Origin of the sequence: Haloechinothrix aidingensis (genome assembly GCF_013450155.1) — a bacterium.
Lineage (GTDB): Bacteria > Actinomycetota > Actinomycetes > Mycobacteriales > Pseudonocardiaceae > Haloechinothrix > Haloechinothrix aidingensis.
In genome coordinates this window covers 741762-857104 of sequence record NZ_JACCKD010000002.1, presented here as the reverse complement: position 1 = coordinate 857104, position 115343 = coordinate 741762, and the positions used below count along the sequence as shown (strand labels likewise).

Annotated in this window: 94 protein-coding genes, 2 tRNA genes, 1 pseudogene and 1 riboswitch (2 of these 98 cut by a window edge); of the genes and pseudogenes, 58 read left to right on the top strand and 39 right to left on the bottom strand. The window is 68.5% G+C overall.

Annotated features, from left to right (window positions below; translation table 11 throughout):
• From H0B56_RS08345 to H0B56_RS08335, 3 genes are all read left to right on the top strand, one after another.
• On the top strand, positions 1 to 730 hold the 3' portion of the coding sequence (locus H0B56_RS08345) for a sensor histidine kinase (protein WP_180892313.1). It extends 683 nt beyond the left edge of the window; 730 of the gene's 1413 nt are visible here — the last part of the coding sequence; its start codon lies beyond the left edge, outside the window; it ends in the stop codon at positions 728 to 730.
• Positions 731 to 893: 163 nt separating this feature from the next.
• Entirely contained in the window at positions 894 to 2228 is a 1335-nt protein-coding gene (locus H0B56_RS08340) for a S1C family serine protease (RefSeq protein WP_180892312.1), read from the top strand.
• A 39-nt stretch (positions 2229 to 2267) separates the two neighbouring features.
• Entirely contained in the window at positions 2268 to 2771 is a 504-nt protein-coding gene (locus H0B56_RS08335; RefSeq protein ID WP_180892311.1) for a MogA/MoaB family molybdenum cofactor biosynthesis protein, read from the top strand.
• A 59-nt stretch (positions 2772 to 2830) separates the two neighbouring features.
• Here H0B56_RS08335 and H0B56_RS08330 read toward each other — a convergent pair whose 3' ends face one another.
• Positions 2831 to 3544 carry an SAF domain-containing protein gene (locus H0B56_RS08330; RefSeq protein WP_180892310.1) on the bottom strand — a complete coding sequence of 238 codons (714 nt, stop codon included), beginning with the start codon at positions 3542 to 3544 and terminating at the stop codon, positions 2831 to 2833.
• A 200-nt stretch (positions 3545 to 3744) separates the two neighbouring features.
• Between H0B56_RS08330 and H0B56_RS23610 the strand changes: the two genes are divergently transcribed.
• The gene (locus tag H0B56_RS23610) at positions 3745 to 3981 is read left to right on the top strand and encodes a hypothetical protein (RefSeq protein WP_425484513.1); all 237 of its coding nucleotides are present in this window, start codon (positions 3745 to 3747) and stop codon (positions 3979 to 3981) included.
• 14 nt (positions 3982 to 3995) lie between these two features.
• Here H0B56_RS23610 and H0B56_RS23605 read toward each other — a convergent pair.
• Together H0B56_RS23605 and H0B56_RS08320 are read right to left on the bottom strand one after the other, a co-directional pair.
• Positions 3996 to 4136: pseudogene (locus H0B56_RS23605) on the bottom strand (FmdB family zinc ribbon protein); the annotation flags it as partial.
• A gap of 102 nt (positions 4137 to 4238) precedes the next feature.
• The gene (locus H0B56_RS08320; protein WP_180892308.1) at positions 4239 to 4871 is read right to left on the bottom strand and encodes a 5-formyltetrahydrofolate cyclo-ligase; all 633 of its coding nucleotides are present in this window, start codon (positions 4869 to 4871) and stop codon (positions 4239 to 4241) included.
• A gap of 24 nt (positions 4872 to 4895) precedes the next feature.
• On the opposite strand from H0B56_RS08320, the gene H0B56_RS08315 reads away from it, so the two are divergent.
• The 5 genes from H0B56_RS08315 (at position 4896) to H0B56_RS08295 (ending at position 9028) form a co-directional block, all read left to right on the top strand.
• A complete protein-coding gene (locus H0B56_RS08315) occupies positions 4896 to 5813 on the top strand; it encodes a UTP--glucose-1-phosphate uridylyltransferase (RefSeq protein WP_180892307.1) in 918 nt (305 codons plus the stop codon).
• Positions 5810 to 7189 carry a molybdotransferase-like divisome protein Glp gene (gene glp, locus H0B56_RS08310; protein WP_180892306.1) on the top strand — a complete coding sequence of 460 codons (1380 nt, stop codon included), beginning with the start codon at positions 5810 to 5812 and terminating at the stop codon, positions 7187 to 7189. The genes H0B56_RS08315 and glp overlap by 4 nt, the downstream gene beginning before the upstream one ends.
• Positions 7190 to 7199: 10 nt before the next feature.
• Positions 7200 to 7877 carry a GNAT family N-acetyltransferase gene (locus H0B56_RS08305; protein ID WP_180892305.1) on the top strand — a complete coding sequence of 226 codons (678 nt, stop codon included), beginning with the start codon at positions 7200 to 7202 and terminating at the stop codon, positions 7875 to 7877.
• Between the two features lie 159 nt (positions 7878 to 8036).
• On the top strand, positions 8037 to 8900 hold the full coding sequence (gene sepX, locus H0B56_RS08300; RefSeq protein WP_180892304.1) for a divisome protein SepX/GlpR: 864 nt from the start codon (positions 8037 to 8039) through the stop codon (positions 8898 to 8900).
• A gap of 55 nt (positions 8901 to 8955) precedes the next feature.
• Positions 8956 to 9028: transfer RNA gene (locus H0B56_RS08295), tRNA-Ala, on the top strand.
• 38 nt (positions 9029 to 9066) lie between these two features.
• On the opposite strand, the gene H0B56_RS08290 is transcribed toward H0B56_RS08295, so the two are convergent.
• The 5 genes from H0B56_RS08290 to H0B56_RS08275 form a co-directional block, all read right to left on the bottom strand.
• Positions 9067 to 10293 carry an IS481 family transposase gene (locus H0B56_RS08290; RefSeq protein ID WP_180892303.1) on the bottom strand — a complete coding sequence of 409 codons (1227 nt, stop codon included), beginning with the start codon at positions 10291 to 10293 and terminating at the stop codon, positions 9067 to 9069.
• A 93-nt stretch (positions 10294 to 10386) separates the two neighbouring features.
• Positions 10387 to 10653 (bottom strand): hypothetical protein, encoded by a 267-nt coding sequence (locus H0B56_RS22595; RefSeq protein ID WP_219632408.1) that lies wholly within the window; start codon positions 10651 to 10653, stop codon positions 10387 to 10389.
• Positions 10647 to 10907, bottom strand: coding sequence for a hypothetical protein (locus H0B56_RS22590; protein WP_219632407.1), 261 nt, complete (start codon positions 10905 to 10907; stop codon positions 10647 to 10649). The genes H0B56_RS22595 and H0B56_RS22590 overlap by 7 nt, the downstream gene beginning before the upstream one ends.
• A gap of 357 nt (positions 10908 to 11264) precedes the next feature.
• Positions 11265 to 12479, bottom strand: a complete 1215-nt coding sequence (locus tag H0B56_RS08280; protein WP_246360918.1) for an MFS transporter — start codon at positions 12477 to 12479, stop codon at positions 11265 to 11267.
• 65 nt (positions 12480 to 12544) lie between these two features.
• The gene (locus H0B56_RS08275; RefSeq protein WP_089299843.1) at positions 12545 to 13021 is read right to left on the bottom strand and encodes an RrF2 family transcriptional regulator; all 477 of its coding nucleotides are present in this window, start codon (positions 13019 to 13021) and stop codon (positions 12545 to 12547) included.
• A gap of 107 nt (positions 13022 to 13128) precedes the next feature.
• Here H0B56_RS08275 and H0B56_RS08270 point away from each other — a divergent pair, with 107 nt between their 5' ends.
• From H0B56_RS08270 to H0B56_RS08245, 6 genes are all read left to right on the top strand, one after another.
• Entirely contained in the window at positions 13129 to 14082 is a 954-nt protein-coding gene (locus H0B56_RS08270; protein WP_180892427.1) for an EamA family transporter, read from the top strand.
• A gap of 125 nt (positions 14083 to 14207) precedes the next feature.
• On the top strand, positions 14208 to 14624 hold the full coding sequence (locus H0B56_RS08265; RefSeq protein ID WP_180892302.1) for a nucleoside/nucleotide kinase family protein: 417 nt from the start codon (positions 14208 to 14210) through the stop codon (positions 14622 to 14624).
• Positions 14625 to 14734: 110 nt separating this feature from the next.
• Positions 14735 to 15571 carry a hypothetical protein gene (locus H0B56_RS08260; RefSeq protein ID WP_180892301.1) on the top strand — a complete coding sequence of 279 codons (837 nt, stop codon included), beginning with the start codon at positions 14735 to 14737 and terminating at the stop codon, positions 15569 to 15571.
• Positions 15568 to 16224, top strand: a complete 657-nt coding sequence (locus H0B56_RS08255; RefSeq protein WP_180892300.1) for a hypothetical protein — start codon at positions 15568 to 15570, stop codon at positions 16222 to 16224. The genes H0B56_RS08260 and H0B56_RS08255 overlap by 4 nt, the downstream gene beginning before the upstream one ends.
• 27 nt (positions 16225 to 16251) lie before the next feature.
• Positions 16252 to 17715 (top strand): hypothetical protein, encoded by a 1464-nt coding sequence (locus tag H0B56_RS08250; RefSeq protein WP_180892299.1) that lies wholly within the window; start codon positions 16252 to 16254, stop codon positions 17713 to 17715.
• 5 nt (positions 17716 to 17720) lie between these two features.
• Positions 17721 to 19295 carry a DUF5677 domain-containing protein gene (locus H0B56_RS08245; RefSeq protein ID WP_180892298.1) on the top strand — a complete coding sequence of 525 codons (1575 nt, stop codon included), beginning with the start codon at positions 17721 to 17723 and terminating at the stop codon, positions 19293 to 19295.
• On the opposite strand, the gene H0B56_RS08240 is transcribed toward H0B56_RS08245, so the two are convergent.
• Positions 19271 to 19606 carry a helix-turn-helix domain-containing protein gene (locus H0B56_RS08240; RefSeq protein ID WP_343063804.1) on the bottom strand — a complete coding sequence of 112 codons (336 nt, stop codon included), beginning with the start codon at positions 19604 to 19606 and terminating at the stop codon, positions 19271 to 19273. The two genes, H0B56_RS08245 and H0B56_RS08240, sit on opposite strands and share 25 nt — an antisense overlap.
• A 490-nt stretch (positions 19607 to 20096) precedes the next feature.
• Here H0B56_RS08240 and H0B56_RS22585 point away from each other — a divergent pair, with 490 nt between their 5' ends.
• A complete protein-coding gene (locus tag H0B56_RS22585) occupies positions 20097 to 20969 on the top strand; it encodes a helicase domain-containing protein (protein ID WP_219632405.1) in 873 nt (290 codons plus the stop codon).
• On the top strand, positions 20908 to 22257 hold the full coding sequence (locus tag H0B56_RS23445) for a HelD family protein (RefSeq protein ID WP_219632404.1): 1350 nt from the start codon (positions 20908 to 20910) through the stop codon (positions 22255 to 22257). The genes H0B56_RS22585 and H0B56_RS23445 overlap by 62 nt, the downstream gene beginning before the upstream one ends.
• Positions 22258 to 22364: 107 nt before the next feature.
• Here H0B56_RS23445 and H0B56_RS08230 read toward each other — a convergent pair whose 3' ends face one another.
• The 3 genes from H0B56_RS08230 to H0B56_RS08220 are packed head-to-tail and all read right to left on the bottom strand — an operon-like array spanning position 22365 to position 26277.
• The gene (locus H0B56_RS08230; protein ID WP_180892297.1) at positions 22365 to 24404 is read right to left on the bottom strand and encodes a hypothetical protein; all 2040 of its coding nucleotides are present in this window, start codon (positions 24402 to 24404) and stop codon (positions 22365 to 22367) included.
• Positions 24401 to 25549 carry a 5'-methylthioadenosine/S-adenosylhomocysteine nucleosidase family protein gene (locus tag H0B56_RS08225; RefSeq protein WP_180892296.1) on the bottom strand — a complete coding sequence of 383 codons (1149 nt, stop codon included), beginning with the start codon at positions 25547 to 25549 and terminating at the stop codon, positions 24401 to 24403. The genes H0B56_RS08230 and H0B56_RS08225 overlap by 4 nt, the downstream gene beginning before the upstream one ends.
• Positions 25546 to 26277: an NUDIX hydrolase gene (locus H0B56_RS08220; protein WP_180892295.1), complete on the bottom strand. Its 732-nt coding sequence runs from the start codon at positions 26275 to 26277 to the stop codon at positions 25546 to 25548. The genes H0B56_RS08225 and H0B56_RS08220 overlap by 4 nt, the downstream gene beginning before the upstream one ends.
• 587 nt (positions 26278 to 26864) lie before the next feature.
• Here H0B56_RS08220 and H0B56_RS08215 point away from each other — a divergent pair.
• The 19 genes from H0B56_RS08215 to H0B56_RS08125 all read left to right on the top strand — a co-directional run bounded on the left by H0B56_RS08215 (position 26865) and on the right by H0B56_RS08125 (position 49877).
• Positions 26865 to 28394, top strand: coding sequence for a DUF6801 domain-containing protein (locus H0B56_RS08215; RefSeq protein ID WP_180892294.1), 1530 nt, complete (start codon positions 26865 to 26867; stop codon positions 28392 to 28394).
• Positions 28395 to 28595: 201 nt separating this feature from the next.
• Positions 28596 to 29261 (top strand): DUF5819 family protein, encoded by a 666-nt coding sequence (locus H0B56_RS08210; protein WP_180892293.1) that lies wholly within the window; start codon positions 28596 to 28598, stop codon positions 29259 to 29261.
• A complete protein-coding gene (locus tag H0B56_RS08205; RefSeq protein WP_219632403.1) occupies positions 29258 to 30445 on the top strand; it encodes an HTTM domain-containing protein in 1188 nt (395 codons plus the stop codon). The genes H0B56_RS08210 and H0B56_RS08205 overlap by 4 nt, the downstream gene beginning before the upstream one ends.
• 106 nt (positions 30446 to 30551) lie before the next feature.
• A complete protein-coding gene (locus tag H0B56_RS08200) occupies positions 30552 to 31814 on the top strand; it encodes a PucR family transcriptional regulator (RefSeq protein WP_180892292.1) in 1263 nt (420 codons plus the stop codon).
• A 584-nt stretch (positions 31815 to 32398) separates the two neighbouring features.
• The gene (locus H0B56_RS08195; protein WP_180892291.1) at positions 32399 to 33592 is read left to right on the top strand and encodes a nucleotide disphospho-sugar-binding domain-containing protein; all 1194 of its coding nucleotides are present in this window, start codon (positions 32399 to 32401) and stop codon (positions 33590 to 33592) included.
• A 175-nt stretch (positions 33593 to 33767) separates the two neighbouring features.
• Positions 33768 to 35849: an AMP-binding protein gene (locus tag H0B56_RS08190; protein WP_180892290.1), complete on the top strand. Its 2082-nt coding sequence runs from the start codon at positions 33768 to 33770 to the stop codon at positions 35847 to 35849.
• A 278-nt stretch (positions 35850 to 36127) separates the two neighbouring features.
• On the top strand, positions 36128 to 36925 hold the full coding sequence (locus tag H0B56_RS08185; protein ID WP_180892289.1) for a hypothetical protein: 798 nt from the start codon (positions 36128 to 36130) through the stop codon (positions 36923 to 36925).
• 55 nt (positions 36926 to 36980) lie between these two features.
• Positions 36981 to 37781, top strand: a complete 801-nt coding sequence (locus H0B56_RS08180; RefSeq protein ID WP_180892424.1) for an MlaE family ABC transporter permease — start codon at positions 36981 to 36983, stop codon at positions 37779 to 37781.
• 51 nt (positions 37782 to 37832) lie between these two features.
• Positions 37833 to 38627, top strand: a complete 795-nt coding sequence (locus tag H0B56_RS08175) for an MlaE family ABC transporter permease (protein ID WP_180892423.1) — start codon at positions 37833 to 37835, stop codon at positions 38625 to 38627.
• The gene (locus H0B56_RS08170) at positions 38624 to 39808 is read left to right on the top strand and encodes an MCE family protein (protein ID WP_180892288.1); all 1185 of its coding nucleotides are present in this window, start codon (positions 38624 to 38626) and stop codon (positions 39806 to 39808) included. The genes H0B56_RS08175 and H0B56_RS08170 overlap by 4 nt, the downstream gene beginning before the upstream one ends.
• On the top strand, positions 39805 to 40827 hold the full coding sequence (locus H0B56_RS08165; RefSeq protein WP_180892287.1) for an MCE family protein: 1023 nt from the start codon (positions 39805 to 39807) through the stop codon (positions 40825 to 40827). Before H0B56_RS08170 ends, H0B56_RS08165 begins: the two co-directional genes overlap by 4 nt.
• Positions 40824 to 41822, top strand: coding sequence for an MCE family protein (locus H0B56_RS08160; RefSeq protein WP_180892286.1), 999 nt, complete (start codon positions 40824 to 40826; stop codon positions 41820 to 41822). Before H0B56_RS08165 ends, H0B56_RS08160 begins: the two co-directional genes overlap by 4 nt.
• The gene (locus H0B56_RS08155) at positions 41822 to 42856 is read left to right on the top strand and encodes an MCE family protein (RefSeq protein ID WP_180892285.1); all 1035 of its coding nucleotides are present in this window, start codon (positions 41822 to 41824) and stop codon (positions 42854 to 42856) included. The genes H0B56_RS08160 and H0B56_RS08155 overlap by 1 nt, the downstream gene beginning before the upstream one ends.
• Positions 42856 to 43932, top strand: a complete 1077-nt coding sequence (locus H0B56_RS08150) for an MCE family protein (protein ID WP_180892284.1) — start codon at positions 42856 to 42858, stop codon at positions 43930 to 43932. Before H0B56_RS08155 ends, H0B56_RS08150 begins: the two co-directional genes overlap by 1 nt.
• The gene (locus tag H0B56_RS08145; RefSeq protein WP_180892283.1) at positions 43932 to 44984 is read left to right on the top strand and encodes an MlaD family protein; all 1053 of its coding nucleotides are present in this window, start codon (positions 43932 to 43934) and stop codon (positions 44982 to 44984) included. Before H0B56_RS08150 ends, H0B56_RS08145 begins: the two co-directional genes overlap by 1 nt.
• A gap of 544 nt (positions 44985 to 45528) precedes the next feature.
• Positions 45529 to 47307, top strand: a complete 1779-nt coding sequence (locus H0B56_RS08140) for an Ig-like domain-containing protein (protein WP_180892282.1) — start codon at positions 45529 to 45531, stop codon at positions 47305 to 47307.
• Between the two features lie 94 nt (positions 47308 to 47401).
• Positions 47402 to 48178, top strand: a complete 777-nt coding sequence (locus H0B56_RS08135; RefSeq protein ID WP_180892281.1) for a hypothetical protein — start codon at positions 47402 to 47404, stop codon at positions 48176 to 48178.
• 46 nt (positions 48179 to 48224) lie between these two features.
• Positions 48225 to 48818 carry a hypothetical protein gene (locus H0B56_RS08130; protein ID WP_180892280.1) on the top strand — a complete coding sequence of 198 codons (594 nt, stop codon included), beginning with the start codon at positions 48225 to 48227 and terminating at the stop codon, positions 48816 to 48818.
• Between the two features lie 456 nt (positions 48819 to 49274).
• Entirely contained in the window at positions 49275 to 49877 is a 603-nt protein-coding gene (locus H0B56_RS08125) for a hypothetical protein (RefSeq protein WP_180892279.1), read from the top strand.
• Between the two features lie 25 nt (positions 49878 to 49902).
• Here the strand turns inward: H0B56_RS08125 and H0B56_RS08120 are convergent, their stop codons facing one another.
• The gene (locus H0B56_RS08120) at positions 49903 to 51267 is read right to left on the bottom strand and encodes a PucR family transcriptional regulator (RefSeq protein ID WP_180892278.1); all 1365 of its coding nucleotides are present in this window, start codon (positions 51265 to 51267) and stop codon (positions 49903 to 49905) included.
• Between the two features lie 693 nt (positions 51268 to 51960).
• Between H0B56_RS08120 and H0B56_RS08115 the strand changes: the two genes are divergently transcribed.
• Positions 51961 to 53181, top strand: a complete 1221-nt coding sequence (locus H0B56_RS08115) for a lipase family protein (RefSeq protein ID WP_343063801.1) — start codon at positions 51961 to 51963, stop codon at positions 53179 to 53181.
• A gap of 86 nt (positions 53182 to 53267) precedes the next feature.
• On the opposite strand, the gene H0B56_RS08110 is transcribed toward H0B56_RS08115, so the two are convergent.
• Positions 53268 to 53417 (bottom strand): hypothetical protein, encoded by a 150-nt coding sequence (locus H0B56_RS08110; RefSeq protein WP_180892276.1) that lies wholly within the window; start codon positions 53415 to 53417, stop codon positions 53268 to 53270.
• 516 nt (positions 53418 to 53933) lie between these two features.
• Between H0B56_RS08110 and H0B56_RS08105 the strand changes: the two genes are divergently transcribed.
• On the top strand, positions 53934 to 57527 hold the full coding sequence (locus tag H0B56_RS08105) for a hydantoinase B/oxoprolinase family protein (RefSeq protein WP_219632400.1): 3594 nt from the start codon (positions 53934 to 53936) through the stop codon (positions 57525 to 57527).
• 121 nt (positions 57528 to 57648) lie between these two features.
• Here H0B56_RS08105 and H0B56_RS08100 read toward each other — a convergent pair whose 3' ends face one another.
• On the bottom strand, positions 57649 to 58344 hold the full coding sequence (locus H0B56_RS08100) for an esterase/lipase family protein (RefSeq protein WP_180892275.1): 696 nt from the start codon (positions 58342 to 58344) through the stop codon (positions 57649 to 57651).
• 277 nt (positions 58345 to 58621) lie between these two features.
• On the opposite strand from H0B56_RS08100, the gene H0B56_RS08095 reads away from it, so the two are divergent.
• The 3 genes from H0B56_RS08095 (at position 58622) to H0B56_RS08085 (ending at position 61820) form a co-directional block, all read left to right on the top strand.
• Complete coding sequence (locus tag H0B56_RS08095; protein WP_180892274.1) at positions 58622 to 59296, top strand: hypothetical protein; 675 nt, start codon at positions 58622 to 58624, stop codon at positions 59294 to 59296.
• Between the two features lie 169 nt (positions 59297 to 59465).
• Complete coding sequence (locus H0B56_RS08090) at positions 59466 to 60266, top strand: L,D-transpeptidase (RefSeq protein WP_180892273.1); 801 nt, start codon at positions 59466 to 59468, stop codon at positions 60264 to 60266.
• Positions 60267 to 60296: 30 nt separating this feature from the next.
• Positions 60297 to 61820 carry an RNA polymerase sigma factor gene (locus H0B56_RS08085; protein WP_180892272.1) on the top strand — a complete coding sequence of 508 codons (1524 nt, stop codon included), beginning with the start codon at positions 60297 to 60299 and terminating at the stop codon, positions 61818 to 61820.
• Between the two features lie 59 nt (positions 61821 to 61879).
• Here the strand turns inward: H0B56_RS08085 and H0B56_RS08080 are convergent, their stop codons facing one another.
• Both H0B56_RS08080 and H0B56_RS08075 read right to left on the bottom strand, forming a co-directional pair.
• On the bottom strand, positions 61880 to 62887 hold the full coding sequence (locus H0B56_RS08080; RefSeq protein WP_180892271.1) for a Kelch repeat-containing protein: 1008 nt from the start codon (positions 62885 to 62887) through the stop codon (positions 61880 to 61882).
• 79 nt (positions 62888 to 62966) lie between these two features.
• On the bottom strand, positions 62967 to 64811 hold the full coding sequence (locus tag H0B56_RS08075; RefSeq protein WP_180892270.1) for a hypothetical protein: 1845 nt from the start codon (positions 64809 to 64811) through the stop codon (positions 62967 to 62969).
• A 159-nt stretch (positions 64812 to 64970) separates the two neighbouring features.
• Between H0B56_RS08075 and H0B56_RS08070 the strand changes: the two genes are divergently transcribed.
• Entirely contained in the window at positions 64971 to 65570 is a 600-nt protein-coding gene (locus H0B56_RS08070) for a hypothetical protein (RefSeq protein WP_180892269.1), read from the top strand.
• Positions 65571 to 65638: 68 nt separating this feature from the next.
• Positions 65639 to 67081 carry an aminotransferase class I/II-fold pyridoxal phosphate-dependent enzyme gene (locus tag H0B56_RS08065; RefSeq protein ID WP_180892421.1) on the top strand — a complete coding sequence of 481 codons (1443 nt, stop codon included), beginning with the start codon at positions 65639 to 65641 and terminating at the stop codon, positions 67079 to 67081.
• Positions 67082 to 67106: 25 nt separating this feature from the next.
• On the opposite strand, the gene H0B56_RS08060 is transcribed toward H0B56_RS08065, so the two are convergent.
• The 6 genes from H0B56_RS08060 to H0B56_RS08035 form a co-directional block, all read right to left on the bottom strand.
• The gene (locus H0B56_RS08060) at positions 67107 to 68375 is read right to left on the bottom strand and encodes an ABC transporter substrate-binding protein (protein ID WP_219632399.1); all 1269 of its coding nucleotides are present in this window, start codon (positions 68373 to 68375) and stop codon (positions 67107 to 67109) included.
• A 63-nt stretch (positions 68376 to 68438) separates the two neighbouring features.
• Positions 68439 to 69584: a branched-chain amino acid ABC transporter permease gene (locus H0B56_RS08055; protein ID WP_180892267.1), complete on the bottom strand. Its 1146-nt coding sequence runs from the start codon at positions 69582 to 69584 to the stop codon at positions 68439 to 68441.
• Positions 69581 to 70468, bottom strand: coding sequence for a branched-chain amino acid ABC transporter permease (locus H0B56_RS08050; RefSeq protein WP_180892266.1), 888 nt, complete (start codon positions 70466 to 70468; stop codon positions 69581 to 69583). Before H0B56_RS08050 ends, H0B56_RS08055 begins: the two co-directional genes overlap by 4 nt.
• Complete coding sequence (locus H0B56_RS08045; RefSeq protein ID WP_180892265.1) at positions 70465 to 72327, bottom strand: AMP-dependent synthetase/ligase; 1863 nt, start codon at positions 72325 to 72327, stop codon at positions 70465 to 70467. Before H0B56_RS08045 ends, H0B56_RS08050 begins: the two co-directional genes overlap by 4 nt.
• Positions 72324 to 73115: an ABC transporter ATP-binding protein gene (locus H0B56_RS08040; RefSeq protein WP_180892264.1), complete on the bottom strand. Its 792-nt coding sequence runs from the start codon at positions 73113 to 73115 to the stop codon at positions 72324 to 72326. The genes H0B56_RS08045 and H0B56_RS08040 overlap by 4 nt, the downstream gene beginning before the upstream one ends.
• Positions 73112 to 73897, bottom strand: coding sequence for an ABC transporter ATP-binding protein (locus H0B56_RS08035; protein ID WP_089299803.1), 786 nt, complete (start codon positions 73895 to 73897; stop codon positions 73112 to 73114). Before H0B56_RS08035 ends, H0B56_RS08040 begins: the two co-directional genes overlap by 4 nt.
• 361 nt (positions 73898 to 74258) lie before the next feature.
• Here H0B56_RS08035 and H0B56_RS08030 point away from each other — a divergent pair, with 361 nt between their 5' ends.
• Positions 74259 to 75149: a LuxR C-terminal-related transcriptional regulator gene (locus tag H0B56_RS08030; protein ID WP_180892263.1), complete on the top strand. Its 891-nt coding sequence runs from the start codon at positions 74259 to 74261 to the stop codon at positions 75147 to 75149.
• Positions 75150 to 75245: 96 nt separating this feature from the next.
• Here H0B56_RS08030 and H0B56_RS08025 read toward each other — a convergent pair whose 3' ends face one another.
• On the bottom strand, positions 75246 to 76883 hold the full coding sequence (locus H0B56_RS08025) for a beta-N-acetylhexosaminidase (RefSeq protein ID WP_180892262.1): 1638 nt from the start codon (positions 76881 to 76883) through the stop codon (positions 75246 to 75248).
• A gap of 171 nt (positions 76884 to 77054) precedes the next feature.
• Between H0B56_RS08025 and H0B56_RS08020 the strand changes: the two genes are divergently transcribed.
• Positions 77055 to 78743: a protein kinase domain-containing protein gene (locus H0B56_RS08020; RefSeq protein WP_180892261.1), complete on the top strand. Its 1689-nt coding sequence runs from the start codon at positions 77055 to 77057 to the stop codon at positions 78741 to 78743.
• Between the two features lie 8 nt (positions 78744 to 78751).
• Here H0B56_RS08020 and H0B56_RS08015 read toward each other — a convergent pair whose 3' ends face one another.
• The 3 genes from H0B56_RS08015 to H0B56_RS08005 form a co-directional block, all read right to left on the bottom strand.
• Positions 78752 to 79420: a potassium channel family protein gene (locus tag H0B56_RS08015; RefSeq protein ID WP_219632397.1), complete on the bottom strand. Its 669-nt coding sequence runs from the start codon at positions 79418 to 79420 to the stop codon at positions 78752 to 78754.
• Complete coding sequence (locus H0B56_RS08010; RefSeq protein WP_425484509.1) at positions 79413 to 80819, bottom strand: TrkH family potassium uptake protein; 1407 nt, start codon at positions 80817 to 80819, stop codon at positions 79413 to 79415. The genes H0B56_RS08015 and H0B56_RS08010 overlap by 8 nt, the downstream gene beginning before the upstream one ends.
• A gap of 292 nt (positions 80820 to 81111) precedes the next feature.
• Positions 81112 to 82698, bottom strand: a complete 1587-nt coding sequence (locus H0B56_RS08005) for a dolichyl-phosphate-mannose--protein mannosyltransferase (RefSeq protein WP_180892260.1) — start codon at positions 82696 to 82698, stop codon at positions 81112 to 81114.
• Between the two features lie 214 nt (positions 82699 to 82912).
• On the opposite strand from H0B56_RS08005, the gene rsmI reads away from it, so the two are divergent.
• Positions 82913 to 83767 (top strand): 16S rRNA (cytidine(1402)-2'-O)-methyltransferase, encoded by an 855-nt coding sequence (rsmI, locus tag H0B56_RS08000; RefSeq protein WP_180892259.1) that lies wholly within the window; start codon positions 82913 to 82915, stop codon positions 83765 to 83767.
• Between the two features lie 289 nt (positions 83768 to 84056).
• Here the strand turns inward: rsmI and H0B56_RS07995 are convergent, their stop codons facing one another.
• From H0B56_RS07995 to H0B56_RS07975, 5 genes are all read right to left on the bottom strand, one after another.
• Positions 84057 to 85316: an MFS transporter gene (locus tag H0B56_RS07995; protein WP_180892258.1), complete on the bottom strand. Its 1260-nt coding sequence runs from the start codon at positions 85314 to 85316 to the stop codon at positions 84057 to 84059.
• A gap of 94 nt (positions 85317 to 85410) precedes the next feature.
• Positions 85411 to 86778 (bottom strand): aminodeoxychorismate synthase component I, encoded by a 1368-nt coding sequence (locus H0B56_RS07990; protein WP_180892257.1) that lies wholly within the window; start codon positions 86776 to 86778, stop codon positions 85411 to 85413.
• A 61-nt stretch (positions 86779 to 86839) separates the two neighbouring features.
• A complete protein-coding gene (locus H0B56_RS07985; RefSeq protein WP_180892256.1) occupies positions 86840 to 87607 on the bottom strand; it encodes an ABC transporter permease in 768 nt (255 codons plus the stop codon).
• Positions 87597 to 88604 carry an ATP-binding cassette domain-containing protein gene (locus tag H0B56_RS07980; RefSeq protein WP_425484508.1) on the bottom strand — a complete coding sequence of 336 codons (1008 nt, stop codon included), beginning with the start codon at positions 88602 to 88604 and terminating at the stop codon, positions 87597 to 87599. Before H0B56_RS07980 ends, H0B56_RS07985 begins: the two co-directional genes overlap by 11 nt.
• Before the next feature lie 89 nt (positions 88605 to 88693).
• Positions 88694 to 89293: a PadR family transcriptional regulator gene (locus H0B56_RS07975; protein WP_180892255.1), complete on the bottom strand. Its 600-nt coding sequence runs from the start codon at positions 89291 to 89293 to the stop codon at positions 88694 to 88696.
• An 87-nt stretch (positions 89294 to 89380) separates the two neighbouring features.
• Between H0B56_RS07975 and metG the strand changes: the two genes are divergently transcribed.
• The 8 genes from metG to H0B56_RS07935 all read left to right on the top strand — a co-directional run bounded on the left by metG (position 89381) and on the right by H0B56_RS07935 (position 101056).
• On the top strand, positions 89381 to 91189 hold the full coding sequence (gene metG / locus H0B56_RS07970) for a methionine--tRNA ligase (protein WP_180892254.1): 1809 nt from the start codon (positions 89381 to 89383) through the stop codon (positions 91187 to 91189).
• Positions 91186 to 92055 (top strand): TatD family hydrolase, encoded by an 870-nt coding sequence (locus H0B56_RS07965; protein ID WP_180892253.1) that lies wholly within the window; start codon positions 91186 to 91188, stop codon positions 92053 to 92055. Before metG ends, H0B56_RS07965 begins: the two co-directional genes overlap by 4 nt.
• Before the next feature lie 442 nt (positions 92056 to 92497).
• A complete protein-coding gene (locus H0B56_RS07960; RefSeq protein WP_343063809.1) occupies positions 92498 to 93847 on the top strand; it encodes a resuscitation-promoting factor in 1350 nt (449 codons plus the stop codon).
• A 105-nt stretch (positions 93848 to 93952) separates the two neighbouring features.
• Positions 93953 to 94834 (top strand): 16S rRNA (adenine(1518)-N(6)/adenine(1519)-N(6))-dimethyltransferase RsmA, encoded by an 882-nt coding sequence (rsmA, locus tag H0B56_RS07955; protein WP_343063800.1) that lies wholly within the window; start codon positions 93953 to 93955, stop codon positions 94832 to 94834.
• Between the two features lie 52 nt (positions 94835 to 94886).
• Positions 94887 to 95008, top strand: a riboswitch (SAM riboswitch).
• A gap of 171 nt (positions 95009 to 95179) precedes the next feature.
• Positions 95180 to 96244, top strand: coding sequence for an ATP-binding cassette domain-containing protein (locus H0B56_RS07950; protein ID WP_343063799.1), 1065 nt, complete (start codon positions 95180 to 95182; stop codon positions 96242 to 96244).
• 59 nt (positions 96245 to 96303) lie between these two features.
• Positions 96304 to 97272, top strand: a complete 969-nt coding sequence (locus H0B56_RS07945) for a 4-(cytidine 5'-diphospho)-2-C-methyl-D-erythritol kinase (protein ID WP_180892252.1) — start codon at positions 96304 to 96306, stop codon at positions 97270 to 97272.
• Between the two features lie 236 nt (positions 97273 to 97508).
• A complete protein-coding gene (locus H0B56_RS07940; protein WP_180892251.1) occupies positions 97509 to 99332 on the top strand; it encodes an ABC-F family ATP-binding cassette domain-containing protein in 1824 nt (607 codons plus the stop codon).
• A 35-nt stretch (positions 99333 to 99367) separates the two neighbouring features.
• Positions 99368 to 101056: a fatty acyl-AMP ligase gene (locus H0B56_RS07935; RefSeq protein WP_180892250.1), complete on the top strand. Its 1689-nt coding sequence runs from the start codon at positions 99368 to 99370 to the stop codon at positions 101054 to 101056.
• 126 nt (positions 101057 to 101182) lie between these two features.
• On the opposite strand, the gene pth is transcribed toward H0B56_RS07935, so the two are convergent.
• The 6 genes from pth to H0B56_RS07905 all read right to left on the bottom strand — a co-directional run bounded on the left by pth (position 101183) and on the right by H0B56_RS07905 (position 107228).
• The gene (pth, locus tag H0B56_RS07930; protein ID WP_180892249.1) at positions 101183 to 101782 is read right to left on the bottom strand and encodes an aminoacyl-tRNA hydrolase; all 600 of its coding nucleotides are present in this window, start codon (positions 101780 to 101782) and stop codon (positions 101183 to 101185) included.
• Between the two features lie 15 nt (positions 101783 to 101797).
• Positions 101798 to 102442 (bottom strand): 50S ribosomal protein L25/general stress protein Ctc, encoded by a 645-nt coding sequence (locus tag H0B56_RS07925; protein ID WP_180892248.1) that lies wholly within the window; start codon positions 102440 to 102442, stop codon positions 101798 to 101800.
• Positions 102443 to 102724: 282 nt separating this feature from the next.
• A complete protein-coding gene (locus H0B56_RS07920) occupies positions 102725 to 103705 on the bottom strand; it encodes a ribose-phosphate diphosphokinase (protein ID WP_180892247.1) in 981 nt (326 codons plus the stop codon).
• The gene (glmU, locus tag H0B56_RS07915; RefSeq protein WP_343063798.1) at positions 103702 to 105198 is read right to left on the bottom strand and encodes a bifunctional UDP-N-acetylglucosamine diphosphorylase/glucosamine-1-phosphate N-acetyltransferase GlmU; all 1497 of its coding nucleotides are present in this window, start codon (positions 105196 to 105198) and stop codon (positions 103702 to 103704) included. The genes H0B56_RS07920 and glmU overlap by 4 nt, the downstream gene beginning before the upstream one ends.
• 196 nt (positions 105199 to 105394) lie before the next feature.
• Positions 105395 to 106906, bottom strand: a complete 1512-nt coding sequence (locus H0B56_RS07910; protein WP_246360917.1) for a GGDEF domain-containing protein — start codon at positions 106904 to 106906, stop codon at positions 105395 to 105397.
• Between the two features lie 250 nt (positions 106907 to 107156).
• A tRNA-Gln gene (locus H0B56_RS07905) sits at positions 107157 to 107228 on the bottom strand.
• Between the two features lie 568 nt (positions 107229 to 107796).
• Between H0B56_RS07905 and H0B56_RS07900 the strand changes: the two genes are divergently transcribed.
• Together H0B56_RS07900 and H0B56_RS07895 are read left to right on the top strand one after the other, a co-directional pair.
• Positions 107797 to 108762, top strand: a complete 966-nt coding sequence (locus H0B56_RS07900) for an acyl-CoA desaturase (protein ID WP_180892246.1) — start codon at positions 107797 to 107799, stop codon at positions 108760 to 108762.
• Positions 108763 to 108954: 192 nt separating this feature from the next.
• Positions 108955 to 109551 carry a TetR/AcrR family transcriptional regulator gene (locus H0B56_RS07895; RefSeq protein ID WP_180892412.1) on the top strand — a complete coding sequence of 199 codons (597 nt, stop codon included), beginning with the start codon at positions 108955 to 108957 and terminating at the stop codon, positions 109549 to 109551.
• 27 nt (positions 109552 to 109578) lie between these two features.
• Here H0B56_RS07895 and H0B56_RS07890 read toward each other — a convergent pair whose 3' ends face one another.
• Positions 109579 to 110802 (bottom strand): PQQ-dependent sugar dehydrogenase, encoded by a 1224-nt coding sequence (locus H0B56_RS07890; RefSeq protein WP_180892245.1) that lies wholly within the window; start codon positions 110800 to 110802, stop codon positions 109579 to 109581.
• A gap of 120 nt (positions 110803 to 110922) precedes the next feature.
• On the opposite strand from H0B56_RS07890, the gene mfd reads away from it, so the two are divergent.
• Together mfd and H0B56_RS07880 are read left to right on the top strand one after the other, a co-directional pair.
• Complete coding sequence (mfd, locus tag H0B56_RS07885; RefSeq protein WP_219632393.1) at positions 110923 to 114516, top strand: transcription-repair coupling factor; 3594 nt, start codon at positions 110923 to 110925, stop codon at positions 114514 to 114516.
• Positions 114517 to 114639: 123 nt separating this feature from the next.
• Positions 114640 to 115343, top strand: partial view of a helix-turn-helix domain-containing protein gene (locus H0B56_RS07880; RefSeq protein WP_180892243.1) — the 5' portion only. Its footprint extends 217 nt past the window's final position; only the first 704 of its 921 coding nucleotides appear in the window; its start codon is at positions 114640 to 114642; the stop codon falls past the right edge of the window.

Below are 115343 nucleotides of genomic sequence, written 5' to 3'. Positions count from 1 at the left end.
CCTGACACACAGCTTCAACACCATGCTCGCCGCCGTCGCCGACGCGCAGCAGCGGCAGCGCAGGCTGGTCGCCGACGCCGGGCACGAGCTGCGCACGCCGTTGACCTCGTTGCGTACCAACCTGGAGTTGCTGCTCGCCGCGGGCAAGGCCGACGCTCCGGACCTGTCCTCCGAGGACCAGCGCGAGGTCGAGAACGACATTCGCGCGCAGCTCGACGAGCTGACCCAGCTCATCGGGGACCTGTCGTTGCTGGCGGGGGCGGACAACCCGCACGCCCGGCAGGAGCGGGTCGACCTGGTCGAGGTGGTGGAGCGCGCGTTGGAACGGGCACGCAGGCGGGCGGGCGACGTGCGGTTCGACGTCGCCCTGCAGCCCTGGGTGCTCACCGGTGACCCCAACGTGCTGGAACGTGCCGTCCTCAACCTGCTGGACAACGCGGTCAAGTTCTCCCCGGAGCAGGGGGTCGTGCGGGTGCGGTTGTTCGCGGGCGACGACGGCGGCGCGGTCCTCGAGGTGGCCGATGCCGGTCCCGGCATCGCCGTGTCCGACCTCCCGAAGGTGTTCGACCGGTTCTACCGGTCCTCGGAGGCACGTACGCTGCCCGGCTCGGGTCTCGGGTTGGCGATCGTGCACCAGGCCGTCCAGCGGCACGGCGGTTCGGTGATCGCGGGGCGCGCGCCGGAAGGTGGAGCCCTGTTCACCGTGCGGTTGCCGGGGTCGCCGCAGTGATGCCTTTGCGCCGTGTCCGGGCGCGCGGTGTCCCACAGACCGTTGCCCTGCGGACATGCGACACACCAGGGTGGCAAGGGACACTGGAGTGCGACTACGAGTTCGTTGTCCTGCCACAGGTCTGGCTCAGCCGGTTCTCAGGGCAGTGGCGCAGGGTGGTGACATGAGCGAGAGCGAGCGGGACGCGCGCGACGAGCGGTACGGTCCGGATCACCCGTGGCCGACCGGCGAGCGTCCGTACGTCGGTGGGTATGGACAGCCGGCCGCGCCGAACCCGTGGTCGCGCCAGGGGCAGGAGGCGAACGCGGCCGGCTACCAGGGTGCGCCGTCCGGCTACGGCTACCCGCCTTACGGGGGCACGCAGCCGATGCCGCCCACACAGGGGGGCGTGACCGACGACCCGGAGGCCCGCCGCCGGTACAGCAAGGCGTTGCTGGTCGCGGTGACCACGATCGCCCTCGTGGCGGGGGCGGCGGGCGGCGCGATCGGCGGGTACGTCACCGCCGAGGACACCGGCCCCCGTGGGGGAACCAACGCGCTGAACGAGCCGCCGCCTGCCGAGCAGACGGGTGACGCGCCGGACGGCTCGGTGGAGGCCGTCGCCCAGGAGGTCACGCCGAGCGTGGTGCAGCTGCAGGTCGCCGGTTCGGGCCGGGCAGGGGAGGGCTCCGGTTTCGTGATCAGCGATGACGGCTACATCATGACGAACAGCCACGTCGTGGCGCCTGGCGGTGAGGAGGGCCGGATCCGGGTGAACTTCCATGACGGCAGCCAGACCAGCGCCACCGTGGTCGGGCACGATCCGACCACGGACGTCGCAGTGATCCGGGCGAAGCGGGCAGGCGAGCTCACCCCCGTGGAGCTGGGTCGGTCCGACGACCTGCTCGTGGGGCAGGACGTGGTGGCCATCGGGTCCCCGTTCGCGCTGTCCGGGACCGTGACGGCGGGCATCATCAGCGCGATGGACCGCCCGGTGCGCGCGGGCGGCGGCGAGGGCGGTCAGGAGACCGTGCTGAACGCGATACAGACCGATGCCGCCATCAACCCGGGCAACTCGGGGGGACCGCTGACGGACATGTCGGGCAACGTCATCGGGATCAACTCGGCGATCTACAGCCCGCGGCAAGGGCCGGGCGGCGGTTCGCAGGCAGGCAACGTCGGCATCGGGTTCTCCATCCCGATCGACCAGGCACGGCGTATCGCCGAGGAGATCATCGATACCGGGCAGGCGAAGCAGACCTATATCGGAGCCGGTGTCTCCGACGCCCGCGACGGCGGTGCGCTCATCCGGGAGGTCTTCCCGGACACGCCTGCCGAGAAGGCCGGTCTGAACGAGGGCGACGTGATCACCCGGGTCGACGACCGGCCGATCCCGGACGCGGACGCGCTGATCGCCGAGATCCGCACGCGAGCGGCGGGGGAGACGGTGACCTTGACCATCGGGGACGACACGAGCCTCGAGGTGACACTCGGAGCAGAGCCCGCTGAGGGTGAGTAGGGAGATGGGATGCTGACTCGACCCGCTACGGTGGACGCCATGGAACGAAGTGCGCAGCGGATCGGTCGTGCCCTCGTGGTCGTGGTGGACGACCGGGTCGCTCATGGTGAGCGGGACGACACCACTGGTCCACTTGTCACGGAGCTTCTGGAGGAAGCCGGGTTCATCGTGGACGGCACGGTCACGGTGCATGCCGAGAACGTGGCGATCCGGAACGCGTTGAACACCGCCGTGATCGGGGGCGCGGACCTGGTGATCACCGTGGGCGGCACCGGCGTGTCACCGCGAGATGTGACCCCGGATGCCACGCACGGTGTCCTCGACCGTCCGATCCCCGGTATCGAGGAGGCACTGCGTTCCTCGGGACTGGCAGCAGGCGCTGTGGACGCCGGGATCTCCCGTGGCCTGGCCGGGGTGTCCGGCAGCACGCTCGTGGTCAACCTCGCTGGATCCCGCGCAGCCGTGCGGGACGGCATGGCGACGCTGTCCGCGCTCGTTCCGCACGTGATCGAGGAGCTGGCCGGGCGCGTCCAGGAGAACTGACCTCGCCCTGAGTGCGCTGAATGACGCTTTCCGTCCCTCTCGCGGACCGGAAGCGTCATTCAGCGCAACGTCACGGTCACGGGGCTGTGCAGGGATACGGCTGCCACATCCGAGGCCGTGCCGGGGTCCAGGGCGAGTAATACGAGCCTGCCGCTACCGCCGAGGCCGTCCAGGCGATCCTCGGTATCGGCTCGCACGGTGAGGACGGTGGCTTCCTCCGCGACGACCCGGCCGTCCTGCTCGGCTGTGCCGGGGGCGATGACATCCACTGTGGTACCGGGACGGAGCAGCTCGGCGACCCCGGCGTCGGACAGCCGGACGGGCACGGCCGTCTTGCCGGGGTGCCCGCTGAGCTCGCCGCCGTACTCCTCGATGAGGCGGGCATCGGTCAGCGGCTCCCCTGCCCGGGCAGCGCCGGACAGTACCTTGCCCACAGCGGCGTCCGGCGAGTCCAGCGCTCCTGCTGGGGCCAGGTCGGTGGGCATCGTGGTCACACGCAGGTCACCGGGTTCCAGCTCGCTGCCGGACGCCAGGTCGGCTGTGGTGGTCAGCACCGGCTCGGCGGCGACGTCGGCCCCGGTCGGAGCCAGCGCGAGCGCGGCGGCGAGCGCGAACAGCGACGCCGCGAGGGCGCGGCGCACCTGAACGGCCCGAGGCGCTCCGCCACCCGGCCCGCGTCGCCGCGGGCGCCGGAACCGGCGCCGGAGGAGCGCGGGCAGCGACGCGGCGCGTGGCGAGGTGGTGGCCTGGTCGGAGTGGTCGGCAGAGAACATGGGCACCCCGGAGCGATCGGCTCTCCCGGGGCGGTCGCCCCCGGTTCACCGGGAACCGTAGGCCGAACCGGAGCGTGCGGGGTGCGGATGTGCGTCCGGTTGTGGAACGCGGCCGTGGTGTGGACAACCTCCCGGGCGCACGTGCGGCATACCAGCCGCGCGGTGCGCGTGGGCGCCTACCTCGACCGGCGAGTCAGGACGTGGACGCGGCCGTGGTCTTGCTGGACGACGAGCTCGTTGAGCTGCTACCGGAGCTGTCGGAGGTGCTCGACGTGCCGGACGAGTCGGAGGAGTCGGAGGAACCCGAGGAGGAAGACTCGGATCCGGATGCGGAGCCGGACGAGTCGGACGAGCCGGACGCCGCGCTGTCGCCGTTCGAGGAGGACGAGCTACTCGCCGAGCTCGAGGTGGAGCTCGAGCGGGAGTCGTTGCGGTAGAAACCGCTCCCCTTGAAGATCACGCCGACCGAGCCGAACAGCTTCCGCAGCGTACCGGAGCACTCCGGGCAGTCGGTCAGGCTGGGCTCGGAGAACGACTGAACGGTCTCGAACTGGTGATCGCATGCCTTACATGCGTACTGGTACGTGGGCACGTGCGCTCCTCCGTGCTGGGTTCGTTTAGCACTCGCACTAGTCGAGTGCTAAATACTATCATCCGTCATCCCGGCGCGCGGTGCAATCGGGGATTGGTCACATCACGGCGGTGCGGACCCGTCGTGGCCGTGTCGCCGAGGCAGGCGGACGAGCCCGTAGCCGGGTGTGAGGGCGCCCGTCATCCGCACGTCGTGGGGTTCGGCGGGCAGGGAACGCACCAGCTCCGTGTCGCGGATCACCGCGATCAGCTCCGTTCCCTCCCGCACCCGCGGCAGCGAACGGTCGTAGTACCCGCCACCCCTGCCGAGGCGCACACCGCCGTCGTCGACGGCGAGCGCGGGCACGAGGACGGCATCGGCGTGCTCGATCGCCTCCGGGCCCAGCGTGCTGCCTGCGGGCTCCTTCAAGCCCTGCAACGGGCCGTCGCGCAGCGACGCCGGGCCGGTGTACGCCGCCCAGTCCAGCGGGCCGACGGTGCTGGGGATCACCGGGAGCAGTACGCGCACATGGACGCTGAGCAGCGCGTCGAGCAGGTCGCGCGAGCCGGGCTCCGAGCCGAACGGCATGTACGCGCAAACGGTGTGGGCGACCCCAGCGATGGGCGGCGAGCAGACGGCCGCGGCGAGCGCGTCGGCCTCCGCGGCATGGGCGGTCTCGGGCAGCGCCTTCCGCTCGGCGAGGACGTGGGCGCGCCAATCCGCCTTACTCGGGCGTTCATTGTCGGCTGAACTCACGTGATCAGGTTAGGCTTTCGTGCTATGACGGGCCAACGCGGTGACAGTACGAGCGAACCGACCTTCCGAACTGCCATTGTCCCCGCCGCCGGGCTGGGAACCCGGTTCCTTCCGGTGACCAAGACCGTGGCCAAGGAGCTGCTGCCGGTCATCGACACGCCGGGTATCGAGCTGGTGGCCAGGGAAGCAGCCGGAGCAGGGGCGCAGCGACTCGTGGTCGTGACCTCGCCCGCCAAGAGCGCGGTCGTCGAGTACTTCCAGCCCGCCCCCGAGCTGGAGAGCAGCCTGGCGGAGAAGGGCAAGACCGCGCTGCTGGACAAGGTGCGCCGCGCACCCGAGCTGATGGAGGTGACCTCCGCTACGCAGCACGAAGCGCTCGGGCTCGGGCACGCCGTCGGCTGCGCCGAGTCACAGCTGCGTCCGGACGACGACGCGATCGCCGTGTTGCTGCCGGACGACCTTGTGATGCCGACGGGGGTGCTCGAACGCATGGCCGAGGTCCGCGCCGCGTACGGCGGCACCGTGCTGTGCGCATTCGATGTGCCACGGGACCAGATCTCGGCGTACGGCGCCTTCGACGTCTCCGGCACCGGCGAGGACGACGTGAAGCGGGTGCACGGGATGGTGGAGAAGCCCGCGCCGGACGAAGCGCCGTCCACTTTGGCGGCTGTCGGGCGTTACGTTCTCGATCGCGCGATATTCGACGCGTTGAAGCGGATCGAGCCGGGCGCGGGCGGGGAGTTGCAGCTCACCGATGCGGTCGCGCTGGCGATCGAGGACGGGCACCCGGTGCACGTGGTGGTCCATCGTGGCGGAAGACACGATCTCGGTAACCCCGGCGGGTTCGTGAAAGCCGTGGTGGACCACATGCTGGAGGATCCGGAGTACGGTCCGGAGCTACGGACGTGGTTGAGTGAACGAATCGAGAGTGCGACGCGATGAGCACATCTGATCCGCAAACCGAGGAGCACGGCGCAGTGCAGCGCACAGAAGCCGAGCAGGCGGTCGCCGTCGACGAGGCGAATCGCGTGCCGGACGCCTCGTCGGCCCGCGTCGCGCCCGCCGCGCCGGATGCCGCCCTCGACGGGGAGTTGCGCCCGGTGGACGAGCAACTGCGCCGCGTGTTCGATGCCGCGGTACGCCCGAGCCCGGTACGGGTGGCCATCTCCGAGTCACAGGGGCTGCTGTGCGCCGAGGAAGTCGTCGCCGAGAGCGCCCTTCCCGCGTTCGACCAGGCCGAGGTGGACGGATTCGCGGTACGCAGTGTCGATGTGCGGTCGGCCACCGAGGAGGAGCCGGTCGAGTTGCCCGTCGTCGGCGAGATTCCCGCGGGGTCCCAGCAACCGCGACGGCTGCAGCCCGGCCAGGCGGTGTGGGTCGCCCCCGCCGCACCCCTGCCGACGCTGGCCGACGCGGTGATCCCGAGAAGCTCCGCCGACGACAACCCGGCACGGGTCACGGTGACCCGGTCGTTCCCGTCCGCGGCCAACGTCCGCAGAGCGGGTGAGGACGTGCAGACCGGTGACATCGCGGTGCGCAAGGGCGACATCATCGGTTCGGCGCAGGTAGGGCTGCTCGCTGCCGTGGGGCGGGCGAAGGTGCTCGTCTACCCGCGCCCGCGGGTGTCGGTCATCTCGGTGGGCGACGAGCTGGTCGACGTCGACAGGGAACCCGCCGTCGGGCAGGTGTACGACGTGAACTCCTACGCGCTCGCCGCGGCGGGGCGCGACGCCGGTGCCGAGGTCAACCGGGTCGGGATCTCGTCGACGGACCCCGCGACGCTGCGCGAGGTCGTCGAGGGCAGGCTGCTGATGTCGGAGATCGTGGTGATCGCGGGCGGTGCTGGTGGTAGCGCGGGGGATGACGTGCGGGCGGCCCTGTCCGACATGGGCAAGGTCGATATGACCAGGGTGGCGATGCACCCTGGCGACACGCAGGGGTTCGGCCAGCTCGGCCCGGACTCGGTGCCGACGTTCCTGCTGCCGGACGATCCGACGAGCGCGCTCGTGGTCTTCGAGGTGCTGGTGCGGCCCCTGATCAGGGTGGCGCGCGGCTCGCGGAAGCCGCACCGCAGGGTGGTGCACGCGCGCCTGCTGTCGCCGATCAGCTCCGCCCAGGGGTGGAAGGGTTACGTGCGCGGGCAGCTGATGCGCGACGAGAGCAACGGGGAGTACCTGGTGCAGCCCCTCGGCACGTCGGGCTCGCACCTGCTCGCCTCGCTCGCCGAGGCGAACTGCCTGATCACCGTGGGTGAGATGTTGACGGACGTGCCCGCCGGTGACGAGGTGCAGGTGGCGTTCCTGGCCCAGAACGGGTAGCGACGGGTCGATGTATCCGGACGCGGGCAGGGGATCGGTGGCCGGCACGGACGAGCCCGGCCATCCCGGCTGGCCCGCGCGGCTGGGGCCGGTGCGGACGCGTGCCGGCGTCGTGGCGCTGCGGCCGCTGTGGCTGCGCGACGGCCCGGCGTGGCGGCGGATCCGGCTCGACGACCGCGACTACCTCGAACAGTGGGAGCCGTCCACTCCCGGGAGCTGGAAGCAGCGTCACACGCTGACGTCCTGGTGGGCACAGTGGTGGAGCCTGCGTTCGCTCGCGCGGCGCGGCCAGTGCCTGCCGTTCGCGATCACCGTCGACGGTGCCTTCGGCGGCCAGCTGACCATCGGGAACGTGGTCCGGTCCGCGCTGTGTTCGGCGTGGGTGGGGTACTGGGTGGCGTCCGGGCACGCCTCGGGCGGGGTGGCCACCGCGGCGCTCGGTCTGGCCGTCGACCACGCGTTCGCGTCGGCGGGGCTGCACCGGCTGGAGGCCACGGTGCGGCCGGAGAACGCGGCCAGCCTGCGGGTGCTGACCAAGGCGGGCTTCCGGCAGGAGGGGCTGCTCCTCCGTTACCTCCATGTCGCCGGGGCGTGGCGGGACCACTACTGCTACGCGATCACCACCGAGGACGTCGGTACCGGGGTGGTCGCAGGCATGGTCGCCGCGGGCCTGGTCGAGCGCGTGTGAAACATCCGGTACCGGCGGCGACGCGTGCTTCGCGACGTCCGCTCGCTCGATCGAGTGTCACTATTCGGGGTTCGATCGGCGCGCCTGCGTGGTGCACGTGACTGCTGTGGCTAGTGTGAATGGACGATCACAGTGCTGCAGTCGGGGAGGCTACGGGAGATGCCGAGCTCGTTGATGATCGTCGCGCTAGCCGCGGCGTGGCTCGTCGTTCTCGTTCCTATGGTCGCGCGGAAGCGCCAGGAGATCTCGCGGACCGGCGAGGACGCCCTGGCGGCCCGAGTGGTGCGGAGCGGGAGCGTGCGCACCGACATGCGGGAGGAGAGCATGATGTCCGAATCCGCGGAGCGAGCAGGTCGTAGCGAGGACCACGGCCAGGAGTACACGGACGCGCCGGGCGACGCCGAGCCGCGCGAGGCCGCGGCCCCGGACGGAGCCGCCAGGCAGCGGTCCCGCATGGAGCGCGACGGTGACGCCGGGGCGCCCGAGCGGGACGAACGGGACGAGCGGGACGCCGACACCGGCAGCCGGTACCGCAGGGGCCGAGGTGGGTTCGACCCGGAGGCCGCCGAGATGGCCGCGCGTGCCAAGTACGCGTTCCGCCAGCGCGTGGTGCTCGCGCTGCTGGGTACGGTGCTGCTCACGGCGCTGCTCGCCGGCTTCGTGCACGCGGGCCTGTGGTGGGTCAACGCGCTGGCCGTCGCAGGCCTTGCCGGCTACCTGGGGTACCTGCGCAGGCAGGTCCGGATCGAGAACGAGATCCGGCAGCGCAGGATGGCGCGGCTCGGCGGCTCCCGCAGGCACGAGCGCAACCGGGAGCTGGCCTTCGACGACCACGACGTCGCTGATGACGAGCCCCCGGCCCCCGAGTACGACGAGCGGCCGAGCGCGGTCGGCGAGGTGCGCAGGCACTCCCGTCCCGCGCGCAGGCAGGCCGAGGTACTGGACATCGACGACGAGGATCCCGCCTTCCACGAGCTCGACGAGCCCGACTACCCGGCGTACCGTAAGGCCGTCGGGGAGTAGACCCCCGGGTCGATCAGCCGGCCCGGCGGCTTGCTATGCTTTCTGACGTTGCCAAGGGGCTGTAGCGCAGTTGGTAGCGCGTCTCGTTCGCATCGAGAAGGTCAGGGGTTCGATTCCCCTCAGCTCCACAATGTGATGTCTCAGGACATCGCGGACGGCCGAACCCTTATTGATGGGGGTTCGGCCGTTTGTTTGTGCGGGGTGGTCCGGGTGGGCGGCCGAGTGGCTGGTAGTTGCGGCTGGGGTCGATGGTGAGTTCGCGGACGAGTGTGCCGGTGGCGGCGTGGATGACGCGGACGTGGGTGTGGTCGACGAGTGTGAGTACGGGGGTTCGGGCGTGTTCGGCGCCGATGCCGATGTGGCGGGTGCGGCCGTTGAGGCGCAGGCTGAGCTTGCCGTCGTGATCGACGATGTCGCTGAGTACGCGGTAGTGGGTGTCGGTGCTGCGGTCGGTGGTGGGGCCGGTTTTGGGCCTGGCGTGGTAGGCGGTGGCGGGGGTGGCTCGGTTCGGCAGGGACCGGTGTGGCCGGTGCTGGTTGTAGGTGGTGACGAACTGGTCGATCAGGGCCTGTAGCTCGGCCAGGGTGGTGGGCTGGTCGGGTTGGGCGGCGAGCCAGCGTTTGAGGGTTTGTTGGAAGCGTTCGACCTTGCCGCAGGTGGTGGGGTGGTTGGGGCGGGAGTTCTTCTGGGCGATGTCGCGCCGTTGGAGTTCGGATTCCAGGGCGTTGCGGCCGCCGCGGCCGCCGGAGAAGCGGGTGGTGTAGACCATGCCGTTGTCGGTGAGCACGGAGGCCGGGTCGCCGTGGTGATGGGTGGTAGCGGTGAAGGTGTCGAGCACGGTCTGGCCGGTGATGCGCGGGTGCGCGGTGACGTGTAGGGCGTAGCGGGAGTGGTCGTCGAGCCAGGTGATGATCTCGCAGTCGGTGCCGGGGGTGTCCTCGTTGTCGGCGAGCCGGTGGTGGGTGAGGTCCGATTGCCACGTCTCGTTGGGCATGGTGGCTTCGAATCGGATGGTCGAGGAGTTCGGTCGCTTGGCTGGTGTGGGGGTGATGGCGCCGTGCCGGGCGAGGATGCGGTGGATGGTGGCCCTGGACAGCCGGGTGTTGTGGTGGTGGTGCAGATACCAGCCGATGGTGTCGGCGCCGGCATCGTGGCCGGCGTCGGTCAGCTCCTTGCGCAGTCGCAGCACCGTCTCGATCGTTGCGGCCGTGGTCGCTGTCGGCGTAGTGCGGGGACGGCGCGAGCGCGGCTCGAAGGCGGCTTCGCCCTCGGCGCGGTAGCGGGCGAGGAGTTCATAGACCCACGAGCGGGAGAGGCCGTAGTCGGCCACCACGTCGGCGACCGTCCGCTTCTCCACAACAACGGCAGTGATGACCAGGCGTGCCTTCGACATGCCCGAGCATCCAGCACCACTCCGCAGTGCCCTGAGACATCCGTCCGGCATGTCGTGAGACACGCGTCCGGGATGTCCTGAGACTAGACACCCTCAGCTCCATCGTTTGGCCGGGTTCTCGCGGAGCAGACCCGCAGCACGACGCGCCTGGACCCGCAGGGGCACGAAGCGGCGATCCCTGGGGAGCGTGGGCCGGATATGCGCGCGCTGCGACGGCGAGATGTGCACCGGCGAGACCTTGATGTGTGGGGCGATGACGTAGGCGATCTGGAACCACAGCGCCTGCATCCGCAGGTAGTCACGCACGAAGTCCCCGGCGACACTCAGCGTGACCAACTCATCCAGCCACGGCATCAACATGCCCGCCTGGTCCTCGCCAAGCCGGAGGATCTGCGCGGGCTCGGAGTAGATCGTGTCCGCGAACCTTGCGCGTCGAGCCGGTCTTCGAGGAACCCCGCGTACTGCCACCGCACCTGATCGAGCACGTAATCCGTATCGAGATACATCGTGCTCACAGTGATGTGGTCCTCGGGCTCCGAGCCACACAGCACGTTCGCACCGAGCAGGATCACATCGCCCGGTTTGACCGGTTGCTGCCCGAACTCGCTGAACAAGAAAGCAGAACCGTCACGGACGACGATCACCTTCACGCAGTCATACGCCACTGGCCCCACCGGACGATGCACCGTCCGCGTACGAGCCAAGAGCGGAGCAAAAGATTGCGCAGCTTCAGGGACAGAATCGGTTGCTCTAGAAGCCGTCTCTGTTACCCCACCCTCGACCATGCCACCTGTCCACCCGGCTCTAGGCAGTTGAGTGTTTGGTTACGGATGGTGTCTCTGGTCGTGGCGACCGTGATGCGCTTCTCGGGCTCGGACCCGCACATGACGTTCGGGCCGAGGGCGATCACGTCACCGGGTGTTCTTTCTCTGTTGGCCGGCGAACTCGGAGTTTCTGGAGTGGCGCGGCGTTCATCGGATTCCCTTCCGGTCGTTGGCGGTCGCTCGGGAGGTTGAGATCAAGAAAATGGCCACGAGGACGGCGATCACGGCTCCGGAGTAGAACATCCAGGTCGCGTTCCCTGATCCGGCGAGGCCACCGATGAAGGTGCCGAGGGCGATTCCGATGTATATGCCGGAGGAGTTCAGGGCGATCACCAGCGGCGCTTCGTCCGGTGCGGCGGCGATGAGACGATGCTGCTGGGGCGGTGTCTGGCACCAGCTGCTCGCGCCCCAGGTGAACGCCAAGATGCCGACCAGGCCCGGCAGCGCGATGCCTGCCAGGCTGAGCGATCCGAACGCGGCAAGCGTGCACGTCATGACTGTGTACCCTGTGATCAGCACTCGCGTTCCGCCGAACCGGTCGGTGAGTTTGCCGGACGACTGTGCGCCGGCGACGGCGCCGACGCCGTAGAGGAACAGCATCCACTGGGTCGCATCCGGCGACACGCCCACGGCGTCGAAGGCAGGGATCGCGTAGGCGTAGGCGGTGTAGGCGGCAGCCATCCCCAGAACGGTCACGGGCAGGATCGCCTGAACGTCCAGGTTGCGCAGGACGGCCAAACGCGTGGCCAGCGGTGTTCGGGTTCCGCTGGCGAGCCTCGGCAAGAGCACGGCCAGTCCGACCCCGACGAGCAGGCACAGCAGCGCGACCAAGCCCAGGGCGGTGCGCCATCCCATGATGCGGGAGGCGAGGTTTCCGAGCGGAACGCCGATGGCTGTCGCCACGGTGAGACCGCTGACCACCAGCGCGAGTGCGCGCCCGCGTCGTTCCACGGAAACCAGCGACGACGCGACGGCTCCGGCGTTCGGGGTGTAGGCGGCCGCGCCCAGCGCGGCCAGCACGCGCGTAGCCATGAGGATCGCGAACGTCGGGGCGAGCGCTGTTCCCACGTTGGCGAGGCCGAGCACGACGAGGGCGGCGACCAGCAGGCGTCGCCGCGGAACTGTGGCGGTGGCGGTTGCGAGGAGTGGTGAGAACACCGCGTAGCAGATCGCGAAGACCGTGACCGAGTAGCCCGCAGCCGCCTCAGAGACTCCGAGTTCGTCGGCCATCCGAGGCAGGAACCCGGCGACGACGAACGCGTCCGTACCGACAGCGAAGGTGCCCAGTGCCAGGAGCGAGACCCGACCTCCGGAGTGCCTCGGAGCGGCAGCTGATGTTCGGTCAGATAACGAGATGTTCAATGTCCCGATTCTCCTTTCAAGAAGAGCCCGACAAGCCGAACAGGTCGTCTCGTGGCGCGGGTGGGTCAGGCGGTGCGCTCGATGAAGCGTCGGGTGCGGCGCTCGGCCGAAGCGGGGGTGTCCGCGATGAGGTCGGCGAGCGTTTGGCTCGCGAGCTCTCGCCGCCACGCCAGTTCGGCCTTGCGCATCGCCTTTGAGATGCCGCAGGGGTGCGCGAACTCTCCGGGTGCTGCGGCTCGGCCGGCTCCGCGCTGGCGGATCTCGGTGCACTGGAACGGGTCTGTGCCGCCCTCGATGGCTGTCACGACGTCCATGAGGCTGATGGCTTCGGGATCGCTGCCGAGACGGTAGCCGCCGCGCGCGCCCGCCTCGGAGCGGAGGATGCCCGCCTTCGCGAGAGGCTGCAGCTGCTTCTTCAGATACTCCGGAGGTAGATCGAAGACCTCGGCTAGCCGTCCGACCGGCAAGGGCGCCAGGTCGTCCAGCCACGCGAGCACGAGGCAGCAGTGCACGCCCCACTCCACACCCTCACTCATTCGCATAATGGGGATACTACACCTCCCGATTGGGCTAGCGTGGTCAGCAACGCTCGAACGTAAGCGATGGGAGGGGTGATCATGCGCCGGGTGCGGTCCAGGGTTTCGTGTTCATGCTGCTGTCTACGTTCTTCTTCGCCGTCGCGGGTCCGGTCGCCAAAGCCCTCTACAGCATCGGCTGGACGCCTGGGTCGGTGGTGCTGATCCGGCTGGCCGGTGCCTCGGTGCTACTGCTGGTCCCGACCCTGATCGCCCTGCGCGGCCGCTGGGGCGAGGTGCGCCACCACTGGAGGAAGATCGTCACGTACGGCGTCGTATCGATGGCCGGGGTGCAGGCGTTCTTCTTCCTCGCCCTCGAACACCTCAGCGTTGCCGTGGCGATCCTGCTGGAAATGATGGGTGCCCCGTTGATCATCGTGTTCTGGCTCTGGGCCAGGACCCGGCAGCGCCCGAGCACCATGACCGGCATCGGCGTGGTCGTCTCGTTGCTTGGTGTCGTGCTCGTGCTCGACTTGCGGAACGCATCCCTGAACTGGGTCGGCATCCTCATGGCCCTCGCTGCCGCAGCGTGTTTCGCTTCCTACTTCCTGGTCTCCTCCAACCAGACCATCAGACTCCCGTCGATCGCCTTCACCGGGCTCGGCATGGGGATCGGAGCCTTCGCCGCCCTGATCGCCAACCTCACCCGGATCATGCCTGCGCGATTCGTCGTCGCCGATCTCGACTTTGCCGGTTTGCGAGTGCCCTGGTTCGTGCCCGCCCTCCTGCTCGTCCTCTTCACCGTCGGCGCATACCTGTTCGGGATCCTCGGCCTGCGTCACCTCGGAGCCACCGTCGGCTCGTTCGTGAACCTCACCGAGGTGCCCTTCTCCGCAATTGCAGCGTGGATTCTGCTAGCTGAAGCCCTCACCCCGCTTCAGCTAGCCGGCGGGGTCGTCATCCTGGCCGGTATCGTCCTCGTGAAATGGGGCGACCTCAAAACCAAGCCGGGACCGCCCGAACAGCGCACGCTCAGCGAACAGCGGCCGGTCACCGCGCCATGCCGTGACGCGCGCAGTGGAGTGTGAACCGTTCCCGCTTTGGCAAAGTCACGGGCCGCGGCCGATGACGATTAGGATTCCTCGGCCCTGCTGACTAGGTGTGTTGTCCCGGGACGTTGGTAACGGTCGACACGCCTGTATGTGATCTTGATGTGGGGGAGGGCCTGTACTACCTGGACGAGTGCGTTATCGGGCCAGCCCTTGCCCGCGGCCTGGTGGTGCTCAAAGACCGTCACGTCGACACGATCCTCTACGCGCTGGCGCCACTGCTCATGCGCCAGGGCACGGTGTCGACCTACAAGGAGGCGCTCATCTGGCTGCGCAGCCTGATGATCCAGCTCCGGCACCCGCCCAATCTGACGGTCTACGTCGACGCACCCCTTGAGGTTCGGCTGGAGCGGATCGCTTGTCGTGACCGGCACCTGGAGGAACACCGCGCCAGCGAGGGATCGTGCCGCGACCTACTCGCCGGTAGTCGTCACGCCGCCGTGGGCCGCGCGTCGGCGACATGCTCTGTCCGTGCTCGGCGGTATCGTTGGGGCATTCAGATTGAGTATCACCGTTCGTGACATAGCAGTCACGCAGCGCCACGCAAGGGATGGTCGCCGAAGGATGGACAGGTCACGCACGCACCTCGCCACGAGTTGGCGAGCATGTGCTGGTCACGAGGTAGGCTGACGTGGCTGACCTGGATAACACCACCAAGCGCAAGCTCGAGTTGATCTTCGACATGAGCGGCGGCTACGTGCTCGACTTCAGTAACCCCCGCTTTGCTGACTTCGTGAAGACCGCGATCGGGATCGATCCATACGAGAAGTACCCGCCCGCTTCGAAGGCAGTCCTGCTTCGCACTATCTGGCACGAAGAGCCGATGCCGCTCGTTGCCAAGCTCAACCTCGAACTGTTGGAGCACTGGCGCGTTGGCAAGTTGATTGCGGACGAGGAGCCGAAGTCGTCCGAAGTGACATTGCACGACGAGCTCAAAGCACAGTTCGCAGCGCTTGTCGACACCGCAGACCCGGCCAGTACCGAGTTCCTCGCCAAGGACTTCAGTCATGTCGACCTGACTGCATTGCCGCGAGAGTTGACCTCGCAGCAAGTCGTCGAGGCGCGACTGACCGAGATCGAGCGCTGCCTGCAGGCCAATGCTCCGCTCGCGGTCATTTTCCTTGTGGGTTCAACGCTCGAAGGTCTCCTCATGGAGCTTGCCATGGCGCACGCCGCGACTTTCACAGGCTCGTCAGCGGCCCCGCGTGCTCGCGGAGTGCCCAAACCAGTCCAAGACTGGAAGCTGGGCGAGTTGATTGCCGTGGCACGGGACCTCGGTGTCCTGGGTGAGGACGTCGCGCGTCATGCCGACCATGTTCGAGGCTTCCGCAACTACATTCACCCGCGTCAACAGCTCCGCGAATCCTTCGAGCCTCGTCTGGAGACAGCGCGCATCGCTCAGCAGGTACTTCGAGCCGCTCTCGTCGATCTAGAGAAACTAACGACTGGGCGAGGCGTGTCAGCGTGAAGGCGGTGGAGAGTCAGCACGAGCCGGCCACGGCGGTACGGCGGGCGTTGGGAGTCGCGGTGGCGGGACTCACCGATGCCTTCGAGCCTGGCGAGCTGGCATTCCTAGCAGTGACCAGCAAAGCCGAGCTGCCCATCCGGGATCGGTTGGCATGGTGCCTCGCTCAGGACCTCGGCGAGGCATTCATTGTTACGCGCGAGTGGCGTAGGGCGGATCTTGCGATTTTGGCGGGCTCGAACGTTGTCGCGCAGGTGGAGGCCAAGGCGCTCTACAGCTTTGATGTGCTGAGGGAAGCGGGACGCCAGAAGTATCTCGGATACCTCCGTGCGGACGCAGTGAAGATGCAAGCACTGGCAGCACTGGCTACGTCAGATCGATTCCTACTCTCGATTGTTACCGATGTGCGCGGGGAGATCCGTCCCGAGCTCATGCGCCACGTCGTCAAGTACACACCGGGGATCACCAAGGCCGCGTCCCTGTATGGATCGGATGAGGTTCGCTCCATGGCGAAGGAGCGCTGGCCAAAGGGGCTCGACCAGTCGTTCGGCGTCTCGACTGCTGTGACACACCTTGATGGAGGTGTCGTCTGGGGACTCGACGTAGGCGTCGACGTGTTCCTCATCGGGCCGCTATCGGAGGCCGATCATGGCTGATCTGCAGCGAGCGAGCGGGGTCAGACGATGACCGACTTTGACCTCTATTTCTCCGAGCACTTTGGTGTCGATCCGGCCGTCTTGGAAGAGTACGGAGCCTTTGATGTCAGCATCGTCTCCGACCTTCCACTATTCATCGATCCGTTTCTCCTTTTCAACAGCGACAAGCCCGAGTACCAAGCCCTCCACGAGCAGATCCTCAAGTACTTATACTTCCTGCGCGACAAGGCGGCGCCCGACCTTGATCCAGCCTTGATCAAAAGCTGGTACCGGTTCAAGGAGGTCAAGCAGAACTGGCTCGGATTCACGGTTCTTGGAAACGGCGGTAGTGGCCTCGGTGGTAAGTTCGCGACCTCGCTGCATAAATCACTCGGATCAATCCTAACCAACTTTGGTTCCGAGCAAATCACCGTGAGCTCCCATCTGGAGAAGCTGGCCCTGATCCAACCTGGTGTCGGGCGCGACAACATCAGCGACTTCGCAACGAATCTGATTAAGGACTACCTCCTCGAGTACACCCAGACGTTTGCTAAGACGCACCTCGCTCCGGAAAAGGTCGATACTTTCGCCGTGACGCGAGCTGCGTTCAACTACGACACTGAATCTTGGGAAACACGGCGATATATCCTGCCTCGGCTGGGCGATGACTTCGTCCTGCTGACACCGGCCGACATCCTCACCCGTGACGACACTTGGATCAGTCAAGTGGACATGATCCGCCGGTTCGACGGGTTGCCGCTTGCTGTGCCTGATGATTCACTTAGAGCGCAAGTCAACAACTACTTCCGCCAACGATTGGGGAAGAAGCCCACAGCGAAAGATCGTGCAGCGGCAGCCCACAGCACGATTCGCCAGTTCCCAGAACTTATCGACTATTACATCAAGACGAAGGAGGAGTCAGGTGACGAGGCTGTCGCGACCAGTTCGAAGAAGGTCGACGACACCTACCAGGTCCTCGTAAACCAGCTGAGGCTGGCGGTCGCCGACCTTGCCTCGAAGACCGAGTTCTATGACCAGGCGTGGAACAGCTACGACGAGGCGCTTGATCGCGTCCATCTCTTCAAAGCCTATGTCGAGGACAATGACGGCTACAAACTGATCAACCGTGCAGGAAAGCCGTTCTCACGCGAGGATGAGGTTCAGCTGTTCTTTGGTCTGCTCTGGTGTAGCACCGACTTCGACGTCAACCGAGAGCCAAACAACGGACGCGGGTCTGTGGACTTTAAGGTCAGCTATGGAGCGGGGGACAAATCGTTGATCGAGTTCAAGCTTGCGAGCAACTCGGCACTCAAGCGGAACCTAGAGAAGCAAGTCGCCATCTATGAGAAGGCGAATAAGACCGACAAGTCTATCAAGGTCATCGTCTGCTATACCCAGGCCGACCAGGAGAAGGTTGCCACAGTGCTCAAGGAACTGGGTCTCGACAAAGAGCCGTCTATCGTCGTGATTGACGCAAGAAACGACAATAAGCCCTCGGCATCGAAGGCGTAGCGGTCATGAGTAGCCGCAAGAAGCCCAGAAACAAACGAAGGAACAGCCGGCTCAAGGATCACAAGCAGACTGGAAAGATCCTCAAGCCGCCGATGCGAACCATTGGCAACATGCAGATGGTTCCCTGGCTGAGGGATAGCTTCCCCGACATGCTGTGGCTGTGCGCCCTGATCAAGTTGTACGGGGATAAGCCTGGCATGCTGCTCGCCGGGAAGGTGCTCGACCGCATCGACTCCGTCCTCGGGCTTGAAGAAGGCGATGGTTCTGAAGATTCGAAACGGCTGATTCTGACCGGTGAGATGACGACCTTCGACAAGATCGCCGTCGAGGATCGTTCAGCCGTCCTTGCCGCACTGCAGGAGGATGGGCTGTTCGAGCAAACTTTCCCGTGGGTTCTGGTGCGAGCACTCCAGAAGTACCACAGCCCGCCCGCAGCTTGGCTCTTCGAAGGCTGGCGGGGAAATGATAAAATCATTCCCGACAACCAGCCCGAGCAGTTCCTCCGCGAACTGATCAGTGATGCCAGTCATGGACAGAGCGCGATGGCCACAAAAGCCAAGGCGATGGTGATTCGAGCTTGGCTAAAGACTGGTAAGCTTATGCTGGCCAAGGAGATCGGTGAAGTGTGGGACAATATTCTGCCACGCTACCCCGATGAGATCACGGAAGAGGAGCGTCAGCGTATCGAGCCTTCTATCCGTGCGACGTTCATGACCCTTACTAGCAACCCAGATCGCGAGCTTGAAAAATCGCCTGGTCTCACATGGGCGAAGACCTTCTGGCGCCAGAACTGGAAGTTGTACGAGTGCGGCGATTCCAGCGCAGACGCTGAACATTCGCTCGACGCCACGAGCGAGCATGTGAAGGCTGCGCATGCCGCCTGGCAGCATGTGTTGGACGAGGTTACTGAGCGGTTCCTTGCAGCATCGCGTGCGGCAGACCCTGATCTGTATGCACCAGACCGCCACGAGATCCTCACCGGGCTTGTCTACCGGCAGATCCGTGCACTTGGGGTGATGATCGGATTTCCTGCACTGTGGACGATGGAGCACGGGTCGTCCACGATTCGCGGCGTCCTGGAGGCGCGAATCCTTGTCAAGTGGCTGCTTCTACAGGACGATCCTGAGCTGTACTCGCGATTCAAGGATTACGGTCGCGGCAAGCTTAAGCTCCTCAAGCTGCACCTTGAAGAGTACCGAGAATCTCTCAGCTCACCGGCCGCGGAGCTAGATGAACAGATCGAGTACATGGACGCGTTGGTAAACCGTGACATCATGGAGGAGTTTCAGGACATCAGCATCGAAGGGAACTTCGCTGGCCTCGACACGCGAAGGATGGCGGACCAGGTAGGTCTGCTGACGGATTACAGACTGGTTTTCCAGCCCGCGAGCTCAAACATGCATGGCGAGTGGGCTTCACTTGACCAGTACACCCTTTCTACCTGCCGCAACCCGCTCCATCGATGGCATCGGATACCTAACTCAGATCCAATGCTGACACTTGGTCCTCACGTCGTTGAGATTGCGCTCGGCATGCTCGATGACCTGGTCGCAGACTACGAGGAGGGTTTAAAGTCTTGATCTTCTACGCGGGTAGCGGTCATTCGCCGCACCCTCCCATGCGTATCCCGCATCCGAACCCCACGATCACGGAGTCGGTTCAGTACCGTCGTCGGGTCGACGTTCATCCGGCCGCCGATGCGGGCCAGTGACCACCCAGCTTCGTAGAGTTGCACCGCCTCGTCGACCTGCTCCGGCGTAAGACCACCCCGCCGCATCTTCACCCCATGCTGCTTCAGGATCTTGCCGACCGTTTGCCGACTGATCCCGAACCGATCACCAAGCTCGTACACCGTCGCCCCGGCCTCGTAGCCCGCGACAAGCTGGCGCACCTGCGCATCATCGAGCTGCCTTACTCGCCCTGGCTTCCGCAGACCGGGTGACGGCTTGACCGGCGCATCCAGGCCCGGGAGCTTCCGCAGGAGCGACTCCAGGGCGCTGACCTGGTCTTTCGTGTTATAGTAACGCCCCCAGGGTCCACCATCAGGCTGTTAGTGTTCTGACCTGTGTTGAAGTCTTGGAGAAGGACGACGCCGCAGGTTGACAGGTCGCCCAGCGGGCGACCTTTTTGCTGTTCGTGTGCGTGGTGAGGACCAGGCCCCCGGGAGAGGCGTCGATCACGGCGACGCCTGCCTCTGCCGCGCCGGCGGATACTGTGACGAGCGGCGGGCTACTACCCCGGTCGCCACGATTCACCACGACGACCACGTCGCTCGCGCCCGGTGCGGCTGGAAGCCGGGCAGGGCCGCGACGGGGCGGTAGAGGCCTTTGTGGCGGTTCCGCATCACGCAGCGGAGACGGAGACCTGAACCGGAGGTGGCTGTGACCGACGCGCAGGCGCGAGACGAAGAACGCGAACGTCGGCACCTGGCCGACACGGTGCGTCTGCTTGAAGCGGAACGGGAGCGACTCACCGGCGAGATCGACAGCTCGGCCAGGGATATCCAGGAGCGCAAAGAGCACCTGTGGACGAACCTGCGTGACATGGATTTCGCCGAGAAGGCCAACTACCGCGGTGCTGTGGACATGTCGGTCCGCCTGACCGAGCACGCTGCGATGCTGCGCAAACGCATCGAGCGCCTTCTGGAGTCCCCCTACTTCGGGCGCGTCGACTTCCACGCGGCGGGTGAGCAGGACGCCACCGCCCACTACATCGGTGTGCACAACTTCTCGGACCCCGAGACCCAGGAGATCGTGATCCACGACTGGCGGGCACCCGTGTCCAGCCTGTTCTACGACTTCGAGACGGGTGAGGCGTCGTTCGAGACCCCCGAGGGTACCGCCACCGGCGACATCACGGGCAAGCGCCAGTACAAGATCCAGGGCGGGCGCCTGGAGTTCATGTTCGACAGCGCCCTGAACATCGCCGACGACGTCCTGCAGCGGGAGCTGGGCCAGTCCGCCGACGACAGGATGAAGAACATCGTGGCGACCATCCAGCGGGAACAGAACGCTGTGATCCGCAACGAGACAGCGCAGGTGCTGATCCTGCAGGGTGTCGCAGGCTCCGGGAAGACGTCGATCGCCCTGCACCGGGTGGCGTTCCTGCTGTACCGCTTCAAGGACACCCTCTCGTCCGACAACGTCATGATCCTGTCCCCCCAACAAGGTCTTCGGCGACTACATCGCCGACGTGCTTCCCGAGTTGGGGGAGGAGAAGATCGCGGAGATCGACTTCGACCGGATCGCCGGTAAGTACCTCGCGAAGGTCACAGGTTACGAGACGTTCAGCGAGCATGTCGTCAAGCTGCTCGACCAGGCCGACGAAGCGGCGGCCGAGCGTATGCGCTACAAGGCCACACCCGAATTCGTCGCCGAGCTCGACGCGTGGGTGACCTCGCGTGCGGACGAGGAGTTCGTGCCCGGGGAGATCGAACGCAAGCACAAGCGGCTCTCCGCGCAGTGGGTCGCGGACATGTTCAACGAGTCACCGACCCTTCCGGTCTTCACGCGCCTCGACCGCGTGGCCAACAGCGCTGTTCACCTGCTCAAGAACGAGGTTCAGGACCGGGGTGGCAAGTGGGCGGCCGCCGACACCGCCGGTGTCCGCAAACAGGTCCGGGCGATGTTCCCCTACAAGGACGCGTTCGCGATGTACAAGGCGTTCTATTCCGACCCCGCCCGCCGCGGCATGTTCAAACCACTCGGCAGGAAGAAGATCGAGTACGCGGACGTGTTCCCGCTGATCTACACCATGATCAGAACGTCCAGGCAGGAGAGCTACAGCCATATCCGCCATCTCGTGGTCGACGAGATGCAGGACTACACGCCCGTCCAGTACGCGGTACTGCGCGAGCTCTTCTCCTGCCAGATGACGATCCTCGGCGACTCCAACCAGTCGGTCAACCCGTTCAGCTCCTCGTCACTGACGACGATCCACAGCATCTTCCCGGAGGCCGACTGCCTGGAGCTGTGCAAGAGCTACCGCTCCACGGTCGAGATCACGGAGTTCGCCCAGAACATCTCCAGGAACGACAAGCTCGTCCCGATCGCGCGCCACGGACTACCCCCTCGGGTCGTCGCCTGCGCGGACCGGCACGATCAGCATGCGCGGATCGTGACCCTGATCGAGCAGCACTCCCGCAGCGATCACCGCTCGCTCGGCATCATCTGCAAGACCGTGGCTCAGGCGGAATCGCTCCATCGCGCCCTGTCCGAGGCCGGTGTCGAGCCGACCTTCCTCGACTACGGCAGCACGGCTTTCGCAGGCGGCATCGTCGTCACCTCGGCGCACATCTCCAAGGGGCTGGAGTTCGACGCCGTGATCGTCCCGTACGTGGACGAGGTGAACTACGCCAACGAGATGGACAGGTGCATGCTCTACATCGCATGTACAAGGGCCATGCACGAGCTCCACCTCACCCACGACGGGCGTCTCTCACCCTTCTTGGAGTTCGCCGAGGATCCCACGAGCCACCCCGGCGCCGGCGAGGCCGAGACCGCTCGGGCCCGCGACGGCGCGACAGGAGCACCGGTGGGCTGACCGCGGCAAAGGGACCCCTGCTCGTAGTGCCAGGACGTGTCGTGTCTGTCCAGTTCATATGGCTGCACCGGCAGGGCCCGAGGGAACGCTGCCCGAGATGCGATTCGTCAGCGTGGTATCGGGTCGAGATCGGGTGACTGGTTCGCCGCGACCTCGGGATCGCCGCGGACACTCCCATCACGGTCGATCCACCGTTTGCCGTCCGCGGCGATCCCCTCCAGGATGTGCAGCGTATGCGCAAACCCCGTGGCGTCGAGGTTCATCCTGGAGAATACGTCGGGATTTTCGTCGGGGCCGGAACCACTCACTACCGGCTCTGTAACCCGGATGTTCCTGGTGGGGCCGTTCATCAGGGTCAACTGCAATGCGTAGCCGTACGTGCCGGTCGTGGTCACCCCGACCGAGGAGACCGCGTCGAAGCGGAAGTTGTTCCGCTCCTCGTCGGCTGTCGTGGCTCGTTCGAAGTCGAGCTCCGTGCTGACTTCGCGGACCCCGTCCTGCGTAATCAGGAATACCCGGATGGCGTACTTCGAGTAGCGCCAAGGGCCGCCGCTTACGCGCGCTCGTCTGTAGTGGGCGGCAGGAGTCTGGAGGAAGGCGTGAGCGATGATGTCGCGCCACGCCAGCTGATAGTGTCGCAGTGCGGCATCGAGAATCATGGTTTTGTCGCAGTTCAACCACTTTTCCATCTCGTTCTCGGACGGTCGCGAGGAGTCCAGCTTCTCCTTCCAGCGTCGGTACACTGCGTGTCGCTGTTCCGACTGCCGTTCGTATTCCCGGTGGTCCTCGACCAGCCGCCAGCGCTCACCGATGATGTGCGACCACCGTACCGAGCTCGCGCGCGCACTCACCAGAGCAAGGAGCGTGACGGCCGCCGCAGGCAAGGGGTTTGTTCGGACCGCTGTGACGATGACGTACGACGCTGCGGGTAGCAGGACGAGGAGTGCGAGTGAACAGCTGATCTTCGTGGTCTGCGCGACGCGGTAGTGCTCGCGGTACTCCAGGAGTGTGCCCGTTTTCCAGCGCCGTCTGACATCGCTGACCAGGTGCTGGATCAGCCAATTGACCCGTTCCACATCGACTCGGCTCTCGCGGTAGAGCTCGACGACCTCGTCTCGCAGGGCGTTGCGAATGCCGTTCGTCTGAGCCAGCCACGTTTCCCGATCCGCCGCAGCCGGCACGTACGTGGAGAAATAGTGCTGGAACGATCGGTCGACGCGGTTGGCGAATCCGCCCTCGGGTGTTCGGTTACCCCGCCACCGTCCGAGGTATTCGCGATCCTTGCTGTCGAGCCGTTTCCTCCGGTAGCGCCACTCTAGTCCGTGCCGGGCCGCGACACAGCTGGCGACGAGTGCGAGCAGATAGGCGAGGACAGGCAGCAGTGCCGCATGCGCCAGAACCAACCAGCCGATATACCCTACGGCGAGCACGAACAGGCCGGACCAGCTCATGGCCTGGAAACTGTCCCCGGCGGTGGTGGACTTGCCCGCGGGTTTGCGGACCCGCGGGCCGATCGGGTCGCGGTGAAAGTATGCCCACACACGCTCGCGGCGGTCTCCGCTGAGCCTGGCGCGCTCGGCGGCCTCCCGGGTCTCGGCCCACAGGCTGTCCCTGACACCCGCGGTCAGGACGAGGTCGAGATGGCGGATGATCTTGTCCCGCTGCCGGGGCTGCACGGCGCGCAGCTCCTTGAGCGCTAGCACGGTGTCTTCCCCGGGCTCGGTCAGGCAGTCGAGCAGCTTGCAGATGGCTCGTAGCGCCCACTTCCACTCGTCATCGGCATAGTTGTCGAGGTGTTCCGAGTTACGTCTGAGATTCTGGCGCTCCTCCGGCGTGAGGTCGCGATAGGAGCGTTTGCTGAGCATGGCCAGCATCCAGTGGAATCGGACCTCCCCACCGTCGTATTCGTGGGCGATGGCGTCGTCGATGAGCTCGCGAGCACGGCTGGGGACGCCGTGTTCCAGGTAGCGTACGCCGACCTCGTACTTTTCGCGGGGCGAGGCGTCCGGCAGGAGCTGGTACACAGTGGAGTTGTGCACCTCTTCGGCCTGGATTCCCACGGTGGAGCCGGACTGTGCGGTGTTGTACGTGCCGCGCTCGCTCTTCCCGGTGGTGTCGTTATTCGTGGCGTCGCCGGACTCCGTCATGACAGCCCCTTCGCTGCCGCGATGAGTGACGTGATAGCTGTCGCGAGGCTCGCTACGTCGGCGGTCAGCCCCCGCAACCGGCGCAGTGCCAGCAGGGACTTGCTCGTATCCGCTGGCGTGTCCGTATCCAGAGCCTTACTCGCGATGTCGAGCTCGACCCGTGCCGCCTCGTAGGTTTCGTCGTCGAGCGTGCCTGTGGAGTGTTCGCGCCTGAGGTTGTCACGAAAGGCGTTGAGCTCGGCGAGGAGACTGGTGACCGTCGACGCCGGTGGCTCCGCACCCATCCGGACGGTGCTGTGGGTGACATGTGCGGCCTGGATGCCCACCGATCCGGACGAGTAGTTGTTGACGGTGCCGGTGCCGTTCCCGTTTGTACGTTCGTGCATCGCGATGTGCTCCCGTTCGTTGGTCAGTTCCTCCGCCAGCCGGGCGGCGAACGCGGCAGCGTTCGCCGCTGCCTGTGGTTGCCAGATGTTGTCGCCGCTACTCGTCTTGCTTCCGTCGGCTGTATCGCTGATGCCGCGTATGACGGCCACTGGAGAGCCGTTCAGGTGACCGGCCTGTGCCACGCCTGCGGCTTCCATCTCGATCGCCATCGCGTCGTTGTAGTGTTGCCGAATCCATTTCGCCTCGTACGAGACACGGGAGTTCTGTACGACCTCACCTGCGGCTATCGCCCCGAAGTGGACGCGGGGCGTGCGGGCGCCCTGCGGCACATCGGTTGTCCAATCACCGGTCCGGCTCGGATGCGAGGCGAGCTGACTGACCTCGTGTGCCACTTCCCAGACCCTCGGTCGCGCTTTGAGCCCCTCGTCGTCGTTCGTGCCGCCGTGGTACGCATAAACGTGCGTTGCCACCACGACGTCGCCCAGCGGGGTGGCGTCCCACAACGCACCGGCGACGCCGACGAACAGTACGGCCACCGGCGAGAACTCCTGTATCGCTCGCTCGGCGAGAACGGCTGCGGGATGATTGCCCTTGCCGGTGAGTCCGAGCGCCACCCGGCATGTGCTGTCGTGTAGATTGCCGACCTCGAAAAGCGTGCCCCTGTCGTGACGGTGTACCTGCGGTTCGACCAATTTCCGTCGGACGGCTTCGTACTCGAGATTGAAGGCGGTGAGAATCACCGTCAGGTCTTCCGTCATCGGTCCCCCTCGTTCGTCGTCGATGAGTCGGGTCGGATCAGCGGCGGGTGCAGGACGTTCCGTGGCCCGGCCTGGAACAGCCGCGCCGGCCGTCCCTTCGTGGACCTACGATCCGGGCCGGCCGGAACAATGAAGCCAGGCACTCCCTGGACCTTTCGATAAAAGTTCCGGGGGTCAAGTCGGACACCCCAGACTGCCTCATAGACCTGTTGCAGTTCGGAGATCGTGAAGGTCCGGTCACAGAAGGCGGTGGCCAGCGCGGAATGCTCTAGTTTGCTCCTGGCACGCTCCACCCCGTCGGTAACGATCTGGCGATGGTCGAAGGCCAGCTTCCGGTGCCCGGACAGGATTCCCTCGACCGGTTTCCAGGAGGCGTCTGCCGCGTCGGTGCCCGCTGCGGGATCAGGAAGGCCGGGTGCGATCGCCAGGTACGCCACGGAAACGACCCGGCCGCGTGGATCGCGGCCGGGCAGCCCGTATGCGCCCAACTGCTCCAGGTGCAGCCGCGAAGTATCGAGGCTCGCTTCCTCCTGCAGCTCGCGCCGGGCTGCATCCGGGATGTCCTCGCCTGCGTTGTTGAGGAAGCCCCCGGGCAGAGCCTGAGCACCCTCGTACGGCTCGATGCCGCGCTCCACGAGCAGGACGTGAAGTTCCGCGGCTCGCAGCGTCAGGATGACGAGATCGACCGCGATCAGGACGGCCGGGGGCGACCAGGGCTCGTCGGACATGACGGCGAGTGTATCTTCTTGTCAAGAAGACAGGAAGTCCTTTTCGTGCGAACACCGGACTGGGAAGGTCCCTGACCTGGCCGGAACGCTCCTTCGTGTGCTGTTGATCTGGATCCCTGCCCGCGGTGCCGGAATATGCCTGGTTTGTCGGTTTCCTGTGGCAGTGTCAGCAGGATGGCTGAGCGGCGAGCGCGGGCGAGAACGTATTTCATGCGGCCGACGACAATCCCGATAATTCTTGTTGTCGAGCACTGACAAATATTCCCCCGTCAGGTCTTCGTTGTGACAAGAGGCTAGTCGGGATCGAATTCTGGTGTCCGCGCCTGACAACTTTGCGAACGTTGTCGAGTGCGCCGTGGACATGTCTTGCAGCGCGCGTGTGGAGCTGGTTACGTTCCTGCTCAGCGGCGAACAACGTGGTCGTCGCGAGTGTAGGTGCTTCGGGGCTCTTCGAAGCGCGAGAAAAGCGGACGTAGTACTGGTTATCCGGTGAACAAGCGCGCGAAAAATTGTGGTCCGGCTTTGCCGAGAACGAGTTGCGAGGTTCGGGTCGATACTTTTTCGTGTGCGGACGGAAGGATTTTTCATTGAGTAGCCGTAATGGTTCGAAGAGATTTGCCGCGGGCTTGACGGCCGCGGGTAGTGCGGGAGTGATAGCGGCGGGGCTGATGGTCAGCGCCGGCGTCGGTAGCGCCGAGACGGCCACACTGTCCGTGGACTACGAGTGCCCGTTCCCGTTGATCGGCGTGCAGCCGATGACGGTCGACATCACCGCGGAGATGCCGTCCTCGATCGAGGTGGGCGAACCCACGCCGGAGTTCGAGATCGATGCGGTGTCAACCGTGGATGAGGAGGCCACGGAGGGGTTACAGCTGGTCGGGGCGGAGACGGTCGAGGGTACCGCGGACGCGGACTCGCTGGTCACCGCGCCGGAGCTGGACCTGCCCATCACGGTGCCGATGAATATCCCGCAGCAACCGGTGCCCGACTCCGGGGAGCTGGTGGTCGACGCACACGGCTCGGCTCCGTCGATCACCTTCGACGAACCGGGCACCGCGACCATCGAGGTGCATGACCTGCTGCTGACGATGACGCCGCGCGACGGCGACGGCAACGAGACCGGTCTGGGCACCTTCGAGTCCGAGTGCACCCAGCTCGACGGGCAGGACAACGTCCTGCACGAGTTCGAGATCACCGAAGGCGGCGGAGACGGCGGCGTCGAGGACGGCGGTGCGGACATCGGCGGTGCCGACGACGGTGGTGCCGACGACGGTGGCGTCGACGACGGTGGTGCCGACGACGGTGGTGCCGACGACGGTGGCGCCGACGACGGTGGTGAAGTCGGTGGCGAGGCCGACGGCGACATCGGCGGCGAAGTCGGTGGCGAAGTCGGTGGCGAGACCGGCGGAGATGACGGCGGCGACGAAGGCGGCGACGATGGCGGCCAGCCGGGCGACCCCGTTGAGATCAGCTACGGCATCACCGGCGAGTCCTACATCAACGGCGCGGATGGCACGGTCCCGCTCAACGGGGGCATCGACGCGCGTATGGACCTGGCGACCGGCACGTACGAGGCGGACCTGACCCTCGACGACACGAGCGGCACGTTCACCATCATGGGCTTCATGCAGGCAGACGCGGACGTCGCGTTCGAGCAGACCCGCGCGACGACCGGCACGCTCGACAACGACGGCAACCTCACCTCCAGCTCGGAGATGTACGTCTACCTCACCGAGGTCAGCACGTTCGGGTTCCCCATCGGTGGCGGTCCGGACTGCCGGACCGTGGAGCCGGCCGTCATCGACCTGTCCGGCTCGGGATTCGACCCCTTCGACGGAGGCACGCTGACCGGCGAGTACGAGCTGCCCGAGTTCGAGAACTGCGGCGAGTTCACCGGCGACATCATCAGCATGATGGCTTCCGGTCCCGGCAACACCATCGAGCTGACCCTCTCCGAAGGTGAGGGCGGCGACAACGGCGCCGAGACCGGCGGGGACAACGGCGCCGGCGATGTCGGTGGCGGCGACTTCGGTGACATCGGCGGCGGTGACTTCGGTGGCGACGAGACCGGCGATGTCGGCGGCGGTGACTTCGGCGGCTTCGGCGGGTTCTTCTAAGAAGTCGCGTCCGTAACGGTGACGCAGCGCGCCCGGACCCGCCCGCAACGTGGCGGGGCCGGGCGCGCTACACCCCCGGCCGTTACGCGGGCCGGATGGCGTTGCTGTTACCCGCGCCGCATCGGATACGTTGGCTGTCCAGTCGCGCAGGCAACGGTCTTCGGGGAGACCGCGGCCGCGAGGAACGCAGGGAGGTAGAGCGTGGACGACACGGGGACCCGGGACGCGCGGCCCGGCTCTCGGCCGCTGTCGCGCACCTCGCGGATCGTCGTCGCCGTCGTGGCCTGCGTGCTCGCCGCTGCCGTCACGTTCCATCTCGCGATGGCGTTCTTCCACGTGGCCCCCTCGAACGTGGTGAGCCGGGAGTACGACGACACGATCGACGACTACATCTACCCCGAGTTCCGGCAGAACTGGAAGCTTTTCGCTCCCGAACCCATACACATCAACCGGGAGGTGCACGCTCGAGCGCTGCTCCGGGATGCCGACGGCACAGCCGAGACATCGGAATGGATCAACGTCACCGCGGCCGAGATCGAGGCCACACGGGGCCATCCGGCGCCGAGCCAGACACGAAACCAGCTGCGCAAGGCCTGGCGCACGTTGCTCAACTCCCTCGATGACGACAACCGGCCGCGCAACGAGTTCGGTGAGGTCACAGCCGACTACATCAAACGGGTCGCGCTGCTGCGGATGAGCGCCGAGCTAGACATCGACATGATCGAGCGCGTGCAGCTGCGCGCCGTGACCACCCGGGTACCCGAACCGGAATGGAGCGAGCGGTCCATCGACGGCGAGCCGGATCACCGGGTGCTGCCGTGGTGGACCGTACGCGAAGGCGACTTCCCGGAGGGCAGCACCCGATGAGCATGCCGCCGGAGAGCGACACCGTCTGGAGCCGGTACGCCGGGCGGGTCACGCGATACGCTCTCGGCCCGTACCAGACCGCCGTCGTGCGAATCGGCGCCGCCGCCACCGTGCTGCTCATCCTCCTGCGCGAGTGGCCCAACCGGCGCGAGCTCTACGGCCCGGACGGCACCTTCTCCCATGCGCTCGCCGAGCGCCGTGTCGACCTCAACGGCGCGTTCACGGCACTGTTGTGGTCGGACAGCATGGTGTGGTTCGAGATCGGCTATGCCTTCGCGATCGTCGCGAGCATCGCCATGCTGCTCGGCTGGCGCACCCGAGCTGTCGCGGTGCTGTTCATGCTCGCTGTGCTCTCGGTGCACAACCGCAACGCGTTCGTCGGGGACGGCGGCAACAACCTCATCCATCTGCTGGCCATCTACCTGGTCGGCACCCGGTGCGGACTGGTGTGGTCACTGGACGCGCGCCGCACCCGGCGTCACCCCGGCCGTCCGGACCCGACCGGCCCCGCGCTGTGGGTAGTGCTGGGCATCGCCCTGGCCGTGGTGTCGGTACTCGGGTACGCGGGATTGGTATGGGCGGTGGTGTTGTGGTCGCTGTGGCTGGCGCACGGCGTGTGGTGGGTAGTGTGCCGGTACGGCGCCGGTGAGCTGCGCACCGTCCTCGACATGATCTCCAACCTCGTGCACAACAGCGTGCTGCTGGTGATCATGGTGCAGATGTGCCTGCTGTACGCCGCGGCAGGCTGGTACAAGATCCAGGGCAACCGGTGGCAGGACGGCACGGCCGTCTACTACCCGTTGCAGGTCGACGCGTTCAACCCGTGGCCAGCACTGTCCGAGCTGATCTCCGGGCACGCCGTGCTGATCCTGTTGCTGACCTACGGGACCGTCCTGATCCAGGTGGCGTTCCCGTTCACCCTGTTCAACAGGCGGGTGAAGAACGTGGCGCTCGTGGCGCTGATCGCCGAGCACATCGGCATCGCGGTTGTGCTGGGACTTCCCTTCTTCTCGCTCGCGGTGATCGCGGGTGATCTGGTCTTCGCGCCGACCGCGGCCCTGCTGTGGGTCGAGCGCAGGCTAACCGGCAGGCGAGAAGCCAGGAGGGACGGACGGCAGGCCGCGGTAACCGGTCCGCGCGAGCGCGGTGCTCCCGCCGAGCCCGCCGGGGTCGTGAGCTCGTAGCGTGCCCGTTGACCGAGCGGGATCGGTTCCCTAGTGTCGGCCTTCTCATCCGGGGTCGTCGACGCAGGCCCACAACGAGCGTCCGCGTCATTCGGGGGTGACAGCGTTGGCCGCTGAACGCAGCCAGCCGTCCGAGGATCCGGCGACGCCGCGCGCCTCCGCGGTTCACGCGACCACCGCACAGGACATCTACGGGCAGATCGACCCCGACCAGTTCGCCAGGCACATCAGGCCGATCGCGAGGCGGATGGTCAAGGACATGATCAATGAGATCCGTGTGGGGGTTCCGGAGTACGACCTCCCGCTCGAGGGAGAGTTCGGCAAGACCATCGTGACCAGCGTCGAGAAGGCCGTTCACCAGGTCATCGACAATCTGGGCAAGCCGGACGCGGACCGGTCCGAGTGGGACGAGTGGTTCCGGCACGTCGGCCGTACCCAGTTCTACTCGGGATGGTCGATGGATGCCATGCAGTCGGCCATCCGCATCGGCGCGCAGGTCGCCTGGCGCCACCTGCGGGTGTCCGGGGAGTCGCTCGGTGTATCGGCCGACACGTTGTTCACCTTCGCCGACGCGCTGTTCAAGTACACCGACGAGCTCGCGGCCGTGGCCATATCCGGCTTCACCGAGGCCCGGGCCCGTTCGAGCAACACCATCGAACGCAGGCGGCTGGAGCTGCATCGGCTGCTGCTGTCCGAGGATCCCGCTACACACCAGGCCATCGCCGAACTGGCTCGCGCTACCGACTGGCCGTTACCCGAGCACGTGGGGGTCGTCGCGCTCGAGCACGGGACGCGCCAGTTCGCCCTGCCCGATCCGGAGCTGGGCCGCGATACGCTCGTCGACCTGGAGAGCGGCTCGCCGAGCCTCATCATGCCCGACCCTGAGCGGCACGTGAGCCTACTGGAGGCGCAGTTCGGTGGTCGCACGGTGGCCATCGGCCCCATCGTCCCGGTACGGCAAGCGCACCGATCGTTCACCTGTGCCCGGCGCGCGCTGGAGCTGGCCGCGCGCGGTGTGCTGCCCGCGGAACACGTCATCCGGTGCACCGATCACCTGGCCAGTTTGGTGATCAATGCGGACGAGTTCCTCCTCGACCGCATCACCGAGCATGCCCTTGCCCCACTGGACTCCCTCACGGTCAAGCAGCGCGCACGGCTGTCCCGGACGCTGCTGGCGTGGCTCGGAGTCAACGACGGATGCGTCAACGACATAGCCGGGCAACTGGGCGTTCACCCGCAGACCGTGCGCTACCGGATGGGCAGGCTCCGCGAGCTGTTCGGCGATCGCCTCGACGACCCGGAACAGCGGCTGTGGCTCGAGATGGCCCTACGCTGCCGGACAGGCGACGGCACGGAAACACCCGGCTAGTACCGGTTCCCGCGCGGTGTGTTCGTCACGGCCTGCGCGGCAGCGCACGTACCGCGGCTCCCACATGCGCGGCCTGCCGTCCGGATGCCGTGGATCTACTCAGTATCTGACAACGACGAGAAGCGAAAGCCGGAATCCTGTACGGATTCTCGCCGACCGGAACGCGATGCCGGTTGACGGTCCGAGTGAGGCTCCCATAGCTTTCTGGCGACATCCCTCGTTGTCGAGGTCCAATTCAGATCGGGTATCGCACGGCAGGAAAGGGGCGGGACGGGTGGATTCTCGGTACCGGTGACGCTGTTGCGGTGTGAACGCGACGAACCGGCTTGCGTTGTCCAAGGGGGGAGCGCGAGCGGGATGTGCTCGCGACGGCCGAGTGTGTTCGCTGTCCGATGAGGACCTCGATATGTCGGGGAACGACCGGACGGGGTGTCCACGTATCGCTACGGTGCGCGCACCGGCGAGAAGGCGCCGTGCCGGCGGGTGCGGAGCAGGAGGCAGCGCATGAACACGGGCGAGGCGACCTCGGCAGGCGCCGTGCTCGGCGGCGCTCGCGTGATATCCCGGCTGCCGGGGGTAGTCGCGTGAGCCGGTTCCTGTTCGTCGTACCCCCGTTCGCGCGCCACATCCGCCCTACGGTCGGGGTGGCTGGTGAGCTGGCCACCAGGGGACACGATGTGGCGTGGGTGGGTGAGGCGGACGCGCTCGCGACGGTCCTGCCGGGCTGGGCACGAGTGCACGGCTGCGCCGCGGCGCCGGTCCGGCCGCGCCCCGACCGGCTCGGCGGGTCCGATGCCGTGCAGCACCTGTGGGAACGGGTGCTCGTGCCGATCACCGAGACGATGGTCTCCGGGGTCGAGAATGCCGTGCTCGCCGAGCGGCCCGACGTGCTCGTCGCCGACCAGCAGGCCTTCGCGGGGGCACTTGTCGCCGAACGCATGGGGATCCCGTGGGCCACGTCGGCAGCCTCCTCGGCCGAGCTCACCGGGCCGCGCGGGTACTCGCCCCAGGTCCGCGACTGGGTCCGGGGTCACCTGGATGCGCTGCGGGCACGGTTCGGCGACGCGGCGCGCACCGGGGACGTGCGTTTCTCCCCGTACCTCGTGCTCGCCTTCACGTCACCCGCACTGGCCGGTGACCGGGTGGCGAGCGACGTCGTGCAGTTCGTCGGTCCGGTGCGGCGTGAGCGCACCGGACCCACCGACTTCCCGTGGCAGTCGATCGACGGGGAGCATCCCCTCGTGTACATCACCCTTGGCGCCGTCGGCGGTGCGGCGAGTGAACGGTTTCTCGCGGAGTGCGTGCGGGCCTTACGTGCGCGTCCCCGCATGCGGGCGGTGATCGCCGATCCGGCCGGAGCGCTCGGCGAGGTACCGGGAAACGTCGTCGTCCGCGACCGGGTCCCGCAGCGCGAGCTGCTCGACCACGCCGATGTGGTGCTCTGCCACGGTGGGCACGGCACGGTCTGCGAGGCGCTGAGCCGCGGTTTGCCGCTTGTCGTCGCGCCGGTCAGGGACTGCCAGCCGATCGTCGCCGAGCAGGTCGAGCAGGTCGGTGTCGGCACGCGGTTGCGGTTGACGCACGCCCGTGCCGAGCACATCGGCGACGCTATCGACGCGACTCTCACGGACCCGTCGTACCGGAGGGCGGCAGGCGAGGTCGCGATGTCGTTCCTCGGCTCCGGCGGGGAGCGAGCAGCAGCCGACCGGCTCGAGCTGGTCTCGCGCACGCACCCCTCCCCGAACCTTCCTGGTGGCCGGGACCCCTCGCCGCTCTGAGGCCGCAGGCGCTGTTCGTGTCCGGATGCGCAAGTTCGCCGCGCCCGTTGTGCGAGCGTGACAGGTCCGGCCGTGTGGCCGTGCCGCTCGATGCGAACCCATTGACCGTGTGTGGTCCCCGACCGCCTAATGAGTTGACGTGTCAGGGGCGATACTCGCAGGAGGGCGCTGCGGCATGGCATCCGAGTACGTGGCCTTCAGCACGCTCGTCGATCACGCTCCGGCGAGGTTGTGGGAGGTAATCGGTGATCCCGAGGTGTACCCGCGTTTCCTCGCGGGTATCAGCCTCTGCGAACGGGTCCCGGCTGCCGGCTCGCAGCACGGTACGACGTATCGCGTCCGGGTCGACCGTGGCTCGGGCGGGGTGACCGACCACTGGGTGCAGGCCCTGATCAGCAGGCCCGCGGAGAAGCTGGTCCTCGCCGGTGTACCGGACACCGGGTCGTGGGTATCGGTCCATTTCTCCGCGCTCGGTGCCGGGCGCACCAGGCTCGCGTTCGTGTTCTTCAACCCGAACCTGCCGGTCCCGGGTGGTGCGGGGTGGACGCGGGCCAGGATCAAGTCGTGGGCGCGGGCCGGTGTCGACCGTATCCGCGCCTATCTCGCCCGCGAGCCGGGTACGGATCTGGTCAACCGGGGCGCGTACGGGACCCGGTCCGGCGTGCTGCGTACGTTGCTGCGATCCGGTGTGCTCGCGCCCGGCGGGCCCGGGCGGATGCTCGGTCAGCTGACGTCGGTGGCCAGGTGGGGCTACACGCTGGTAGGCGGGTACGGCGCCGCCGCGGCGCGGGTGCCGGAGCGGACCGCGCTGATCGACGGGACGTCCACGCGCACCTACGGCGAGCTGGAACACCGCACGGAGCGGCTGGCCGCCGGTCTCGCCGGTCTCGGGCTCGGTCCGGGCAGCACGGTCGGCCTGCTCGCCCGCAACCACGCCGCGATGGTCGAGAGCATGCTGGCCTGCGGCAAGCTGGGGGCCTCTGTCGTGTTGATCAACATCGCGCTCGCCGGTCAGCAGGTGGTCGATGCCGTCGGTGAGCACGGGGTGGACACGGTGATCCGCGACGACGAGTTCTCTTCACTCGTACGCTATCTCCCGCAGGACGTGCGGCAGGTCAGCACCGCGGCGCATCCGGACGGTTCCGGGCAGCTGAGCATGCGCGCGTTGAGTACCGGGGTGACGCACGCCGTTCCGGAACGGCCACCCCGGGCGGGGACGGTGGTCGTGATGACCTCGGGGACCAGCGGAACCCCGAAAGGCGCGCGGCGTCCGGCGTCCAGGGGGCTCGCCAGTATCGCGGGGATCCTGTCGCGGATCCCGCTGCAGGCTGGCGAGCGCATGCTGATCTCGGCGCCGATCTTCCACGCCTGGGGTTTGGCGGGGTTGCAGATCAGTACGCCGCTGCGCGCGACGGTCGTGCTGCAGGAGCGCTTCGACGCCGAGGAATGCCTGCGGATGATCGCCGAGCAACGGTGCACCACGCTGTTCGCCATCCCGATCATGCTGCGCAGGATCCTGGACCTTCCCGAGGACGTGCGCTCCGCCTATGACACGTCGAGCCTGCGCATCGTCGCCAGCAGCGGCTCGGCCCTGTCCGGCGCGCTGGTGACCGAGTTCATGAGCGTCTTCGGCGACATCCTCTACAACTTCTACGGGTCCACCGAGGTGTCCTGGGCCGCGGTTGCCGATCCCACGGACCTGCGGGCCGCCCCGACGACGGCGGGCAGGCCGCCACTGGGTACGCGGCTGGGGGTTCTGAATATCGAGGGCAGGCCCGTACCGCCCGGTGCGACCGGGCGCATCTTCGTCGGCAACGAGATGCTGTTCGAGGGCTACACCGACGGGGGTAGCCGCGAGGTCCGCGACTCCCTGATGGATACCGGCGATCTCGGCTACATCGACGCGGACGGGCGCCTGTTCGTGTCGGGCAGGCAGGACGAGATGGTGATCTCCGGCGGGGAGAACGTCTTTCCGCGCAGCGTCGAGGAGGCTCTCGCCTACCTGCCGCAGGTGGCGGACGTGGCTGTGGTCGGCGTCGACGACGAGGAGTTCGGCCAGCGCCTGGCCGCCTATATCGTGCTGCACGAGGGGTCCCGGCTCGACGACGAGCTCGTGCGGGCCTACATCCGGCACCGGCTACCGCGCTTCGCGGTGCCACGCGACGTCGTCTTCGTCGACGAGTTGCCCCGTAACCCGACGGGAAAGATCCTCAAGAACAGGCTGGTGGAGACGCAGTGGCTGGCGCGGAGAGGGTGAACCGGCCCGCGGAGCCCTCCGCCGCGTTCCCGGCATCCCCGCTGCCGGCCCCGCACGGTTGTTCTCGCGCGATGACAATCCCGGGTGTGCGATTTCGCGTTTACGTGACAACAATGCGCCGCTTCTACCCGTGAGGTGAGCGGGATTCTGTGACGTATTGTGACCCGTGTGGCCCCTCGATAGAGTTTCTCGCGACAGCGCCATTCTGATCCATTTAGGATCGCCGCGAGTCGGTCCCGGCTGTGCTCGGTGTTCGAGGGATGGGGGAAGTCACGCGCATGGGACGAGTCCGGTCACGAGCCGTCTCGACGAGGGCTGCGGCAGCGGCGTTCGCCACGGTGGCCCTCGCCTGTGCCGCGGTCGGCGTCGCGGACACCACCGGAATCGGCACGATCCCGGTGGCCGCCGAGGGCACGCCTGCCAGTGACCCGTCGGCGGGAAGCGACGACGGTACCGGCGAGGCGGAGGAGTCGGGCGTCGCGGCTGAGCAGGCGAATCCGGGAATCGAGCTGGAGGTCTCGTTCGACGTGGACTCGGTGTCGCGGATCGCGGCGTTCGACTCCGAGCTGCATCTGGAACGGGGCCGGTTCGACGGGGTGATCTACGAGGAGGACGGGGAGAACAAGCTGCGCGGGGACCTGGACATCCCTGCCTCCGACGGGTACTTCGTGGCGTTCGACTTCATGCCGGTCACCAGCACCGTAGAGCTGCTACAGCACGAGGAGGTCACCGGGACGAGCGAGCTCGACCTGGTCAACCAGCGGGCGCACGTCGAGATGGAAGCCGAGCTGTTCGTGGCGCTGAGCGACGTCCGGCAGGACGGGATTCCGCTGCGCGTCGGCGACGAGTGCCGCACGCGAGTTCCCGCGACGATCGAGATCACGGGGTGGGTGAACCTGGTGGAAGGAGCCGAGAGCGAGATGGACCAGTCGGTGTACGCGATCCCGACCTTCACCGGATGCGGGTCGGCCGAGGACCTGGACCCACTCATGACGGGCCTCGTCGCGGGAGAGGGAAACCTGCTCGACACGACCCTGACGACGCGATGCGTGGCGACGTGCCCGGTTCGGGAGTGAGGTCCGTGCGGACACCGTGCGGCGGCCGCGCGACGACGAGAACGAGCCGGGAGGCATGATGGCCGCCGATACCAAGGTGCGTCCCGCGGATCTGGTCGGCGCGGCGTTGCGGGAGTTCGGGCAGCTGTTCGCGCTCGGGCTCGACGTGTTCTTCGGCATGTTCCGGCGCCCGTTCCAGGTTCGGGAGTTCATCCACCAGTTCTGGTTCGTCGCCAGCGTGTCCATCCTGCCTGCCGCGCTGATCTCGATCCCGTTCGGTGCGGTCATCACCCTGCAGCTCGGCTCGCTCACCGAGCAGATCGGGGCCGAGTCGTTCAACGGCGCGGCCAGCGTGCTCGCGGTGCTGCAGCAGGCGAGCCCGATCGTGACGGCGCTGGTGATCTCGGGTGCGGCAGGCGCGGCCATCTGCGCCGATCTCGGTTCGCGGACCATCCGCGAGGAGATCGACGCGATGGAGGTGCTGGGCGTCTCGCCGATCCAGCGGCTCGTGGTGCCACGGGTCCAGGCGACCATGCTGGTTGCCGCACTCCTCAACGGGATGGTCAGCGTCGTCGGGGTGTGCGGCGGCTACTTCTTCAACGTGGTCATGCAAGGGGGCACGCCGGGTGCGTTCCTGGCGAGCTTCTCGGCACTGGCACACCTGCCGGACCTGTGGGTCGGCACGCTCAAGGCTCTGGTATTCGGGTTCCTCGCCGGGCTGGTGGCTTCGTACCGGGGGCTTCGTCCCGCGGGTGGGCCGAAGGGCGTCGGGGATGTGGTGAACCAGTCCGTAGTGGTCACCTTCCTGCTGCTGTTCTTCGTCAACTTCGTGATCAGCCTCATCTACATCCAGATCGTCCCGCCTCAGGAGGTGTGAGCCGTGGTCATAACCGGCGGTGGGCGGCACAGGCTGCGGGTCGCGCGTCCGATGAACGCGCTGGGGCGCCTGGGTGACCAGCTGCTGTTCTACCTGCGCGCGCTCGCGTGGTTGCCGTACACCGTAACCAGGTACTACCGGGAGATCGTGCGGCTGCTCGCCGAGATCAGCTTCGGTTCCGGGGCGCTCGCGGTGATCGGCGGGACGATCGGCGTGATGGTGGGGCTTACCGTCTTCACCGGCACCGTGGTGGGGCTGCAGGGCTACTCCGCGCTCGAGCAGATCGGCACGGCCGCCTTCGCCGGGTTCGTCTCCGCGTACTTCAACACAAGGGAGATCGCGCCGCTGGTGGCAGCGCTGGCGCTGTCCGCGACGGTGGGATCGGGCTTCACCGCGCAGCTGGGCGCGATGCGCATCTCCGAGGAGATCGACGCGCTGGACGCCATGGGGGTGCGCAGCGTTCCTTACCTGGTCACCACCAGGATCGTCGCCGGGTTCGTCACGATCGCCCCGCTGTACGTGATCGGGCTGCTGACCTCGTACCTGGCGGCCAGGATGACGACCATCTACGTGTACGGCCAGTCCGCGGGAACCTACGATCACTACTTCAACCTGTTCCTCCCACCGGGGGACGTGCTGTGGTCGTTCGGCAAGGTCCTCATCTTCAGCGTGGGGATCATCCTGACGCATTGCTTCTACGGGTACCGGGCGACGGGCGGACCCGCGGGTGTCGGTGTCGCGGTAGGACGGTCGGTACGCACGTCGATCGTGCTCGTCGCCGTCCTCGACTTCTTCCTGAGCCTGGCTATCTGGGGTTCGACGACGACAGTGCGGGTGGCAGGATGAACGGCGACGAGGTGCAGTCACGTACCAGGGTTCAGGCACTGGGGCTGGTTTTCCTGCTCGTGCTCGCCGCGCTGGGATGGCTGTCGGTTGCGATCTATGACAAGACGTTCTCCTCGACGGTCCCCGTGACGCTGCGGGCGGGCTCGGTCGGCAGCCAGCTCAAGGTCAACGGCGATGTCAAGGCCAGGGGCGTGCTCGTCGGCCAGATCCGCGAGGTGCGTACCGACGGCGACGGTGCCGAGGTCGAGCTGGCCCTGAACCCCGACGAGGTGGAGGCGCTGCCGCGAAACGTCTCCGCCCGGATACTGCCCAAGACCCTGTTCGGGCCGCGCTACGTCAGCCTCGTGCTGCCCGACGAGCCCTCCGGCGAGACGCTCGGCGCGGGCGACGTCATCGCGCGGTCCCGCAGCGAGACATCCATCGAGATCGAGAAGGTGCTCAACGACCTGATGCCGGTACTGCGTACCGTGCAGCCGCACAAGCTGTCCGCGTCGCTGGGCGCGACAGCCCAGGCGCTGGACGGCAGGGGCGCCGCACTCGGCGAGACGCTGGTCGCGCTGAACGGGTACGTGGACGAGCTCGTCCCGGAGATGCCGGAGCTGCAGGAGAGCATCACGCGGTTCGCCGATGTGATGGACACCTACGACGGGGCAGCGCCCGACGTGCTCGATGCCATGGCGGATATGACCACGGTGAGCGAGACGCTTGTGGACCGGCGCTCCGGGGTGGGTGAGCTGATCACGACGGTGACCGCGACCGCAGGCGAGCTGAACGGCTTCCTCAGCGCGCACGGCGAGAACATCATCGAGCTGTCCGCCAACAGCAAGCCGACGCTGGAGCTGCTCGCCGAACACTCCGCGACGTTTCCCTGCCTGGCACGAGCCGCGTCGGAGCTCACAGACCAGGTCGACGAAGCCCTGGGTGCCGGCAACGGTGAGCCCGGCCTGCACGTGCGGTTGACGGTCAAGGAACCGGCCGGGGCTACGGGGACGGGCGGCGTCTCCGCGTGTCCGCCCACCGGTGGTGGTGGCTCCGGCCCGATGGCGCACTCGCGGGCGGAGGGGCAGCTGGTCTCCGAGCTGCTCGCGCCGGTCCACGACGTCGCACCCGAGGACATTCCCGGCTGGAGCACGCTGCTCGTCGGCCCGTTACTGCGTGGGACCGAGGTGACGCTGGAATGAGAGGTGTAACCGCCCCGCTGGTCAAAGGCATCGCCTTCATGCTCGTCACGGTACTGGCCACGGGCCTGCTCGCGGTCACGATCGCGAACCGCGACGGCGGGGAGATGGCGCATTACAGCGCTCGCTTCACCGATGCGATCGCGCTCAGTGCCGGTGACGACGTGCGGATGTCCGGAGTGCGGGTCGGCGAGGTCTCCGATATCCGGGTGGTGGACCGGCGGGTGGCCGAAGTGGACTTCTCCGTCGAGGCCGACCGCGCGCTGCTGCACTCGACGACGGCGACGCTGAAGTTCCGCAACCTCCTCGGGCAGCGCTACATCGCGCTGGAGCACGGCGACGACCCCGCCGGTGAGCCACTCGAGGAGGGGGCGGTGATCCCGCTCGAGCGCACCAACCCTGCTCTCGATCTGACCGCGCTGTTCAACGGGTTCCGACCGCTCTTCCAGGCACTGTCACCGGAGCAGGTCAACAAGCTCTCCTACGAGCTGATCCGGATCCTGCAGGGTGAGGGTGGCACGGTGGACGGCATCGTCCGGCACGTGGCATCGCTGACCTCGACGCTGGCCGAGCGGGACGAGGTGATCGGCAGTGTGGTGTCCGAACTGAACGCGGTGCTCGAGGAGTTCAACGAGCGGGACGAGGAGATGTCCCACCTGGTGACCACCACGCAGGAGCTGGTGTCGGCGCTCGCGGACGACGCCGAGCCGATCGGGCAGGCCATCGAGGGGATGGGGGCGCTGTCCGAGAGTGTCTCCGCGCTGCTCGCCGACGGTCGCCCGGCCATCGGTGACTCGATCGACGCGCTCGGCGAGTTCGCCGCGACGATGAACGACAACACCCCGGAATTCGAGGCGATGCTCGACAACCTGCCGGTCAAGTACGAGTCCCTCGGCCGCATGGCGTCGTACGGATCCTGGATGAACGTGTTCCTGTGCGCCGCCTCCGCAGAGGGTGTCGCAACACCTCCCGGAGGTGCCGCTCCGGGACTGCCCGTGACCGAAGCGAGGTGCCAGGGATGATCACACCGTTCCGGGAACGCAACCCGATCACCGTCGGTCTCGTGGGTGCTGCCGGGATGCTCCTCGTCTTCCTGGCCGCGCTCAACTGGAACCATCTGCCCCTCGTCTCCGGTGGCGAGAGCTACACAGCGGAGTTCGCCGAGGCGGCGGGCCTGGCCTCGGGCGATGAGGTGCGGGTGGCGGGCGTCGAGGTCGGCGAGGTCGTCGACGTGCGGCTCGACACCGATCACGTGGACGTGCGCTTCCGTGTCGACGACGACGTCTGGATCGGTGACCGGAGCGTGGCCGCGATCACGATCAAGACGGCGCTCGGGCAGAAGAACCTCTCCGTCGACCCGCTCGGAAGTGACCGGCTGGACCCGGAGACGGCGATTCCGGTGGACCGGACCGTGACACCGTTCGACATCAACGACGCCTTCGACGAGCTGGCCGGGGTGTTCGGCGCGATCGACTCCGAGCAGCTGGCCGATGCCTTCGACACGCTCGAGGAGACCTTCTCCAGCTCCACCCCGGAGGACGTGCGCGCGTCGTTCGAAGGGCTGTCCGACTTCTCGAAGACGATCTCCTCGCGGGACGAGGAGCTGGCCGCGTTGCTCGAGAACACCAGCGAGATCAGCGGAACCCTCGCCGACCACAACGAGCAGTTCGAGGCATTGATCAACGACGGGGCGGTGCTGCTGACCGAGCTGGAGAACCGCAGGGAGGCGATCGGCGCCCTGCTGGCCGGCACGCGCGAGATGTCCACGCAACTGTCCGGTCTCGTCGCCGACAACGAGGAGGAGATCGGGCCGATGCTCGAGCAGCTGGACGGGGTGACGGAGGTGCTGCGGCGCAACCAGCAGACCCTGTCCGAGAGCCTGGAGCTGGCCGGGCCCTTCTACCGCCTGATGGGGGACACGGTCAGCTCCAGGGGCTGGATCGACAGCTACATCTGCGGTCTCGTCGACAGCGGTGACGGTGGATGTATGCCGCCGCGACCGGGAGGGGGTGGCTGATGTCCGCGGGTACGGGCCGTCTCCGGTACGCCAGGATCGTCGCACTCGTGGTTGTCGCCGTGCTCGTCGTGGCCGCGGCGAGCACGGCCGTGTTCCTCGGGGACGAGCGCAAGGAGCTCACCGCGTACTTCACCAGCGGCGTCGGGGTGTACCCGGGTTCGGACGTGCGCGTGCTCGGCATCGCGGTGGGCACGATCGAGTCGGTCGAACCGGTGGGCGAGCGCGTCGAGGTGGGGATGTCGGTGGACGCCGACGTCGCCGTCCCGAAGGACGCCGGTGCGCTGGTCGTCACCCCGAGCCTGGTCAGCGACCGTTACATCCAGCTGGCGCCTGTGCACTCCGGCGGCCCGGAGATCTCGGACGGTGACGTCATCCCGGTCGAGCGCACGGTGGTGCCCCTCGAGCTGGACGACGTCGTGCAGAGCTTGAACGAGTTCGCCGAACAGCTCGGTCCGGACGGACTCAACTCGGATGGTTCGCTCAGCGAGCTGCTCAGCAGCACCGCCAGGAATATGGACGGCACGGGTGAGGTGATCAACGAAACCATCCGGGAGTTGGGAAAGGCGAGCAGGGTGATGTCCGGCTCGGAGGACGAGCTGTTCGGGACCGTGGACAACCTGCACGAGTTCACCGGGATGCTCCTCGACAACGACGAGCAGGTCCGGGAGTTCAACGAGCAGCTCGCCACCGTCTCGGAGATCCTGGCGGAGGAACGTGACGACCTGGCGGCCGCGCTCGCCGAGCTGGGCGAGGCGCTCGGTGACGTGGAAGGGTTCGTGCGGGACAACCGCGAGCTCGTGCGGGACAACGTCGACCAGCTGCTGACCACGTCCGAGGTGCTTGTCGCGCAGCGGGACTCGCTGTCCGAGGCACTGTCCGAGGCCCCGGAAGCGCTCACGTCGTTGACCGGCGCGTACGACCAGGACACGGGCACCTTCGACAGCCGCGCGAACATCGTCGAGTTCGGCTTCGCGGACGAGGACGACACGCCACCGTTGCCGTTGCCGCAGGTCGGCGAAGGGGGTGCCGGGTGATGCGACGGACATGGCAGTGGCCTGCGCACGCGGTGGTCGCCGCACTGGCGGCCATGCTGCTGACCGCCTGTAGCTCCTTCCAGGGACTCTACGATGTCCCGCTGCCGGGTGGCGTGGATGTCGGCGACCGTCCGTACCGGGTCACGGCGCACTTCGACGACGTGCTCGACCTGGTCCCGCAGGCCGAGGTGCGGGTCGACGACGTGCCGGTCGGCCAGGTGGAGGCGATCGAGCTGTCCGAGAGCGGCACGACTGCCGAGGTCTCGCTGGTGATCGACGGGGACGTCCGGTTGCCTGCCGACGCGGTGGCCGACCTGCGGCAGTCGAGCCTGCTCGGGGAGAAGTTCGTCGAGCTCGCCGAACCGCCGGAGAGCGTGGCCGACGGGATACTCACCGACGGAGCCGTCATCCCGCCGGAGCGTACCGGGCGCAACTTCGAGGTGGAGGAGGTGCTCGGCGCGACGTCGATGCTGCTCAACGGAGGGGGAATCGGCCAGCTTCAGCAGATCACCGCCGAGCTCAACGACGCTTTCGACGGGAACTCCACCGAACTGCGTGCGTTGCTCGGCAATCTCGAGGAGTTCGTGTCCGGCCTCGACGAGCACCGCGAGGAGATCGTGCGTGCGATCGAGGAGACCGACGAGCTCTCCGGCACGCTGTCCGAGCGGACCGGCGAGATCGAGCGGATCCTGTCCGATCTCGGCCCGGGGATCGAGGTGCTGTCCGAGCAGAGCGACGAGATCACCACCATGTTCGCCGCGCTGGACGAGCTGTCCGATGTGGCGACCACGACTGTGCGGCGAAGCAAGGATGACCTGCTGGACAGCCTGCGCGCTCTCGCGCCGGTGCTGCGTGAGCTGGCGGAGGCGGGCCACGAGCTGCCACGGGCGATGGAGCTGCTGTTGACGTTCCCGTTCTCCGACGCCGCGACCGACGCGGTTCGTGGCGACTACCTCAACGGCTTCCTGGAGCTCAACGCACACACCGGTGGGCCGGACGGTTCGGCGTCGCCGTCGTCGGCACTGCCGCTGCCCGCGACGGAGTCGCCGACGGCACCGAGTGAAGGTGAGGGCTGATGCTGACCAGGCTGGTTCGGTTCCAGGTCGTCGTGTTCGTGATCATCGCACTGGTGGGCATGTCCTTCGTCGGTGCGCGCTACGCCGGGCTGGACACCCTCTACGGTGGCTCCGGCTACACCGTCACCGCGGAGCTGCCCGAGTCCGGCGGGATCTTCACACACGCCGAGGTGACCTACCGGGGTGTCGCGGTCGGCAGGGTGGGCGACATGCGGATGACCGGGGACGGCATCGAGGTGGACCTGCGGATCGACGCGGACGCGCCACCGGTTCCGGACGATGTGGAGGCGGTCGTCGCGAACAGGTCCGCGGTCGGGGAGCAGTACCTGGACCTGCGACCTCGCCGGGACGGCGAGCCGTACCTCTCCGATGGCGCGGTGATAGCTCAGCACGACACCACGCTCCCGCTGGCCGTGGAGACGGTGTTGCGGACCATCGACGATCTACTGGAGTCCGTGCCACGCGAGGATCTGCGAACCGTGGTCGACGAGATGTACGAGATGACACGGGGGACCGCCCCGAGCCTCCAGGCGCTGCTGGACTCGATGGAGAGCTTCGTCGAGGTGGCGCATGAGCATCTGCCGCAGACGAAGGAGCTGCTCACCGAGGGAAACACCGTGCTGGCCACCCAGCTGGACACTTCGGAGGCCATCGCGTCCTTCGGGAAGAACGCCAAGCTCGTCGCGGCGGAGCTGGCCGCGGCCGACGGCGACATCCGGAACGTGATCTCCTCGGGACCGTCCGCGGCGCGGGAGGTCAGCGCGCTGCTGAAGGAGACGGATCCGAACCTGGGACTGCTGGTGGCGAACCTGACCACGACATCGGAGGTACTGGTCGCCAACGTGGACGGGTTGGACACGATGATGGTCGTCTCACCCGAGGTGGTCGGAGCCGGGCAGGATGTCTTTTCCGGCGGCGTGGCGAACTTCGGTTTGGTGACGACATTCTTCGACCCCCTTCCGTGTACCGAGGGCTACGAAGGAACGACTTACCGGGAGGGTCGCGACATTTCCCCGGCCCCGTTGAACACAGGGGCCGGTTGCGTCCGTTGAGTGCGTCATCGCATGTCGCGCGCCCGGCCGTGGCTCTGTCGGGGAACGTGACGGCGGGTTGTGGGGGTATTCGTGACTTCGGCTGTTCACGACCGCCTGCGGGACTTGTTCCTCACTGACAACCGGGCGCAGGGGGCTTTATCTGATTCCGGTGAACTTGCCGAGAACACCGTGTCCGACCAGGTGAGACGTCCCAATTTCACTGGATCGAGTGATACCGTGATCCCGGCGGGAAAATAGATCGGGGGACAGATTTCCTGCCCGTTGTGATTAATGGGGTGGCGATCGTTGTTCTTCGTTCGGGGCAATTGTAGTTCGTTGCGCATCGTCGCCACCGGCGCTTTTCGCGGAAAGCGGGGAGCGATGTGAACGGAAAGGCTTGTCAGCGACCCCCGGGGTCGAGCAAGCCGAGTTCGTGACAAACGTCCGGAGGGTTGTTCGTCGACCTGTCGGCCTGCCGGGTGGCCGGCGGTACGGCCCGGGACGGCTGACCGCGGGTGACGGGTAACCCGACTTTCGAGTAAGGACACGGGAGCAGGAGCGTATGAGTTTTCGAGGAAAACCGAGACGCGGCGTACGCGCGCTCGCGGTGACCACCGTATCGGGGGTCGTCGGCAGTCTGGTTGGCGCGGCTGGGCTGATGGCGGCCGGGGTTGGCAACGCGGAACCCGCTTCGCTGACGTTGAACTACGAGTGCCCCTTCCCGCTGATCGGTGTGCAGCAGGTCGAGACCGAGATCAGTGCCGACATCCCCCGTGAGGTCGAGGTGGGTGAGGCAACACCGGAGTTCGACGTCGACACCATTACGACGGCACCACCCGAGGCGACGGAAGGGCTCAGCCTGGTAGGGGCTACGACGATCGAGGGTGAGGCCGTAGCGGAGTCGTTCGTGGAGGCTCCGGAGGCCACGCTGGACGTGCAGGTCCCGGCGGAGATCCCGGTGCAGGACGTGCCGGAGGAGGGAGAGCTGATCGTCGAGGCGTTCGGCAGCGCCCCCTCATTGACGTTCAGTGAGGCAGGCAACGCCCGGATCGGCGTCGGCGATCTCCAACTGACGATGACGCCGCGCGACGCGGATGGCAACGAGACCGGGCTCGGTACGTTCGACTCGGAATGTACGCAACTGCCTGACCAGGACAACATCCTCGCCGAGATCGAGATTACCGATCCGGGTGAGCCGGATCCGCCTGAGGTGCCTGTGGTCTCTGATCACGGTTTTGAGGTGGCTCAGGGTGATGTGTTGAGTGTTGGTGCGCCTGGTTTGTTGGAGGGTGCTACTCCGGGGGATGTGGATTTGACGGCTGCTGTGGAGTCGGGTCCGTCTGGTGGCAGTGTGGATGTCGCTGGTGATGGGTCGTTCACGTATGAGCCGGATGAGGGTTTCTCCGGGGAGGATACGTTCTCGTATACGGCGTCGTATGAGGTTGATGGTGAGTCGGTGGTGTCGGAGCCGGGCACGGTGACTGTGACGGTGACCGAGGTCGACGAGCCGGATCCGCCTGAGGTGCCTGTGGTCTCTGACCATGGTTTTGAGGTGGCTCAGGGTGATGTGTTGAGTGTTGGTGCGCCTGGTTTGTTGGAGGGTGCTACTCCGGGGGATGTGGATTTGACGGCTGCTGTGGAGTCGGGTCCGTCTGGTGGCAGTGTGGATGTCGCTGGTGATGGGTCGTTCACGTATGAGCCGGATGAGGGTTTCTCCGGGGAGGATACGTTCTCGTATACGGCGTCGTATGAGGTTGATGGTGAGTCGGTGGTGTCGGAGCCGGGCACGGTGACTGTGACGGTGACCGAGGCCGACGAGCCGGATCCTGGTCTGGATGTCAGCTACGACCTCGCCGGTGAGAGCTACATCAACGCGGCCGACACCACGGTCGCCCTCAACGGCGGCGTGGAAGCCAACGTCGACCTGCAGTCCGGCGATGTGGAGGCTGACCTCCAGCTGGACCGTACGTCGGCGAGCTTCCGGGTGTTCTGGATCCTGCCGGCGAGCGCGGAGATCGACTTCGAGCAGGTCGGTACGACGACCGGCACCTTCGCCGACGGCCAGCTCGACACCTCCTCGGAGATGCTCGTCAAGCTGCCGCGGGTGAGCGTGCTCGGCTTCCCCATCTCGCAGGGTGACGGTTGCCGCACGGCGGAGCCCACACAGCTGGACCTCACCTCGGAGCCGGGCTTCTCCCCCACCGAGGGCGGCGCCCTGTCCGGGGAGTACACGTTGCCCGATCTCGAAGGCTGTGGCCTGCTGACGCCGATTGTCAGCGCGTACACCGCGGGACCGGGTAACACCGTCGATGTCGAGCTCACCTCGAGGTCGGAGAGCTGACCTACCGAAGCGCTGTGCCCCTGCCCGCTCCAGCGGGCAGGGGCACAGCTCCCGCGCTCGGCGAGACGGGCCGGATCACCGAAAGGAATGCAGCATGACAGGACGCGCGAACGCCCGGGCCGGAGCCACCGTGCTGGGCGCCGCCATCGCGACGGGCGCGCTCGCGGTAGGAGCGTTATCAGCCGGGGCGGACGAGACCGGCTCCGCGGCCTTCGGCGTGGAACTCGGCGGGACGCTCGAATTCGGTCCCGAACCACATGTGCGGTCCGCAGACGGAAGCCGGGTGGACGACTCGGTTACCGACGTCGAACTCCCGGGTGACATGGGCCGGGTCGGCGCGATCGAGGTCGGCGCGGACGGTGAAGGGGCGTCCGTCTCGCTCACCGATATCGAGCTATCCACGGAGGACGGACCTCTCCTTGTGTCCGCACTGGAGGTGGAGTGTGCCGGCGACAGCGGTGGAGTATCGCTCCTGGATGTCCCCGAGCTGCCCGAGGACCTCGGAACGCGGGACGGGGGTACGAAGGCGTCGTTCACCGACCCCGAGCCGAATACCGAATTCGAGATACCCGGAATCCTCACGCTGACCCTCAACAAGCAGAACACCGGGCCGGACGGCGCATTGACGGTGCAGGGACTGGTGCTCGACGTGGAAGCCGCCGATCAGGTCCTCACCTTCGGGTCCGTGACGTGCGCGGACGGCGGGCACAGCGATGACGGTGAAGACGATCGAACCGGCGGGGACGACGGTACCGGTGATGGCGATGGAACGGGCGAAGACGGGAAGGACACCGGTGCCGGAGGTGCGCCTGCCGCTCCCACCGCGACCGAACCGGCACCGGTGACCGCCGATCTCCCGGTGACCGGCTGACGTGACCGACCGGCCAGGAACGGAAGACACCAGGAGGCTGCGGCTGATGACACGACCTCACGAGACGGTGGCCGTCGCCGTGCTGGCGGCACTGCTCGCGGCAGGATGCGGATCCGATGACGGCGAACCGGCGGACGTCGATGCCGGGGGGACGACGACGCCCGCGCAGGAAGGCGAGTCCCGCGCGCCCGACGTGGATGACGAGACCCTGGCGTGGGTCGGCACGATGTGCACGGCGCTGAACGAGAGTGGAGACGCGATCGGGGTTCCGGAGATCGACCCTGCGCATCCCGAGTCGGCGCGGGACGGCTTCGTGAGCTTCCTCGAAAGCATCGACGCCGAGTTCGATGCGCTGGCCGAGACGATGGAGGAGGTGGGAGCCCCGCCGGTGACCGATGGCCAGGATACCTTCGATGCCGCGATGGGGACGTTGGAGAGCTCGCAGGCCGCGGTGCGGGATGCCATCGCCAGCCTGGTCGCGGCCGAGGTCACCGATCAGGAGAGCTTCGAGGCAGCCGTGAGCGAGGCCGGAGAGACCCTGGAGGAGCTGGACACGAAGGAAGGCCCAACCGGCGATCTCCGGGACAACCAGGCCCTGGACACCGCGTTCGAGGAAGCGTCGGAGTGCCGGAACCTCTAGAGCCCTGACTGTGTTGGGCGTGCGGGCATGCCGTGTCGGGCCTGCGGGCAAGGTGTGTTGGGGGTGCGGGCAAGGTGTGTTGGGATGCCTGGTGTGCGCCGCCCCGGCAGCAGCTCCCGCCGGGTCGGGCCGGCTCGTCATCGCGGAGCCGTTTGCCGCCCGGCTTCAGCCGCGCCACCGCCGGCGTGTCGCAAACCGACCATCACACCAGGTCCTGTGCGCCCCGAGCCGGGTAGGCGGGGTACGAGCGTTCGCAGGGGAAGGGGCCGCGCCGGTTCATCGCGTGGTGACAACGAGCGCCGCGACTTTTGTCGGTACGGGTAGCCGTTGATGGATCCGTGCTGGTTCGGGCCGGAGATCGCTTCGACCGCCGCTGACGGCTCGGTAGAGTGCCGGTATGCGCGCGGTGGCGCGTGATGGCGCGTGTGTGTCACACACGAACGTCGGAGGGATGCCGTGGGTAAGCGAGGTGCCAGGCCGCCGGGCGGCGATGAGCCACCGGCACGGGAGCCCGCCCGCGACGGCGGGCGGAGGCAGCCGCGTCACGACGGTCCTGTGCCGGCCACCGAGCTGCTGGCCAGGGAGGGCCGGCCGATCGATGAGGGAGACAGCCCGGTCCTCGGTGAGGCGGTGGCCTCGGTACGTCGCGGGATGCTCGGTGTCACGGCTGCGCTCGTGGTCATCGCGGGCGGCGGGCCCCTCGTCAGCGAGGTATTGCTCGGCGACGACTCCGCCGCAGGCGATGGCGGGCAGCGAGTGGACACGCGCAGCGAGTCCACAGAGGAAGGCCGAGACCGCGTCGAACCAGCCTCCGCGAGTACGACCACGACATCGACACCTCCCGCGGAGAGCCCGTCACCGGAACCGCCCGGCGAGGAAAGCCAGCGGGAAACGCCGCGGCGGAGCAGCGACCCCGGACCGGCCGGGCGGGCCCGTACACCGGAACCCTCCGGCAGCCCGCCCGACTGGCGCGAGGAGTGGCGGGAGTACGTGCCGGACCGGTACCAGGACTACGCCGAGGAGGGTTCCGAGTACCAGCGACGTTACTGGGGTGGCTAGGACCGTCGTGGCCGGGCCGGCACCGTCAGCGCCCTCTGCGGCTGCCGCGCTGCCTGGTCTCCGTTCCGAGCGCGTGCTGCGTGTGGAGTGCGATCTCGAGCATGAGCCGTTCCTGCGGGTCGTCCAGCTTGTCGCCCATCAGCTTGTTGATCTGTTGCATGCGGTAGCGGACGGTCTGCGGGTGCACGTCGAGCCGCTTGGCGGTGTCGTTGATGCTTCCGCGCGTGCCGAGCCAGGTCAGCAGGGTGCCACCCAACCGCGCGCGCTGCTTGGCCGTGAGTGTCTCAAAAGGTCGCAGTGCCCGTGCGGTCAGCTCGGAGAGCAGGAACTCGTCGGAGAGCAGCACGAGAGTGGTGAGGTGCTCGTCGCAGCGCAGGAGTTGACGCGGCGGGAGGATGTCTCGCTGCATGAGGGTGAGCGCGCGGCGCGCGGTGGACAACGAGCGGTTGAGCTCGTGCAGCGGAACGAACGGTCCGACGACGGCCGTCCTGCCTGGTAGGCCTGCCTCGATCTGCTCGACATGCGTGTCGGCGTCGGTGATGACCAGGCATGGTTCGCTGCTTTCCAGGTCGACAAGGACGTCCCCGTCGAGGGCTTGCTCGGCCAGGTCGTACTGGCCCTCCAGTGGCTCCAGCGCCACCGCCGCCGCGCGTTCGGGAACCGACCAGTGGGTGGCCTGGGCGAGCTCGGTGATCGTCTGCGTGGACGCGGGTTGCTCGGACAGCAGCAGTTTGAGCAGCTGGTGTCGACGCCGGGTGAACGTGCCGGTCGCGTGTGCCTGCGCCTCCGAGTAACCCGCTACCGCTGCCGAGCACAGCTCGTCGGTGTAGCCGAAGATCGCGTCGGCGAGCGCGAACAGGGTGTTGCTTGGCAGGCCCACCGCGGATCCGGCGGCATGCACGTGGCGCCAGGACACCCTGGCACCGATACGCACCGACTTCTGCAACGCGTCCAGCGTGCGGCCCTCGTGGAACTCGACCTTACCGACGTAGCGGAACCACTCGTACCACTCAGACTTGTCCACCTCCGTGCGGCCGAGGTTGTCGACGACCTGGAGTACGGACTTCTCCACGCAGGTAACCAGCACCTTGCCGAACTCGCCCTCCAGTGGCTGCGCGTACGCCGGGACGTTCTCCCGGACCTCGCGGATGATGTCCTTGATCATCCGATTGGCCATCGGCCGGAAGTACTCCTCGAGCCGCTCGCGCGGGATCGCGGCGAAGACTCGCTGCGGGTCGAGGCTCGTCAGCCGCGAACCGTGTGGCTTGTCGGCGGGCGGCCGCGACCTGTCACTGGCGTCCGCACCGTGTGCTCCGGGCTCCGGAGGTGCGGAGGCATCGAGCTGCCCCCCAGTGTTCGCGCCGCCGAGTTGATGCAGAGCAGCGCTCATAGACGTCGCCCCCTGTGTCCTCGTGACAAGATGTGGATCCGGCCCCGTTGCCGAAGATCTGAATGTGTGTGAGGAACGATAAACAGGGGTTAAATCCGTGTCAATTGGATGAGATGCCGGATTGCGCCCGTGCCGCGGAAGGTAGACGAGATCCAGCAATTTCTGCGCGCCGGTGCGCAATATCGCTCGACGTGATTGTCCGGCGTTGACAAACCCGTCGGCACCGGCACGCGAAAGAAAGTGAACAGGACTCGTGTTCTGCCGGGGGTGCCGTGGATATGTCGCGGCACCACTCGTTATGTCAACGACAGGGCTTGCTGCCGGTTATGCGCGACGTCGGCACCTGGGTGCGCCCGCTCCCGCAGGTGGGCCGGTCCGCGCGTACCGACGCATCGGCCGGAGCGGCCGCTTTGTCCCGCGGGACGCATGCGACGGCCGCCGGTTGTTTTTCCGGAATGAATTCCCGTGTCGCGCGTGCGCGTGAGTGGATACGGCCGAATGCGCTGTGTCAGCATTCACGAGTCCGGACGCGCGGCTCCGGGGCGAGGTCGGATCCACCGAATACGCGCGGAAAGCCGGATAGCCCGGCATCGGGTCGCTGGGAATGTCTTGTCGGATGGTGCGGGAGGCAGGGTAGTGCGGACGTACTCGTGGCGCGTTTCCGGTGGTCGGGGTTCCGGGCGCCGTGGCGCGGTGGCCGTTGTCGTGTCGGTGCTGCTACTGGCCTCGTCCACGGGTATCCCCGCGACGAGCGAGGCGCGTACCCCCGGAGCCGCCGGTGACTCCGCACCGGCAGACCGGAGCGCGGACGACCCGTTCTACCAGCCGCCGCGGCCACTTCCAGCCGGTGAACCGGGCGATGTCCTCGAGGCGAGGCCGTCGAGTGCCGGACCACCAGCCGCTCGTGCGCTCGCGGACGCGTGGCAGGTGCAGTACCTGTCGACCGACGCACGGGGCGAGCCGATCGCGGTGACCGGAACGGTCCTGGTTCCCGAGGACGTCGAACCGCAGGACGCGCCGATCGTCGGATTGGCCCCCGGCACGCACGGACCGGCATTCCGGTGCGCGCCGTCCAGGATGATCGACGCGGGGGCGTTCTACGAGCAGAACCCGCTCAACGAGACGCTCCGGCGTGGCTACGCCGTCGCGGTTCCGGACTACGAGGGGTATCACGAGAACCCGGAGACCACCTACATGGTGGGCGAATCCATGGGAGCGGCCACACTGGACATCGTACGTGCGGCGCAGCGACTTCCGGAGGCGGGCCTGTCCGGTGATGCTCCGGTGGCTCTCCGGGGCTACTCCCAGGGTGGCGGTGCCGCTGTGTGGGCAGGCGAGATGCAACCGGAGTACGCCCCCGAGATGAACCTGGTCGGCGTCGCGGGCGGTGGCGTCCCGGCCGACCTGGTGCAGGTCTCGCTGCCGCTGGACGGAACGTGGGGCTTCGGGGTGCTCGCCTACGGACTCATCGGGCTCGACAACGCCTACCCCGAGCTGGATCTGGACTCCTACCTCACGGACGCCGGGCGCGAGGCGTTCGACGAGATGCGCGAGGATGCCTGCACGTTCGAGCTGCTGACGCGCTACGCCGGCGATCGGCTGCAGGACTACACCGACCCCAGCCCGGTCCTCGAGCCGGAGTGGGTCGAACGTATCGAACAAAACGCCCTGGGTAACGGGAAGATCGAGGTACCGGTGTACCTGTACCACGCCAGGAACGACGACCTGGTCGCCTTCGGGCAGGCGAGTAGCCTGCGAGACAGCTACTGCGCGCAGGGAATGGACGTGACCTGGGAAGAGTTCGACGTAGATTCACCGGCCCCGCACATCACCATGATCAATGTCGGGGACGGTCCGGTACAGGAGTTCATCACCGAACGTTTCGCCGGGGAACCGAGCACCCCGAACTGCTGAGTGGCCGGCGCGTGTCACCCGACGTGAGGTACCCGACGGGCGGCGCATCCGGCGAGACAGCCGCACGGGCGGCCTGCCCGGCGCGGCTACTCGCGACGGCCGTCCTTGGCGAGTTCCTCGCGTGGATGCTCGCCGGAGCCGGACTTCTCGGTGCTCGGCCGGTCCTGCAGGTTGATGACGACGCGAACGGCGACGAACAGCAACACGCCGACGATCACGATCCATTCGAACAACATATTGATCTCCGCAGGTCGGATTGTTTCACGAAGGACCGGTACCCTCTGCCGTATTTCTCTGTCGGGTTGCTCGCCACGGTGGACTCACCAGAGATCGCCCTCTGCTTTTCCCGACGGCCGCGAACTTCCTGTGGGCAGTGTACGCCCGCCGAGACGTGAGCAGCTCGTCCAGGGTTTCCCGATCATTCGCGATATCTCCATTTGTGGATTCACCCGCTGAATTCGTATTCTACCCCGGGTGCAGGCGCTGCTGAACGGGTATTTCGTCGGTGAACACGAGAGTGTGACGGTCGCGGGCGAATTTGTTCATCGCGACCAACTCCGCCTGCCTCGTTTGTTGGCGTGCCGAACCGCTCAGCCGTGGCTGACCTGCGATTCCGGTTGCCGGTGTGGGTGGCGTAGCGACGGGACACCGCCGGGAACGTGGATGGGGCCGCCGCTGTCGCACCCGGCACGCCGTGCTCCGTAGGCTCGGGGCACGAGAAGCGTGTGTGGTCCGAGAGAACGGAGAGGTCAGTGGGCTGGGAGTTCTGGATCGACCGGGGCGGTACGTTTACCGACATCGTCGCGCGACGGCCGGACGGCTCCGTGGTCAACCACAAGCTGCTCTCGGAGAACCCCGGTCGCTATGCCGACGCCGCCATCGCCGGGATCCGTCACCTGCTCGGTCTGGCCGGGAGTGAGCGGATTCCCGGGGACCTGGTCGACCAGGTGCGGATGGGGACCACGGTGGCCACGAACGCGCTGCTGGAGCGGCACGGGGAGCGTACGGCGCTGGTGATCACCCGCGGTTTCGCCGATGCGTTGCGTATCGGCTACCAGAAACGGCCGGGCATCTTCGACCGTCACATCGTGCTCCCCGAGCTGCTCTACGAGCGCGTGATCGAGGTCGACGAGCGAGTCGCCGCGGACGGCACGGTACTGCGCGAGCCGGACCTCGATAGCCTGGCGGCCGAGCTGCGGAAGGCCCGCTCGGACGGGATCGGCGCGGTGGGGGTGGTGTGCATGCACAGTCACCTGTATCCGGAGCACGAGCGTGCCATCGCCGAGCTCGCCGAGCGCACCGGTTTCGGGCAGGTGTCCCGGTCCAGCGAGGCCAGCCCGCTGATGAAGCTGGTGCCGCGCGGCGACACGGCGGTGGTGGACGCGTACCTGTCCCCGGTGCTGCGCCGGTACGTCGACCAGGTCGCCACGGAGATGCCGGGGGTGCGCCTGATGTTCATGCAGTCCAACGGCGGCCTGACCGAGGCTGGGCACTTCCGGGGCAAGGACGCCATCCTGTCCGGTCCGGCGGGCGGCATCGTCGGCATGGCCCGGATGTCCGGCCTCGCCGGGTTCGAGCACGTCATCGGCTTCGACATGGGTGGCACCTCCACGGACGTATCGCACTACGCGGGCGAGTACGAACGGGTTTTCGACGCGCAGGTCGGCGGGGTGCGGCTGCGCGCGCCGATGCTGGAGATCGACACGGTGGCAGCGGGAGGCGGTTCGGTCCTGCATTTCGACGGCAGCCGGTACCGGGTGGGCCCGGACTCGGCGGGAGCCGATCCCGGCCCTGCCTGTTACCGGCGCGGTGGGCCCCTGACGGTCACCGATGCCAACGTGATGCTCGGGCGCATCCAGCCTGCGCACTTCCCGCACGTGTTCGGGTCAGGCGGTGACCGGCCACTGGACGCGGGCACGGTGCGTGAGCGCTTCACCGAACTCGCGGCGGAGATCGGCGATGGCACCGGCGACCGCCGCGCGCCGGAGGATGTCGCGGAGGGGTACCGGCATATCGCGGTGACGAACATGGCCAACGCGGTGAAGCGGATCTCGGTACAGAAGGGGCACGACATCACCAAGTACGCGCTCACCACGTTCGGCGGCGCGGGCGGCCAGCACGCCTGCGCGGTCGCCGACTCGCTCGGTATCGACACCGTCCTCGTGCCGCCCATGGCAGGGGTGCTCTCCGCACTCGGTATCGGACTGGCCGACACCACCGCGATGCGGGAGCAGTCCGTCGAGGCGCCGCTGACCGCGGACGGGATGGACACCCTGCACGCCGAGGCCGACGCGATCGAGGAGTCCGCGCGCGCGGAGCTGCGCGCCGAGGGGATACCGGAGGACCGGATCCGGGTGACGCGGCGTGCCCACGTGCGGTACGACCGTACCGACACGGTCGTTCCCGTGGAGCTGACCGGCTACGCGGAGATGGTCTCCGCGTTCGAGCACGGCCATCGCGCGACGTACTCGTTCCTGCTGGAGCGTCCGCTGATCGTGGAGGCCCTGTCTGTGGAGGCGACCGGGCTGACCGAGGCGCCCGACCTGTCCGCGCTGGGGCAGGCCGGGACGGAGCCCGCCGGGCCGGTGGACAGGGTCTCGCTGTACACGGGGGGCGCGTGGCACGAGGTGCCGCTGTACGAGCGGGGCAGCCTGCGCGCGGGCGACGAGGTCGACGGCCCGGCCGTTATCGCCGAGGCGAACGCGACGACCGTGGTCGACGAGGGATGGAAGGCGTACGCGGCCGACGGTGGCCATGTGATCGTCGAACGGGTGCGGGTCCGTTCCGGAGCGGATGTCGGTACCGAGGCGGACCCGGTCCTGCTGGAGATCTTCAACAACCTGTTCATGTCCATCGCCGAGCAGATGGGCTCACGCCTGGAGTCCACGGCACAGTCCGTCAACATCAAGGAGCGGCTGGACTTCTCCTGCGCACTGTTCGACCCGGACGGCAACCTCATCGCCAACGCCCCGCACATGCCGGTGCACCTGGGTTCGATGGGAACCAGCGTCAAGGAGGTGCTGGACAGGCGTGCGGGCACCATGGCGCCGGGTGACGTGTACGCCGTCAACGATCCGTACCACGGCGGGACACACCTGCCGGACGTCACGGTGATCACGCCGGTGTTCGACGCGCTTGGCGAGTCCGTACTGTTCTACGTCGCCTCCCGCGGTCACCACGCGGAGATCGGCGGGATCACGCCCGGGTCGATGCCCGCGCACAGCAGGCACGTCGACGAGGAAGGCGTGCTGTTCGACAACTGGCTGCTCGCCTCGGGCGGGCGGTTCCGCGAGGAGGAGACCCGGCAGCTGCTCGCGGGGGCGGTGTACCCCTCGCGGAACCCGGACACCAACCTCGCGGACCTGCGCGCACAGATCGCCGCGAACCGGAAAGGCGTCGACGAGGTCAACAAGATGATCGACCACTTCGGACTCGGTGTGGTGCAGGCTTACATGCGGCACGTGCAAGACAACGCCGAGGAGGCTGTGCGCCGTGTGATCGACAGCCTGGAGGACGGGGAGTACACCTACGAGATGGACTCCGGGGCTGTGATCGCGGTGCGGATCACTGTGGACAGGCAGCGGCGGTCGGCCACGATCGACTTCACGGGAACCTCGGCGCAGCTGCGCACCAACTTCAACGCCCCGGCGTCGGTGGCGACAGCGGCCGTGCTGTACGTCTTCCGCACGCTGGTCGCCGACGACATCCCGCTCAACGACGGTTGCCTGCGGCCGTTGCGGGTACGCATCCCCGCCGGATCGATGCTCGCCCCCAGCCATCCGGCGGCCGTCGTGGCAGGGAACGTGGAGACCTCGCAGGCGGTGACCGGCGCGCTGTACGCCGCGCTCGGCGCTCAGGCGGAAGGTTCCGGGACGATGAACAACATCACCTTCGGCAACGAGCGGTACCAGTACTACGAGACGCTCAGCTCGGGCTCGGGAGCGGGCAACGGTTTCGACGGGACGGATGTGGTGCAGACGCACATGACGAACTCCCGGCTCACCGACCCCGAGGTGCTGGAGTGGCGGTACCCGGTGCTGCTCGAGGAGTTCGCGATCCGGCGCGGCAGCGGCGGGGCCGGCCGGTGGCGCGGCGGGAACGGCGCGGTGCGCCGGTTGCGGTTCGCCGAGGCGATGACGGTGTCCACGCTGACCGGGCACCGGCGGGTCCCGCCGTACGGCATGGCGGGTGGCGAGCCCGGCGCTCTCGGGGCGAACCGGGTGGAGCGCGCCGACGGGAGTGTGGTCGAGCTGGACGGGTGCGACTCGGTGGAGCTGTCCGAGGGCGACGTGCTGGTGATCGAGACCCCGGGCGGTGGCGGGTACGGCCCGCCCGCCACCCCGTGACGGGCGGGCCGACACCCCGTGTCGGGTCTTCCGGCACCCCGTGTCGGGCGAGCCGGCTCTGCTGAGGAGGGCCACGGCAGCGCTCGCTCGCCGCTCGCTAGCCCGCGGGGTCGTCCGGGAGCTAGCGCACGAAGTCGCGCACGTCGCGATACACGCGCGGATCCAGTGATAGCTGGATGTGCTCCATGCAGGCCGTTTCGGTGTTCGACGCACCCTCGAGGACAGTGCTGTCCTGCGGGATGATGACCTCGTCACAGGGTGACCACCAGGTTCCGTAGTTCACCGGGCCGGGTGTCTCGTCCTCGGCATTGAGCTCGGCGAGGAACTCCGAACCGATCCGCATCTCGCGGCAGGAGTCCGGTGTGAAGCAGAAGGGGGTGGATGCCCACAGCGTGCCGTGGTTGGGGCCGCCGAGCGATACCCAGTCGTCGACGTACTCCGTTCCCCCACCGAACTTCAGGTACCAGCGCGAGCTGAGACCGCCCATCGAGTGCGTGATGATATCGATCTCGGCCACGCCGTGCTCGCGCCGGATGTCGTCGACGTGCCGCGCGACTTTCTCCGCGATATCCCGGTTGGATTCCGCGCTCACGTAATCCATCGTATGGAGCCGTTCCGGGTTCCAGCCGTCGGCGACGAATTGGGTGGTGAACGAGGCCCACTGCGAGCTGTTCTCGTTCCACCCGTGGATGAACAGGATCGGATCGTGCGCCGTGTCTTGCGCGTGAGCCTCCTGCGTACTTGCCGTGCCCAGGGCGACCAGGGAAAAGGCTGCGGCAGCGAGAGCGGTGACCACACGTCTCCAGGGAGTCGTCATCGCTTTCCCTCCGGTGGTAGGGGTCCGTTATTGTGGATCGTCAATATAGGCAGCCACAATTTTCGGGGTCAACAAGAATCCCGATAAACAGCGCGCGGACATGTCTCGATGTTTTCCGGTTGGAGCCTGTCGACAACCTCGTGCTCGCTTTTTGTGCATCTTCGCGAGTCCGCTCCCGGTGAGGCCCCGCCCCGAGGGGGTGTAAGGCCGCGCACGCTCGCCCGTCAGGTGGGGTGACGCGGCTGGATGGGCCAGCCGATCGATGGAAGGAGCAGACATGTACACCAGGACGTCACCGACCACACGGCAGCGCCTCGCATGGACCCCGGCCCTCTTCGCGGCCCTGTCCCTGGTATTCGTGCCAGGGGGGACCGCGTTCGCGCAGCCGGAGGAACCGTCGGTGCCCGAGGACGCGCTGCAACCGGATGACCTGCTGCCGCCGGACGATGACCTGCTGCGGCCGGACGATGACCTGCTCCAGCCGAAGGATCCGGGCGACGAGAATCCCGAACTGGCGATCTCCGTGGAGCCGCAGTGCGAACCCGAGGCGGGAGTCGGGTACGAGATCGACGGCGAGGGAGTTCCCCCTGGCCCGCATATCTACCGCGCCGACTGGCAGGAGCTGCCCGCGGGATCGTCCGGTTCGGAACACGGCAAGTCGGGGCTCATCAGCACCGGCGAAGGTGAGTTCGAGGTTCGCGGCGTCGCGACCGGGGTCCTGGACGGATCAGGCACGTACGAGACCGAGTGGCAGGTCGTCACCGTCGACTGCACAGACGAGGACGACGGTAAGGACGACGAGGGCGAGGACGACGGCGAAGACGACGGTAAGGACGACGGCGGCGAAGACGGCGGCGGCGAAGACGACGGTAAGGACGAGGAGGACAGCGGCAGTTCCGGCTCCGGTGGCTCCCGGGACATCGTGGAGGCCGAGCCGAACTTCACCGGCTGACGTCACGGCAGCGTGTAGGCCCGCCCACGCTCGTGGGCGGGCCTACACGTGTCCGGCAGCCGTTTCCGGATCCAGCGCTGCGGGGTGTAAGGCCGGCCCTGGTGGATCGTCAGGACGGGTGGCAGGGCCGGCAGGCGGCCCGGAGGTAGAGACGACCCGGGAGGATCCGATGAACATCACGACTCGCGACCGGGAGGCCGGCTGGCGCCCGGCTCTCGTGCTGGCCACGATCGGTGCGGTGCTGCTCGTGGTGGTGGGCGTGGCCGCTGCCGTGCTGCTGGCGGGCCGGGCAGCGACCCCGGCAGAGGAAGGCTCCGGCAGTTCCGCGCAGTCGGGGCAGGAGGCGTCAGCCGGCCAGGACGGCTCCGGCGCGCTGGTGGCGCGGGCCGCCGGGGAGACGGCGATATACGATCACCCCTCGGCTCAGGCCCCGTCCGGGACGGTTCCGGAAGTGACCCCGTTCGGTACCGAAACGGTCATGCTCATCACCGAGAACGGCGCGGCAGAGCACGACGGCTGGTTCGAGGTCCGTACCCCTGTGCGGCCCAACGACGCGACCGGCTGGGTCCGGGCGGACGCGGTCGAGGTCGAGGAGGTCGACCTTGCCGTGGATATCGACCTGGACGGCAGGGAGCTGACCGTACTCGACTCCGGTGAGGAGCTGCTGAGCACGCAGGCAGGTATCGGTGAGCCCGCGTACCCGACCCCGCCGGGCCGGTTCTACATCACGGACAAGCTGAAAACCCCGGATCCCGGCGGGGCGTACGGTCCGTACGCGCTCGGGCTGTCCGCGTACTCCGAGGTCCTCACCGAGTTCATGGGAGGCGACGGGCAGGTCGGCATCCACGGCACGGATACCCCGAGCAGCATCGGGAAGGCGTCCTCACACGGCTGCGTGCGGATCTCCAACGAGTTGATCGAGGAGCTGGCGCACCTGCTTCCGCTGGGTACGCCGGTAACGATCTCGTGAGATGATGGGAATCCGGTCCCGGGAGCGATCATGCGCGAGCACGCCGCACACTCCGAGCGGGGCGACGAGGAGCTCGTCGTCGCCTGCCGCGCGGGCGAGCGCGCGGCCTTCGGCGTCCTGGTCCAGCGCTGGTTCGACCGGTGCTGGAACGTCGCCTGGCGGATCCTGTACGACCGCGACCTGGCCTCGGACACTGCCCAGGACGCCCTGTTGGCGGCCTGGGAGGGGATCGACAGGTTGGATACCCCCGCCGCGTTCGGCGGCTGGATCCTCCGGATCGCGCGCAACCGTGCCCTGGACCGGCTGGACAAGGAGCGCCGAGCCGTGCCCACAGCTGATGAGGGGGCCCTCGAACCGGGGCCCGAGTCCAACACGCTTGCCGACCCCGAGGCCGAGCTCACCCGCGCCCAGCAGCACGACCTCGTGTGGGCGGCCTCCGCCGCGCTCGGTGAACGGGATGCCAGCCTGCTCGATCTGCACCTGCGTCACGGCATGGAGCCGAACGAGCTGGCTGCCGAGCTCGGCGTGGCGCCCAACGCGGCGCACCAGGCACTGTTCCGGATGCGCAAACGGCTGGGTGGTGCGGTCCGCGCGTGGCTGCTGTGGCGGGACGGAAGCCCGGGATGCGTAGCGCTGCGTGCGGAGTTGGCCGCCGCCGGGATCGAGCGGTTCACGGCTGAGACCGCGCGCCTCATCGACCGGCATGCCGGTGACTGTGCGGAGTGTAGCGACCAGCGCGAGCGGGTGAGTGCGCCGTCCGCGCTGTTCTCGGCGGTGCCGTTGCTGGCTGTGCCACTTGCGACGCGCGCGGCGGCCGTGCGGGAGCTCGCGGCTTCCGGGGTGCCGACGGGAGATGCGGCCCCCGGCACGGTCGAGCTGCCCGCCGCGGCCCCGGACGGCGATCCGGGCGCCCCCGGCGATGTGCGGGGCCTCGGGACGGCCGCGGGTACCTCGACCGCATCGGCGTGGGGCCGTCCCGCGTTCTGGGCGGTCGCGACGTTTCTGCTGGTCGTGGCGGGACTCGGGGGTTGGCTGCTGTGGGGTGGTGCGGGTGAAGCGCCCATCGCGGGGCGCCCGATGCCGGAGGCCGGCGTGGTCCAGGAGACGGACCGCGCCACCACTACGCCGAGGCCGCCGGAGAGCGAGGTTCCCACGGAACCCGCGCCGCCGGAGCGGCGAGAACCCACCCGGGAGGCACCCACCCGGGACACACCGACCCGGCAGGCGCCGACGCAGCCGCCCACGGAGGTGCCCGAGACCGCACAGCCCGAACCCGCTCCCGAGGTCGTCTCCTTCGACGTCGAGAGCTCGCAGCAGCAGTGCAGGCGAGGCTATGACCAGGCACAGCAGCCCCTGTACGGTCTGGTGCACCGGCTCTCCTGGGAGTCGACCCGCGCGGACGCGGCCACGCTGACGGTCGATGACGCCGATCCGGTAGATGTCGCTGTCACCGGTACGCGGCAGGAGTGCGCGCCCGCTGATGCCACGTTCACCCTGGAGATCACCGGTCCGGGCGGGACGGACACCGCCACGCGAACGGCGAGCGAGGGTTGAGCCCCGCCGTGTCGGGCGATCCGGCACGCCGTGTCGGGCACACTGCCACTGCGCGTTGGCTAGTCCGGTACGTAGCGCTGGGTGGTCTCCGACCAGGACAGTGCGGACAGCAAGCCCTGCCTGCTGGCACCGCCTGCGATGACCAGCTCGTCGCGCACCACGCCGTACCCCGCGCCATGCACGGCGAGCATGGAGCCGGGTCCCTCGTCCCAGGTGTCCGCGCCGGAGGGCAGCAGGAAGTGCCGCTGGAAAACCCCTCCGGTGAGCAGGCTCGGGTCCTCCCCGTCGACGACGTGGACGGTACCGTCGACGACGCCGACCGCCATGGCACTGATCGGTTCGGGCAGTGTCGGGCCGGCCCGCCAGGTGTCGGTGGCCGGGTCGTACACGTCCACCCAGTCGAGCAGGCCGTCGGTACGACCACCCATCGCCCAGACCTCGCCGTCCAGCGTGACTGCCCGGACATGCTCGCGGTTGTCGCCGAGGGGCGCGCCGCGTGACCAGCCGTCGCCCGGCTCGAAGACGAGTATCTCGGTCGCCGGGCCGTCGCCTCCGATGGCGTAGAGCCTGCCGTCCAGCGCGGCGAGGGCGTGCCCCATGCGTCCCTCGGGCATCGGCGCCTCGGATCTCCACCGCTGCGCCCCGCTGTCCAGCGACCAGACGTCGGTTCGCGGCGACCAGTCGGTGGCCGACGCCGAGCCGCCGGTGACGTAGATGGTCCCGTCCAGCTCGGCGGCCGCGGCGTGATGCCGTGGTTCCGGTAGGTCCGGAGCGCTCCGCCACCCGTCCTCAGCCGGGTCGTACGCCTGCACGGCCGTGGACGTGCGGCCGGGACCGGTGAGCCCGCCGAGGACGAACAGCTCACCGCCCGTGACGGCGGAGGCGACCTCGCCGCGCTGCTGGGGAAGGTCGGCCCCGAGCTGCCAGGACGAGCCGTCCTCCGGCGCCGGGTTGGTGGCGATCAGGGTCACCGCGCCGCCCATCGCGAGGACGAGGAGCGCCAGGACGGTGATCAGTACGGCGCGTAGCGCTCGGTTGGCCGGACGGGTACGCCGTGCGACTGCCATCCGTCCAGGATCCCCCGGTACCGGGACGCGCACGCGGATTCACACGAGCGGCGGCGTGGCGCCCTCGACGTGCCACCCGTCAGGCGACCGTGGTCCGTTCCCGTCGCCCCTGCCCAGCGGCTGCCGTGACATAGCACCACGCGAACAGGGCCCAGGCGACCGTGAAGACCACTCCGACGGAGAGGTAGCCGAGCGTCCACAACACCGCGGGCGTGTCCTCCTTGCGCTCCCGCTGCAGGAACGAGATCTCGTGGATGAAGTCGCGCTCGCCGGACTCCGCACGGATCTCGGGGGCGTTCGCCTCCGGGTCCTCCGGGGCGTACAGCGGGGCGATCGCCATCGTGCGCAGCGGTGTGTGCAACCGCAGCCCCGTCTTCCACTCGCCGTAGACCGGTAGTGGCTCGGTCGACCGGTACACGCCCTCGTCGACGCGCTCCAGCTCGACGTTGTAGAAGTCGCCGCCCTGCCAGGCCAGGAAGCGCAGCCAGATCGCACCGTCGTCGGCGTCGGCGGGCCGCAGCGTGACGGTGGCGTGCACCCAGCGCGGCTCGGCGTCCTCGTGCGGGTAGGCCACGTCCTGAGACTCGTCGCTCTCGGTGACCTCGAATTCCGCGCTGAGGCCGTCCTCGGGGGGTTGCGGCGGGACGGCCACGAACATCAGCGCCGCGGCGAGGAGGGCACCGGCGAGCCCGACGGCGTGCCGCGAGCGGAACCGCTCGCCGGCGGCGCCCTCGACACCGGATCCGGCGGGGCGCAGCGGGTCGCGCCGGGCGATGGCCTCGACACGCTGGTGTTGCCACGCGCCGATCGCCGCCCCCGCGAGTGCGGCGGCGGTACCGAGCGCGACGAACGCGGGCAGCAGCTCGGTTGGCCAGGCGTACGGCATCACCACGCGCGAGAAGCCCCAGTCGGCCAGCACGCCGAGCACGCCGCTGGCGAGACCGGCGACGAGGGCGAAGCGGTAACCCAGCTGCCTGCGCGCCATGGCCAGCGCGACGAGCTCCACGACGACGGCCTGCCCGATGTAGGGCAGGAACGGGGAGGTGGGCATGTCCAGCGCTGCGGGCAACACCGCGTACAGCGCTCGTGAGGCGAAGAACACGGCCAGCACGATCACGGTCGCGCCGGGGCCGAACTGCATCCGGGCGAAGACCAGCACCCACGCGGACAGCAGCCCGACCAGCACCACCTGGCTGGCCAGCGGGAACTGCGGCACACCGATGTCGTACTCCATCAGGAACGCCGAGGCGCCCATCAGCCACGCCCCCGCGAGCACGGGGGATAGCACGCGTACGAACCGCCCCGAGCTGCCCACCTGGCGGGACTCGGCCAGCAGGAGCTGCAGGCCGAGGACGACGCTGACACCTCCACCCACCATGAGCACGTGTGTCGGGCCCCAGAGGGTGACGTCCTGCCCGAAGAGCCGGTGCCAGATGTCGTCCAGTGGGAAGCCGCCCACCGCGACGAGCCCGGTGACCGTGATCAGCACACTGCCCATCGGCACGCGCCAGTTACCCGGCAGCCGCAGCGTGCGCGCGGGTAGTGGCTCCTTGGCCAGGGACGCACTCATGACACCGGTCAGGAAGATCCCGATGAGACCGAGGTAGATCGGGTAGTGCGAGGGGTTGTCCAGCGGGCCCTCGTCCCTGCCGAAGAAGATGTGCGACGGGACGTCCCAGTAGACCCCGACGAGGGCCGCCACGCCGGACAGCAGCGCGGTGCCCATCGGCAGCGCCGCCCACCGGGGCAGGCCCGTGAGCCGGGCGGCCCAGTCGGCAAGCAGCCCGAGCGGGGTCCTCCGCCCGCGGCGCTCGGCGATGCCGAGCAGTACGAGCGGGACCACGGTGACCAGGAAGATCCCGAACGCGATCAGTACCTGGTCGAGGGCCGCGCCACCTGCCGGTGGCGAGTGGGTGAGAAGCATCGTCGGTTCCTTCCGCGCGCGTGGTGCATGGGCACGTGCAGCCGATGGCCCGTGGCCCGGACCCGCAGATGAAACTTATGGTAACTGTTACCGACGGTAACATGATAGTGGGTGGGCGTATGGCGGCGGTTCTTTACCCGGGCGGGTTACGGTTTACCTGTGAGTAGCGCAGCGCAGGGGCAGGAGTCGCCGGACGAGGCCCGACCGAGCTCGTACGCACGGTTCGGCCACGAGTTCTTCCGGCACGCGGTCACGGCCGAGCGGATCGCCGAGTCGGTGCGCGATCTCGCGGGGCGGCCGATCGAGTTCGGCCCGATGAGCGCCGGGCCGGGCCGCCTGGCCAAGGTTTCCGCACGGGGTGCGGTCGGCGACCCGGTGACGAGGCGGATCGCCGATACCGAGCCGCTGCGCTTCCGGGTGCGCATCCCGGTGAACCTGCGGTTGACGATCTCCCTCGGCGGGAGCACCCACCGGTTCCGGGCGGAGGTGGTGATCCCCGTAGAGCTGACGGCGCGGGCGGTCGAACCGTTGCGCGTGCACGTCGACGCCAGCCCTCCCGAGCAGGGCGATATCGACGTCACGCTGCACTCCGACGGGGTCGGTGCCGGGGTGCTGCGACGCGTGGCCGGTATCGAGGACGAGCTACGCCGGTTCGTGGCACGCTACGTCGCCACGGAGATCGACGACCCACGGTCGGTCGAGGCCCGGCACGTCGACATCGCGTCGATCATCGAGCGCGGCACGCACCGGTCGGGGTGAGCCGGGCGGCCGACAACGGGTGGCGTGCGGCAATGGAGGTGGTGATGAGCGGGCAGGCTGACGAGCACATGTCGGCTGAACAGTTCCGCGCGTACGGCAAGCAGGTCGTGGACTGGATCGCGGACTACCTGGCGGGAATCGAGTCCTACCCGGTACGCGCACCGGTGCACCCGGGTGACATCCGTGCTCGCCTGCCGTCCAGCGCGCCCGAGCACGGCGAGCCGTGGGACCGGATCCAGGCTGATGTGGACCGGGTGATCATGCCGGGTGTCACGCACTGGCAGCACCCGGGCTTCTTCGCGTACTTCCCCGCCAACGCCAGCGGCCCGGCGATCCTCGGCGAGCTGCTCTCCGCGGGGCTCGGCGCGCAGGGCATGTTGTGGGAGACCGGCCCGGCGTGTACCGAGCTGGAGTCGGTGGTCGTGGACTGGCTGGCCGAGCTGCTCGGGCTGCCCGCGTGGTGGCGTACCGACGGGCCGGGCGGCGGGGTGATCCAGGACTCAGCCTCGAGCGCCGCGCTGGTCGCGCTGGTCGCCGCGCTGTGGCGGGCCGGGCGGGTGGACGCCGGCCGGACCGCGTGTACCGTGTACGTCTCCGCGCAGACGCATTCCTCGATGGCCAAGGCTGCCCGCATCGCAGGCGTCACCACATCGAACCTGCGTACCGTCGACGTCGACCCGGACACCCTGGCGATGCGCCCGGAACACCTGGAGGAGCTGGTAGCGGCCGACGTGGCAGCCGGGGCGGTACCGACGATGGTGTGCGCCACGATCGGCACCACATCGACCACGGCGATCGACCCGGTCGGCGCGCTCGGCGAGGTGTGCAGGCGCCACGGGGTGTGGCTGCACGTCGACGCGGCCTACGCGGGTGTGGCCGCGGTGTGTCCCGAGCTGCGCTGGATCAACGACGGCGCCGCCGAGTACGCGGACTCGTATGTCACCGACCCGCACAAGTGGTTGCTGACCAACTTCGACTGCAGCGTGCTGTGGGTCGCCGACCGGGAGCCACTGGTCGAGGCACTGTCCATCCTTCCGGAGTACCTGCGCAACCCGGCGACCGACTCCGGCGAGGTCATCGACTACCGGGACTGGCAGGTCCCGCTCGGGAGGCGGTTCCGCGCGTTGAAGCTGTGGATGGTGATGCGGTGGTACGGGGCCGAGGGGTTACGTAGTCACGTGCGCCGATGCGTGGAGCTGGCAGGCGAGCTGGCCCGGCTCGCGGGCTCCGACGACGGGTTCACCGTGTACGAACACCATCCCTTCGGGCTGGTGTGCTTCCGTCCGATCTGGCCGGGAACGGCGGAGGCGGCCGCCGACGAGGCGACGGCCGAGCTGCTGCGACGGCTCAACGACTCCGGCGCGGTGTACCTGAGCCACACGACCGTTGCGGGCCGTACGGTGCTGCGGTTCGCGGTGGGTTCGCCCGCGACCGGCAGCGAGCACGTGCGAGCCGCCTGGCAGCGTGTCGTGGCCGAGTACCGCGCGATGCGGCCGGGGGTGAGCGGGTGACGCCCACCCCCGGCCTGTTCGCGGATCAGAAGCAGGGCTCGTCCATGGTGTGGCCCTCCGCGCTCGGGCCGGTGAAGAACTCCTGCTCCACGGTGAGGCCGGTCGGCGCGTCCTCGTCGACCCGGCTGATCAGGCTCTGCCGGAACACGCCCTCGTCCGGCTCCGCGGCGTAGTTGCCTGCCTCCTCGGGCAGCAGGCCCTCGTAGTCCACGCTCTCCAGCGAGCCGGCTGCCTCACGCAGGCCTTCCCTGGTGAGCTCGCCCTCGTCCACGGCACGCTCGATCGCGGCCTTCATCGGGTAGGACCAGGCCCAGCCCGCCAGGAAGCCCTCGTTGGGCTCCACATCGGGCAGCGCATCGCGCATGGCCTGGTGGGCGTCCGTGTCGGCGTCCCAGGGCTGCCACGGCCCCGCGTGCAGGAACATGTTCTTGAACGCGTCGCCTGCCGGGCTGTTCAGCAGCTCGGGGTTCCACGTAGGACCGCTTCCGACGAACGTGCCCTCGTAGCCGCGTGCGGCCGCCTGCCCGACGATGGTCGCGACGTCGGACGGTCCGGCGGTGAGGGTGACCAGATCGGGCTCCTCCGAGACGATCGCGTTGACCGCGTCGGACTGGTTGTCGGTCCCGGGAGGTGTCTCCACCGCCTGGAAGTCCAGCCCGCGCTCCTCGGCGGCGATCTCCGCGCCACCGGCGCCGTCCTCGCCGTAGTCACCGGCGTAGTGCACCGAGACCACCGACTCGACGCCCCGCTCGTCGACCGCGTAGTCGACCGCGTTCATCATCTCTATGCAGTAGTTGGTCCCGGACTGCAGGATGACGTCCTCGAACAACCACTCGGACGACCACGAGGCCGGTGCGCCGATGACGTCGTTGCTCTCCATGTCGGGCAGGATCGCCGCGGTCTGCGGTGAACCGAGCGTCTGGGCGAGGGCGAGGACCTCGTCGCGGATCTCCTGGTACACCTGGTTGTGAATCTCGGGGTTGTACTTGTTGTCGCGGACGAAGCTGGTCACGTCGATGTCGTAGCCGCCGATACCGCCCTCTTCGTTCACCCGGGCCCAGAACGCCTCCTGCGCCTGCGTGATGGGCTGCGCGAGGGCGGCGAACGGTCCTTCGCTGAGGTCCGAGATCGTGCCGAGGTAGATACACCCGTTGTCCTCGTTCGGGGTGTCGGGGCACGCTTCCTCGGTCACGCCGACGTCGGTTTCGACGTCACCCCCGCGGATCCCGCACGCCGAGGCGACGAGTGCTGTGGTGGCGATGATCGCCACCAGCGGAGCTTTTCGTCGATACATGGTCGGTTCCTTTCCCTGTGGCTGACACGGACTTTGGACCATCCACAGTGTCTGATCGTGTTTTCAGTAGGTAAACGGCCAGGCCTTCCAGTAGTTGCGTATGCGAAGCCAGATCCCGAACAGGCCGCGGGGTTCGAAGAGCAGGAAACCGATGATGAGCGCACCGTAGAGAACACCTTCGACGATGAAGATGTTGATGCTGGCCGAGGGGTCGGTGGTCAGCAACGGAAGGAACTGCGCGAGCTCGCGCGTGATCGGCGGGAGCAGGGTGATGAACATGGCGCCGAGGATCGAGCCGGAGATCGTGGCGACCCCGCCGATCAGGATCATGGCAATGTACTGGACGGACAGCAGCAGGTTGAACGCCGTCGGGTCGAAGAACCCTGTGACGATGTAGAGCAGGGCACCCGCGCACCCGGCGTAGAAGGACGAGACGGCGAAGGCGATCGTCTTGTACTTGGCCAGCTGCACACCCATGATCGACGCGGCCAGGTCACGATCCCGGATCGCGTGGAACGCCCTGCCGACCTTCGAACGCGTGAGGTTGCGCGCCGCTACCGCGAAGATGATCAGCAGCACGAGCATCAGCAGGTAGATCTTCTGGTCCCCGGTGAGGATGTCCCCGCTCTCGTCGAAGGCGAAGCCGAACAGCTCGGGTACAGCGGCCTCCCGGCCGACCTGGGGGCCGCCCGTGAGCTCGTCCCACTCCTTGAAGATGTGCTCGCCGAGGAACACCAGGCCGAGCGTGACGATGGCCAGGTAGAGCCCGCGTAGCCGGGCGGCCAGGGGCGCGACGAGTATCCCGGCGAGGCCGGCGACGATGCCCGCGGCGGGCAGCCAGATCAGGATGTTGGTGATGCCGAACCCGATGGTGCGACCGTCCGGGTCCCCGGACAGGGCCGCGGCCGTGTAGGCGCCGATGGCGAGGAAGAACGCGTGCCCGAGCGAGACCTGTCCACAGTAGCCCGTGACGAGGTTGAGCCCGATGGCGCCGATCGAGGCGGCCAGGCCGAGCGCGAAGATCTGCAGCGTGGGGTCGTCGAGTACGAACGTCACGGCTACCGCGACGACCACCAGCGCTGCTATGGAGCGGCGCTTCGGCGTGGTGTTGAGCATCCGCATGTTCTCGGCGTAGGAGGTGAACATGTCGGGACGCCCGGGGAGCCGTTGCGTGCGCCGCCGTGGTGTGGTGGATCCGGCCGTGCTCATACCCGCTGCACCTCCTTCGTGCCGAACAGCCCGTACGGTCGGACCATGAGGACGATCAGCATAACCACGTACGGCGAGACGACCGAGAAGTTCGAGCCGAGCCACGGGGCGAAGTCACTCTGGTAGGTGGCCACGAGCGACTCGACGACGCCGACGGTGATACCGCCGATGATCGCTCCCTCCAGGGACTCGAGGCCGCCGATGATGATCGCGGGGAGCGCCTTGAGCGCGACGATCCAGATCTGCTGGTCGATGCCGGCGTTGGAGGCGACGAACACTCCCGCGACCGCGGCCATCCCGCCTGCGATCGCCCAGGACAGCGCGAATACCGTGCTCACCGACACGCCCTGGGACAGCGCGGTTTCCTGGTCGAACGCCGTGGCCCGCATGGCCAGTCCCAGCCGCGAGTACTTGAAGAACAGGAACAGCACGGTGATGATCACCAGTGCGGTGAGCAGCATGGCGATGTGCCGTTCCTGCACGCTCACGCCCGCGAACCGGACGGACTGCAGTCCCCACGGCGAGCCGACCTGGCGCACGTCGGTTCCGATGAAGCCGTTGACGACGTTGCGCAGCGCGATGTCGATACCGATGGTGATGATCGCGATGATGAACACCGGCTTGCCGATCATGGGACGGACGACGCTGCGTTCCAGCCCCAGCGCCAGCATGGCCGTCGCGGCTACGGCCACCGCGACGGCGACGAAGAAGCCGAGTGGCCCGACGAGGTAGCTCACCAGCACGGCACCGGCGAGCATCAGCGCGGGCTGGGCGAAGTTGATGACGCGGGTCGACTTGTAGATGATCACGAATCCGAGCGCGAGCAACGCGTAGACCGAACCCGTACCGACGCCGCGCAGCAGGCTGCTGATCAGCTCGGTCATTGCGCCGCCTTCCCGTACATATCGTCGACCAGATCGCTGAACTGCTTGTGCAGCGCGGATCGCTTGACCTTCTGTGTCGCTGTCAATTCCCCGTCCTCGTGATCGAGCTCCTTGGGCAGCATGCGGAACTTCTTGACCTGCTCCACCTGCGCGAACTGCTCGTTGACGTCGTCGACGATGCCCTGGACCAGGTCGATCACCTCGGGGCGCTCGGCCAGGTCCCGGTATGTGGTGTACGGGATCTGGCGCTGCTGTGCCCACTCGCCGACGGTGTCGAGCTCGATACCGATCAACGCGGTCAGGTACTGCTTGCGATCGCCGATCACGACGGCTTCCTTGATGTACTCGGAGGCCTTGAGGGCGTTCTCGATCTCGGACGGGGCGATGTTCTTGCCGCCCGCCGTGATGATGATGTCCTTCATCCGGTCGGAGATCTTCACGTGTGTCCCGTCGACCCATTCGCCGACGTCCCCGGTGTGCAGCCACCCGTCGGCGTCGATCATGGCTTCGGTGGCTTCGGCGTTGCGCCAGTACCCGGCGAACACGCCGGGGTGCCGTGTCAGGATCTCGCCGGTCTCGGGGTCGATCTTCAGCTCGATACCCGGCTGGGGCTCACCGACGGTGCCGAGCCTGACCCGGCCGGGACGGTTGGCCGTGGCCACTGCCGTGTTCTCGGTCATGCCGTACACCTCGTGCATGGGTACGCCGATGCCCATGAAGAACTTCAGCACGTCCGGGGCGATCGGCGCGGCGCCCGACGCGGCGAACCGGACCTTGCGCATGCCGATCCGGTCCCGCAGCGCGCGGAACAGGACCAGCCATCCGATGATGTAGAGTGCGCGGCTCTTCAGGGTGTGCCTGCCACCTGTCTCGACAAGCACGTCGCCGACCCGGTCGGCGAGGCGCAGTCCCGCCCGAGCGATCCCGCGTTTGACAGGAGAGGCCGACGACAGCTTGATGTTGACCCCGGCGAGGATCTTCTCCCAGATCCGCGGGACTCCGAACAGGATGGTCGGCTGGATCTCGGCGAGGTTGGTCTGGACCGTCTCGAGCGACTCGGCGAAGTTGACCTGTACCCCGGTAGCCACGTTGAACCAGGTCGTGAAGATACGCTCGGCCACGTGGCACAACGGTAGGTAGGACAGCATCACATCCGAGGAGTTCGGCGGAGGCGAGGTGAAGCCGCCACCGTCGACGAGCTCGGAGATGCAGAACTCGACATTGGCCACCGTCAGCATGGCGCCCTTCGGCGGGCCGGTCGTACCGGAGGTGTAGACGAGCGTGAGTACGTCCTCCGGGGTGGCATCCGCCATACGCTTGTCGACAGCGTCCGGGAACGACTCGCGATGCTCGGTGCCGAGCGCGATGAAGTCGTCCCAGTACAGGAGTTTCGGGTCGGAGTAGCGCCTGCGGATCCCTCGCGGTTCGATGTAGACGATGCGCTCCAGCTCCGGAAGCTCATCGATGACCTCGAGCGCCTTGTCGACCTGTTCCTGATCCTCCGCGATGAGGATCTTCGATCCGGAGTGTGACAGCAGGTAGGACACCTCGGGGGACGGGTTGGTCGGGTAGAGGCCTACCGTCATGGCTCGCACTGCCGCGATGCCGAGGTCGCTGAACAGCCATTCCTTGCGGTTCTCCGAATGCACGGCGACCCTGTCGCCCGGCTCGGTTCCCAGAGCGAGCAGGGCGTGCGCCACGAGCTGGACGTTGTCCCAGTACGCCGCCCAGCTGATCTCCTGCCAGATCCCGTAGTCCTTCTCGCGCATCGCTACCCTGTCCGGGGTACTTGCCGCGCGGTCCCTGACCCGGGTGGCGATCGTCGTCGTCTTCGTGCGCATGGTGGCGTCGGTCGTCATGACATGCTCTCCTGTCCCAGGTAGGCGCTGATCACGTCGGGGTGTGACTGCACCTCGCTCGGGGTTCCCGTGGCGATCGCCTCGCCGAAGTCGACAGCCATCACCCGGTCGGCGAGGTCCATGACCAGCCCCATGTCGTGCTCGACCATGATGATCGGGATGTCCAGCTCGTCGCGGATGTCGAGGACGAATCGGGCCATGTCCTCGGTCTCCTCGAGGTTCATGCCGGCGACGGGCTCGTCGAGCAGCAGCAGCTTCGGCTGCATGGCAAGCGCCCGGCCGAGCTCGACACGTTTCTGTACGCCGTACGGCAGGAGGCCGACCGGGTAGGTGCGCCACGCTTCCAGCTCGAGGAAGTCCACGATGTCCTCGGCGGCGGCGCGTGCCGCGAGCTCGGCACGGCGCGCTCGGCCGAACCACGCCAGGGCCGCCGGCACCCCGTACGAGATGTGCGTGTGCCGTCCGAGCATCAGGTTGTCGATCACGGTGAGGTTCGCGAACAGCTCGATGTTCTGGAACGTCCGCGCCACACCGAGCTCGGCGATGGCGTGCGGGCGGCGCCGGAGCACGTCCGTGCCGTCGAAGCGGACCGTACCCTGGTTCGGTCGGTACACACCGGACAGCACGTTGAAGATCGATGTCTTGCCTGCCCCGTTCGGACCGATGATGGCGAACAGCTCGCGCCGTCCGACATGGAAGGAGATACCGCTGATCGCCTTGACCCCCGCGAAGGCCAGATGCACGTCGTCGAGCTCGACGATCGGCCGGTCCTGCCCTGTCACCGTCATGACAGCCACCTCTTACGCCGCTTGTAGTGCTTGACGTCCCGGAAGGACTTCGTCGTGCCCTCCGCTCCGAGGCCGAGATAGAACTCCCTGATGTCGGAGTCGGCGAGTAGCTCCTCGGCCGGGGAGTCCATGACGACCTTTCCGGTCTCCAGCACGTAGCCGTGCTCGGCGATCGACAACGCCATCGTGGCGTTCTGCTCGACGAGCAGCACGGTGGTGCCCTGCTTGTTGATCTCCACGATGAGGTCGCGGATCTGCTGGACCAGCAGCGGCGCGAGCCCCAGGCTCGGCTCGTCCAGCAGCAGGTAGCGCGGTTCCGACATCATCGCTCGCCCCATCGCCAGCATCTGCTGCTCACCGCCGGAGAGGTACCCCGCTGTGGCGCGTTCCCGCCCGCGCAGGGACGGGAACAGGTCGTAGATCCGGTCGATGTTCTGCCTGGCGTTCCGCGGGTTGGTGTGCGCGCCGACCCGCAGGTTCTCGTCCACGGTCAGCTCGGAGAAGATCCGCCGCCCTTCCAGTACCTGCTTGATCCCCAGATTGACGATCTTGGTCGGGCCGTGCTGGTGAATCGGTTCCCCGTCCAGCGTGACCGAGCCCTTGGTGATCTCCCCGTCGTGAATGTCGAGCAACCCCGTGATGGCCCGGAGCAGGGTCGTCTTCCCCGCGCCGTTGGCGCCGAGCAACGCCACGATCTGCCCGTCGGCGACATCGAGGCTGACTCCCCGCAGCACCAGGATCACGTCGTTGTAGACGACCTCAAGATTGCGGACAGCGAGCATGCCACCTCCGTGTGCAGGTCAGGGCCGCGGTCACGATGCGGTTGCCGTGAGCATTCGCCATTGCGGGATCCTGGCCAAGATCCGGTGCCGAAACTGTTATCGATTCTGTGTTTCTTTCGACCGTGTGCGCTATGCCACGAAACCATACCTACCGGTCGGTTTGCCGTCTAGTGCTGATCAGTCGTCTCGTGGTCCCCGGAGGAAGGGGAGCGCGTGGGAGGGAGGCTAGCTACGTCCGTCCGGCTTGCCCTCCTCCCTGTGGAGGAGGAGGGGATCCGGGGTGGCTCGCGCGATTTGTTGACGAACGGCAATCGATGTCGCAGGATCGTGCCTTAGCTGAGCAGACCCCACGGAGGTGTGGATGGCATCGGCCCGCGTGGATCAGTCGATGACGGGGCCTGCTTCCGGCGTGGATGCCGGGGGCGACATCGCAGAGCAGGTGCGTCGTGGGATGCGCGGGATAGCGCGGTTGGAAGGGGTCTCCGCGGCGATCGGCGGCGGGGTGGCCCGTAGCGGCGAGAAGCTGGTGCTCAGCGAGCTGCTCGAGATGCGCACCTGCCTGCTGCTGGGGTCGGTGATCAGGCCCGGTATCGGGCTCGGGGGGATGGCTCTGCAGCGCCGCAGGCCGGTCGTGGTCGACAACTACGTGGAGTCGACCGGGATCACGCATCATTTCGACAGTGCCGTCATCGCGGACAACCTCACCGGTGCCGTCGCGATCCCCCTCCAGGTACGCGGCACCATCCGGGCGGTGCTCTACGGTGCGACTCGCGACGGCTCCCCGTGGGGTGAGCGGACCGTGGATGCCGCGACCTCGATGGTGCGCAACCTGGCCAACGAGATCGCGCTGGAGGAGGAGGTCCAGCGCCGCGTCCGGCTGCACCTGTGGCAGCGCGAGACCGAACCGGCCGCGTGCCCGGACGTCGACGAGCTGGCCGAGGTGCGTGCGGAGCTGGCCTCGATCGCGGACTCGATCACCGACGCCGGGACGAGATCGCGGCTCGTCGCGCTGAGCGACCGTCTGGTCGTCGGCGGTGAGGCGGACGGTGGTGCGCACGCGCGGCTTTCCCCGCGCGAGTCCGAGGTGCTCAGGCAGGTGGCCATGGGCCGGACGAACTCGGAGATCGCCGACTCGCTCGGCGTGCTTCCGACAACGGTGAAGACTCATCTGAAGAACACGATGCGCAAGCTCGGCGCGCGCAACAGGATGGAGACCGTCTCGGTCGCGCGCAACACCGGCCTGCTGCGCTGACGTCCGTGTCGGTCGCCGGGTTCAACCGATGTCACCGCAGCGGGGCCGTGTACGGCAGGCGGGCCGCCGACCGTCCCGCGCGGTTCCCGCCAGGCGTTACCAGTTCACCCCCGGAGTGGGGTGGTAGTCGATGCCCTGCTTGTCCATCCGCTCCGCCTGCGTCGCGAGCCTGCGCTGGAAACTCTCCCAGTCCCGATCCTGTTGCGGGGTCCAGCCGACTTCGGCGAGTGCCTGGAGCCGGGGGAACATCATGCGTTCGATGTCGCTCTCCGACTCGACCAGTTCGGTCCATAGAGCGGTTTCCACGCCGTGCACGGACGCCTCGCCGACGCCGGTGAGGAACCGTGCGGGATCCCATTCGTATGCCGTGCGCACGTCGACAGCCCCGGCCCAGTCGTTGCCCCACGGGTCACCGTCGTTGTATTTCATGTCTAGATAGGACTTGTTCGCCGGGGACATGATGATCGAGTTCCCGCTCTCGGCCGACGCCGTCGTATCGGGATGCTCGCTCTCGATCCGCCAGTACTGCACGATCGCGGGTTCGGGAAGGTCCACCTGGCCGTACTCGTGCCAGCCGACGGGACGTTTGCCCGCCCCGGTCACCATCGGCAGCACCCGTTCGAAGAACCGGGCGTAGTCGGCCTCGCCGGTGGCCTCCGCCTCGTCGCCGCCGACGTGCAGATACGGGCCGGGGGTCAGCTCGGCGATCTGGGATATCACGTCGTTGAGGAACTCGTAGGTCCTGTCCGAGTCGATGCACAGCGAGGAGAACCCGACGTGGGTGCCGGTGTAGGGCTCCGGGTTCGACCCGTCGCAGTTGAGCTCGGGGTAGGAGATCAGGGCCGCGTTCGTGTGTCCCGGCATGTCGATCTCGGGCACGACCGTGATGCCGCGGTCGGCGGCGTAGGCCACGATCTCCCGGTACTCCTCCTGCGTGTAGTACCCGCCGGGGCCGCCACCCACCTCGGTGGCGGCGCCGATCTCGGTCAGTTTCGGCCAGCCCTCGATCTCGATCCGCCACCCCTGGTCGTCGGACAGGTGCAGGTGCAGGTGGTTGATCTTGTACTGCGCGAGCCGGTCGATATGTCGTTTGACCACCTCGGGCTCGAAGAAGTGCCGCGCGATGTCGAGCATCGCCGACCGGTAGCCGAACCGGGGATGATCCACGATCCGGCCACCCGCGATACCCCACGTGCGGTCCACGCGCTCGTTCGCCTCGACGTCGGCGGGAAGTTGCTGCCGCAGGGTCTGCACACCGGAGAAGAACCCGTCGGCCGAGTCGGCGGCCAGCGCGACCTCGCCCGCGGTGATATCGAGGACGTACCCGCCCTCGGGAAGCTCTTCGGGCAGCTCGTCCCCGTCGCGCAGCACGATCGCCCGGCCGGGCTCCGCGTCGCCACCGTCGTCGACGACCGGCAGCGCGAAGCCGGTGGCGGGTTCGACCAGCTCGGCGAGGTACTCGGCTGCCCGGCGCGCCCCGGAACCGTCACTGTCCACCCGGATCCGGGTCTGTCCGGTCAGCTCGAAGTTGCCGCTCTCGTCGCCGGCCGCCCGCACCGGGGCGGGGATGATCTCGCCGAGCGCGGGCGTGTCCTCGGGAAGTTCCTCCAGTGGCATGGGCTGCTCCTGTGTGGGCGCGGTACCGGTCTCGTCCGGCTGTGCGTCGTCGCCGCCGGTGCATCCCGCGAGCAGCAGCGTGACAACGACCGCGAGGCTGCGGACGAGTGGCATCATGGCCTCTTTCCTGCTCGGCGTGGCGTGGGATTCCGGCCTGGTACCGCCCGGGTGCGGCTGATCGACGCGAGCGGGTCAGCTCCTCACTCTAAGTGGGCGTGCCCGGGTAGCACCACGCGGACGGCAACGTACTGTTGTTGGACAGTGAGGTAAACCGTGAGGGGAGCACGAGTGGACGTGTTCGCAGAGCTCGCAGGTAGCTTGCTTTCCTGGGCCTACCAGGTCTTCAGCCCTGGCCTGTGCCCTGGCGACTGGGTCTATGCCACCAGCACGGCCGGCGCGCTCATCGGGTTACTCCCCGTACTCGCGGCGTTCGTGGTCGCGGTGATCCGCAGGTTCACGGCGAACCGGTACGACGCGGTGACGCTCGGAGTCTTCGGCGGTATCAGCGTGCTGTGCGTGCTCGTGGTGCCGTGGATGCTGCTGATCGCGATCTCCGACACGTACCGCACGGTGTTCGCCGGTGGCAGCGCGGCGCTGGATGAGACCCAGGCCGCCAGCCTCAACTCGACCTACTGTGGCTTCATCGGTGACCAGAGCACCTACCTGGGCGGCGGCCGCACCGTGTACGAGACGGTGCTCCCGCAGGCGGGTGAGGGGCTGATGTATGTGGTGCACCTCGGCGGCGTCGTCGGGCTGCCGTTGCTCATCCTGCTGGTCGTCATGATGCACGCCCGCCTCGCGTTCCGCAGGGGGCCCGCGTGGCCGGCCCGGCTGTTCTGGGTCCCGTTCCTCGCCCTTGTCGTGTTCACAGCGGGGATCAGCGCGAACACCGCGATGCATGCGTGGATCGGCTTCCTGGCGGTGAGCGTGTTGGGCCTGGTTCCGGTGTCGATGGTCGGTCCGCCGAGCCGCAAGGCCGTGCGGCGCAGCGAGCAGCAGCCGCCCCCGCCACCCCCGCCGCAGCCGCGGCCGGAGCCCGAGCGACCCCGCGGTTACCAGCCGACCGCGGTGGCGACAGCGATGGCGCCTGCCACGGCGCACCAGGGAGGTGGCCGGTACAGGCGGATGCGCAAGCTGGGGCACGGTGGGTTCGGTACCGTCTGGCAAGCCCAGGACAGCCAGCTCGGCCGCACCGTCGCGCTGAAGATCGCGCACAACCCGGACCACGAGACGGTGGAGCGCATGCAGCGGGAGGCCCGCGCGCTCGCCGCGGTCGACCACCCCAGTTGCGTGCGGGTCTACGACCTCGCCGAGGAACACGACGGGCTCGCGCTGGTGATGGAGTATCTCGACGGCAGCCCCCTGTCCTTCTCGGTCGACGAGAACGGGCCGGTGGACGATGTCCAGGCGGCCCGGCTGTGGTCGACCCTGGCCGCGGCATTGCTCGCCGCGCACGACAAGCACGTGCTGCACCGCGACGTGAAACCGTCCAACGTGATCGTCGACCCGTCCGGCAGACCCCACCTGATCGACTTCGGCATCGCGCGCAGCAAGGGTGACGCCTCGATGACCGCGACGGGCATGATGATCGGCACCCCGGACTACACCGCCCCCGAGGTCGCGGCGGGTGAGCCGGCCTCGCCGGCCGCGGACGCCTGGCAGCTCGCCGCCACCGTCAGCTACGCGCTGACCGGCAAGCCCCCGCGGGGTGTCCGGGAGACCGCGATGGCCGCGCTCTCCGCGGCGGCGCGCGCGGAGACACCCTCCGAGCTGCCGGAGCGCAGCGCGCACGCCACCCTGCTCGCGCGCGCGCTCGACGCGGACCCGCGGAACCGTCCCAGCCTGCGGGAAGTGGTGCGCGAGGTCGACGGGTGGCTGGCGCAGGCAGGCGCGTCGGCACAGGGGCCGGTGACGCGTGTGCTGCCCAGTGGCACACCCCGGCAGGGCAGCACGCGTATCCAGCCGAGGGAGGAGTGAGACACGGCCTAGGTGAGCTCGGCGAACTTCTCGGTCTCGGCGGACTTGCCCGCGACGATGAGCAGGTCACCCCGCCGCACGACGGTTTCGGCCGTGGCGTAGGTGAAGCCCTCACCGCGTCGTTTGATGCTCACCACGGTCACCCCGTACTTGGAGCGCAGCTGGCTCTCCCCGAGCGGGCGTCCCACGGCCTCGGCCGGTGCGACCGTCTTCACCAGCGCGTAGTCGTCCTCGAACTCGATGTAGTCGAGCATGCGCCCCATAACCAGGTGCGCCACGCGCTCACCCATGTCGTGTTCCGGAAGCACCACGTGGTGCGCACCGACCCGCTCCAGGATCCGCGCGTGCTGGCGGGACAGCGCCTTCGCCCAGATGTTGGGGATGCCGAAGTCCGCGAGCAGCGACGTGGTGAGGATGCTGGCTTCCAGGTCCGCGCCGATCGAGACGACGGCGCGTTTGAAGTGGTGCACCCCGAGCTGGCGCAGCGCGTCCGGATCGGTGGAGTCGGCAACGGCGGCGTGCGTGACCTCGTCGCTGTACTGGTCGATGAGCTTGGGGCTGGTGTCGATAGCCAGGACGTCGGTCTTCTGCCGGACGAGCTCGAGCGCGAGTGAACCGCCGAACCGCCCGAGCCCGATGATCACGGCACGGCTGCCTGTGCTGCTGTTCTTAGCCAACGATGGGTCGCTCCTCGGGTAGTTCGTACTTGCGGGGCCGGTCGCGGAGTGCGAGCGCGGTGGCCAGCGTGATCGGTCCGAGCCGACCGATGAACATCAGCACGGACATCATGACGTGTATTCCCGGCGGTAGCTCGGCTGTGATGCCGGTGGACAGCCCGACCGTGCCCACCGCGGAGACCGCTTCGAACAACACATCGTCGAGAGGGAAGCGGGACGCGGTGAGCATGGTGATCGTGGTGATCATGACCAGTCCCACGCTCAGCAGCGCGATCGTGAGCGCCTGGCGCTGCACGGCTGCCGCGAGCCTGCGCCCCATGACGTGCACGGTGGGCTCGCCGCGTATCTCGGCGAGGATGACGAAGGCCAGCAGCGCGAACGTGGTGACCTTGATCCCGGCGGCCGTGCTCGCGCTGCCCCCGCCGATGAACATCAGCACATCGGTCACCAGCAGGCTGGGCCCGGTCATGTCGCCGGTCTCGACGCTGTTGAACCCGGCCGAGCGTGGCATGGTGGCGGCGAACAACCCGGCAAGCAGCTTACCGCCGACGCCGAGGGGGGCCATGGTGTTCTCGTTGTTCCACTCGGCCGTGGTGATGAAGGCGAACCCGGCCGCCAGCAACACGCCCGAGGTGAGCAGGGTGATCTTCGTGTGTATCGACCAGCGGTGCTCCCTGCGGTGACGCAGCCTGCGTAGCACCTCGAAGATGACGGGGAATCCGAGACCGCCGAGAATGACCGCGATGATGACCGCGAACGAGATCCACGGGTCGGCGACGAACCGGGAGATGCTGTCGGAGTACAGCGAGAAGCCCGCGTTGTTGAAGGCGGAGATCCCGTGGAAGACACCGAAGTAGACGGCCTCGCCGGCCGCGTAGTCGTAGGCGACGAGCAGCCGCCCGGCGAACACGGTAGCCACGACGGTCTCGATGAGGAGGCTGGCCTTGATGATGCCGGCGGCGACATTGCGCACCTCACCCAGTTGCAGGCTCTTCGTCTCGCGTTGCGCGGACAGCTGCATGCGCAGCCCGAACCGGCGGGACACCAGCAGGACCAGGATCGAGGCCGCGGTCATGATCCCGAGTCCGCCGATCTGGATGAGCCCGAGGATCACGATCTCGCCGAACGTCGACCAGTACGCGCCGGTGTCGACCACGATGAGCCCGGTGATGCACACCGCCGAGGTCGCGGTGAACAGGGCGGTCACGAACCCCGCCGAGGTCCCGTCCTCGCTGGCGACCGGCAGCAACAGCAGCACGGTGCCGATGGCGATGGTGATGGCGAACCCGCCCATCACCGTGCGGGCAGGGTGACCGGCCACCGGAAGTGGCTTCCGGAGGGCGGACCGGACCCGCCTGTCCCGCCGCGAACCGGGACGGTTGGCATCGAGGCTACTCATGGGGAGGAGAACCCCGGCATGGTCGGCGTGACTGGGGCACGCACTCCTGCAACTCCTTCACCTCGTGGTTGTTCGTCCGGGCAGCTTCACTCGCCTGCCTGGCCGCGCACCCCGGCCAGGTCGCCGGGCGTTGCCCGTCGCGTGTTCCTCGCCGGGGACGCGAGCCCGTCCCGGGTGTGGGCGACCCGACGTACCGATACCGCTCGTTGTGCCACAGGGAAGCCTAAACCCGCTTCGTCCTGTCTGCACGTGCGGTCGCGGTGGCGAAGCGTTCCGGTGCCGGTGAGTTCGCTCACTTCCACGACGGCAGCCACAACCGGGCGTCCCACTGGGGCGAGGTGATCGGTTCACCGTTGAGCACCGGCCACAGCCACACGAAGTTCGCCACGGCCAGGCCGATGTAGAGCGACACCGCGAGCAGGCCGGTGGCGCGCCGTTCGTAGCCGCTGCTGGCTCGCCCGAGTACATGTCCCAGCGCCACCGCGAGGCCGATGACCAGGAACGGCGCCATCGGCGCCGCGTAGAAGAAGTACATCTGCCTGTCGATGTTGGCAAACCACGGCAGGAAACCGGCCAGGTAACCGACGAGCACGACGCCGTAGCGCCAATCGAAGCGCAGCAGGGCCCGCCACAGCGCCCAGGCCAGCAGCGGGATCGCCAGCCACCACAACGCCGGTGTGCCGATCAGCATGGTGGCCTCGACGCACTCCTCCTGGGCACATCCGGTGACCTCGGATCCGGAGTCGTAGTAGTAGAGCATGGGGCGCAGGCCCATCGGCCAGGTCCACGGTTTCGACTCCCACGGGTGCGGGTCACCGTCCGGGGTCTCCAGGGTGCTGTGGAACCGGAGTATCTCGAGGGTGTAGTGCCACAGCGAGTGCAGCGCGTCCGGGAGGAACGCGAACGCGCCCTGATCGACCTGGTTGATCTCCGCGTAGTGGCGGTCGGTCGCTGTCTCGCTGCGCAGCCATGCCCACCAGCTACCCAGGTACACAAGTACGGACATGACACCGACGGCCAGCGCCGCGGGTACCAGGTCCAGTCGCAGGACCGCGCGCAGCGGGCGCTCGACCCCGGCCGTGCGCCGGGCCGTGTAGTCGAAGATCAGTACAAGCAGCCCGACAGCGACGACGAAGTACAGCCCTGACCACTTGACCGCGCAGGCCAGGCCGAGGCTCACGCCCGCGGCGATGCGCCACCAGCGCACCCCGAGGCGCGGGCCGTACACCGATGCGCCGATCCAGCCCTCGCGCACGGCCTCGGCGAGCCGCTGGCGCACCTGCTCGCGGTCGCGCACCAGGCAACCGAACGCCGCAAGCACGAACAGCACCAGGAAGATGTCCAGCATCCCCATCCGGGACTGCAGGTGCAGCACACCGTCGGTGATGGCGAGCACCCCGGCGGCGGCCGCCAGGAAGGTCGAGCGGGTCAGCCTGCGGGTGATGCGGATGATCAGCAGGACGATGAGCACTCCGGCGATCGCGGCGCTGAACCGCCAGCCCCACGCCGTGTAGCCGAACAGCCATTCACCCAGCGCGATCAGGTGTTTGCCGAGCGGGGGGTGCACGATCAGCGTGAACCCGTAGTTGTCCTCGTACCCGCCGTTGCGCAGCATCTGCCACGCCTGGGGGACGTAGTGCTTCTCGTCGAAGACGGGCGTCCCGCCGTCGGTGGGCGACCCGAGTTTCCACAGCCGCACCACGGCCGCGATCCCGGTGACCACCAGCGTGACGATCCAGCTGCGTGCCCCGTCCAGCGGCATCGGCCTGCCGAGCAGGGCGAGCTCCCGGTCGGACGGTTCGGCACGGCGGCGCGCGAGCCGCGAGCGTGTGCCGGTGGCTTCGTACAGCGGTGCGCTCGACGAATGCTGCAGGCTCATGAGTCGTCCCGCGTCGTGTCGAGCGACCGCGTTCGCACGCGCATCGCGATAAGCACCGGCACGAGGGACAATGCTATGCGGCGCCAGTGCGCGGCCGGAGCCCGGGAGGCCCGCACACATGCCGGTGGGCAGGGGGTCCGGGCCGGCCGCGCCAGAGATCGAGGCGGAACGGCTGTAGCGTCGTGGCCGGTTCCGCGCGGGGACGAAGGGAAACATGTCGACAGATCACCAGAGCGTAGGGTGGCTCGTGCTGGCCGCGACACCCCTCGGCGACTCCCGAGACGCCTCGCCCCGGCTGGTCGAGTCGCTGGCCTCGGCCGATGTCGTGGCCTCGGAGGACACCCGCAGGACCCGATCGCTGGCCACCGCGCTCGGGGTCACACCGCGCGGCAGGATGGTGAGCTTCTACGACGCCGTGGAGGCAGCGCGCATCCCCGCCCTTGTCGAGGCGGTTCGGGCGGGCGAGACGGTGCTGCTGGTTACCGACGCGGGTATGCCCAGCGTCTCGGATCCCGGATACCGCCTGGTGTCGGCGTGCGTGGACGAGGACCTTCCGGTCACGTGCCTGCCCGGCCCGTCCGCTGTCACCACCGCGTTGGCGCTGTCGGGGTTCCCTCCGGACCGCTTCTGTTTCGAGGGGTTCGCCCCGCGCAAGCCGGGGGAGCGGGAACGTTTCCTCAGCGGGTTACGCGACGAGCCGCGCACGGCGGTGTTCTTCGAGTCCCCGCATCGGGTGGCGAGCACGCTCGCGGACGCGGTGCGGGTGCTGGGTGCGCAGCGCCGGGCGGCGGTGTGCCGTGAGCTGACCAAACCGTACGAGGAGGTACGCCGCGGCAGCCTTGCCGAGCTGGCCGAATGGGCGGCCGAGGGCGTGCGTGGGGAGGTCACGGTTGTCCTGGCCGGGGCGGTCGCCAGGGAGCCTGACCTGGCGGAGCTCGTCGCGGTCGTGCGGCAGCGCACCGAGCGTGGCGAGCGCCTCAAGACGGCAGCCGCCGCGGTCGCCGCCGAGCACGGCGCCTCGAAGAACGCCCTGTACGCGGCTGTACTCGCCGCCCGTGCCGAGGAATGACGCGGCGCTGGTAGCTACGCGGCGGCCGGATGAACACTGCTGTACTCGCCGCGCGTGCCGAGGAGTGACGCGGCGTTGGTGGCTACGCGGCGGCCGGATGAACACTGCTGTACTCGCCGCGCGTGCCGAGGAGTGACGCGGCGTTGGTGGCTACGCGGCGGCCGGATGAACACTGCTGTACTCGCCGCGCGTGCCGAGGAGTGAGGTGGCGTTGGTGGTCACGCGGTGGCTGGATGAACACTGCTGTACTCGCCGCGCGTGCCGAGGAGTGACGCGGCGCCGGTAGCCGCTAGTGCTGTTCCCGGGTGTCGAGCTCGCAGGACTGCTCGGGTGCCGGGTGCCGCGAACCTTCGGCTGGTGGCAGGGTTTCCCTGGCAGGCAGCCACACCAGTGCGGCGACGAGGCTCAGCATGCCGGTGACGAGGAACGCGACCGGGTAGGAGATGCCGTCGGCCAGCGCGCCTGCGGCGAGGGGGCCGATGATCGCGCCGATGTCGGCGGACATCTGGAACGTGGCCAGGACGGGGCCGCCGCGACCCCGCGAGCCGACGACGTCGGCCACGGTGGCTTGCTTCGGTGGTTGCAGCATGCCGGTGCCGATACCGGCCACCACCGTGGCGATCATGAATTCGGTGATCGAGTCGCTGAACCCGATCCAGCTGGTGCCACCGGCCGAGGCCAGCAGCCCGAGCAGCACCAGTGGCTTGCGCCCGATGCGGTCGGCCACCCTGCCTGCCGGCATGAGCATGACCAGGTTGGCCGCGGCGAACACCGCGAACGCGATCCCGGCGAAGGCTTCCTCCTGCCGCAGCACCTCGACGATGAACAGCGGGACCAGCGAGACCCGCACGCCGAACACGGCCCAGCCGGTGGCGAAGTTGGCCAGCAGCGCGGAGCGGTAGGCGTGGTCCCGCAGCGCGTCCGCCAGCCGGACGGCGGGGGCTTCGTTGCTGTCCACCTCGGCGATGAGCGGGGAGCGCCGCAGCAGGAGCCACACGAGCACCGTCGCGATGATCAGTAGCACGGCGTAGAACAGGAACGGGGCGCGCAGGTTGATGGTGATCAGCCCGCTGCCGGCCAGCGGTCCGGTGACGTTGCCCGCGAGGAAACCCGCCCCGAACAGCCCGGAGGCCCTGCCGCGCAGCTCCGCGGGGGTGACCCTGATCAGCAGGGCGATCGCCGAGACGGTGAACATGGTCGAGCCGATACCGCCGAACGAGCGGAACAGCACGAGCTGGGTGTAGCTGGCGGCGAAGGCGGCAGCCCCGGTGGATACCGCGACGATGAGCAGCCCGCTGAGGTAGATACGGCGCTCGCCGAGAAGGGATACTCCCTTGCCCGCTACCGGCGCGAAGACCAGGCGGGCCAGGGCGAACGCGCTGACGACGAACGAGGCGGCCGTGACGCTGACGTCGAAGGTGCGCGCGAACATCGGGATGGCGGGCGCGACGATGCCGAACCCGGCGGCGATCAGGAAGTTCGCACTGGCCAGCACCCATACCTCGCGGGGAAGCGACCGCGCCGGTGCTGTGGCGCCACGCGTGGACACCAACCGCGCCCCCTTCCCTGACTGTTTAGCTACGCAAACTATATGTGCCAGGGGGAGCCGAAGGTGACATCGGGCTCCCTAGATGGAGCCGATGTCACCTTCGGCTCCCCCCAGCGATGAGGCGTTCGGGCTCGTCACCGCGACGCCCCGGCGTGGGCGGGGTGCCGAGCAGCCGTTCGAGGGGAGCGGCCTTGTGCAGGCACTCCTGCCATTCGAGTTCGGGATCGGACGACGCCGTGATCCCGCCGCCGACCCCGAGCTCGACATCGAACGCACCCGAACCGTTCCTGTGCAGCTCGAGCGTGCGGATCGCGACGTTGAGCTCCGTGCCCGCCACCGGCGACGCCAGGCCGATCGACCCGCAGTACACCCCGCGAGGGGCGGGCTCGAGCTCGGCGATGAGGTCAAGGGCGCGCGGTTTGGGGGCGCCGGTCACCGAGCCGGGCGGGAAGGTGGCCCGCAGCAGATCCTCGTCGCTGGCTTCCGGGGCGAGGGTGCCCGCGACGGTCGACTCGAGATGCCAGACCCCGGGAGCTTCCCGGACCGTGAGTAGCTCGGGGACCCCGACCGTGCCGACCGTGCTCACCCTGCCCAGGTCGTTGCGGACGAGATCGGTGATCATGACGTTCTCCGCGACGTCCTTCTCGGACTCGCGCAGCAGCCTGGCGTTGGCGTCGTCGGCCGGGCCGCGTCGCGGCAGGGTTCCCTTGATCGGGGTGGAGTGCACCCTGGTTCCGTGCCGTGCCAGGAACAGCTCGGGGGACAGGGAAGCGACCGCACCCCACGGGCCCGCGAGGTAGGCGGCCCTGCGTGGACGCATGGCGGTGATCCCCTCGGCGAACAGCTCAGCGGGGGACCCGACGAACGTGCCGGTCAGCCGCGTGCAGATATTGGTCTGGAAGACCTCGCCGCGCCCGATGGCGTCGATACACGCGGACACGGCGTTCCGGTGCGTCTCGCCGGGCGGGCGGCGCAGCGTGGTCGGGGCCCACCCGTCCGGCTGCCGGACGGGCTCCGGGGCGCGGAGCAACTCGGCCAGCTCGTCCGCGAGCTCGGTGGGGTCGCCGTCGCCGTCCTCGACGAGCGCCTCGAACCACCATTGGCCGTCGGTGTCCAGGCGCAGTACGTGGTCGGCCCACCCCCATCCCGCCGGGGGCAGTGCCCCTTGCCGCGCGGAGGGGTCGGTCAGGTCGTAGGCGAGGTATCCGATCCAGCCGCCGCCCACCGCCCCCGGCACGTCGCAGTCGACCTCCGGCTGGGCGGCGGGTACCGCGAAGGCCGCGTTCGCGCCGGGGCAGGCGGTGATGCGCACGGCAGGGGCGATGATGGCACGCGAGCCGAACCACTCCCCGGTCAGCGCGGCGGGCGGCGGAAGGCCTGCGTCGCGGGCCCGCACGTCCAGCAGCGGGAGCACCTGCTCCGGCAGCTGGGTGGACGGGAGGGGCCTGCGCACCAATCGCATACCCCCATCGTCGCGCGCGCGTACCACCGCCGCTCACCCGGGAGGGTGTACCCCGGCGTCCTCATGCGCTCTCCCTGCGGAATGTGTGCGCGCCCCAGGTGATCGCGAGCCCGGCGAGCAGGACGAGAACGATGCTCCCGGTCAACAGCGCGTCGGCCGCGAAGTCCCCGCGGAACGCGGCACGCTGCGCGTCGACCACGTAGCGGAACGGGTTGATCCGCGAGAGCGTGTACAGCCACTCGGGCGCCAGTCCCGTAGTGATCGGCAGCAGGATCCCGGACAGCAGTAACAGCGGCAGCAGGATCGCGTTGAGCAGGGCAGGGAAGGCGTCCTCGCTCCTGACGCGCAGGGCGAGTGCGTAGGACGAGGAAGCGATCGTCGTCGCCAGCAGCGCGCCGATGACCAGAGCCAGCACGATCCCGGACAGCGGCGCGCGCACACCGAACGCCACGGCGGCCAGGGTCAGCAGCAGGATGGCCTGCACGGTCGCCTGCATGGCCACGACGCCGACCTTGCCGAGCAACAACGCCAGCCTGCTCGCCGGAGTCACGCGGAGCCGCTCGACGACTCCGGAGCGGTAGTCCGCCAGCAGCGAGAACCCGACGAACGCTGTACCGAACAGCGTCAACATGACCAGCAACGCCGGTGTGAATACCGTCCAGCCGTCACCGGGCGGGAAGCCGGGTGTGTGCTCGGCGACCGTAGCCAGCAGGGGACCGAACAGCACGAGGTAGAGCACCGGCTGCATGAGCTGGATGAAGAGCCAGGTCGGGTTGCGTACCGACAGCACAAGGTCGCGCCGGAAGATCAGCCAGGTGTCACGCAGCATGCTCGGCCTCCTTCCCCTCCTGCTCGGCAGGCTCCGTCGAGTGCTCGGCATCGCGCAGGCTCCGCCCCGTCAGGGTGAGGAAGACGTCGTCCAGCGTGGGGCGGTGAACGTGCAGCGACGTCATCGCGACCCCCGCGGCATCCATAGCGCGGATGAGCTCGGGTATCGCGACGTCTCCGCGTGGTACGCGGAACTCCAGCGTGCCGTCGGCGATGGAGAGCTCGTGTACCCCGTCGACGCCGCTGACGGCCGTCGCGGCGGCCCGGGCGGAGCCGTCGGCGTCGTCGACACCGACGGTGACACCGTCACCGGAGACACGGGCCTTCAGCTCGTCGGGACTGCCCTCAGCCACGATCTCCCCGTGGTCGATGACGAGGAGCCTGCCGGCCAGGGCGTCGGCTTCGTCCAGGTAATGCGTGGTGAGGAACACGGTCACGCCCTGCTCGTCGCGCAACGCGCGGATGTGCTCCCAGAGGTTGGCCCTGCTCTGCGGGTCGAGACCGGTGCTGGGCTCGTCGAGGAAGACGACGTCCGGGGAGTGGACCAGCCCCAGCGCGATGTCGAGCCTGCGGCGCTGGCCCCCGGACAGCGTCCTCACTCGGCGGCGTTCGAGGCCACCCAGCTCGAAGCGTTCGACCAGCTCGGCTGCCTTGCGCCGGGCGTGGACCTTGGAAAGCCGGTACAACCTGCCCTGGAGCTCGAGCTCGTCGGCGACCGTGCATTCCTGGGCGGCACCGCCGCTCTGGGCGACGTAGCCGATCCGTTTGCGGATCTCGCGCGGTGCCGTGTGCAGGTCGTAGCCCGCGATCGATGCGGTGCCCGCCGTCGGGCGCAGCAACGTGGTGAGCATGCGCAGCGTGGTGGTCTTGCCCGCCCCGTTCGGGCCGAGGAACCCGACGATCTCACCGGCGTCGACCCGCATGCTGACACCTTTGACGGCATCGATCGTGCGGTCACGCGCGGTGTACCGCCGGGACAGCCGATCAGTAATGATCACGAGAGTCCCCTCAGTAGATATAGTCAAACTTGACTATATGGATCGTGGCACGCTCCGCACGGCCCGTCAAACGGAATGACGGCCCGCGCTCAGGCGCTGCCCGGGGCGCCGAACGCCCGCGAGGAGTCGTCGGCCATCGTGTACTGCCCGGATTCCAGTCGATCGATCAAGTCCGTCGCCCACCCGATCGTGGCGTCCAGCTGCGTGAACCACAGCCGGTACATCTCGGCGACGTGCTCGGGCTCACCCCAGTTGCCCGCGGACTCCATGGTCAGCGCGCAGTTGCTGCGGGCGGCTCGCAACTCGTTGACGCGCTGGCTGAGCAGGTTGACGGCACGTTCGCGGGGCAGGGTCGGCAGCAGGGCCAGCGCCGCGCAGAACGCATACGCGTTCTGCGGGTCGTTGCTCACCTCGGTCAACGCGCGGGCAAGCAACACCTGGTAGTCCGTCTGCCCGTCCGTGGTCAGGCGATACGTGGTCCGTTCGGGCCCGGCCTTGCCCGGTCCGGATTCCACCGGCTCGAGCAGGCCCTCGGCCGCCATCTTCTTCAGCGCGTGGTAGATCGAGCCGGGCTGGGCGTTGGCCCACCGATCGGCCGACCAGGTGTGCAGCTCCCTGCGCACCTGGTACCCGTGCGCCGTGCCGTACATGCGCACCACGCCGAGTACGAGCAGCCGCGTCGCCGACATCGCCACCTCCACCCGCTGATAGACGCCCCGCTCGTAGGGTAAGGCCACCGGCCGCGCGGTGACGCCGTATCCGTAGGCTTGGCGACCATGAGCACACCTGTGTTGACCGCGGTGGCCTGGCCCTATGCCAACGGTCCTCGCCACATTGGCCACGTTTCCGGTATCGGCGTTCCTTCCGACGTCTTCGCCCGCTACCAGCGAATGGTCGGCAACAACGTGCTCATGGTCTCCGGCAGCGACGAGCACGGCACACCGATCCTGGTGCAGGCCGAGAAGGAAGGGCTCACCCCGCGCGAGACGGCCGACAAGTACCACAAGGTCGTCGCCGAGGACCTGCGCGGCCTCGGGGTCACCTACGACATGTACACCAGGACCACCACAGGCAACCACTACGCGGTGGTGCAGGACATCTTCCGCGCGTTGCACCACAACGGCTACATCATCCCGAAGACCACCACCGGCGCGGTGAGCCCGTCGACGGGGCGGACGCTGCCCGACCGCTACATCGAAGGCACCTGCCCGCTCTGCGGTTCCGACGGGGCGCGGGGCGACCAGTGCGACAGTTGCGGCAATCAGCTCGACGCGGCCGAGCTGATCAGGCCGGTCTCCCGCATCAACGGGGAGAAGCCGGAGTTCGTCGAGACCGAGCACCTGTTCCTCGACCTGCCCGCGTTCACCGATGCTCTCGGCTCGTGGTTGTCCACGAAGACGAACTGGCGATCCAACGTCCTGAACTTCACCAAGAACCTGGTCGAGGACATGCGGCCCCGGCCGATCACCCGGGATCTGGACTGGGGCGTGCCGATCCCGCTGGACGGGTGGCGCGACCAGTCCATGAAACGCCTCTACGTCTGGTTCGACGCGGTGATCGGCTACTTCTCGGCGAGTGTGGAATGGGCGCGCCGCAGCGGCGACCCGGACGCGTGGCGACAGTGGTGGAACGCACCGGACGCCCGTCAGGTGTACTTCATGGGCAAGGACAACATCACCTTCCACGCCCAGATCTGGCCTGCCCTGCTGCTCGGCCACAACGGCGCGGGGGACACCGGGGGTGAGGTGGGGCCCTACGGCGAGCTGAACCTGCCGAGCGAGATCGCCTCCAGCGAGTACCTCACCATGAGCGGCTCCAAGTTCTCCACCTCGCGCGGTACCGTCATCTACCTGAGGGACTTCCTGCGGGACTTCGGCCCGGACACGCTGCGCTACTTCATCTCGGCGGCCGGGCCCGAGACCCAGGACGTGGATTTCACCTGGGACGAGTTCGTCCGCAGGATCAACTTCGAGCTGGCCAACGAATGGGGCAACCTGGTCAACCGGGCGGTGTCGATGGCGCACAAGAACGTCGGCGCGATCCCGCGCCCCGGCACGCCCACCCGGGACGACGAGGAGCTCAAGGCGACGGCACGGGGCGCCTTCGATGCCGTCGGGGCACACCTGGAGCGTTCCCGGTTCCGCGCGGCCACAGCCGAGGCCATGCGGGTGGTGTCGGCGGCCAACAAGTACATCTCCGAGCAGGCGCCGTGGAAGCTCGCCGACGACCAGGAGCGCAGGGACACCGTGTTGCACACGACCCTGCAGGTGGTCTCCGACGCCAACACGCTGCTGACCCCGTTCCTGCCGCACGCGGCCCAGCAGGTGCACGAGCTGCTCGGCGGTACCGGGGTGTGGGCAGCCCAGCCGGAACTGTCCGAGGTGGATGACCTGGACACCGACGGCCGGGTCAACACGATCATCACCGGGGACTACACCACGGAGCAGGCACGGTGGGAGTCCGTGCCGATCGTGGTGGACCGCCCGTTGAGCAAGCCGAAGCCCCTGTTCGGCAAGCTGGACCCGGCGCTGGCCGAGACCGGGCCGGAATGGGCGCCGATCCAGGACGGCGGGCACCAGGCATGAGCAAGGAGCTTCCCCCGGTACCGGAGCCGCTGCCTGCCCCCGTGATCGACGCACACACGCACATGGATGCCTGCGGGGCCACGGACGCCGCAGGGGTCACCGAGATGGTGGATCGGGCCGAACGAGCCGGGGTCTCCGGCGTGGTCACCGTCGCGGACGATCTGGCCGCCGCGCGGTGGGCTGTCGACGCCGCCACGTGGGATCCGCGCGTGCGCGCCGCGGTGGCGATCCATCCGACCCGCACCACCGAGTTCGGAGCGCACGAGCAGCAGGCCATCGAGCGGCTGTCGCGCGCGGACGAGGTGGTCGCCGTCGGGGAGACCGGGCTGGACTACTACTGGGACTTCGCCCCGCCGCACGCGCAGCGGGAGGCGTTCCGGTGGCACATCGACCTCGCCAAGCGAGCCGGCAAGCCGCTGATGATCCACGATCGGGATGCGCACGAGGACGTACTGCGCATCCTCGAGGAGGAAGGTCCGCCTGCCGACGTGGTGTTCCACTGCTTCTCCGGCGACGCCGACATCGCGCGGCGGTGCGTCGATGCGGGCTACGTGCTGTCCTTCGCCGGGACGGTGACGTTCCGCAACGCGCGGCAGCTGCACGCCGCGGCGCGGCTCGTGCCGCGCGAGCAGATGCTGGTCGAGACGGACGCGCCGTACCTGACTCCGCACCCGTACCGGGGTAGGCCGAACGAACCGTACTGCGTGGCATACACGGTGCGCGGGCTGGCCGAGCTGCGCGAGGAACCGGTTGCCGAGCTCGCCGCGGCCACCACGGCGACAGCGCGCCGGGTGTTCGGCGCCGGGGAGTGGGCCGGGGCAGCGGCCGGCTCCGGGAGCGCGTCCGGCGAGCGGCGGGCACGGTAGGCCGCGTCCCGATGAACGGGCAGCGTTCAGCCACGGACCGTGACACCGCGATGAACGGGCTGCGACGCGAGTGGCCTGTACTCGTCCACCCGTGGTGTGATGACGGACACGCCGCCGCGCGCGGTGATTGCGGAACCCGCTCCGGTCCGTTATTGTCCTGTGACCGTACCGCCCGATCGCACGGACACCGCGATCGGGATCGGGCTCATCAGCACTTCGGGGGGTGCGGAGCCACACGCCGGAACCGCTTGTGCGAAAGGGATACAGCCCTGTGACTGTTGATGAGTCGCGCGGGAACTCGCGCTACGGCAGTCGATACACATCGGACGCCGCGGTATCGGGGCCCGTCGGCACGCTCGCGTGGCCCCAGCAGGACTGGCCGCGGCAGGACTGGCCGCACGCCGACGTCGACGACCATCCCGAGTTCTCCGCCGAGCCACGCATCACGTACCAGGATCTCCGTGCCGCACTGGGGCCGCAGGTCGACCAGATGATGGTCGAGGCCGACGTCGACGCCGACGAGCTGATCAGGCTGGTCAACGCGCAGACGACGGTCCTGCCGGTTATCCCGGACGTGCCCGACACGCCGGGCGGGCTCTACGTCGACGAGGCCCTGACAACCGAGCTGCCGGTGGTCGCCGAGCCGGAACCGGAGGAGTCCGGTCTCGGCTCCGCGGTGAAGCAGTGGAAGCGGCGCTTCCTCAAGGGCGCGGTCGCCGCGGTACTCCTCACGCTGACCGGCGGCGGTGCCAGCGCGCTCGCGATGAACAAGAGCGTCACGGTCGAGGTCGACGGCCAGGAGCAGACGGTCCGTAGCTTCGGCTCCACGGTCGGCGACGTGCTCGACGACGCGGGTATCTCGGTCGGCGCGCACGACGCGCTGTCCCCGTCACCGGATGCCTCGGTCAGCGACGGCGGGGTGATCAGCCTCGAACGCGGCAGGCAGCTCGAGCTCACCGTGGACGGCGAGAAGCGGGAGTCCTGGGTACGCGCCACCACAGTGGACGAGGCCCTCGGCCAGCTCGGGCTGGGCGACATGCTCGAGGAGGGTGCCTGGGTCTCCGAGTCCCGCCGGAGCGAGGTGCCGTTGGACGGCATGACGCTCGAGGTCAAGTCGCTGAAGAACATCACCGTGGTCGACGGGGCGGGGGAGCCGCAGCAGCTGACCACGCACGCCGTGACCGTCCAGGAGCTGCTCGAGGAGCTGGGCCTCGAGCTGGGCTCGGACGACGAGGTCGCGCAGGGTGTGGGCTCCGAGCTCACCGACGGTGAAGAGGTGCGGATCAACCGCACCGGCACCTCCGAGATCGAGGTCACCGAGGAGATCGAGGCACCTGTCGAGGAGGTCGAGGACACCGACCTCGGCGTGGGTGAGCGCGTGGTCGAGGAGGAAGGCGAGTCCGGCGAGAAGCTGGTGACCTACCGTGTGACCCAGCGCAACGGCGAGGAGGTCGCGCGGGAGGAAGTCGGCAGCGAGGTCCTGAGCGAGCCGGAGCCCAAGGTGGTCCGGGTCGGGCCGGAGAACCCGCCGATCAGTGACGAAGCCGTCTGGGAACGGCTCGCCCACTGCGAGTCGACCAACAACTGGTCCATCAACACGGGTAACGGCTATTACGGGGGCCTGCAGTTCGACAAGCCGACCTGGGACGAGTACGGCGGGACCAAGTACGCGGCCTACCCGCACCAGGCCAGCAGGGCGCAACAGATCGCGATCGCGACCAAGCTGCGGGACGCGCGCGGCGGTTACAGCGCCTGGCCTGCCTGCGCGGAGAAACTCGGCCTACCTACCTAGTGCCCGGCGCCGAGCCGAAGGGGCCCTCGGGTACCACATGTGCACCGAAGGCGCCCTTCGGCCTGCCGGGCGCGGCCGTCGCGCCGGGGCCGTAGGCTGGGCGGCGTGGCCGGAACCTCGGATGTGGCACTGCTCGGTCCGGCGGACGTTCGCTCACTGGCCGCCGAGCTGGGGATACGCCCGACGAAGAAGCTCGGGCAGAACTTCGTGCACGACGCCAACACGGTTCGCCGGGTGGCAGGGCTCGCCGAGCTCAGCGGTGCGGACGTCGTCCTCGAGGTCGGCCCGGGTCTGGGGTCGCTGACCCTCGGGTTGCTCGACACCGGAGCGAGTGTGGTTGCCGTCGAGGTCGACAGCGGGTTGGCCGAGTGCCTGCCGCGCACCGTCGCAGACCGGGCAGCCAGGCACAGCGACCGGTTGACGGTGCTGTGCGCGGACGCGCTGCGCCTGGAGGCCGCGCACCTGGAATGCCCTCCCACCACCCTGGTTGCCAACCTGCCGTACAACGTCGCGGTACCCGTTGTGCTGCACCTGCTCGCCGCGTTCCCCTCGGTGCGCCGTGCCCTGGTGATGGTGCAGGCTGAGGTCGCGGATCGGATGGTGGCCGGGCCCGGCGGCCGCGTGTACGGGGTGCCGAGCGTGAAGCTGGCGTGGTTCGGCACCGCGCGGCGCGCGGGCGCCGTGCCGAGATCGGTGTTCTGGCCGGTGCCCAACGTGGACTCCGCGCTCGTACGGTTCGACCGTGGCGAACCGCCGGAATCCGGGGACCGCGAGACGACGTTCGCGCTGGTCGACGCGGCGTTCGCGCAGCGGAGGAAGACGTTGCGCGCCGCGCTCGCCCCGCGGTTCGGCTCCGCATCGGCGGCCGCCGAGTCACTGGTCTCGGCCGGTATCGACCCGGCTACGCGCGGGGAGCGTCTCACCGTGTCCGATTTCGCCCGGCTCGCCGCGCGCGTGCGGGCCGCGGACTGTGACCTAAGTCAATGACGTGCCCCGTTGGCTTGCCAGCGGGCAACCGGATGCGCTGTAATACGCAAGGTATCCATCCCGAGCGGCTGAGAGACCTGGCTCGCTGAAGCCGCAGCAACCGCCCGCGGGGCCACGCCGGAAGGCGTGTTCCCCGTCACCACGGGCAGGTGCTACCGCCAGGTTCGATGGAGGAGCGCATGTACGTATCACGACTGCTGACACGACGTCGTGTCGTCGACGAGGGACGTCGGACCAACAGCGCCTGTCGTCGCTGACCGGCCCGTCCCCGTCCGCCTTCATCCCGCCCGCCGCGGCAGTGAGCCTGCCGGGCCGAGCGCGGGAAACCTCATCGAGGAGCATGTCGTGATCGCAGCTGAAAGTATCTCCAAATCCGCGCCCGTGCCGCATACCTCGCCGAGCCCGTCCGGAGCCATGGCGCTCTACGACGTGAGCACGGAGATCCCCGAGGGTTCGTTGAGCGGGTTGCTCGGCCCCGCGGGCTCGGGCACGTCGACGCTCGCGGCGATCCTGGGACTGCACGATGCGCCGGACTCCGGCGTGGTCCGCTTCAACGGCGTCGATCCGGTCACGCTGGACGCCGGCAAGCGCCGGGAGCTGCGCGCCAGGATCGGCCGCGTGGACTCGCGCTACGTGCTGCACCCGGAACGCACCGCCGCGGGCAACATCGCGGCCCCCCTGGAGCGTGCCGGCCTCGACGGCCCGGCACGCAGGAAGCGGGTCGCCGAACTGATCGACCTCATCGGGCTGACCCGGGGAGCTGCCCGCAGGCCCGCCGAGCTCAGCGAGGGGCAACGCAGGCGGGTGGCCCTCGCGCGGGCGCTGGCGACGCGCCCGTCGTTGCTGATCGCCGAGGAGCTGACCGACGACCTCGACGGGGAGCAGTCGGGCGGGGTGCTTGCCGCGCTGGACAGGGCGTGGGCCGAGTACGGCATCACCGTGCTTGTGGCCACCACGGACGCCGGCGTCGTGCGCAAGATCTGTGACCACGTCAGCGTGCTCTCCGGCGGGCGGCTCGTGGAGAGCGGTGCCCTGCTTGAGCTGATCGGCGACGAGGACAGCGTGACGGCGCGCAGCGTGCTGCCTGCCGTGGCGCACTCCGGCGCGGCGACGGGCTTCGACCGGCTGGTCGATGTCGTGCTCGTCGGGCACGCGACCGTGGCCTCGGTGCTCGGTGAGGCGGGTACCCGCTTCGGCGTGGAGCTGAGCACGCTCGGTGGCGGCGTCACGCGGGTCGGTGACACGCCGGTGGGGCGTTTCCGGCTGGGCCTCAGCGGCGCGGACAGCGACGCCGCGCTGCGCTGGATCTCCGAGCACGGCGGCAGGGTCAGCGAGGCCGACCTGGGCATGGCCGGGGTCGACGAGCTGCTCGCCCACCAGACCCGCAGCCTCGCGGGCGTCGCGGTGTAGGGCGCGCCGTACCGGGCTGAGCTACACGCCCGCGGGGGGTGCCCAGGTACGCTGGGGCCGTGCTAGCCGTTGTGCCGCCGCCCGTCACGGTCCGCGCGCCATCCAAGATCAACTTGCATCTGGGTATCGGGGACCAGCGCTCCGACGGGTATCACGAGATCAGCACCGTGTTCCAGGCGCTGTCGCTGTCCGACGACGTGACCGTGGCAGCCTCCGAGGAGCCGGGCGTCGACGTGCAGGGTGAAGGCACGGGCACGATCCCGCGGAACTCGGACAACCTGGCGTGGCGCGCCGTCCGCCTGCTCGCCGAGCACGTCGGGCGGCCGGAGGACGAGTCAGGGGTCCGGGTGATGATCCGCAAGGAGATCCCGGTGGCAGGCGGCATGGCAGGCGGGAGCGCGGACGCGGCTGCCGTACTGCTCGGCCTGTCCGCGCTGTGGGACCTGGACGTCACCAGGGAGGACCTCGGCACGCTCGCCGGGAAGCTCGGCAGCGACGTTCCGTTCGCGCTCTCCGGCGGCACGGCGCTGGGGACCGGGCGCGGCGACCAGCTTGTTCCCGTGCTGTCCCGGCACACCTTCCACTGGGTGCTCGCCTTCGACAACCGGGGCCTGTCCACGCCGAAGGTCTACGGCGAGCTGGACAGGTTGCGTGCCGTGGGCGACCCGCCGCGGGTGGGGTCCTACGACCCGCTCGTCGAGGCGCTCGCCTCCGGCGACCCCCGCCAGCTGGCGCTGCTGCTCGGCAACGACCTGCAGGCGGCGGCGGTGTCGTTGCGGTCGAACCTGCGCCGCACCCTGCGTGCCGGTGTGGAGGCCGGTGCGCTCGCCGGGGTCGTATCGGGCTCCGGACCGACCTGCGCCTTCCTGTGTACCGACGGCGACTCGGCCGTCGAGGTCGCGGCTCAGCTCGCCGGTGCAGGGGTGTGCCGCACGGTGCGGGTGGCGCACGGGCCCGTGCACGGCGCGCGCATCGTCGACGGTGAGGACTCGCCGGAGCCGACACCCCCGCCGCAGGTCCACGCCTGAGCGTGTGCGGTGAGCGGGTCGCCGGGGTGCGGCCTGCCGCGGGACGTGCCCGCGTAACCCCACGATCGAGGCGGGAACGCTCTGCCCGCAGGCAGTGCCGCCGCACCGTGCCGAGCCCCTGAGGGGTGTTCGCACGTTGCCTGCCGGGGACGCCGCGGGCTCCCGGCTGGGGTGGATGGGGTACCGGGACGGGACAATGGGTGAGAACGCTCGTCGAGAGGCTGGAATCCGTACATATGGCGAACCTGATCAACACCGAGTCGATTGCCAAGTCCTATGGCGACCGGGAGTTGCTGCGTGGCGTCTCGCTGGGCATCGACACCGGCGACCGGATCGGGGTCGTCGGCCTGAACGGGTGCGGCAAGACGACCCTGCTGGAGATCCTCGCGGGTGTCGAACCCCCCGACAGTGGCCGCGTCAGCTGGGCGCGCGACCTGCGGCTGGCCGTGGTGACGCAACGGACCGACCTCACCTCCGGTGCGCGGGTCGGGGACGCGGTGCTGGCAGGTTACGACGCCGACCACGAGTGGGCGGCGGACCCCCGGGTGCGCTCCATCGTGCACGGCCTCGGGATCGACGCGCTCGGTTTCGACACCGATGTCAGCACGCTGTCCGGGGGTGAGCGGCGCCGGGTGGCACTGGCCGCGGAACTGGTGCGCGAGCTCGACGTGATCGTGCTCGACGAGCCGACCAACCACCTCGACATCGAGGGCGTGAACTGGCTGGCCGAGCACCTGCTCGCGCGGCGGATCGCGCTGATCGTCGTCACGCACGACCGCTGGTTCCTGGACACGGTGTGCAGCCGCACCTGGGAGGTCGTCGACCTGTCGGTCGAGCAGTACGAGGGCGGCTACGCGGACTGGGTGTACGCGCGGGCCGAGCGCGCCCGTATCGCCAAGGCCACCGAGGACAAGCGCCGCAACCTGGCACGCAAGGAGCTCGCCTGGTTGCATCGCGGAGCGAAGGCACGGACATCGAAACCGAAGTACCGGGTGGAGGCGGCCGAGGCGCTGATCGCCGACGTCCCGCAACCGCGCGACACCGTCGAGCTGCACACCTTCGCGCGGCGCAGGCTCGGCAAGACCGTGGTCGAGCTGGAGGACGTGACGCTGCACGCGGGGCCGGTCCCCATCCTGGACTCGGTGACCTGGCGCATCGGGCCCGGGGAGCGGATCGGCATCGTCGGGGTGAACGGTTCGGGCAAGACCACGCTGCTGCGGCTGATCGGTGGGGAGGTCGAACCGGAGGAGGGCACCCGGGTGCAGGGCAAGACGGTGCGGCTCGCGCACCTGGTGCAGGAGCTGGAGGACCTGCCGGGTGAGCGCCGGGTGCTGGAGGCCGTCGAGGACGTCGCCCGCCGTGTCTCGCTCGGTAAGCAGGAGTTCACGGCCTCGCAGCTCGCGGAACGGTTCGGGTTCGGGTCCTCGCGGCAGTGGACACGGGTCCGCGACCTCTCCGGAGGCGAGCGTCGCAGGCTCCAGCTCGCCCGGCTGCTGATGAGCGAGCCGAACGTACTGCTGCTCGACGAACCGACCAACGACCTGGATATCGACACGCTCCAGCAGCTGGAGGACGTGCTCGACTCGTGGCCAGGCACCCTTGTCGTCGTCTCCCACGACCGGTACCTGGTCGAGCGGGCGTGTGACTCGGTGTACGCGCTGCCGGGGGACGGGACGGTCACCCACCTGCCTGGCGGCATCGATGAGTACCTCGCGCGGCGCGGGCGGCACACCGCGGCCGGGCGCAAGGACACCGGCGGGGCCGGGAGCACCGACTCCGGCGGGGCGGCCGCACGGGAGGAGCCTGCCACGCAGCAGCGGCCGGTCACGCCGGACCGGCCCAGCGCGGCCGAGCAGCGCGCGGCACGCAAGGAACTGGCCAAGCTGGAGCGTAGGCTGGACACGCTGGCGGGCCGGGAACGTGAGCTGCACGAGGAGCTCGCCGGGGCGGCCACCGATCCCGATCGCCTGATGGAGCTGGACACCGAGCTCAAGTCCGTCCGGCAGGAGAAGGACGAGGTGGAGAGCCGCTGGATGGCCACGGCCGAGCAGGTGGAGTGATCACCACGAGCACGGGCACAGATAAGCTCGGGGTCATGACTCGCTTCGTTGACACGCTGACCGCGACGGCAGCAGGCGTCGGGCTGCGTACCGGAATGACCACCGGTGAGCCGAACGAGCCGGTGCGCAGGACCTGGGCGGAGGTGCACGAGCGGGCGCGCGCGGCCGCGGGCGGGTTGGTCTCCGCCGGTATGCGCCCCGGGGCCGCGGTGGGTGTACTCGCGGCGGCCCCGGCCCTGATCGCGCCGGTCGCTCAGGCCGTGTGGCTGGCAGGCGGCAGCGTGACGATGCTGCACCAGCCGACGCAGCGCACCGACCTCGCCGAATGGGCAGAGGACACGATCCGGGTGCTGCGGATGATCGGCTCCGACCTGGTGCTGCTCGGCGACCCGTTCGACCAGCTGGCACCCGTGCTCGACGAACACGGCATCCAGTACCGGATGATCGCCGACCTGCTCGATGCCGAGCCGCTCGCCGAGCCGGTCGGCGTGACTGAGGACGATCTCGCGTTGCTACAGCTGACCAGTGGCTCCACCGCGGAACCCAAGGCCGTCAAGATCACGCACGGCAACCTCTACTCGAACATGACCGCGATGATGGAGCGCTCCGAGTTCGACCCGGAGTTCGACACGATGGTGTCGTGGTTACCGCTGTTCCACGACATGGGTATGGTCGGCCTGCTGACCGTGCCGATGACCTTCGGCGTGGAGCTCGCCAAGGTCACTCCCGCCGACTTCCTGTCCGGCCCGCTGCTGTGGCCCGAGCTGATCAGCAAGTACCGCGCGACGATGACGGCGGCGCCGAACTTCGCCTACGCGATCACCGGAAAGCGCATGGCACGCGTCGCCGAGGACGATGCCTACGACCTGTCCAGCCTGCGTATCGCGCTCAACGGGGCCGAACCCGTCGACGAGGAGTCGGTGCGCACGTTCGTCGAGGCGGGGAAGCGTTTCGACCTGGACCCGGGGGCGATCTTCCCGGCCTACGGGCTGGCCGAGTCCACCCTGGCGGTGTCGTTCGCCCCGGTGGGCTCGGGCCTGGAGATGGACGTGGTCGAGACCACGGCGCTCGAGGCGCACAACATCGCGGTCGCCGTCCCGGAGGGTGACCCGCGGCGCGGTACCGAGCAGGTCCGCTCGTTCGCGGTACTCGGCAGGCCGCTGCCGGGGCTGGAGGTCGTCGTCGTGGACGACGACGGTACCGAGCTCGGCGACCGTGAGGTCGGCGAGATCAAGCTCAGGGGCTCGGCCATGACCCCGGGGTACCTGACCACAGACGGCCCGGTGGCCGCGCTGGACAGTGCGGGATGGTTCGCCACGGGTGACACCGGCTACCTGGTCGACGGGCAGATCGTGATCTGCGGTCGCAGCAAGGACGTCATCATCATGGGGGGCCGCAACATCTACCCGACCGACGTCGAACGTGCGGCGTGCGGTGTGGACGGTGTGCGCGCCGGGAACGCCGTCGCGGTGCGGCTGGACGCCGGCACTCGCAGGGAACGTTTCGCGGTCGTGCTGGAGTCGAAGTCGGCGGGCGACGAGGAGGCCGAGCGGACCATCGCCAGGGAGGTATCCAGGCGCGTGGTGGATGCCGTCGAGATGCGCCCCTACGCCGTGGTGGTCCTCGAGCCGGGCAGCCTGCTCAAGACCCCGTCCGGCAAGGTGAAGCGCGCGGCCACGGCGTCCCATTTCGCCGAGGAGATCACCCGGCGCGGCCACGTCTGACGGTGGCCGCGACCGGCCTGCCCGCACACCGTGTCGGCTAGTTCGGCCCCGCGTGTTGGGCCCCTCGGCACACCATGTCGGGCCCGCCGGCCCACTGTGCTGGGCCGCTCGACACCTCGTGCCCGGTCAGCGCGCGTGGAAGATCGTCTGCGCCGCCGCGAGACCCTTCTCCAGCAGCGTCTCGACGGCGTCGGCGCAGGTTCCGATATGCAGGTCGAGCTCACGGCGCTCGGCCGCGGAGAAGTCCTTGAGCACGTAGTCCGCGGCCGGCATCCGGCCTGGCGGGCGGCCGACACCGAAGCGCACCCGGTAGTAGTCCTTCGTGCCGAGCGACTTGGTGATCGAGCGCAGGCCGTTGTGCCCGCTCTCCCCGCCGCCGAACTTCAGGCGAACCGCGCCGAAGTCGAGGTCGAGCTCGTCGTGCACGGCGACGATGCCGGAGGGCTCGACACCGAAGAACCGAGCCAGGCCGGATACCGGACCACCGGACAGGTTCATGTACGAGCGGGGTTTGGCCAGCACGACGCGACAGCCCGCGAGCCTGCCCTCGACGACATCGGCACGCGCCTTGTGCGAGGTGAACTTCTCGCCCATCCGGGAGGCAAGCTCCTCGAGGACGCCGAAACCGATGTTGTGCCGGTTGCCCGCGTAGCCGGGCCCGGGATTGCCGAGGCCGGCGAGCAACACGCGCTCGCCGGCTCCCGGAATGTCGCTGGGTTCGGTCACCGCTGGTGGCGCCGGTTATGCCTGCTCGCTGCCGGAGGAGGAGTCCTCGGTCTCCGACTGGTCCTCGACCATGCCCGCGCCCTCGGTGTCGGCCTCGGCCTCCATCGACTCGGCGGTCGGGGCCTCGTTCACCGCGACGACAAGGGCCTCGGGATCGGTGACCAGGTTGGCGCCATCGGGAAGCTCCACGTCACCCGCGTTGATCTGGGTGCCGATGTCGGCACCGTCGATCGAGACCTCGAGGTACTCCGGGATGTGCAGCGCGTCCACCTCGACGGACACCGTGTCCAGGTCGTGGTTGACAAGGCTGCCGCTGATGGCCTCGCCGGTGATGTGCAGCGGGATGTCCACGGTGACCTTCTCGCCGCGCTTGAGCACGAGCAGGTCGACGTGCTGGATGTAGTTCTTCAGCGGGTGCACCGTGATGGTCTTGGTCAGCGCGAGCTGGCGCCGCGAGCCGTCGACGTTCAGGCTGAGCACCGCGTTACGCCCGTTCTCCCGGATGACGCGGGCGAACTCGATGGTGGGCAGGGTGAGGTGCTTGGGGTCGGTGCCGTGCCCGTAGAGCACCGCCGGGATCTTGCCCGAGCGGCGGAAGCGGCGTGCGGCGCCCTTGCCGAACTCGGTGCGGGGTTCGGCGGTCAGACGTACCTCGGACACTGGTGTTCTCTCCTTGCGATCGTCGTGCGGATCGTGACCGGGTCGGCGGTCGAGCCACTGACACAGGAGCGTGTTCGAGGCGCGCGAGCACATGCAGCCGCATACCGCCACGCCGATCACGCTGGGCCGTGCCTGTTTCGTTGGGCCCGCCTCGCCGGGGCAACTCACCCATCGTACCCGCTCCGCCGTGACCGGCGGGTCACCCCTCACCCTGCGGTGGGCTGAATGACGCGTTCAGTCCACGAGACGGACTGAACGCGTCATTCAGCCCACCGTATCCAATCAGGCTTGGCCGTCGAACATGCTGGTCACGGAGCCGTCCTCGAAGACCTGCTGGATGGCCGTGGCCACGAGCGGGGCGATGGACAGCACCGACATCTTGGCGAAGCGCTTCTCCTCGGGGATCGGCAGCGTGTTGGTTAGCACGACCTCCCTTGCGGAGCTGTTCGCCAGCCGCTCGGCGGCCGGGTCGGACAGGATCCCGTGGGTAGCGGCGATCACGACATCCGACGCGCCCTCGTTGAGCAGCGACTCGGTCGCCTTCACGATCGTGCCGCCGGTGTCGATGATGTCGTCGATGAGCACGCACAGCCGCCCCTGTACCTTGCCGACCACACGGTTGGCCACCGCCTCGTTCGGCTGGTCCGGGTCGCGTGTCTTGTGGATGAACGCGATGGGCCGGTCACCGAGCTGCTGCGCCCACTTCTCGGCCAGGCGCACGCGGCCCGAGTCGGGGGAGACGACCGTGATGTCGCTGGTGCCGTAGTTGTCGCTGAGGTACTGGCACAGCACGTTCTGCGCGAACAGGTGGTCCACCGGGCCGTCGAAGAAACCCTGGATCTGCGCGGTGTGCAGGTCGACGGTCATGATCCGGTCGGCGCCAGCCGTCTTGAACAGGTCGGCGATCAGCCGTGCCGAGATGGGCTCACGACCCTTGTGCTTCTTGTCCTGGCGGCTGTACGCGTAGAACGGCATGATCACGGTGATCCGTTTGGCGCTGGCTCGCTTCAGCGCATCCACCATGATCAACTGTTCCATGATCCACTCGTTGATCGGTGGGCACTGGCTCTGGATCACGAACGCGTCGACGCCGCGCACCGACTCCTCGAAGCGCACGAAGATCTCGCCGTTGGCGAAGGTGCGCGCCTGTTGCGGGGTGACGCTCACGTTGAGGTGCTTGGCGACCTCTTCGGCGAGCTCGTGGTGCGATCGCCCGGCGAAGAGCATCAGGTTCTTCTTGGGGGTCCCCGACTTGGGGCTCATGACTGCGACTCCCGATCCGTCTCGCTGTGGTCCGTCGTGGCTCGTGCCTTCCGTGCCGCATCGGCGGCAGGTGTGTCCGGCCGTCGCCGCTCGACCCATCCGTCGATATTCCGTTGTGGTCCTCCGGATACCGCAAGTGTCCCCGGAGGCACGTTCCGGCGCACGACTGCGCCGGCCCCCGTGTGCGCACCGTCGCCGAGTGTGACCGGTGCTACCAGCACCGTGTCCGAGCCCGTGCGCACGTAGGAGCCGACCGTGGTGTGGTGTTTGGCGACACCGTCGTAGTTCGCGAACACGTTCGCGCAGCCGATATTGCTGTGCTCACCGATGGTGGCATCGCCGACATAGGTCAGGTGCGGGACCTTCGTGCCGGTCCCGATGTCCGCCTGCTTGGTCTCGACGAAGGTACCGATCTTGCCATCGGCTCCCAGGCTCGTGCCGGGCCTCAGGTGGGCGAACGGCCCGACGGAGGCACCGTCGCCGATCTCCGCGCCGGTGCCGTGCGTGCGCACCACAGCGGCGCCCTCGCCGACGCGGACATCGGTCAGCGTGGTGTCCGGCCCGATGGCGGCCCCCTGCCCGACGCTGGTAGCTCCGCGTAGCTGCACACCCGGCTCGACGACCACGTCGGGAGCCAGCGTCACGTCCGCGCCGATCCAGGTACTCGCCGGATCCACCACGGTCACGCCCGCGCGCTGCCAGTGCCGCACGATGCGCCGGTTCAGCTCGGCGCCGACCGCGGAGAGCTGGACGCGGTCGTTGACGCCCTCGGTGAGCCACGGGTCGTCGGCGACGAGCGCCCCGACGGTGTGACCATCCTCTCGCGCGATGCCGAGCACGTCGGTCAGGTACAGCTCGCCCTGGACGTTGTCCGTGGACAGCCGCTCCAGCGCACCGGAAAGCACCTCGGCGTCGAACGCGTACACGCCGGAGTTGATCTCGTTGATGGCCAGCTGCTCCGCGTCGGCGTCGGCCTGCTCCACGATGGCGCGGACCGCGGCGTTCTCGTCGCGGACGATCCGGCCGTAGCCGGTGGGGTCGGTGAGCACGGCTGACAGGATCGTCACAGCGTGCCCCGCGGATTCGTGCTCGGCCAGCAGCGCGGACAGCGTGTCCGTGCCCAGCATGGGCACGTCCCCGTAGGTGACCAGCACCGTGCCGGTCAGCGGCCGGGGCAGGGCGGCGAGACCGCACGCCACCGCGTCGCCGGTTCCGTTCTGCTCGGGCTGTATCGCGGTGGCAGGCTGCCTGCCGAGGCGATCGCCGACGCCGGAGAGGTGCTCGTCGACTGCCGCGCGGGCGTGGCCGACCACGACGACGAGGTGCTCCGGGTCGAGACCTGCCGCGGCGCGCACGGCGTGCTCGACCAGTGACCTGCCGGCGAGGGTGTGCAGCACCTTCGGGGTGGCCGAGCGCATGCGGGTGCCCTCGCCCGCCGCGAGGATCACCGTGCTCAGCGGGTCTCTTCCTGTTCGCTCGTTCGGCAAGTTCACCGTGTGATCACCTGTTACGGCTGGAGTGCTGTCCTGTCGGATGCCGCTTTCCACGTCTCGGGCCGGGCCGTTGACCGTTGTCACCGCCGACGCCGCGTGGGACTTCGCCCGAGGACCGGCGTCGCGGGCCGTGTCGAGCCGCCCTCCTCGGTCGTGCTGTCTCGGGGTTCTGATCCTACGTGCCCGCGTGTCGCGATCACTGAGGGCGTACTTCGCTGCCTGCTTCGTCCGGGTCGTCAGCGGGGAAGTGGTCGTCGCCGCCGTCCGCGGTCGTGGTGGCGACCTGGCTGCCGCCGCCACGTTTGGCCTGGTACATGGCCTCGTCGGCGCGGGAGAGCACGGACTCGGGGTGCTCGTGCGGTGCCATGGACACCAGGCCGATGGACAGCGTGACGCCCTGGGAGAGGTGGCTGGGTATGGCGGCGACGGCGCTGACGGCGCGGTTCATCGCGGCTTTCGCCGAGGACGCCGGTGCCCCGGGGAGCAGCACGATGAACTCGTCCCCGCCGTACCGGGCCACGAAGTCGTCGCCGCGCAGGGAGTCGCGGAGCGTGCTCGCGATCACACGCAGGACGTTGTCCCCCTCCGCGTGCGATTGCTCGTCGTTGACGACCTTGAAGCCGTCCAGGTCGACGAGCGCTACGGACAGCGGCTGCGCCGCCGCGGTCCCGGAGAGGGTGCGCAGCTGGTCGTCCAGCGCACGCCGGTTCGGGAGCCCGGTCAGCGGGTCCTGGAACGCCTGCGCGGCGATCGCGCCGTGCTCCGCGGACAGGCGCTCGTGCTCGCGGCGGGTCTGCAGGGTGACCGCGCGGGACTCGCGCATCGCCCAGAGCTCGGACTCGAGCGTGTCGGTGTAGGTACGCAGCGCGTCGGGGAGTTCGGCGTAGGGAGCTGTCTCGAGCCGGACGAGCTCGCGTTCCAGCGCGATCCGGATGGCGGTCGGTGCGTTGCGGTCCCGCATCTCCTGGAGCGTGCCCCGCAGGACGTCTACGCCGTCCTGGGTGCGTTCCTGCTGTTCCAGGCAGCGCACCAGCGCGATCGCGACGAGCGGCTTCTCGTGCGAGGCGGAATGGCTGGTCTTCGGCAGTAACCGGGTGAGCCGGTCGATGTGTGCCGCGCCGGGGCTGGCGATGCCCACCGCGGCCGCGAGCGTGCCGATCTGCTCGACCGCGGGGGCCTCCGACCTGCGGAACAGTGACTCCGCGAACGGTGCCTCCGCCGAGCCGGCCATGGACGCCGCGAGGTGGAACTTCTCCCGGGACTCCGCGACGCGACCGACGCGTTCCAGCCGCAGGCCCCATGCCAGCATCATGGTGATCAGGTTGAACACCTGCAGGGTGATCTCGTGCGGCCCCGCGCTGTCCCGGAGCGCACGGTGGGCCATCGTGCTGACCTCCTCGGCGACCTCGTAGATCGCCAGCTCGTTGAGCACGATCCAGCAGTCGACCAGGGTGCTGGCCAGCGTCCGGTCGAACTCGCGGCGCTCGTCGGAAGCCGATGGTGCCGCGATGTCGTCGACGGTCGCCAGCGCGCGGGCGAGCTCGGTCAACGCGGCATCTTCCTTGTCGTCGAAGGCCAGCAGCCTCCCCTGCAGCGCGTGCGCGCCGGCACGCTGCACCACGAGGCCGTGCTTGCGGGAGTGGGCGAGCAGTTCGTCGATCAACGGCTGGGCGTCCTGGTTGCGGCCGGGCAGGGCCAGCCGCCCCATCGCCGCGCTCCGCAGCAGGTTGGCGATGAGCGCGGGGTCGCCGCGGCGTTGGGTCTCGCCGAGGATGGCGTCGATCTCGGAGATGATGACGCGCTGCTCTGAGCTGCCGACCAGCTGGACGGCGGCGCGTAGTTCGCGCGCGCGACCTGCCAGCCAGGCGTCGGAGACCTCGTGCAGGGCTGGTCGCCTGGCCGACTGCCGATCATCCGCTCGCTCGCGCAGCGCGCCACCCCTTGCCGATCGTGGTGTGCTCCGCCGCCAGGATTCGAACCTGAACTGTCAGAACCAAAATCTGAAGTGCTGCCAATTACACCACGGCGGATCGAGTACGACCGCATCGTACCGCGCGCCCTGCGCGCCGGTCGGACCGTACACGCGGGGCGCCACCAGCCTAGCGGTTGGTCCGACCACCGTCCGGAGGACGGGGCCTCCCGGAGGGAGGTCGCGGCCGTCGGACACGCGCTTTGGTGGCCGGACCAGAGCTTGAAGAGATCACTGCGGTTGGTCCGGCCGCCGTCCGGCAGGCGGGGCCGCCGGAGGCGGTCGTGGCGGCCGGATCGTCCTTCTGGTGGCCGGACCGGAGCTTGGGATGTCACTGCGGTTGGTCCGGCCGCCGTGGGGTATCCCGGAGGGAGGTCGCGTCCTCGGGACACGCGCTCTGACGGTCGGATCGGAGCGCGGGGAGTGTCCGCGGGCGGGCGTGGCTGTGCCTGTGCACGGTCCGGGTGTGGGCCGGTTCGCGCCGCACGCGGGGAAGTTGTTGAGTCTTCCACGGCACAAGGTACTCCCCAAGACGCACAAGTTCCGGTACCGTAGGTTACGGGAGCGTAGGTAAGGCGATGCTGACTCGCCGCCTTGTTGACAGTACGACGCAGGAGGATGTGAAGCCCATGACGGCAACTCTGGACCGGCCGACCGGACCCGCCGATCAGCCCGAGCCCGCGGGAGCCAAACCCGTCATGAGCGGGAACCGGACGGCCGGTGTGCAAGCTTCCGTCTACCTCGGCGTCGTGATCCCGTTGCTGGCTCTGGCCGCCGCGATCCCGTTCGCGTGGGGATGGGGGCTCGGTTGGGTCGACGTCGGGCTGTTCGTCGTCTTCTACCTGTTCTCCTCGCTCGGCGTCACGGTGGGCTTCCACCGTTACTTCACACACAGCTCGTTCAAGGCCAAGCCGTGGCTGCGCAGCCTGCTGGCGATCGCGGGGAGTACGGCCCTGCAGGGCCCGGTGATCACCTGGGTCGCCGACCATCGCAGGCATCACGCCTTCTCGGACAAGGAAGGCGACCCGCACTCGCCGTGGATGTTCGGTACCTCGCCGGTGGCGTTGGCGAAGGGCTTCTGGCACGCGCACATGGGGTGGCTGTTCGAGCGGGGCAGTACCAACGTCGAGCGGTTCGCCCCGGACCTGGCCAAGGACCGCGCGATCGTGCGGATCGACCGGCAGTTCGCGATGTGGACCGCGGTGAGCCTGGTCCTTCCCGGTGTGCTTGGCGGGCTGATCACCTGGTCGCTGTGGGGTGCGGTGACCGCGTTCTTCTGGGCGGGCCTGGTACGCGCAGGCGTGCTGCACCACGTGACGTGGTCGATCAACTCGATCTGCCACATGATCGGGGAGCGGCCGTACGCCGCGCGGGACCGGTCCGCGAACTTCTGGCCGCTGGCCATCGTGTCGATGGGCGAGTCGTGGCACAACCTGCACCACGCGGACCCCACCTCCGCGCGGCACGGCGTAGGGCGCGGTCAGATCGACATCTCGGCCCGGCTGATCTGGATGTTCGAGAAGCTCGGCTGGGCATGGAACGTACGTTGGCCCACCGAGCGTCGGCTGGCCAGGCTCTCCGCCAAGTCCGTGTAGCCGTGCCGGGACAGCGCGGGCGGCGGCGTGGCGAACAGCCTGGCGAGTACTGCCGCGGGCCGTCCCGTGCCACGCCCGTCCGGAGGCGCGCTCGCCCGGCGTCGGTAGGGTAGCGGCGTGGCGGCCAGACGACGCGCGAAGAAGCAAGCTGCCACCGGTACTCGACCGGCGGCTCCCGTGGCACGTGTGCGCATGACCGGTACCGAGCGCCGGCAACAGCTGCTCGACGTGGCGAAGGCGTTGTTCGCCGAGAAGGGTTTCGAGGGCGCGTCGATCGAGGAGATCGCGCACCGGGCGGATGTCTCCAAGCCCGTTGTCTACGAGCACTTCGGGGGCAAGGAGGGCATCTACGCGGTCGTGGTGGACCGCGAGACGCACCTGCTGCTCGACCGGATGGTGTCCACATTGCACGGTGGTCATCCGCGCGCGATGTTGCAGCAGGCCGCGGACGCGCTGCTGGGTTACGTGGAGGAGTCGCACGACGGGTTCCGCATCCTGGTGCGCGACTCGCCCGTGGCCAGCTCGACGGGGACGTTCTCCAGCCTGCTCAACGATATCGCCAGCCAGGTCGAGCACATCCTCGCCCAGCAGTTCTCCGCGCGGGGCTACGACCCCAAGCTCGCCCCGCTCTACGCGCAGGCGCTGGTGGGGATGGTGGCGCTGACCGGGCAGTGGTGGCTGGGCGCGCGCAAGCCCAAACGCGACGACGTCGCGGCGCACCTTGTCAACCTCGCATGGAACGGCCTGTCGCATTTGGAGCACAAACCGAAGCTGTTCCCCGAGGAGTAACGCGGGCGGCCGCACCGCGAGGGCCGGTCAGGATCGTGGCCGTACCCGCAGCACGGTGTCGTCGTCGCCGTTGGTCGTTGTGATGTAGAGCGCGCCTTCGGGGCCGGTGCGCGCGGCCCGCAGCCTGCCGTGCGTCCCGTCCAGCTCCTCCGGCACGGCGACCTCGGTGACCCCTGCGCCCGCGTCCAGGCCGAACAGCAGTAGTTTCTCGCCGCGCAGCGCCGCCACGGCCAGGGCGCCGTCCCACCTGCCCCACTGCCTGCCGTCCAGGACGGCCGCGCCGCAGATCGCTTCGGTGTCGTCGCCGGTGTCCCACAGGGCCGGAACGGCATCGGGGTAGCGTTCGAGGTCGGTCATCGGCACGTTCTCGTCGTAGCTGTCCACAGTGCCGCCCTGGCCGGGATCCCATCCGTAGTTGCCGCCGAGTTCGAGCAGGTTGATCTCGTCGGCCACGGCGGGGCCGTGCTCGCTGATCAGCACCTGCCCCGTATCCGGATGCACGGCCACGCCCTGGATGTTGCGGTGGCCGTAGCTGGCGATCCTGCGCTCGTCGGCGTCGCCGGAGTCGGCGAAGGGGTTGTCCGGCAGGCCCTGCCCGGTGCCGAGGTCGACGCGCAGCATCGAGCCGCCGAGGCTGCCGCGGTCCTGCGGTACGTGCGGGTCGGCGGAGTCCCCCGTGCCCACCAGCAGCTCGCCGTCCGGCCCGATCGCGGGCCTGCACCCGGAGTGCCGCCCGCTCGGGTTCAGCGGCAGTCCGGTGACCAGGTCGCGGACGTGCTCGGCGCGCGTGCCGTTCGCGGACAGCCGCCAGGTCACCAGGCGGACGTCGGCCGGCTGCCCGCCCGGGCCGTGCGTCTGGCAGGTGGTGAACTCGCGGCTCTCGGCGAAGTCCGGGTGCACCGCGATCCCCATCAGGCCGCCCTCCCCCTCGGCGTACACGTCGTCCAGGTCAGCGGCCACCTCGGTGGCCCGCGCGCCCGGTTCGCCGCTGCCGAGCAGGGTGATCCGGCCGGGGCGCTCGGTGACGAGTAGCCGCCCGTCGGGTAGGAATCCCACGTCCCAGGGGTGGGTGAACCCGCCTGCGATCTCGTCGACCTCGAAACCGGCCACCTCCTCGGCGGCGGCGCTGTCCCCGGGCGACGGCGCGGTGCCGTCGGGGCCGCCGGGGCCACCGCCGTCGCCGGTGTTGCCGGTGCAGGCAGCGAGCAGGAGAGCCGAGACGAGTGCCAGGCCGAGCCGTGATGCGCGCATGACCCCAGGATGGCGTGCACGGCGGCTCGTGTGCAGTCTGTGCGCACCGCCGGTCGCCGGACCCGTAAGCTGGAGGCGGTACCCCTGCGCGCGGGTCGTCCCGGGCAGGGGTCTGTCCGCATGTTCGCATCCTGGGAGGTACGCGCGCCCGTGTCAGCGTCGCTGTCCGGACTGTTGTCCACGGTTCTGCCCACCCCAGCCTTGCGCACGCTCGGCGAACGCGCCGGATCGGCCACCCTCGATGTGCAGGGCCCCGCCTCGGCGCGGCAGCTCGTCGCGGCCGCGATCGCCGCGCCGGACGGCGGTGACCGGCCGGTTCTCGCGGTCACAGCCACCGGCAGGGAGAGCGAGGAGCTGGCCGCCGCGCTGGGCAGCCTGCTCGGCGACGAGGCTGTCGCGCTGCTGCCGTCCTGGGAGACGTTGCCGCACGAGCGCCTGTCGCCGCGGGCCGACACCGTCGGTAAGCGCCTCGACGTGCTGTACCGGCTGGCCCGCGCCGATCGCGGGGGGATCCGGGTCGTCGTCACCGCGGTGCGCAGCCTCATCCAGCCGATCGCACCCGGGCTGGGCAACCTCGAGCCGGTGGTGCTCCGGGCAGGCGAGGAGGTCGAGTTCGAAGGGGTCGTCACCCGGCTCGCCGACCTCGCCTACACCCGGGTGGACATGGTGGAAAAGCGCGGCGAGTTCGCTGTGCGCGGCGGGATCATCGACGTCTTCCCGCCGACGGCGGCACACCCGTACCGGGCGGAGTTCTTCGGCGACGAGGTCACCGAGATCCGCACGTTCGCCGTCGCCGACCAGCGCTCGCTCGCCGAGGAGGTCGGCGAGGTCATCGCGCCTGCCTGCCGTGAGCTGCTGCTGACCGAGGACGTCCGGGAGCGCGCCGCCGCGCTGGCCACCGAGCACGCATCGGACACCGGCCTCGCCGAGATGCTGACGAAGCTCTCCGGTGGGGTGCCCTGCGAGGGCATGGAGTCGCTGATCCCGGCGCTGGTGCCCGGCGAGATGGAGCTGCTGACCGACGCGATGCCGCGCGGCACCCACGTGCTGCTGGCCGACCCGGAGAAGGTCCGCGCCCGTGCCCATGACCTCGTACGCACCGGCCAGGAGTTCCTCGAGGCCTCCTGGGTGAGCGCGGCGGACGGTGGCCAGGCTCCCCTCGATCTGGGGACGTCGGCCTACCGCGATCTCGCCGAGATCGAGCAGCACGTCATCGAGACCGGCAGGTGCTGGTGGACGTTGTCCCAGCTCACCAGCGAGGATCCCGCGGTGGCGAGCACCGGTGTGGAGGCGGCACCCACCTACCGGGGCGACCTGGACCGTGCCGCGGCCGAGCTGCGCGCGCACGTGTCCGCCGGAGGCGCCGCGGTGCTGGTGGTCGCGGGCGCGGGTACCGCGACGCGCGCTGTCGAGCAGCTCTCGGCGGCCGAGGTCCCGGCGACGTCGGCGGCCGCCGGGTTGAGCGAGCCGCCGACCGCAGGCGTGGTCACGGTGACGTGCGGGGCACTCGCGGATGGGTTCGTCCTGCGGGACGCGGGCCTTGTCGTGCTCAGCGAGGCCGATGTCACCGGCCGCGGAGCGACAGCGGGACAGTCCACATCGGACCTCAACACCAAGATGCCGTCGCGCCGCCGCAATGCCGTCGACCCGCTGGCTCTGAAGCCGGGTGACTTCGTCGTGCACGACCAGCACGGCATCGGCAGGTACGTGGAGATGGTGCAGCGGACCGTCGGCGGGGCCACCCGCGAGTACCTGGTGCTGGAGTACGCCTCCTCGAAACGGGGGCAGCCAGGCGACCGGCTGTTCGTGCCGACCGACCAGCTCGACGAGGTCTCCCGCTACGTCGGTGGCGAGACTCCCGCGCTGAACAAGCTCGGCGGCTCGGACTGGAAGAACACCAAGGCCAAGGCGCGCAAGGCGGTCAAGGAGATCGCCGCGGAACTCGTCCAGCTCTACGCCGCGCGGCAGGCATCCCCCGGCTACGCCTTCGGCGACGACACCCCGTGGCAGGCGGAGCTCGAGGACGCGTTCCCGTACGTCGAGACCAGCGACCAGATGGCCGCCATCGACGAGGTGAAGTCGGACATGCGCAGCGGCGTGCCGATGGACCGCGTGGTCTGCGGCGACGTCGGCTACGGCAAGACCGAGATCGCGGTGCGTGCGGCGTTCAAGGCTGTGCAGGCAGGCAAGCAGGTAGCGGTGCTCGTGCCGACCACGCTGCTCGCCCAGCAGCACCTCACCACGTTCACCGAGCGGATGGGCGCGTTCCCGATCACCATCAGGGGGATGTCGCGGTTCACCGACCCGCCGGAGGCCGAGAAGGTTCTCGCCGGGCTGGCCGCAGGTGAGGTGGACATCGTGATCGGCACGCACCGGCTGCTGCAGACCGGTATCCGGTACAAGGATCTGGGGCTGGTCATCGTCGACGAGGAGCAGCGTTTCGGCGTCGAGCACAAGGAGCACATCAAGTCGCTGCGCACCCACGTGGACGTGCTGACCATGTCGGCAACACCGATCCCGCGCACGCTGGAGATGAGCATGTCCGGGATCAAGGAGATGTCGACGATCCTCACCCCGCCCGAGGACCGGCACCCCGTGCTGACCTACGTGGGCGCCTACGAGGAGAAGCAGGTGGCCGCGGCGATCCATCGCGAGCTGCTGCGGGACGGCCAGGTGTTCTACGTGCACAACCGGGTGTCGACGATCGACAAGGCGGCGCGCCGGATCCGTGAGCTGGTCCCGGAGGCGCGCGTGGTCGTCGCGCACGGGCAGATGAACGAGCACAAGCTCGAGAAGATCATCCAGGGCTTCTGGGAGCGCGAGTACGACGTGCTGGTGTGCACCACCATCGTCGAGTCCGGTTTGGACATCGCGAACGCCAATACGCTGATCGTGGAGCGCGGTGACCAGCTCGGGCTCGCCCAGCTGCACCAGCTCCGTGGCAGGGTGGGGCGCGCGCGGGAACGCGGTTACGCCTACTTCCTGTACCCGCCGGACGCGAACCTGACGCAGACGGCGCACGACCGGCTGGCGACCATCGCGCAGAACACCGAGCTGGGCTCGGGTATGGCCGTGGCCATGAAGGACCTGGAGATCCGGGGCGCGGGCAACATCCTCGGCGCCGAGCAGTCCGGGCACATCGCAGGGGTGGGTTTCGACCTGTACGTGCGGCTGGTCGGCGAGGCCGTGGAGTCGTACAAGAAGGCGCTGGACTCCGGCGGGCAGGAGCCGGACGAGTCAGAGCCCGCCGAGGTGCGGGTCGACCTTCCGGTGGACGCGCACCTGCCGCACGACTACGTGCCCGGGGAGCGGCTGCGGCTGGAGGCCTACCGCAAGATCGCGGCGGCCTCCGATGCCGACGAGCTCAAGGCGGTCGGCGACGAGCTCGTCGACCGGTACGGCAGCTACCCCGCGCCGGTGCGGCGGCTGCTGGCTGTCGCCGCGTTCCGCCAGGAGTGCAGGCAGTCCGGCGTGTCCGAGGTGACGTTGCAGGGCAGCACCGTCCGGTTCAGCCCGATATCGCTGGCCGACTCGCAGGTGGTGCGGCTCAAGCGGCTGTACCCGAAGGCCGTGTACAAGTCGGTGACCTCCACCGTGTCGGTCCCCAGGCCGACAGAGGGGCCCGCCGGTGGCCGGATGGGCGCCCCGCCGCTGCGTGACGAGGAGCTCCTCGAGTGGTGCACCCAGCTGCTGCGCTCGATGACCGGTTCGTGAGCCGCGCCCGCGCGTAACCGCGCGCGAACCTGCCTTGCCACGGGGACACGCCGTGCTCCGATCCGGGACAGTTCGTGCTGGTATGGCGGCTGCTGTCGGGTCGTCCCGCTAGGGTCGGCGCGCATGGAGGACCGGCAGACAACGATCCGCAGCCGCGAGCTCGGCGACGGGTTGCGCAGCGCCATGACGGGGGCCGGGCTCACCGGCCAGGACGCCGCCCGCCTGCTCGGCTGGTCACCGAGCAGGGTCTCCCGCCTGCTCAACGGCAAGCGTGGCGGCAACGAGGTGGACGTGTCGGCGTTCCTCGCCGTCTGCCGCGTGACGGGCAGGGAACGGGACCGGCTGCTACGGCTCTGCCAGGACAAGGGCACCCCTGGCTGGTTGCAGCAGCACGGCTCGCGCCTGCCCAAGCAGCTGCGCACGCTCATCGACCACGAGGACCAGGCGGTGCGCATCCACGACTTCCAGATGGCCCTGGTGCCGGGGCTGCTGCAGACGGGCGCGTACGCGCGGGCGGTGATCACACGTATCGCGAACGTGCCGGGCAGCGAGGTCGAGGACCGCGTAGCCGCGAGGCTGGCCCGCCAGGCGCTGTTCAGCCGTACCCGCCCGGCGCGCTTCACCTTCCTCGTGCACGAGTCGGCGCTGCGCCTGCCGGTGGGCGGAGCCGCGGTGATGTCCGAGCAGCTGCATCACCTGTTGCGTATGTCGGTGCGGCCGTACATCGCGCTGCGGGTGGTGCCGCTGGACCTCGGCGCGCACGCCGGTATCGCCGGTTCCTTCACGCTGATGGAGTTCGCCGAGTTCGAACCCGTTGCCTATGTGGA

Excerpts from the sequence above, each read along its gene's own strand:
- H0B56_RS08340 (WP_180892312.1), top strand. The coding sequence starts at position 894 with ATGAGCGAGAGCGAGCGGGACGCGCGCGACGAGCGGTACGGTCCGGAT.
- H0B56_RS08335 (WP_180892311.1), top strand. The coding sequence starts at position 2,268 with ATGGAACGAAGTGCGCAGCGGATCGGTCGTGCCCTCGTGGTCGTGGTG.
- H0B56_RS08330 (WP_180892310.1), bottom strand. The coding sequence starts at position 3,544 with ATGTTCTCTGCCGACCACTCCGACCAGGCCACCACCTCGCCACGCGCC.
- H0B56_RS08315 (WP_180892307.1), top strand. The coding sequence starts at position 4,896 with ATGACGGGCCAACGCGGTGACAGTACGAGCGAACCGACCTTCCGAACT.
- glp (WP_180892306.1), top strand. The coding sequence starts at position 5,810 with ATGAGCACATCTGATCCGCAAACCGAGGAGCACGGCGCAGTGCAGCGC.
- H0B56_RS08305 (WP_180892305.1), top strand. The coding sequence starts at position 7,200 with ATGTATCCGGACGCGGGCAGGGGATCGGTGGCCGGCACGGACGAGCCC.
- sepX (WP_180892304.1), top strand. The coding sequence starts at position 8,037 with ATGCCGAGCTCGTTGATGATCGTCGCGCTAGCCGCGGCGTGGCTCGTC.
- H0B56_RS08290 (WP_180892303.1), bottom strand. The coding sequence starts at position 10,293 with ATGTCGAAGGCACGCCTGGTCATCACTGCCGTTGTTGTGGAGAAGCGG.
- H0B56_RS22595 (WP_219632408.1), bottom strand. The coding sequence starts at position 10,653 with ATGTTGATGCCGTGGCTGGATGAGTTGGTCACGCTGAGTGTCGCCGGG.
- H0B56_RS08275 (WP_089299843.1), bottom strand. The coding sequence starts at position 13,021 with ATGCGAATGAGTGAGGGTGTGGAGTGGGGCGTGCACTGCTGCCTCGTG.
- H0B56_RS08270 (WP_180892427.1), top strand. The coding sequence starts at position 13,129 with ATGCTGCTGTCTACGTTCTTCTTCGCCGTCGCGGGTCCGGTCGCCAAA.
- H0B56_RS08250 (WP_180892299.1), top strand. The coding sequence starts at position 16,252 with ATGACCGACTTTGACCTCTATTTCTCCGAGCACTTTGGTGTCGATCCG.
- H0B56_RS08245 (WP_180892298.1), top strand. The coding sequence starts at position 17,721 with ATGAGTAGCCGCAAGAAGCCCAGAAACAAACGAAGGAACAGCCGGCTC.
- H0B56_RS08230 (WP_180892297.1), bottom strand. The coding sequence starts at position 24,404 with ATGACGGAGTCCGGCGACGCCACGAATAACGACACCACCGGGAAGAGC.
- H0B56_RS08225 (WP_180892296.1), bottom strand. The coding sequence starts at position 25,549 with ATGACGGAAGACCTGACGGTGATTCTCACCGCCTTCAATCTCGAGTAC.
- H0B56_RS08220 (WP_180892295.1), bottom strand. The coding sequence starts at position 26,277 with ATGTCCGACGAGCCCTGGTCGCCCCCGGCCGTCCTGATCGCGGTCGAT.
- H0B56_RS08205 (WP_219632403.1), top strand. The coding sequence starts at position 29,258 with ATGAGCATGCCGCCGGAGAGCGACACCGTCTGGAGCCGGTACGCCGGG.
- H0B56_RS08190 (WP_180892290.1), top strand. The coding sequence starts at position 33,768 with ATGGCATCCGAGTACGTGGCCTTCAGCACGCTCGTCGATCACGCTCCG.
- H0B56_RS08185 (WP_180892289.1), top strand. The coding sequence starts at position 36,128 with ATGGGACGAGTCCGGTCACGAGCCGTCTCGACGAGGGCTGCGGCAGCG.
- H0B56_RS08180 (WP_180892424.1), top strand. The coding sequence starts at position 36,981 with ATGATGGCCGCCGATACCAAGGTGCGTCCCGCGGATCTGGTCGGCGCG.
- H0B56_RS08175 (WP_180892423.1), top strand. The coding sequence starts at position 37,833 with ATGAACGCGCTGGGGCGCCTGGGTGACCAGCTGCTGTTCTACCTGCGC.
- H0B56_RS08170 (WP_180892288.1), top strand. The coding sequence starts at position 38,624 with ATGAACGGCGACGAGGTGCAGTCACGTACCAGGGTTCAGGCACTGGGG.
- H0B56_RS08165 (WP_180892287.1), top strand. The coding sequence starts at position 39,805 with ATGAGAGGTGTAACCGCCCCGCTGGTCAAAGGCATCGCCTTCATGCTC.
- H0B56_RS08160 (WP_180892286.1), top strand. The coding sequence starts at position 40,824 with ATGATCACACCGTTCCGGGAACGCAACCCGATCACCGTCGGTCTCGTG.
- H0B56_RS08155 (WP_180892285.1), top strand. The coding sequence starts at position 41,822 with ATGTCCGCGGGTACGGGCCGTCTCCGGTACGCCAGGATCGTCGCACTC.
- H0B56_RS08150 (WP_180892284.1), top strand. The coding sequence starts at position 42,856 with ATGCGACGGACATGGCAGTGGCCTGCGCACGCGGTGGTCGCCGCACTG.
- H0B56_RS08145 (WP_180892283.1), top strand. The coding sequence starts at position 43,932 with ATGCTGACCAGGCTGGTTCGGTTCCAGGTCGTCGTGTTCGTGATCATC.
- H0B56_RS08140 (WP_180892282.1), top strand. The coding sequence starts at position 45,529 with ATGAGTTTTCGAGGAAAACCGAGACGCGGCGTACGCGCGCTCGCGGTG.
- H0B56_RS08135 (WP_180892281.1), top strand. The coding sequence starts at position 47,402 with ATGACAGGACGCGCGAACGCCCGGGCCGGAGCCACCGTGCTGGGCGCC.
- H0B56_RS08130 (WP_180892280.1), top strand. The coding sequence starts at position 48,225 with ATGACACGACCTCACGAGACGGTGGCCGTCGCCGTGCTGGCGGCACTG.
- H0B56_RS08120 (WP_180892278.1), bottom strand. The coding sequence starts at position 51,267 with ATGAGCGCTGCTCTGCATCAACTCGGCGGCGCGAACACTGGGGGGCAG.
- H0B56_RS08110 (WP_180892276.1), bottom strand. The coding sequence starts at position 53,417 with ATGTTGTTCGAATGGATCGTGATCGTCGGCGTGTTGCTGTTCGTCGCC.
- H0B56_RS08100 (WP_180892275.1), bottom strand. The coding sequence starts at position 58,344 with ATGACGACTCCCTGGAGACGTGTGGTCACCGCTCTCGCTGCCGCAGCC.
- H0B56_RS08095 (WP_180892274.1), top strand. The coding sequence starts at position 58,622 with ATGTACACCAGGACGTCACCGACCACACGGCAGCGCCTCGCATGGACC.
- H0B56_RS08090 (WP_180892273.1), top strand. The coding sequence starts at position 59,466 with ATGAACATCACGACTCGCGACCGGGAGGCCGGCTGGCGCCCGGCTCTC.
- H0B56_RS08085 (WP_180892272.1), top strand. The coding sequence starts at position 60,297 with ATGCGCGAGCACGCCGCACACTCCGAGCGGGGCGACGAGGAGCTCGTC.
- H0B56_RS08080 (WP_180892271.1), bottom strand. The coding sequence starts at position 62,887 with ATGGCAGTCGCACGGCGTACCCGTCCGGCCAACCGAGCGCTACGCGCC.
- H0B56_RS08075 (WP_180892270.1), bottom strand. The coding sequence starts at position 64,811 with ATGCTTCTCACCCACTCGCCACCGGCAGGTGGCGCGGCCCTCGACCAG.
- H0B56_RS08065 (WP_180892421.1), top strand. The coding sequence starts at position 65,639 with ATGTCGGCTGAACAGTTCCGCGCGTACGGCAAGCAGGTCGTGGACTGG.
- H0B56_RS08060 (WP_219632399.1), bottom strand. The coding sequence starts at position 68,375 with ATGTATCGACGAAAAGCTCCGCTGGTGGCGATCATCGCCACCACAGCA.
- H0B56_RS08055 (WP_180892267.1), bottom strand. The coding sequence starts at position 69,584 with ATGAGCACGGCCGGATCCACCACACCACGGCGGCGCACGCAACGGCTC.
- H0B56_RS08050 (WP_180892266.1), bottom strand. The coding sequence starts at position 70,468 with ATGACCGAGCTGATCAGCAGCCTGCTGCGCGGCGTCGGTACGGGTTCG.
- H0B56_RS08045 (WP_180892265.1), bottom strand. The coding sequence starts at position 72,327 with ATGACGACCGACGCCACCATGCGCACGAAGACGACGACGATCGCCACC.
- H0B56_RS08040 (WP_180892264.1), bottom strand. The coding sequence starts at position 73,115 with ATGACGGTGACAGGGCAGGACCGGCCGATCGTCGAGCTCGACGACGTG.
- H0B56_RS08035 (WP_089299803.1), bottom strand. The coding sequence starts at position 73,897 with ATGCTCGCTGTCCGCAATCTTGAGGTCGTCTACAACGACGTGATCCTG.
- H0B56_RS08030 (WP_180892263.1), top strand. The coding sequence starts at position 74,259 with ATGGCATCGGCCCGCGTGGATCAGTCGATGACGGGGCCTGCTTCCGGC.
- H0B56_RS08025 (WP_180892262.1), bottom strand. The coding sequence starts at position 76,883 with ATGATGCCACTCGTCCGCAGCCTCGCGGTCGTTGTCACGCTGCTGCTC.
- H0B56_RS08010 (WP_425484509.1), bottom strand. The coding sequence starts at position 80,819 with ATGAGTAGCCTCGATGCCAACCGTCCCGGTTCGCGGCGGGACAGGCGG.
- H0B56_RS08005 (WP_180892260.1), bottom strand. The coding sequence starts at position 82,698 with ATGAGCCTGCAGCATTCGTCGAGCGCACCGCTGTACGAAGCCACCGGC.
- rsmI (WP_180892259.1), top strand. The coding sequence starts at position 82,913 with ATGTCGACAGATCACCAGAGCGTAGGGTGGCTCGTGCTGGCCGCGACA.
- H0B56_RS07990 (WP_180892257.1), bottom strand. The coding sequence starts at position 86,778 with ATGCGATTGGTGCGCAGGCCCCTCCCGTCCACCCAGCTGCCGGAGCAG.
- H0B56_RS07985 (WP_180892256.1), bottom strand. The coding sequence starts at position 87,607 with ATGCTGCGTGACACCTGGCTGATCTTCCGGCGCGACCTTGTGCTGTCG.
- H0B56_RS07975 (WP_180892255.1), bottom strand. The coding sequence starts at position 89,293 with ATGTCGGCGACGCGGCTGCTCGTACTCGGCGTGGTGCGCATGTACGGC.
- metG (WP_180892254.1), top strand. The coding sequence starts at position 89,381 with ATGAGCACACCTGTGTTGACCGCGGTGGCCTGGCCCTATGCCAACGGT.
- H0B56_RS07965 (WP_180892253.1), top strand. The coding sequence starts at position 91,186 with ATGAGCAAGGAGCTTCCCCCGGTACCGGAGCCGCTGCCTGCCCCCGTG.
- H0B56_RS07940 (WP_180892251.1), top strand. The coding sequence starts at position 97,509 with ATGGCGAACCTGATCAACACCGAGTCGATTGCCAAGTCCTATGGCGAC.
- H0B56_RS07935 (WP_180892250.1), top strand. The coding sequence starts at position 99,368 with ATGACTCGCTTCGTTGACACGCTGACCGCGACGGCAGCAGGCGTCGGG.
- H0B56_RS07920 (WP_180892247.1), bottom strand. The coding sequence starts at position 103,705 with ATGAGCCCCAAGTCGGGGACCCCCAAGAAGAACCTGATGCTCTTCGCC.
- H0B56_RS07910 (WP_246360917.1), bottom strand. The coding sequence starts at position 106,906 with ATGGGGCGGCTGGCCCTGCCCGGCCGCAACCAGGACGCCCAGCCGTTG.
- H0B56_RS07900 (WP_180892246.1), top strand. The coding sequence starts at position 107,797 with ATGACGGCAACTCTGGACCGGCCGACCGGACCCGCCGATCAGCCCGAG.
- H0B56_RS07895 (WP_180892412.1), top strand. The coding sequence starts at position 108,955 with ATGACCGGTACCGAGCGCCGGCAACAGCTGCTCGACGTGGCGAAGGCG.
- H0B56_RS07890 (WP_180892245.1), bottom strand. The coding sequence starts at position 110,802 with ATGCGCGCATCACGGCTCGGCCTGGCACTCGTCTCGGCTCTCCTGCTC.
- mfd (WP_219632393.1), top strand. The coding sequence starts at position 110,923 with ATGTTCGCATCCTGGGAGGTACGCGCGCCCGTGTCAGCGTCGCTGTCC.